The 102,103-nt window shown below is 63.2% G+C and carries 101 protein-coding genes, 1 tRNA gene and 1 pseudogene (1 of these 103 cut by a window edge); 39 read left to right on the top strand and 64 right to left on the bottom strand.

All coding sequences use genetic code 11. The features are described from left to right. A partial coding sequence (locus BM177_RS12665; protein WP_244532289.1) for a hypothetical protein occupies positions 1–215 on the bottom strand: 215 nt, incomplete at its 3' end. 327 nt (positions 216–542) lie between these two features. On the opposite strand from BM177_RS12665, the gene BM177_RS12660 reads away from it, so the two are divergent. The 7 genes from BM177_RS12660 to BM177_RS12630 all read left to right on the top strand — a co-directional run bounded on the left by BM177_RS12660 (position 543) and on the right by BM177_RS12630 (position 7,603). Next, on the top strand, positions 543–1,571 hold the full coding sequence (locus tag BM177_RS12660) for a helix-turn-helix domain-containing protein (protein ID WP_139223611.1): 1,029 nt from the start codon (positions 543–545) through the stop codon (positions 1,569–1,571). 412 nt (positions 1,572–1,983) lie between these two features. Continuing rightward, the gene (gene edd, locus BM177_RS12655; protein WP_091682908.1) at positions 1,984–3,795 is read left to right on the top strand and encodes a phosphogluconate dehydratase; all 1,812 of its coding nucleotides are present in this window, start codon (positions 1,984–1,986) and stop codon (positions 3,793–3,795) included. Between the two features lie 38 nt (positions 3,796–3,833). Beyond that, positions 3,834–4,490 (top strand): bifunctional 4-hydroxy-2-oxoglutarate aldolase/2-dehydro-3-deoxy-phosphogluconate aldolase, encoded by a 657-nt coding sequence (locus BM177_RS12650; RefSeq protein WP_091682905.1) that lies wholly within the window; start codon positions 3,834–3,836, stop codon positions 4,488–4,490. A 3-nt stretch (positions 4,491–4,493) separates the two neighbouring features. Next, positions 4,494–5,168, top strand: a complete 675-nt coding sequence (locus BM177_RS12645; protein WP_091682902.1) for a class II aldolase/adducin family protein — start codon at positions 4,494–4,496, stop codon at positions 5,166–5,168. Positions 5,169–5,311: 143 nt separating this feature from the next. After that, positions 5,312–6,286 carry a quinone oxidoreductase family protein gene (locus BM177_RS12640; RefSeq protein WP_091682900.1) on the top strand — a complete coding sequence of 325 codons (975 nt, stop codon included), beginning with the start codon at positions 5,312–5,314 and terminating at the stop codon, positions 6,284–6,286. A gap of 53 nt (positions 6,287–6,339) precedes the next feature. Beyond that, complete coding sequence (recO, locus tag BM177_RS12635) at positions 6,340–7,074, top strand: DNA repair protein RecO (RefSeq protein WP_091682897.1); 735 nt, start codon at positions 6,340–6,342, stop codon at positions 7,072–7,074. Between the two features lie 79 nt (positions 7,075–7,153). Beyond that, positions 7,154–7,603 (top strand): hypothetical protein, encoded by a 450-nt coding sequence (locus BM177_RS12630; RefSeq protein ID WP_091682982.1) that lies wholly within the window; start codon positions 7,154–7,156, stop codon positions 7,601–7,603. A 23-nt stretch (positions 7,604–7,626) separates the two neighbouring features. Here BM177_RS12630 and BM177_RS12625 read toward each other — a convergent pair whose 3' ends face one another. From BM177_RS12625 to topA, 8 genes are all read right to left on the bottom strand, one after another. Next, complete coding sequence (locus tag BM177_RS12625; RefSeq protein WP_091682894.1) at positions 7,627–8,325, bottom strand: ABC transporter permease; 699 nt, start codon at positions 8,323–8,325, stop codon at positions 7,627–7,629. Between the two features lie 9 nt (positions 8,326–8,334). Beyond that, positions 8,335–9,177 (bottom strand): ABC transporter substrate-binding protein, encoded by an 843-nt coding sequence (locus BM177_RS12620; RefSeq protein ID WP_091682891.1) that lies wholly within the window; start codon positions 9,175–9,177, stop codon positions 8,335–8,337. 88 nt (positions 9,178–9,265) lie between these two features. Further along, positions 9,266–9,433, bottom strand: a complete 168-nt coding sequence (rpmG, locus tag BM177_RS12615; RefSeq protein ID WP_034990859.1) for a 50S ribosomal protein L33 — start codon at positions 9,431–9,433, stop codon at positions 9,266–9,268. A 92-nt stretch (positions 9,434–9,525) separates the two neighbouring features. Beyond that, positions 9,526–9,747: a hypothetical protein gene (locus BM177_RS12610; RefSeq protein ID WP_091682888.1), complete on the bottom strand. Its 222-nt coding sequence runs from the start codon at positions 9,745–9,747 to the stop codon at positions 9,526–9,528. After that, positions 9,747–10,967 (bottom strand): MFS transporter, encoded by a 1,221-nt coding sequence (locus tag BM177_RS12605; RefSeq protein WP_091682886.1) that lies wholly within the window; start codon positions 10,965–10,967, stop codon positions 9,747–9,749. The genes BM177_RS12610 and BM177_RS12605 overlap by 1 nt, the downstream gene beginning before the upstream one ends. Positions 10,968–10,991: 24 nt before the next feature. Continuing rightward, positions 10,992–11,480, bottom strand: a complete 489-nt coding sequence (locus tag BM177_RS12600; protein WP_342028906.1) for a DUF983 domain-containing protein — start codon at positions 11,478–11,480, stop codon at positions 10,992–10,994. Between the two features lie 54 nt (positions 11,481–11,534). Further along, positions 11,535–13,802 (bottom strand): ribonuclease R, encoded by a 2,268-nt coding sequence (gene rnr / locus BM177_RS12595; RefSeq protein WP_244532292.1) that lies wholly within the window; start codon positions 13,800–13,802, stop codon positions 11,535–11,537. A gap of 107 nt (positions 13,803–13,909) precedes the next feature. After that, on the bottom strand, positions 13,910–16,879 hold the full coding sequence (topA, locus tag BM177_RS12590; protein ID WP_091682977.1) for a type I DNA topoisomerase: 2,970 nt from the start codon (positions 16,877–16,879) through the stop codon (positions 13,910–13,912). Between the two features lie 390 nt (positions 16,880–17,269). Here topA and dps point away from each other — a divergent pair, with 390 nt between their 5' ends. Continuing rightward, positions 17,270–17,764 (top strand): DNA starvation/stationary phase protection protein Dps, encoded by a 495-nt coding sequence (gene dps / locus BM177_RS12585; RefSeq protein WP_091682882.1) that lies wholly within the window; start codon positions 17,270–17,272, stop codon positions 17,762–17,764. A gap of 296 nt (positions 17,765–18,060) precedes the next feature. Here dps and BM177_RS12580 read toward each other — a convergent pair whose 3' ends face one another. Then, entirely contained in the window at positions 18,061–18,648 is a 588-nt protein-coding gene (locus tag BM177_RS12580; RefSeq protein WP_091682880.1) for a hypothetical protein, read from the bottom strand. Positions 18,649–18,861: 213 nt separating this feature from the next. On the opposite strand from BM177_RS12580, the gene BM177_RS12575 reads away from it, so the two are divergent. Beyond that, entirely contained in the window at positions 18,862–19,812 is a 951-nt protein-coding gene (locus BM177_RS12575; protein ID WP_091682878.1) for an aspartate carbamoyltransferase catalytic subunit, read from the top strand. Between the two features lie 16 nt (positions 19,813–19,828). Beyond that, the gene (gene pyrC / locus BM177_RS12570; protein WP_244532288.1) at positions 19,829–21,154 is read left to right on the top strand and encodes a dihydroorotase; all 1,326 of its coding nucleotides are present in this window, start codon (positions 19,829–19,831) and stop codon (positions 21,152–21,154) included. A 21-nt stretch (positions 21,155–21,175) separates the two neighbouring features. Here the strand turns inward: pyrC and BM177_RS20055 are convergent, their stop codons facing one another. Then, a complete protein-coding gene (locus tag BM177_RS20055) occupies positions 21,176–21,319 on the bottom strand; it encodes a hypothetical protein (protein ID WP_175492594.1) in 144 nt (47 codons plus the stop codon). A gap of 138 nt (positions 21,320–21,457) precedes the next feature. On the opposite strand from BM177_RS20055, the gene BM177_RS12565 reads away from it, so the two are divergent. Continuing rightward, positions 21,458–21,880 (top strand): hypothetical protein, encoded by a 423-nt coding sequence (locus BM177_RS12565; protein WP_091682876.1) that lies wholly within the window; start codon positions 21,458–21,460, stop codon positions 21,878–21,880. Between the two features lie 11 nt (positions 21,881–21,891). Here BM177_RS12565 and BM177_RS12560 read toward each other — a convergent pair whose 3' ends face one another. Then, positions 21,892–22,284 carry a hypothetical protein gene (locus BM177_RS12560; protein WP_091682875.1) on the bottom strand — a complete coding sequence of 131 codons (393 nt, stop codon included), beginning with the start codon at positions 22,282–22,284 and terminating at the stop codon, positions 21,892–21,894. A gap of 248 nt (positions 22,285–22,532) precedes the next feature. On the opposite strand from BM177_RS12560, the gene plsY reads away from it, so the two are divergent. The 5 genes from plsY (at position 22,533) to BM177_RS12535 (ending at position 26,818) form a co-directional block, all read left to right on the top strand. After that, entirely contained in the window at positions 22,533–23,171 is a 639-nt protein-coding gene (gene plsY / locus BM177_RS12555) for a glycerol-3-phosphate 1-O-acyltransferase PlsY (RefSeq protein WP_175492593.1), read from the top strand. A gap of 99 nt (positions 23,172–23,270) precedes the next feature. After that, positions 23,271–24,551 carry a DNA-processing protein DprA gene (gene dprA, locus BM177_RS12550; protein ID WP_091682873.1) on the top strand — a complete coding sequence of 427 codons (1,281 nt, stop codon included), beginning with the start codon at positions 23,271–23,273 and terminating at the stop codon, positions 24,549–24,551. 110 nt (positions 24,552–24,661) lie between these two features. Continuing rightward, the gene (locus tag BM177_RS12545) at positions 24,662–25,852 is read left to right on the top strand and encodes a sensor histidine kinase (RefSeq protein ID WP_091682871.1); all 1,191 of its coding nucleotides are present in this window, start codon (positions 24,662–24,664) and stop codon (positions 25,850–25,852) included. 2 nt (positions 25,853–25,854) lie between these two features. After that, positions 25,855–26,229: a response regulator gene (locus BM177_RS12540; protein WP_091682868.1), complete on the top strand. Its 375-nt coding sequence runs from the start codon at positions 25,855–25,857 to the stop codon at positions 26,227–26,229. A 292-nt stretch (positions 26,230–26,521) separates the two neighbouring features. Then, positions 26,522–26,818: a hypothetical protein gene (locus BM177_RS12535; RefSeq protein ID WP_091682866.1), complete on the top strand. Its 297-nt coding sequence runs from the start codon at positions 26,522–26,524 to the stop codon at positions 26,816–26,818. Positions 26,819–27,022: 204 nt separating this feature from the next. On the opposite strand, the gene fghA is transcribed toward BM177_RS12535, so the two are convergent. The 4 genes from fghA to BM177_RS12515 form a co-directional block, all read right to left on the bottom strand. Continuing rightward, positions 27,023–27,865, bottom strand: a complete 843-nt coding sequence (fghA, locus tag BM177_RS12530) for an S-formylglutathione hydrolase (protein ID WP_091682864.1) — start codon at positions 27,863–27,865, stop codon at positions 27,023–27,025. Then, positions 27,866–28,975 (bottom strand): S-(hydroxymethyl)glutathione dehydrogenase/class III alcohol dehydrogenase, encoded by a 1,110-nt coding sequence (locus tag BM177_RS12525; protein ID WP_091682862.1) that lies wholly within the window; start codon positions 28,973–28,975, stop codon positions 27,866–27,868. A 133-nt stretch (positions 28,976–29,108) separates the two neighbouring features. After that, the gene (locus tag BM177_RS12520; RefSeq protein ID WP_091682860.1) at positions 29,109–30,095 is read right to left on the bottom strand and encodes an alpha/beta fold hydrolase; all 987 of its coding nucleotides are present in this window, start codon (positions 30,093–30,095) and stop codon (positions 29,109–29,111) included. Positions 30,096–30,283: 188 nt separating this feature from the next. Next, positions 30,284–31,069 (bottom strand): GYF domain-containing protein, encoded by a 786-nt coding sequence (locus BM177_RS12515; protein WP_091682859.1) that lies wholly within the window; start codon positions 31,067–31,069, stop codon positions 30,284–30,286. A 368-nt stretch (positions 31,070–31,437) separates the two neighbouring features. Between BM177_RS12515 and BM177_RS12510 the strand changes: the two genes are divergently transcribed. The 3 genes from BM177_RS12510 to BM177_RS12500 all read left to right on the top strand — a co-directional run bounded on the left by BM177_RS12510 (position 31,438) and on the right by BM177_RS12500 (position 38,470). Then, the gene (locus BM177_RS12510) at positions 31,438–31,917 is read left to right on the top strand and encodes an Hsp20 family protein (protein WP_091682969.1); all 480 of its coding nucleotides are present in this window, start codon (positions 31,438–31,440) and stop codon (positions 31,915–31,917) included. Positions 31,918–32,245: 328 nt separating this feature from the next. Next, the gene (gene gltB / locus BM177_RS12505; RefSeq protein ID WP_091682856.1) at positions 32,246–36,952 is read left to right on the top strand and encodes a glutamate synthase large subunit; all 4,707 of its coding nucleotides are present in this window, start codon (positions 32,246–32,248) and stop codon (positions 36,950–36,952) included. Positions 36,953–37,051: 99 nt separating this feature from the next. After that, on the top strand, positions 37,052–38,470 hold the full coding sequence (locus BM177_RS12500; protein WP_091682854.1) for a glutamate synthase subunit beta: 1,419 nt from the start codon (positions 37,052–37,054) through the stop codon (positions 38,468–38,470). A 53-nt stretch (positions 38,471–38,523) separates the two neighbouring features. Here the strand turns inward: BM177_RS12500 and BM177_RS12495 are convergent, their stop codons facing one another. The 13 genes from BM177_RS12495 to BM177_RS12435 all read right to left on the bottom strand — a co-directional run bounded on the left by BM177_RS12495 (position 38,524) and on the right by BM177_RS12435 (position 52,569). Then, positions 38,524–39,315, bottom strand: coding sequence for a L,D-transpeptidase (locus BM177_RS12495; protein WP_244532287.1), 792 nt, complete (start codon positions 39,313–39,315; stop codon positions 38,524–38,526). Between the two features lie 151 nt (positions 39,316–39,466). After that, entirely contained in the window at positions 39,467–40,090 is a 624-nt protein-coding gene (locus BM177_RS12490) for a L,D-transpeptidase (RefSeq protein WP_244532286.1), read from the bottom strand. Between the two features lie 113 nt (positions 40,091–40,203). Continuing rightward, positions 40,204–41,532 (bottom strand): SGNH/GDSL hydrolase family protein, encoded by a 1,329-nt coding sequence (locus BM177_RS12485; RefSeq protein ID WP_175492592.1) that lies wholly within the window; start codon positions 41,530–41,532, stop codon positions 40,204–40,206. A gap of 185 nt (positions 41,533–41,717) precedes the next feature. Continuing rightward, positions 41,718–41,791, bottom strand: a tRNA-Gly gene (locus tag BM177_RS12480). Positions 41,792–41,897: 106 nt separating this feature from the next. Further along, positions 41,898–42,299, bottom strand: a complete 402-nt coding sequence (locus BM177_RS12475) for a F0F1 ATP synthase subunit epsilon (protein WP_091682848.1) — start codon at positions 42,297–42,299, stop codon at positions 41,898–41,900. Between the two features lie 92 nt (positions 42,300–42,391). Beyond that, positions 42,392–43,843 carry a F0F1 ATP synthase subunit beta gene (atpD, locus tag BM177_RS12470; RefSeq protein WP_091682845.1) on the bottom strand — a complete coding sequence of 484 codons (1,452 nt, stop codon included), beginning with the start codon at positions 43,841–43,843 and terminating at the stop codon, positions 42,392–42,394. Between the two features lie 47 nt (positions 43,844–43,890). Next, entirely contained in the window at positions 43,891–44,769 is an 879-nt protein-coding gene (locus BM177_RS12465; RefSeq protein ID WP_091682843.1) for a F0F1 ATP synthase subunit gamma, read from the bottom strand. 124 nt (positions 44,770–44,893) lie between these two features. Continuing rightward, positions 44,894–46,423 carry a F0F1 ATP synthase subunit alpha gene (gene atpA, locus BM177_RS12460; RefSeq protein ID WP_091682840.1) on the bottom strand — a complete coding sequence of 510 codons (1,530 nt, stop codon included), beginning with the start codon at positions 46,421–46,423 and terminating at the stop codon, positions 44,894–44,896. Beyond that, on the bottom strand, positions 46,423–46,986 hold the full coding sequence (locus BM177_RS12455) for a F0F1 ATP synthase subunit delta (protein WP_091682965.1): 564 nt from the start codon (positions 46,984–46,986) through the stop codon (positions 46,423–46,425). The genes atpA and BM177_RS12455 overlap by 1 nt, the downstream gene beginning before the upstream one ends. Before the next feature lie 222 nt (positions 46,987–47,208). Next, a complete protein-coding gene (gene holA / locus BM177_RS12450; RefSeq protein WP_091682838.1) occupies positions 47,209–48,252 on the bottom strand; it encodes a DNA polymerase III subunit delta in 1,044 nt (347 codons plus the stop codon). Positions 48,253–48,267: 15 nt separating this feature from the next. Next, positions 48,268–48,798: an LPS assembly lipoprotein LptE gene (locus BM177_RS12445; protein WP_091682836.1), complete on the bottom strand. Its 531-nt coding sequence runs from the start codon at positions 48,796–48,798 to the stop codon at positions 48,268–48,270. Then, positions 48,785–51,418, bottom strand: coding sequence for a leucine--tRNA ligase (gene leuS, locus BM177_RS12440; RefSeq protein ID WP_091682834.1), 2,634 nt, complete (start codon positions 51,416–51,418; stop codon positions 48,785–48,787). Before leuS ends, BM177_RS12445 begins: the two co-directional genes overlap by 14 nt. 47 nt (positions 51,419–51,465) lie before the next feature. Then, entirely contained in the window at positions 51,466–52,569 is a 1,104-nt protein-coding gene (locus tag BM177_RS12435; protein WP_091682832.1) for an acyltransferase family protein, read from the bottom strand. A 433-nt stretch (positions 52,570–53,002) separates the two neighbouring features. Here BM177_RS12435 and BM177_RS12430 point away from each other — a divergent pair, with 433 nt between their 5' ends. After that, positions 53,003–53,677: a YggS family pyridoxal phosphate-dependent enzyme gene (locus tag BM177_RS12430; protein WP_425284395.1), complete on the top strand. Its 675-nt coding sequence runs from the start codon at positions 53,003–53,005 to the stop codon at positions 53,675–53,677. Positions 53,678–53,686: 9 nt separating this feature from the next. Here the strand turns inward: BM177_RS12430 and BM177_RS12425 are convergent, their stop codons facing one another. After that, positions 53,687–53,932 (bottom strand): GDCCVxC domain-containing (seleno)protein, encoded by a 246-nt coding sequence (locus tag BM177_RS12425; RefSeq protein WP_091682960.1) that lies wholly within the window; start codon positions 53,930–53,932, stop codon positions 53,687–53,689. A 58-nt stretch (positions 53,933–53,990) separates the two neighbouring features. Continuing rightward, the gene (locus BM177_RS12420; protein WP_091682830.1) at positions 53,991–54,587 is read right to left on the bottom strand and encodes a L,D-transpeptidase family protein; all 597 of its coding nucleotides are present in this window, start codon (positions 54,585–54,587) and stop codon (positions 53,991–53,993) included. A gap of 266 nt (positions 54,588–54,853) precedes the next feature. Between BM177_RS12420 and BM177_RS12415 the strand changes: the two genes are divergently transcribed. Further along, on the top strand, positions 54,854–55,540 hold the full coding sequence (locus BM177_RS12415; protein ID WP_091682828.1) for a response regulator transcription factor: 687 nt from the start codon (positions 54,854–54,856) through the stop codon (positions 55,538–55,540). A 40-nt stretch (positions 55,541–55,580) separates the two neighbouring features. Then, the gene (locus tag BM177_RS12410; RefSeq protein ID WP_091682826.1) at positions 55,581–56,057 is read left to right on the top strand and encodes a cyclic nucleotide-binding domain-containing protein; all 477 of its coding nucleotides are present in this window, start codon (positions 55,581–55,583) and stop codon (positions 56,055–56,057) included. Positions 56,058–56,164: 107 nt separating this feature from the next. Here the strand turns inward: BM177_RS12410 and xth are convergent, their stop codons facing one another. The 9 genes from xth to BM177_RS12365 all read right to left on the bottom strand — a co-directional run bounded on the left by xth (position 56,165) and on the right by BM177_RS12365 (position 64,246). Further along, the gene (xth, locus tag BM177_RS12405) at positions 56,165–56,980 is read right to left on the bottom strand and encodes an exodeoxyribonuclease III (RefSeq protein ID WP_091682824.1); all 816 of its coding nucleotides are present in this window, start codon (positions 56,978–56,980) and stop codon (positions 56,165–56,167) included. 363 nt (positions 56,981–57,343) lie between these two features. Then, on the bottom strand, positions 57,344–58,084 hold the full coding sequence (locus BM177_RS12400) for an outer-membrane lipoprotein carrier protein LolA (RefSeq protein WP_244532285.1): 741 nt from the start codon (positions 58,082–58,084) through the stop codon (positions 57,344–57,346). Positions 58,085–58,355: 271 nt separating this feature from the next. Further along, positions 58,356–58,859 (bottom strand): hypothetical protein, encoded by a 504-nt coding sequence (locus BM177_RS19540; protein WP_139223610.1) that lies wholly within the window; start codon positions 58,857–58,859, stop codon positions 58,356–58,358. Between the two features lie 204 nt (positions 58,860–59,063). Beyond that, a complete protein-coding gene (locus BM177_RS19535; protein ID WP_139223609.1) occupies positions 59,064–59,315 on the bottom strand; it encodes a hypothetical protein in 252 nt (83 codons plus the stop codon). Positions 59,316–59,371: 56 nt separating this feature from the next. Continuing rightward, entirely contained in the window at positions 59,372–59,833 is a 462-nt protein-coding gene (locus tag BM177_RS19530; protein ID WP_139223608.1) for a hypothetical protein, read from the bottom strand. Positions 59,834–59,902: 69 nt separating this feature from the next. Beyond that, the gene (locus tag BM177_RS12380; RefSeq protein ID WP_091682815.1) at positions 59,903–60,187 is read right to left on the bottom strand and encodes a hypothetical protein; all 285 of its coding nucleotides are present in this window, start codon (positions 60,185–60,187) and stop codon (positions 59,903–59,905) included. Between the two features lie 14 nt (positions 60,188–60,201). Beyond that, positions 60,202–60,480, bottom strand: a complete 279-nt coding sequence (locus tag BM177_RS12375) for a hypothetical protein (protein ID WP_091682812.1) — start codon at positions 60,478–60,480, stop codon at positions 60,202–60,204. Positions 60,481–60,491: 11 nt separating this feature from the next. Continuing rightward, positions 60,492–61,622 (bottom strand): DUF4258 domain-containing protein, encoded by a 1,131-nt coding sequence (locus tag BM177_RS12370; RefSeq protein WP_091682810.1) that lies wholly within the window; start codon positions 61,620–61,622, stop codon positions 60,492–60,494. After that, on the bottom strand, positions 61,619–64,246 hold the full coding sequence (locus BM177_RS12365; RefSeq protein WP_091682807.1) for a DNA translocase FtsK: 2,628 nt from the start codon (positions 64,244–64,246) through the stop codon (positions 61,619–61,621). The genes BM177_RS12370 and BM177_RS12365 overlap by 4 nt, the downstream gene beginning before the upstream one ends. 332 nt (positions 64,247–64,578) lie before the next feature. Here BM177_RS12365 and rpmB point away from each other — a divergent pair, with 332 nt between their 5' ends. From rpmB to BM177_RS12340, 5 genes are all read left to right on the top strand, one after another. Continuing rightward, complete coding sequence (gene rpmB / locus BM177_RS12360; RefSeq protein WP_091682805.1) at positions 64,579–64,866, top strand: 50S ribosomal protein L28; 288 nt, start codon at positions 64,579–64,581, stop codon at positions 64,864–64,866. A gap of 236 nt (positions 64,867–65,102) precedes the next feature. Then, positions 65,103–65,522: a CopG family transcriptional regulator gene (locus BM177_RS12355; RefSeq protein ID WP_091682802.1), complete on the top strand. Its 420-nt coding sequence runs from the start codon at positions 65,103–65,105 to the stop codon at positions 65,520–65,522. Between the two features lie 32 nt (positions 65,523–65,554). Further along, positions 65,555–66,811 (top strand): extracellular catalytic domain type 1 short-chain-length polyhydroxyalkanoate depolymerase, encoded by a 1,257-nt coding sequence (locus BM177_RS12350; protein WP_091682955.1) that lies wholly within the window; start codon positions 65,555–65,557, stop codon positions 66,809–66,811. A gap of 95 nt (positions 66,812–66,906) precedes the next feature. Beyond that, positions 66,907–67,125 (top strand): hypothetical protein, encoded by a 219-nt coding sequence (locus tag BM177_RS12345; protein ID WP_091682799.1) that lies wholly within the window; start codon positions 66,907–66,909, stop codon positions 67,123–67,125. Positions 67,126–67,158: 33 nt separating this feature from the next. Next, positions 67,159–67,770 carry a hypothetical protein gene (locus BM177_RS12340; protein WP_139223607.1) on the top strand — a complete coding sequence of 204 codons (612 nt, stop codon included), beginning with the start codon at positions 67,159–67,161 and terminating at the stop codon, positions 67,768–67,770. 14 nt (positions 67,771–67,784) lie between these two features. Here the strand turns inward: BM177_RS12340 and BM177_RS12335 are convergent, their stop codons facing one another. From BM177_RS12335 to BM177_RS12320, 4 genes are all read right to left on the bottom strand, one after another. Beyond that, positions 67,785–68,474: a hypothetical protein gene (locus tag BM177_RS12335; RefSeq protein ID WP_091682795.1), complete on the bottom strand. Its 690-nt coding sequence runs from the start codon at positions 68,472–68,474 to the stop codon at positions 67,785–67,787. Positions 68,475–68,563: 89 nt separating this feature from the next. Beyond that, positions 68,564–70,498 (bottom strand): cobaltochelatase subunit CobT, encoded by a 1,935-nt coding sequence (gene cobT / locus BM177_RS12330; protein ID WP_091682793.1) that lies wholly within the window; start codon positions 70,496–70,498, stop codon positions 68,564–68,566. 45 nt (positions 70,499–70,543) lie between these two features. Further along, on the bottom strand, positions 70,544–71,542 hold the full coding sequence (cobS, locus tag BM177_RS12325; protein ID WP_091682791.1) for a cobaltochelatase subunit CobS: 999 nt from the start codon (positions 71,540–71,542) through the stop codon (positions 70,544–70,546). A gap of 70 nt (positions 71,543–71,612) precedes the next feature. Beyond that, positions 71,613–72,221, bottom strand: a complete 609-nt coding sequence (locus BM177_RS12320) for a J domain-containing protein (RefSeq protein ID WP_091682789.1) — start codon at positions 72,219–72,221, stop codon at positions 71,613–71,615. 248 nt (positions 72,222–72,469) lie between these two features. On the opposite strand from BM177_RS12320, the gene BM177_RS12310 reads away from it, so the two are divergent. Continuing rightward, entirely contained in the window at positions 72,470–72,778 is a 309-nt protein-coding gene (locus BM177_RS12310) for a BolA family protein (protein ID WP_091682785.1), read from the top strand. Positions 72,779–72,793: 15 nt separating this feature from the next. On the opposite strand, the gene BM177_RS12305 is transcribed toward BM177_RS12310, so the two are convergent. Beyond that, positions 72,794–73,531: a 4'-phosphopantetheinyl transferase family protein gene (locus BM177_RS12305; protein ID WP_175492591.1), complete on the bottom strand. Its 738-nt coding sequence runs from the start codon at positions 73,529–73,531 to the stop codon at positions 72,794–72,796. Between the two features lie 184 nt (positions 73,532–73,715). Between BM177_RS12305 and BM177_RS12300 the strand changes: the two genes are divergently transcribed. From BM177_RS12300 to BM177_RS12280, 5 genes are all read left to right on the top strand, one after another. Further along, complete coding sequence (locus BM177_RS12300; protein ID WP_091682781.1) at positions 73,716–74,369, top strand: phosphohydrolase; 654 nt, start codon at positions 73,716–73,718, stop codon at positions 74,367–74,369. A 66-nt stretch (positions 74,370–74,435) separates the two neighbouring features. After that, complete coding sequence (locus tag BM177_RS12295) at positions 74,436–74,948, top strand: tyrosine phosphatase family protein (protein WP_091682779.1); 513 nt, start codon at positions 74,436–74,438, stop codon at positions 74,946–74,948. Positions 74,949–75,081: 133 nt separating this feature from the next. Then, the gene (locus tag BM177_RS12290; protein ID WP_091682776.1) at positions 75,082–75,330 is read left to right on the top strand and encodes an exodeoxyribonuclease VII small subunit; all 249 of its coding nucleotides are present in this window, start codon (positions 75,082–75,084) and stop codon (positions 75,328–75,330) included. A gap of 35 nt (positions 75,331–75,365) precedes the next feature. Then, positions 75,366–76,034, top strand: a complete 669-nt coding sequence (locus tag BM177_RS20935; protein ID WP_091682952.1) for a cysteine rich repeat-containing protein — start codon at positions 75,366–75,368, stop codon at positions 76,032–76,034. Between the two features lie 64 nt (positions 76,035–76,098). Beyond that, positions 76,099–76,785, top strand: a complete 687-nt coding sequence (locus tag BM177_RS12280) for a fumarylacetoacetate hydrolase family protein (RefSeq protein WP_091682773.1) — start codon at positions 76,099–76,101, stop codon at positions 76,783–76,785. Positions 76,786–76,925: 140 nt separating this feature from the next. Here BM177_RS12280 and BM177_RS12275 read toward each other — a convergent pair. After that, a pseudogene (locus BM177_RS12275) lies at positions 76,926–77,353 on the bottom strand (GFA family protein). 31 nt (positions 77,354–77,384) lie between these two features. After that, positions 77,385–79,550 (bottom strand): glycine--tRNA ligase subunit beta, encoded by a 2,166-nt coding sequence (gene glyS / locus BM177_RS12270; RefSeq protein WP_091682770.1) that lies wholly within the window; start codon positions 79,548–79,550, stop codon positions 77,385–77,387. A gap of 122 nt (positions 79,551–79,672) precedes the next feature. Between glyS and BM177_RS12265 the strand changes: the two genes are divergently transcribed. Next, positions 79,673–80,209: a hypothetical protein gene (locus BM177_RS12265; RefSeq protein ID WP_091682767.1), complete on the top strand. Its 537-nt coding sequence runs from the start codon at positions 79,673–79,675 to the stop codon at positions 80,207–80,209. 110 nt (positions 80,210–80,319) lie between these two features. Further along, positions 80,320–80,631 carry a hypothetical protein gene (locus BM177_RS12260; RefSeq protein WP_091682765.1) on the top strand — a complete coding sequence of 104 codons (312 nt, stop codon included), beginning with the start codon at positions 80,320–80,322 and terminating at the stop codon, positions 80,629–80,631. Positions 80,632–80,779: 148 nt separating this feature from the next. Here the strand turns inward: BM177_RS12260 and BM177_RS12255 are convergent, their stop codons facing one another. From BM177_RS12255 to dnaG, 13 genes are all read right to left on the bottom strand, one after another. Continuing rightward, positions 80,780–81,736 carry a glycine--tRNA ligase subunit alpha gene (locus BM177_RS12255; RefSeq protein ID WP_091682763.1) on the bottom strand — a complete coding sequence of 319 codons (957 nt, stop codon included), beginning with the start codon at positions 81,734–81,736 and terminating at the stop codon, positions 80,780–80,782. Positions 81,737–81,782: 46 nt separating this feature from the next. Beyond that, positions 81,783–82,730 carry a prephenate/arogenate dehydrogenase family protein gene (locus BM177_RS12250; RefSeq protein ID WP_091682761.1) on the bottom strand — a complete coding sequence of 316 codons (948 nt, stop codon included), beginning with the start codon at positions 82,728–82,730 and terminating at the stop codon, positions 81,783–81,785. Beyond that, entirely contained in the window at positions 82,723–83,835 is a 1,113-nt protein-coding gene (gene hisC / locus BM177_RS12245; protein WP_091682950.1) for a histidinol-phosphate transaminase, read from the bottom strand. The genes BM177_RS12250 and hisC overlap by 8 nt, the downstream gene beginning before the upstream one ends. 31 nt (positions 83,836–83,866) lie before the next feature. Beyond that, positions 83,867–84,796: a chorismate mutase gene (locus tag BM177_RS12240; protein WP_091682759.1), complete on the bottom strand. Its 930-nt coding sequence runs from the start codon at positions 84,794–84,796 to the stop codon at positions 83,867–83,869. 55 nt (positions 84,797–84,851) lie between these two features. Further along, positions 84,852–85,331 (bottom strand): hypothetical protein, encoded by a 480-nt coding sequence (locus tag BM177_RS12235; RefSeq protein ID WP_091682757.1) that lies wholly within the window; start codon positions 85,329–85,331, stop codon positions 84,852–84,854. Further along, positions 85,331–86,188 carry a 2,3,4,5-tetrahydropyridine-2,6-dicarboxylate N-succinyltransferase gene (gene dapD / locus BM177_RS12230; RefSeq protein ID WP_091682755.1) on the bottom strand — a complete coding sequence of 286 codons (858 nt, stop codon included), beginning with the start codon at positions 86,186–86,188 and terminating at the stop codon, positions 85,331–85,333. Before dapD ends, BM177_RS12235 begins: the two co-directional genes overlap by 1 nt. A 580-nt stretch (positions 86,189–86,768) precedes the next feature. Then, entirely contained in the window at positions 86,769–87,506 is a 738-nt protein-coding gene (locus tag BM177_RS12225; RefSeq protein ID WP_244532290.1) for a pyrimidine 5'-nucleotidase, read from the bottom strand. 176 nt (positions 87,507–87,682) lie between these two features. Beyond that, entirely contained in the window at positions 87,683–88,564 is an 882-nt protein-coding gene (argB, locus tag BM177_RS12220) for an acetylglutamate kinase (RefSeq protein ID WP_091682752.1), read from the bottom strand. 83 nt (positions 88,565–88,647) lie between these two features. Then, positions 88,648–89,364: a ribosome biogenesis GTP-binding protein YihA/YsxC gene (gene yihA / locus BM177_RS12215; protein WP_091682945.1), complete on the bottom strand. Its 717-nt coding sequence runs from the start codon at positions 89,362–89,364 to the stop codon at positions 88,648–88,650. Between the two features lie 23 nt (positions 89,365–89,387). After that, positions 89,388–91,235 (bottom strand): membrane protein insertase YidC, encoded by a 1,848-nt coding sequence (yidC, locus tag BM177_RS12210; RefSeq protein WP_091682750.1) that lies wholly within the window; start codon positions 91,233–91,235, stop codon positions 89,388–89,390. Between the two features lie 106 nt (positions 91,236–91,341). Next, positions 91,342–91,476, bottom strand: coding sequence for a 50S ribosomal protein L34 (gene rpmH / locus BM177_RS12205; protein WP_010300405.1), 135 nt, complete (start codon positions 91,474–91,476; stop codon positions 91,342–91,344). A gap of 374 nt (positions 91,477–91,850) precedes the next feature. Continuing rightward, positions 91,851–93,902, bottom strand: coding sequence for an RNA polymerase sigma factor RpoD (rpoD, locus tag BM177_RS12200; RefSeq protein WP_091682747.1), 2,052 nt, complete (start codon positions 93,900–93,902; stop codon positions 91,851–91,853). Positions 93,903–94,270: 368 nt separating this feature from the next. After that, positions 94,271–96,217, bottom strand: coding sequence for a DNA primase (gene dnaG / locus BM177_RS12195; protein WP_091682744.1), 1,947 nt, complete (start codon positions 96,215–96,217; stop codon positions 94,271–94,273). 239 nt (positions 96,218–96,456) lie between these two features. Here dnaG and panB point away from each other — a divergent pair, with 239 nt between their 5' ends. Continuing rightward, entirely contained in the window at positions 96,457–97,257 is an 801-nt protein-coding gene (panB, locus tag BM177_RS12190; RefSeq protein ID WP_280140552.1) for a 3-methyl-2-oxobutanoate hydroxymethyltransferase, read from the top strand. A gap of 3 nt (positions 97,258–97,260) precedes the next feature. Here the strand turns inward: panB and BM177_RS12185 are convergent, their stop codons facing one another. Continuing rightward, complete coding sequence (locus BM177_RS12185; RefSeq protein WP_091682742.1) at positions 97,261–97,713, bottom strand: GatB/YqeY domain-containing protein; 453 nt, start codon at positions 97,711–97,713, stop codon at positions 97,261–97,263. A gap of 145 nt (positions 97,714–97,858) precedes the next feature. Continuing rightward, positions 97,859–98,101, bottom strand: coding sequence for a hypothetical protein (locus tag BM177_RS12180; protein ID WP_091682739.1), 243 nt, complete (start codon positions 98,099–98,101; stop codon positions 97,859–97,861). Positions 98,102–98,350: 249 nt separating this feature from the next. On the opposite strand from BM177_RS12180, the gene carA reads away from it, so the two are divergent. The 3 genes from carA to BM177_RS12165 all read left to right on the top strand — a co-directional run bounded on the left by carA (position 98,351) and on the right by BM177_RS12165 (position 101,430). Further along, the gene (gene carA / locus BM177_RS12175) at positions 98,351–99,547 is read left to right on the top strand and encodes a glutamine-hydrolyzing carbamoyl-phosphate synthase small subunit (RefSeq protein ID WP_091682736.1); all 1,197 of its coding nucleotides are present in this window, start codon (positions 98,351–98,353) and stop codon (positions 99,545–99,547) included. A gap of 212 nt (positions 99,548–99,759) precedes the next feature. Then, positions 99,760–100,635 (top strand): 3'(2'),5'-bisphosphate nucleotidase CysQ, encoded by an 876-nt coding sequence (cysQ, locus tag BM177_RS12170; RefSeq protein ID WP_091682733.1) that lies wholly within the window; start codon positions 99,760–99,762, stop codon positions 100,633–100,635. Positions 100,636–100,851: 216 nt separating this feature from the next. Beyond that, positions 100,852–101,430, top strand: coding sequence for a DUF1134 domain-containing protein (locus tag BM177_RS12165; protein WP_091682940.1), 579 nt, complete (start codon positions 100,852–100,854; stop codon positions 101,428–101,430). Positions 101,431–101,488: 58 nt separating this feature from the next. On the opposite strand, the gene BM177_RS12160 is transcribed toward BM177_RS12165, so the two are convergent. Further along, positions 101,489–101,959 (bottom strand): peroxiredoxin, encoded by a 471-nt coding sequence (locus BM177_RS12160; RefSeq protein WP_091682938.1) that lies wholly within the window; start codon positions 101,957–101,959, stop codon positions 101,489–101,491. A 67-nt stretch (positions 101,960–102,026) separates the two neighbouring features. Continuing rightward, positions 102,027–102,103, bottom strand: partial view of a hypothetical protein gene (locus BM177_RS19525; RefSeq protein ID WP_139223606.1) — the end only. Its footprint extends 109 nt past the window's final position; 77 of the gene's 186 nt are visible here — the last part of the coding sequence; its start codon lies beyond the right edge, outside the window; it ends in the stop codon at positions 102,027–102,029.

Below are 102,103 nucleotides of genomic sequence, written 5' to 3'. Positions count from 1 at the left end.
GGGGTAGACTGGGAAGCTCTCTCCTTGATGACCCCGCCGAAAGGCGGATTTGGCGGCGGAAGCTGCTTTCCGTCGATGGTGGTCGTCGCCTCAGGGGAGCCGAGGACTCCGTTCACCTGCTGAGCGACGGCGGGGGCGACCGCGAATAGGCAGCCGAAAATCAAAGCCGCCGCGCTGGCCACGAGCTTGGAACGTTCCTGGGCTTCCGGTTTCATGTTCGCGCTCCTTGAGTCTTGGAGGCATATTCTCTGAAGAAATGACACACGCAGATGCGTTCCGCCGCCTCCCTCCGGATGCGAGCGGCTGCACCGATGCTCACGCCCCGCTTTACTCAAGCGTCAGACATCATTCTGAAACTGGCCCAAGGCTATGGCGACCCATAACTGAGGGTCAATGGCCATGGGCGTTGCGGACGCAAATTCTGGCGTGTCGGGTCAAAATCGCATTTCCGACCGACCATTACGCGGATAGACTTGCTTACAAGGGCGCGCAGGTCGCGAGATTGCAGTCGCAACGAGTGTGAGCAAAAGGTCTTTTCGGACATGGCGAAATCCATACCGCTGATCCGCGCGGCGGTGCTTGGCCCAATGATTCGCTGGCTTCGAACAAGCGGACTCCCGGTCCACGAGCGCCTGCAATTGGCCGATCTTGGATACATCTCCGGCGATGAGCCTGAGCTTCCCGTACCGCTGTTCTTCGTATTCGAGTTCTTTCGGAAATTGGCGGCCCTGGAGGGCCCCGATATCGCCGCCCGCGTCATCACCGAAAACAGTGTTGCCGATCTCGGCAAATTCGGTGGGGTAATACTCGGCTCGCGAACTCCCCGCGACGCCCTACTGGGCGTCGTTGCGGCGCTTCCTCGGTACTCAACACACGAACTTATTTCACTCCGGCCGATACGCGGAGGACTTTGCGTACAGGCTGGATGGTCAATGGTTCTCGATGGCGAGACGATGCACCTTACGCAGCAATTTACGGCGTCTGTGATACAGCGGCTCTATGCGGCGACCGAGCGCGGTCATATAACGCCTCGGAGTATTCGCATCCGAGCGCACCCGGCGTTTGGGATCGAACATCTTCGACCATTCTTTGGAGTTCCTCTCGCAATTTCAAACGAGGCGACGCTTGCTGTCGACCTTGACGACGACGTGCTCGATGCGGCCCTGCTCGTCGGCGCCTCCGGCCACGAAGAAACCCCGGGGGAAGAGTGGGACTTCCTCAATGGAGGCTCGTCATTCAGCCACTCCGCTCGACTCGTTCTGGGACCGATGATCGATGAACCGGGCTCGTCGTTTGCCCGCCTCGCGAGAGCCTCGGGAATAAGCGCGCGTTCGCTTCAGCGCATGTTGACATTGGAGGGAACGAGCTTCAGGCAACTCTCGGACGAACTTCGTCGTGAAAGGGCCTTGCGGGTCCTGCTCGCAAACCCCGGCGTCATCTCCGCTGCCGCCGCTGACGTCGGCTATGCCGCTCAGTCTTCCCTAAGTCGCGCGGTTCGGCGCTGGACTGGCTCCTCTCCGAAGAGTCTTCGCCCCGCAGCAGCCCGTCGACGAAGAACTGACCCGACGTGAGACTGGACACGTTTCCTTAAGGCCGCGGCCAAATCGCCCGTCAAGACGCGCGATCGGCGCGCAGAAAACGCTGTGCATCGAGGGTGGGCCCTAGGGTGAACGCAGTAAGCGCCGCCTAAGCAATGCTGGGGCAATGATGGCTATGTGTCGAGGGTTACCACGACGCCATGCAGGACGAATGTCCGCTTCGACATTTCAACTGCCCTAAACCGTCAGTGCGCTTTCGGCCCGATCAGACTGTGAACCGAATGACCGGTTTCGCCCATCGCGGCTCCAAGCGGACCGTCGCAAACCCACCCAGCGTGGAAATTCAAACTGAGGCGCCGCCCTTTGCCCTGAAGCAGGTTTTCACCCCGAATAATGTGCTAGATTGGCCAACCCTCACTTCAGCAAGCTCCCCAAGGAGCCGCACATGGTCCGTCCAGCGATCGCCGACGTCACCGCCCGCATCAGGGAGCGCAGCCGCCCCTCGCGCGAGGCCTATCTCGCCCGGATGGAGGCCGCGCGCCGGCAAGGCCCGCGCCGCGGCGCGCTCGGCTGCGCCAATCTCGCCCATGGCTTCGCCGCCTGCGCCGCCGAGGCCAAACCGGACATGCGCGCGGGCGTCGTCCCGAACCTCGCGATCGTCACCGCCTATAATGACATGCTGTCGGCGCACCAGCCCTATGAGCGGTTTCCGGCGATCATCAAGGCCGCCGCGCGCGAGGCCGGCGGCGTGGCGCAGGTTGCGGGCGGCGTGCCCGCCATGTGCGACGGAATCACGCAAGGCCGCCCGGGGATGGAGCTGTCGCTGTTCTCGCGCGACGTGATCGCGATGGCGGCGGCGATCGCCCTCTCGCACGATATGTTCGACGCCGCGCTTTTCCTCGGCGTGTGCGACAAGATCGTGCCCGGCCTCGTCATTGCGGCGCAGGCCTTCGGGCATCTCCCCGCCGTGTTCGTTCCGGCCGGGCCGATGGCCTCGGGCCTTCCCAACGAGACGAAAGCGAAGCTGCGCCAGCAGCACGCCGAGGGCAAGGCGACGCGCGAGGATCTGCTCGAGGCCGAAGCCGCGTCCTACCATTCGCCGGGCACCTGCACCTTCTACGGGACCGCCAATTCCAACCAGATGCTGATGGAGGCGATGGGCCTGCATCTTCCGGGCAGTTCGTTCGTGCACCCGGACGCGCCTCTGCGCGACGCGCTCACCGCCGCCGCCGCGCAGCGCGCTCTCGCGATGACCGCGCTCGGCGACGACTATACGCCGGTCGCCTCGATCCTCGACGAGCGGGCCTTCGTCAACGGAATCGTCGCACTGCACGCCACCGGCGGCTCCACGAACCATGTCCTGCACCTCGTCGCGATGGCGCGGGCGGGCGGGATCCTCCTGACGCTGGACGATTTCGCCGATCTCGCGCGGCAGGTTCCGCTCCTCGCCAGGATCTATCCGAACGGCGGCGCCGACATCAATCATTTCACGGCGGCGGGCGGCACGCCCTTTCTCATCGGGCAATTGCTGGAAGCGGGGGCGTTGCACGAGGACGCCAGGACCGTGTCCGGGCAGACGCTCGAAGCCTGCGGGCGCGAGCCTTATCTCGACGAGGGCAGGCTCGCCTATCGTCCGGCCGTCGCGGCGAGCCGCGATGAGTCGGTGCTGCGCCCGTTCGCGCGCCCGTTCTCGCCCGACGGCGGATTGAAGGTGCTCGAGGGCAATCTCGGCCGCGCGGTGATCAAGGTCAGCGCGGTCGCGCCGCAGCATCGGAAGGTGCGCGCCCCGGCCCTCATCTTCCATTCGCAGGAGGACCTGGCGGCGGCGTTCCTGGCGGGACAGCTCGACCGCGATTTCGTCGCAATCGTGCGGTTCCAGGGCGCGAAGGCGATCGGCATGCCCGAACTGCACAAGCTGACGCCGGTGCTCGCCTCGGTCATGGCCCGCGGTCGGAAGGTTGCGCTCGTCACCGACGGCCGCATGTCGGGCGCCTCGGGCAAGGTTCCGGCGGCGATCCACGTTTCGCCGGAAGCGCAGGCCGGAGGCCTGATCGCGAAGCTGCGCGACGGCGACATGATCGTGCTCGACGCCGACGCCGGCGCGCTGATCGCAGAAGTCTCCGCCGAGGACTTCGAGACGAGGGCGCCCGCCGTCGCGGACCTCGGCGCGCAGGCTCAGGGGCATGGCCGCGAACTCTTCGAAATTTTTCGCGCCAATGTCGGCGCGCCGGAACTGGGCGCTGGCGTTTTCGCGTGAATCGTGGTCGCTTGCGGTTCCTCTGAAAAGGGCGCGCGATGCGTTATCAACAGTCCGAGGCGACGCGCGCTTTGATGCGGCTGTCGCCGGTGATCCCGGTGCTGACCCTCGCCGAGCCTGCGGCGGCGCTTGACCTTGCCGGCGCGCTGATCGCCGGCGGCCTGCGCGTGCTCGAAATCACCTTGCGCACGCCGGGCGCGCTGAAAGTTGTCGCCTTGCTCGCCAAGGCCTATCCCGAGGCGCGGATCGGGGCCGGCACGATTGTCGAGCCTGATCAGATCGACGCGGCGATCGCGGCGGGCGCGTCTTTTCTTGTCAGCCCCGGAATGAGCCCCGGCCTGATCAAGGCCGCGATACGCGCGCCGGCGCCGTTCCTGCCGGGGGCCTCGACCGCGTCGGAGGCCATGGCGCTCCGCGAACGCGGGTTTTCGGCGCTAAAATTCTTTCCGGCCGAGGCGGCGGGCGGCGCGAAGTTCCTCGCCTCGCTCAAGGGCCCCTTGCCGGGCCTTGTGTTCTGTCCGACCGGAGGCGTCGACGCTGAAAAAGCGAAAGCCTATCTCCAGCTTGACAACGTCGCCTGCGTCGGCGGGTCTTGGATGGCGCCGCCGGAGCTCATCGCGGCGAAGGATTTCGCCCGGATCCAGAGCCTTTCTCGAGCCGCCTGCGCCCTCGCCCCAAGCGCCCGGACTGCTTGAGCCATGGCCGGCGAGGACGACGCCCTGCGCGAAGACGCCCTCCGTCAGGAGATCATCGACGCTTGCCTCAGCCTCGAGCGGCAGGGCGTCAATCAGGGCGTGTCCGGCAATATTTCGGCGCGATGGGACGACGGCTTTCTGATCACGCCGTCCGGGGTCGCGTATGATCGGATGAATCCGGCCGACATCGTGTTCATGGCGATGAACGGGACGGCGGACCATCCCTTGCCGCCATCGTCCGAATGGCGCTTCCATCGCGATATTCTCAGAAGCCGTCCCGAGGCGGGCGCCGTCGTCCACGCCCATCCCATCTTTTGCACCGCCTTCGCGATCTGCGGCATGGAGATCCCGGCCGCCCATTACATGATCGCCGTCGCTGGCGGTCCCACGATCCGCTGCTCGCGTTATGAGAGCTACGGCTCCGCGGAGCTTTCGGACGCGGTCCTCGAGGCGCTCGAAGACCGCACTTGCGCCTTGCTCGGCAATCACGGCATGGTCGCGATCGGCGCCGATCTCGCGCAGGCGATGTGGCGCGCGGTCGAGGTCGAGACGCTCGCGAAACAATATGCGGCGGCGCTTCAGATCGGAACGCCGCGTCTACTCGCGGACGAAGAAATCCAGAAGACAGTCGAGAAGTTCAAGAATTATGGGCCGCGCCGGAAGCCGGAAGCCGGATAAGGCGCATCGGCATGCGCGGCGCTTGATAGCGCGGCGTCTTTGCCGCACCTTATGCAAGGCGTAAGGTAGATTGGAAACCATGTCGCCGCCGGGGCGCGACAGGCCCCCTGGCGGCGACGCTTGCCTCAACATTTGGAGTCGACATGACGAAGGCCGTGCGCGTTCATGAGGTTGGCGGGCCGGAGGTGATGCGGATCGAGGAGGTCGATCTGGCGCCGCCGGGGCGCGGCGAAGTCCTCGTCCGCAACCGCGCCATCGGGGTCAATTTCATCGACACCTATTTCCGCAGCGGCGCTTATGCTGCGCCCTTGCTTCCGTTCACGCCCGGCAACGAAGCCGCGGGCGAAGTCGTGGAGCTGGGGAAGGGCGTCAAGGATTTCAAGATCGGCGACAGGGTGGCCTATCAGGCGGCGCTCGGCGCCTACGCGGAAGCGCGGATCGTCGGCGCCGACCGCCTCGTCAAACTGCCCAAGAGCATTTCCTACGAAACCGCCGCCTCCATGCTCCTGAAGGGGCTGACCGCGCAATATCTGCTGCGGCGGACCTTCAAGGTGAAGGCGGGGGACACGATCCTCGTTCATGCGGCGGCGGGCGGCGTCGGCCTTATCCTCTGCCAATGGGCGAAAGCTCTTGGCGCTCATGTCATCGGCACGGTTGGCGGCCCGGAAAAAGCAAAACTCGCCAGGAAGGCCGGCGCGAAACATGTGATCCTCTATCGCGAGGAGGATTTCGCCGCGCGGGTCAAGGAGATCACCAAGGGGCGTCTTTGCGACGTGGTTTATGACGGGGTCGGCAAGACGACGTTTCCGGCCTCGCTGGATTGCCTGCGCCATTTCGGCCTTTTTGTCAGTTTCGGCGCGGCGTCGGGTCAGATCGAGGCCTTCAATATGGGCCTTCTCTCCGCAAAAGGGTCGCTGTTCGCGACCCGCCCCTCGCTTCACACCTATTCGGAAAAGCCCAAGGATCTTCAGAAAATGGCGCGTGATCTTTTCAAGGTCGTGTCCAGCGGCGCGGTGGCCGTGTCGGCGCATAAGACCTTTCCCCTGAGCGAGGTCGTCGCGGTCCATCGCGCGCTGGAAAGCCGGGAGACGACCGGCGCCACCATCCTGATCCCCTGATCCAGGCAATGCATATCGCGCAAATATCACGCGGCGGCGAACGAAGCTAAACCATGGAATGGCGGGACGAAGGCCTGATCCTCGGCGTGCGGCGTCATGGCGAGACGAGCGTCATTCTCGAAGCCATGACCGCCGCCCACGGCCGCCATCTCGGCCTTGTCCGGGGCGGGCGTTCGCGCCGGATGCAGCCATTTTTGCAGGCGGGCAACAACGCGGACCTGATCTGGCGGGCGCGGCTCGACGAGCATCTTGGAACCTTCTCGGTCGAACCTGCGAAGCTTCGCGCCGCGCAGCTGATAGAGAGCGCGGAGGCGCTCCACGCGATCGGCCTCGTCGCCTCGCTGCTGCGCCTCATCGCCGAGCGCGATCCGCATCCACGGCTGTTCGAAATCGCGATGCTCGTCGCCGACCATATCAGCGACCCGCGCCTGCTGCCCGCGCTGCTGGTGCGGTTCGAGATCGAGATTCTGGCCGAAACCGGGTTTGGCCTTGACCTTAAATCCTGCGCCGCGACGGGCGTCGCCAGCGATCTCGTCTATGTGTCGCCGAAATCCGGCCGGGCGGTGTCGAAAGCGGCCGGAGAAGCCTACAGAAACCGGCTGCTGGCGCTTCCAGCGTTCCTGCTTGGAGAAAGTTCGCCGGATTCGCCGCCCGCCGAAATCCGCGACGGCTTCGCATTGACCGGGTTTTTCCTCACGCGTGATCTCTACGCCCCCCGCGGCCTGCCTTTGCCCCAGCCCCGCGCCGCCTATCTCGCCGAACTCGCAAAGCGCCCCGACTGGCTGTGATCCGGTCAAATGTTCGTGCGCCGTATTGAGGGGCCGGGACGGCGCGGTTAAAAATCTCTTCTTCATTGAGGAGGGCGCCATGAACAAAGCGCGCAAATTTGTGATCTGCGGCCTCGCCGCGCTTGTATTTTCAGCGTCGATCGCAGCGCCGACGCCCGCCGAGGCGTGGTATCGCGGCGGCTGGGGCGGCGGCTGGCGAGGCGGCCCTGGCTGGGGTTGGGGCGGAGGCTGGCGCGGAGGTTGGGGCGGAGGAGGCTGGGGCGGAGGTTGGGGATGGGGCGGTCCCGCCCTCGCCGCGGGTGTCCTGGGCGGCCTGGCGCTGGGAAGCGTCGCGGCGGCGGCCCCCTATTACGGCTATTCGTACCCGTACGGATACTCCGCCTATCCCTACGCCGCCTATCCCTACGCTGGATATCCCTATGGCGGCTATGCCTACGCCGCTCCGAGGCGTCTTTGCCGCGTGCGGAGCCCCGTCTTCGACGCGTGGGGGCGTTTTGCCGGCTACAGGAGGCTGCGCGTCAGCTGCTGACGCGCGGGGCTGTCTGCGGAAAATCAATAATCCGACATGCGCCGGTTGAGAAAAAACGCCGCGGCGCTGATCGCGAGGGTTAATCCCATCAGGACGAGGCCGAGGCCGAGAGCAAGCGCGAGTTCGCCTCGGCTGGTCTGCAGCGCGATTGTCGTCGTCATGGTCCGCGTGAAGCCCCGGATGTTGCCGCCGACCATCATGATGGCGCCGACCTCCGCGATGGCTCGCCCGAACGCGGCGAGGAACACGGTGACGAGCGCTCCGCGCGCGGCCGAGATCAGCGTCGCCACCGCGCGCAGGCGGCTCGCGCCGAAAATCACGAAAGTGTCGCGATAATCCGCCCAGTAGGTTTCGGTGGCCCGGTAAGACATCACGGCGATGATCGGCAATGTCAGGATGATCTGCGCAAGAATCATGGCCTGCGGGGTGAACAGAAATCCAAGGAACCCCAGCGGGCCGGATCGCGACAAAAGGAGATAGACGAAAAGGCCTATGACGACGGAAGGGAGTCCGAGAAGGGCGTTGAGGCTGACAAGCATCGCGGGCCGCGCGCGAAACGTCTGCGTGGCGAGAACGGCGCCCGCCGGGGCGCCGATCAGAAATGCGATGATCGAGGCGGAGAGGCTGACGATAATCGAAAGTTTGACCGTTTCGAAAAGTTCGCGATCGCCCTCGAGGATGAGCTTCAGCGCAAAGTGAAAAGCCTGGGCGATGTCGTCCAACGCGGCGCCTTAATGCGCGGGCGCGGTTTCTAGAAAGAAAACCTGCTCGCCATTGACCCTGAAACCGGCGATCGCTTTACGCCCTTCCTCCGAGGTCAGCCATTCATGCCAGCGCCGCGCCTCCGCCGCCTTGACATGCGGATGCGTCGCCGGATTGACCAGAATGCCGCCATATCGGTTAAGCAGGCCGGGATCGCCATCGCTCAGGATCTCGAGATTTTGACGATTTTTGAAGTTGGCCCATGTCGCCCGGTCCGCAAGGACATAGGCGTCGACGCCAGCGGCGAGGTTCAGGGTCGGCCCCATGCCTGAACCTGTCTCGCGGCGCCATATGGCCGCGGCGGGCGCGACGTCCACTCCCGCGGCCTTCCACAGGCGCATTTCCAGGCGGTGCGTTCCGCTGTCATCGCCGCGCGAGGCGAACGGCGCCTTCGCCGCGGCGATCTTGCGCAGCGCCTCTTTCGCGTCTTTCTCGCCCCGGATCCCGGCCGGGTCCGACTTCGGGCCGATCAGGACGAAATCATTGTACATCACGTCGCACCGGTCGATCCCGTGGCCTTCCGCGACAAATTTGTCCTCGCCCTGCCGGTCATGCACGAGGAGGGCGTCGGCGTCGCCGCGCGCGCCAATGGCGAGGGCCTGCCCGGTGCCGACGGCGACGACGCGCACGTCGATCCCGCTCGCTGTCCGGAACAACGGAAGGAGATACGAAAACAGCCCCGATTGTTCGGTCGAGGTGGTCGATGCGACGGTGATGAAGGAGTCTGCGGCGCGGGCGCGGGAAGGAACGTGCGCGGCGGCGCAGATGAAACCGAGGACGAGCGCCCGAGACACAAAGCTTCGCCGCAACATGGATCACCCGCCGCAGGAGGCTGCGCGCCGGCCGCCGGCGCGCAGTCAGAAGGAAGACGAAGCCTTTATTCCGGCTAGTCGATCCCGGCTACTTGATCTTGGTTTCCTTGAACTCGACGTGCTTCCGGACCACGGGATCGTATTTCTTGAACGCCAGCTTCTCGGTCTTGGTGCGGGCGTTTTTCTTGGTGACGTAGAAATAGCCCGTGTCCGCCGTGGACAGAAGCTTGATCTTGATCATTGCGGCCTTGGCCATGTCTCAATAGTCCTTCAGATGCGGCGCAAAGGCCCGCAGCCCACGGGGCTCAGGAATGGAAAGGCGCGACCATACGGATCGCGCCTTCAATGTCAAGGAAGAGCGCGCCTTCTTCGCCATTTGACCCCCGCCACGACGGCCCAGACCGCCTCGACGAGTCCGAACGGCCACGCGCCCTGGAGAAATCCATACGCCGATCCGGCGAGGCAGGCGAAAGCGAAAGCCAGGGTGAACCAGAGGCTGCGCTCTTCGAGAGCATAGGTGACGAGCATGGCGGTCACCGAGGCGAGGCCGAAGAGCGTGAGCGCGTCCATCAGCTGGCCTCGTCTTCGCGTCCCGAAAACCAGATTTGCAAGGCGAGATAAGGCGCCAGCATCGCCGCGATGCTGAAAAAGAAGCCGTCAGCGCCAAGAAAATCCATGCCGAAGCCGACGAACGGCGGCCCGGCCAGCAGGCCGATGGAATAGAGCATGACGAAAGCGGCGTTCGCGCTTGCGAGTTCCGCGCCGTGGTGTCGGGCGCCGAGCTGCGCCAGCGCGACGGCGTAGAAGCTGCCGACGATCCCGCCCCAGGCGACAAGCGCGATGCAGAAAAAAACCAAGGCGCCGGGTCCGGCGGCCCCCAGAACGAGCGCGCCGCCAAGACCAAGGACCGAGATGGCGAGCAGCAGGAGATTTCGGTTGATCTTGTCCGAGACAAAGCCGACGGGAAGCTGAAAAATCACATTGCCGAAGGCGAACAGGCTGACGAAGATCGCGCCGGTTTCCGCGCTGAGCCCGGCGCGGAGGGCGTAGACGGGAAGGAGGCCCATGCCGGCGGTCTCGATCGCTCCATGCAGCAATCCGGCGAGACTGACGACCGGCGCCTTGAGAAGAAACCCGAAAACCGGGACATGCGGCGTGTTCTTGATCTCGGGCTCGGCCGAACTGCCAAGAACAATGGGCGCCGCCGCGAGCGCAAAGAGCAGGATCGCCGCGAAAAAGGGCGCCGAACTGGCGGTTCCGACGAGCGCCAGAATGGAGGGCCCGGCGGCGAATCCCAAAGCGACGCTGGCGGCGTAGACGCCGATGACCATGCCGCGCCTCTCGGGCGGCGCGATGGCGTTGATCCAGTATTCGCTGACGACGAAAAGCGCCGTCAGCGCCGCGCCGAACACCGCGCGAATGCCGAGCCAGGCCCAGTAATTCTCCATCGCGGCCATGCCAAGAAGGCTCAGCATGCACGCGAGCAGCGCGACGACGAGGACCCGGCGGACGCCGAACCGGCGCGCCCAGCCGGGAACGAAGGCGGCGGCGATGAGGGTCGCGAGCCCCGCCGCCGTGGGGTTCACGCCGATGGCTTTGGCGCTGTAGCCTTGCTCGCCGAGGCGCACCGCGATCAGCGTCATCGTCAGCGATAGTCCGACGCCGACGATCGAGACGGTCGCGATGGCGCAAAGCAGCGCGCGAACGTCCACCGGCGCAGGGGACGCCGCGACGACGGCGCTGTCTGATCCGGAGCCGCCGCGTAGCCCTTCGGGATTGGTCTCCGACATGACGATCGCTACGGGCGTCGGCGCCTACGTCCGCGGCGCTTTCGGCGCGGCGCTCTTTTTGTCCTCGAAACCGTGCATGCGCAAAGCCCATTGATGGCCGATGAGGCCGCCCTTGACGATCGGGAGGAACCACAGCGACAGGATCAGGGCGAGCGTTGGCCAGACCATGGCGTGAAGCCAGATCGGCGCGTCCGGCCAGTAGGTCTCGGTGATGAGCATCGCGGTTCCGACGATATGACCGACGATGAAAATGGTCATATAGGGCGGCGCGTCGTCGGCGCGATGGTGGTGCAGTTCCTGTCCGCACTTCGGGCAGGAATCGTTGACCTTGAGATAGGAGCTGAACATCTTGCCTTCGCCGCAGGCCGGGCAGACCTGGCGCATGCCCCGGCGGATGGCGGGCCAGGACTCGCGCTTTGAGGAGGACTCGTGCTTGGAGGAAGACTCGCGTTGGGCTCCAGTTCGCGCCGCCAGACCCTCTTGGGCGGGAATGTTCATCGCTGGCGTGGTCATCGCGCTCTCCATTGCGGCGCCGGCCCTCGGGCTCGCGCCTGTGTTCATTTGCTTTTATCGCTGACGCCGGGACGAGGCGAGGGGCTTACTGTCGCGGCGCGGCGAGGGTTTGCCGGTCGTCTTGCGGCGCGCACGCCCCGGCGCCTCGCTTAAAAGCTCGAAACGCAGCGCGCCGGCGAGCGGCGCCGCCTCGACGAGCTTGACGCTCACGATATCGCCCATGCGGTGCATCTGCCCGGTGCGCGATCCAACGAGCGCGTGCAGGGCCGGATCATGGCGGAAATAATCATCGCCGAGGGTCGCGGCCGGAATGAACCCGTCGGCACCGGTGCCGTCGAGCCGCACGAACAGCCCGGCCCGGGTCGCCCCCGAGATGCGGCCCTCGAACGTCGCGCCGATCTCACCGACAAGATGCGCCGCGATCAGGCGTTCGACGGTCTCCCGTTCCGCCGCCATCGCGCGCCGTTCCGCCGCCGAAATCCGCGCCGCAACCTCGGACAGTTCCTCGCGGCTCATCGGCGGCAGACCGTCGGGGCCAAGCCGAAGGGCGGCGATCAGGGCGCGATGAACAATGAGATCGGCGTAGCGTCGGATCGGCGAGGTGAAATGCGCGTAGCGTTTCAGATTGAGGCCGAAATGGCCGTAGTTCTCGATGACATATTCAGCCTGGGCCTGCGTGCGCAGCACGACTTCGTTGACGAGATGTTCGTTCGACGTGCCCCGGACGCGGACGAGCACGCCGTTGAACTGCTCGGAGCGCATGACTTGCCCCTTGGCGAACTTGATCTCGATCGAGGCCAGGAACTCGATGAAATTGTGAAGCTTTTCAATCGAAGGCTCGTCGTGCGTGCGGTAAATGAAGGCTTGGCGCCGGGCCTCAAGCGTTTCCGCCGCCGCCACATTGGCGAGGATCATGAATTCCTCGATCAGCCGGTGCGCGTCGAGGCGCGGCGGGACGATGACGCGATCGACGGCCCCTTCAGGGTTGAGGATGATCTTGCGCTCGGGCAGGTCGAGATCGAGCGGCGCGCGTTTGCCGCGGGCGATTTTCAACGCGGCGTAGGCCTCGTAGAGCGGCGTCAGGACGCGCTCCAGCAACGGCGCCGTCGTCTCATGGGGGGCGCCGTCGATCGCCGCGTCGATGATGGACTGCGCCTGCGGGTAGGAGAGCTTCGCCGCCGATCGCATCATCACGCGATGAAAAGAGTGGCGGAGCTTGCGGCCGTCGGCCGCGATGACGATGAGCGCCGCGAGGGCCGGGCGGTCCTCGTCTGGCCGCAGCGAGCAGAGATCGTTGGAGATCCGCTCGGGGAGCATCGGCACGACGCGGTCGGGGAAATAGACCGAATTGCCGCGGTCGAGGGCGGCGCGGTCGAGCGGCGTTCCCGGGCGCACATAGGCCGCGACGTCGGCGATGGCGATGCGCAGGACGAACCCGCCGGGATTTTCAGGATCGGGGTCGCGTTCGGCGTGAACCGCGTCGTCATGGTCCTTGGCGTCGGCGGGGTCGATGGTGAGCAGGGGAACATCGCGCCAATCTTCGCGCAAATCCATCGTGGCGGGGCGCGCCCGCTCGGCTTCGGCGAGGACGTCGGAGCTGAACACGCTGGGAATCTGATGCGCGTGAATGGCGATGAGGCTCACCGCCTTTTCGCTGTCGATCGCGCCGAGCCGTTCGCGCACGCGCGCGCTGGGCAGGCCGAAGCGGCGGCCCGGCGCCACTTCGACGGCGACGAGATCGCCGTCGCGCGCCTCGCCCTCGTAGCCCGCGGCGACGTCGAGTTCGCCCTGGCCGATGTTCTTCTTGTCGATGGGCGCGACGCGGCCGCCGCCGCCGCCGCCGGGATTGGCCCGGAAAATCCCGAGCACCTGCGCCTTCGCCTTTGGCAGAATCTTGACGACGCGCCCGCTGTAGGACGGCTCGCCCTGTTCGGCGCCGGGAATGAGTTCGACGCGCAGCAGGGCGCGGTCGCCAACGCCCGGCGCGGGCCCGCCGGGCTTTTGCCTGCGGGGAACGCCGACGACGATCTTCGGCGCCGGACCGGCGGAGGCGTCCCATTCGACCGGAGCCGCGAGAAAGTCGCCGTCACGGTCGCGGCTGTAAAAATCAGCGAGAACGACGCCTGGCAGCACGCCGGGCTTGTGCAGGGTCGTTCGCCGCCGTTCGATGGCGCCGTCGGCTTCCAGCTCTTTCAGGATGCGCTTCAGCTCGATCCTGCCGGCGCCCTTGATGTCGAAGGCCCGCGCGATCTCGCGTTTGCCGATCTTGGCCGGGGAGCGGTCGCCGAGCGCCTCCCGTTCGCGGGCGATGAACGCGACGATCTCCGCGCGGGTCGGGAGCGCGGCCTGAGCCGGCTCCGGCCGGGCCGAGGCTTTGGCGCGCCTTGTCTTGACGCCCTCCTGCCCTGGCTCGACGCGAGAGGCCTTCTTCAACCTTGCTTCGCCTTCCTGGCTTTGGCCGCCGGCGCTTTCGCGGCCGGTTTGGCGCGCGGCGCGGCCTTGAGCGCGCGCGCCGGGGTCTTTCCTGTGGCCTCGAACGGCGGCTCATCGTCCTTCACTGCGGCTGGCGCTGCGGCCCGCGCCGAACCGTTCGTCCTGGCCCCGCTCGTCTTGAGTTTCGCCGCCTTGGCGGGCGCTTTGGCGGCGGCGGGCTTTTTGGCCGGGGCAGCTTTCTTTTTCGCAGTCCTTCCGCCGCCGCCGGCGGCGCTCTTTTCCTCGATCAGGCGGATCGCCTCTTCAAGGGTCACGTCTTCGGGCGAGGCGTCCTTTTTCAAGGTCGCGTTGATCTTGCCATGATTGACATAAGCGCCGAACCGCCCGGCGCGAACGGTGATAGGGCCGCCGTCGGGATGCTCGCCGAGAAGCCTGCCCTGAATCGAGACGCTCCCCGCCGCTTTCGCGGTGAGAAGGGCGACGCCTTCCTCGAGAGTCAAGGTGGTGGGATCGGAGCCGCCCGGCAAGGTGGCGTTGATCTTTCCATGATTGACGTAGGGGCCAAAACGTCCGGCCTTGATCGTGACCGGGCCGCCGGAAGGATGATCGCCGAGGACGCGCGAGGGGGCGCTGTCCGGATTGCCGAAGCGCCGGCCGGTCAGGCCGCTTTCCTTGGCGACGATGAGGTCGATGGCCCGGTTGCCGCCGATCGTGAGGATATCCTCGTCCTTGCCGATGTTCGCATAGGTTTTGCCATGCTGCACATAGGGTCCGTAACGGCCGATCGCCGCGAGGATCGGATCTTTCGTCTCCGGATGTCTCGCCACTTCGCGCGGCAATGAGAGCAGACCGAGGGCCAGCTCCAAGGTCAGATCGCCCGGCGCCAGGGTCTTCGGCAGCGACACGCGCTTGGGCTTGTCGCCCTCGCCCTGCTGCACATAGACGCCGAAACGGCCGTCGCGAAGAGTTATTTCCTCCTCGGTGGCGGGGTCGAGGCCAAGGACCTTGACGCCCGGCCGGTCGCCTTGCGCCAGTTCGCCGGCTTCGGCGTTGGCGAGGGTCCGGGTGAACTTGCATTCGGGATAGTTGGAGCAGCCGACGAAGGCGCCGAACTTGCCGAGCTTCAGCGACAGCTGGCCCGCGCCGCAGGACGGACAGGCGCGGGGGTTCGAGCCGTCTTCCTTGGCCGGAAAGATATGCGGACCGAGAATGTCGTTCAGACTGTCGAGAACCTGCGTCGTGCGCAAATCCTTGGTGCCGTCGAGCGCGCCTGAAAAGTCGGTCCAGAACTCGCGCAGAACCTGTTTCCAGTCGATCTCGTGGTTCGACACGCGATCGAGCTTTTCTTCCAGATCGGCGGTGAAGTCGTATTCGACGTAGCGGGTGAAGAAGCTTTCCAGAAAGGCCGTGACGAGGCGGCCCTTGTCCTCGGGATAGAGTCGCTTTTTGTCGATCCTGACATAATCGCGCTCGCGCAGAACCGCGAGTGTCGAGGCGTAGGTGGACGGGCGCCCGATGCCAAGCTCCTCCATGCGCTTCACCAGCGTCGCCTCGGTAAAGCGAGGCGGCGGCTCGGTGAAATGCAGGCTCGCGTCGATGCGTTCCTTGCTCAGCGGCTCGCCTTTCGCCATTTCGGGCAGGCGGCTGCTGTCTTCGTCCTCGCCGTCGTCGCGGCCCTCCTGATAGAGCCTCAGGAAACCGTCGAAACGGATCACCTGCCCTGTGGCGCGCAGGTCGAGCTTGCGATCCCCCGCCAATGCCAGAATGTCGACGGTGGTGCGCTCCAGCTCCGCCGATTCCATCTGGCTGGCGACGGTCCGGGTCCAGATCAGTTCATAGAGCTTCGCCTGATCGGGCTCCAGCGCCCTCACGACGTGCTTCGGCAGGCGGGTCAGATCGGTCGGGCGGATCGCCTCGTGGGCTTCCTGCGCGTTCTTCGCCTTGACGGTGTATTTCCTCGGCGCCTTCGGCACATAGGCGGCGCCGAACTCCTTGCCGATGACGGCTCTGGCGCTCGTGACGGCTTCGGGCGCAAGATCGACGCCGTCGGTGCGCATGTAGGTGATGAGGCCGACGGTCTCGCCGTCGATCTCCGCCCCTTCGTAAAGGCGCTGGGCGAGCTGCATGGTGCGGGCGGGCGCAAAGCCGAGTTTCCGCGAGGCCTCCTGCTGCAGCGTCGACGTCGTGAACGGCGCCCAGGGATGCCGTTTGGCGGGCTTCGCCTCGATCTCCGCCACGCTGAATGTGGCGGCGTCGAGCGCGGCCTTGAAAGCTTCGGCCTCGGCTCCCGCGCCGATGTCGAGCCGTGTGATCTTGTTTCCGTCCGCGCCGACGAGCCGGGCGGTGAAGGGCTCGCCCGCTTTGGTCTTGAGATGCGCGACGAGGGACCAATATTCGCGCGAGACGAATTTCTCGATTTCGAGTTCGCGGTCGCAGACGAGCCGCAGGGCAACGGACTGGACCCGTCCGGCCGAGCGTGCGCCCGGCAGTTTGCGCCACAGGACCGGCGAAAGATTGAAGCCGACGAGATAGTCGAGCGCGCGGCGGGCGAGATAGGCGTCAACGAGGGCCTCGTCGATCGCGCGGGGATTTTTCATCGCGTCGAGAACGGCGGCCTTGGTGATCGCGTTGAACACGACGCGCTCGACCCTTTTGTCCTTGAGGACGCGTTTCGCCTTCAGGACCTCGAGCACATGCCAGGATATCGCCTCGCCCTCGCGGTCAGGGTCGGTCGCGAGAATGATGCGGTCGGCGTCCTTGACCGCCTTGGCGATGTCCGACAGCCGCTTGCCCGACTTGGCGTCGACATCCCAAAGCATGGCGAAGTCGGCGTCGGGATCGACGGAGCCGTCCTTGGCCGGCAAATCGCGGACATGGCCGTAGGATGCGTAGACTTCAAAGTCCTTGCCAAGATATTTGTTGATGGTCTTGGCCTTCGCCGGCGATTCGACGATGACGACATTCATCGACAGCGGTCCCCATGAATTGAGCGTCGGGCCGGACTGGCCCTCAGACTTAAAGCGCATGTAAAGCTAAGCTGAAGCCGGGGCGATCGGAACGCCTAGCTTTTGGCATTGCGGATTACGGGCCGGAAGATGGGGGAGGGCGGGAGCTTAGTCAAATGGGCTTGCCGCAACGCATCACAAAAATGCGAACGCCGCGCCGACGAACCTTTGGCGCAAACGCGCATTATTATGGCGCAGGTCAAGGATGTATTAAGGTCAAGGATCAGCTGATCGCGCCAACGGGGGCGAGGCTGTGCGCCAGCGGAAATCGCCTGCCGGCGCATCGGTCCGCGCGATTTCGCTCGAGAATCCCTATGTTGTTTATAGTATGGTCACCACAGGAGAAGTCATTTGCCCGCCAAACTGCACAAGACCCATAACAACCTCAAATCCAACGCCAAAGCGGCGTCTATCGACCTTCTCAACGCGCGTGTCGCCGACGCCATCGATCTGGCCTTGCTCACCAAACAGGCGCACTGGAATCTGAAAGGGCCTCAGTTTATCGCAGTCCATGAGATGCTCGACGGCTTCCGCGCCGAGATCGACACCCATGTCGATACGATGGCCGAGCGGGTCGTCCAGCTTGGCGGCACGGCGCTGGGCACCACCCAGACGGTGGCGGGCAAGACCACCCTCGACCCCTATCCGACGGATATTTACAAGATTTCCGATCATATTGCAGCGCTGATCGGCCGTTACGGCAAGGTCGCCAACGACGTCCGCGCGGGAATTGATTCGAGTTCCGAGACCGGGGATGCGGACACGGCCGATATTTTGACGGCGTTCTCCCGCGCCCTCGACAAATCCTTGTGGTTCCTCGAGGCGCATGTGCAGGAGCCGGCCTGACCGCGCAAAAACTTCCGCGTGCAAAGTTCTCGCGCGGAACGGCCTCTCTCACGCGGAAAGCGCTCTAGAATCAAAAGCTTGAGCATATTCTTGTCGGTTGGATTGATTCAATCCAATCGGAATATGCTCGAGCGCTTTCCGATCGCATGCAGTCTTGCGATCGATTAGAAATCGCTCCAGATTCAAGAGTTTGAGCATATTCTTGTCGATTGGATTGATTCAATCCAATCGGAATATGCTCTCGCGAGAATGCCCCACAGGGCGAGCGCTCGTTCCCGCCCTGATCAGGGCGGTTGCTATTTCAAAGTCAGCGGGACGCTCTGAAAAATGTTTCCCGCCGGTTCGTCGGCGGCGAGGCCGAGCGCGAAACTGGGGCCGACTTCCGATTCGACAAAACTGAAACGGGCGTCGCCGTTTCCTTGGGCGTCGGTCTGCAGGCTGCCGAGGACATGCTCGCAATTGACGCTGAACTTGTATTTCGTGTTCGGCGTCGTTCCTCCGTTCATGCGCACGGTCACAGCGATCGCCTTGGCGGGCGCGTGGAACACCGTCACCGAGCCGCCGAGAACCGCGCCGTCCCCGGCGCTGGCGCTGGTCCCGCAGTTCAGCGTGGGTTGGCGGACAATTGGCGCGGTCAGGGCTGTTTTTGTGCCGAGCGGCACCTGGCCGGGGCAAGCCGAGCCGTCTTTCGCCGAAATGACATAGATGTAGCCGTCGCCGAACCAGCCGTTCCTCTCGACAGAGCCGACCGTCGCGCCTGCGGGCGCGGCCTCGGAACTGGTCAAGTCGCCATGGCCGTCATAATGACAGGTGAGCGGCTGATCCGCGGCGAAGGCGGGGCTGGCGCAAAGGGTCAGCGCCGCGCAAAGGGATGTTTTTTTCATTGGGGAGCCTGCATTCAAGAGTGAGGGTTGTCCCGGGTGTCGTGAGGGCGTCATATCACGCAAAAAATCGCTTGGAAATGCCGCAAAGCTCTGGATTTCCACGCCGCGAACCTGTCCGGAAACAGGCGTCCAGCGTGAAAAACGGGCGCGGATCGGCGACCGCCCAGCGAAAAATCTGTGACGTTTCCTTCTTCTGCTGTAGAAGCCCAGCTCATGCCCGATCCGCAACGCGAGCTTCGATTTCCCCACCGGCATCTTCTCGGCATCGAGGGGCTTTCGCCGCTCGACATCGCGATTTTGCTCGACCTTGCGGACGAGGCGGTGGAAGTTTCGCGGCAGGTCGAAAAGAAACGTTCGACCTTGCGCGGCCGCACGCTGATCAATCTGTTTTTCGAGGCCTCGACCCGGACCCAGTCTTCCTTCGAACTCGCCGGCAAGCGCCTCGGCGCCGACGTCATGAACATGTCGGTGGCGTCCTCCAGCGTCAAGAAAGGCGAAACGCTGATTGACACGGCGATGACGCTCAACGCGATGCGGCCCGACATCATCGTCGTGCGGCACGCCCAGGCCGGCGCCGTGCATCTTCTGGCGAAGAAGGTCGATTGCGCGGTCGTCAATGCGGGCGACGGCGCGCATGAACATCCAACGCAGGCCCTGCTCGACGCGCTGACGATCCGGCGCAACAAAGGCAAGGTCGCGGGTCTCATCGTCGCCATCTGCGGCGACATTCTGCATTCGCGCGTCGCCCGCTCCAATATCCTGCTCCTGTCCGCCCTCGGAGCCAGGGTTCGCGCGGTCGGGCCGTCGACCTTGCTGCCGGCGGGACTGAAGCGGATGGGAATCGAAACGTTCACGGATATGAAGGCCGGACTGAGGGACGCCGACATCGTGATGATGCTGCGCTTGCAGCGCGAGCGGATGCAGGGCGGGTTCATCCCCTCGGCGCGGGAGTTTTTCCGGTTTTTCGGCCTCGACGAGGCAAAGCTCGCCTTCGCCAAGCCCGACGCGCTCGTGATGCACCCGGGCCCGATGAATCGCGGCGTCGAAATCGATTCCGCCGTCGCCGATGGAGCACACAGCCGGATCCGCGAGCAGGTCGAAATGGGCGTCGCCGTCCGCATGGCCGTGCTGGAGGCTCTGGCGCAGCATCTGCCAAATGGTTGAGGGGCGCGGCGCGAAAATGATGTTTTCCTCGGCGATCGCGCACCAGCCGCTGGCCCTCGTCAACGCCCGCCTCGTCGGCGCCTCCAGCCTTTCCGCCGAGTGGCGACGCGGGAGAGGCGGCGTTCTCATCGTCGACGGCCTCATCCGCGACGCGGGCCCCGGCGTCGCCCAAGCGAATTTGCCTTCGCACGCCCGGATCCTGGATTGCGGCGGCGACGTGGTGTCGCCCGGCCTCATCGACATGCGCGCCTTTGTCGGCGAGCCGGGGGCGGAGCATCGCGAGACCATCGCCAGCGCGACGGCGGCGGCCGCGGCGGGCGGGGTGACGACCATCCTCGCCCGGCCGGACACGTTTCCTCCCGTGGACGAAGCCTCCGTCGTCGATTTTCTGCTGCGCCGCGCGCGCGACACCGGCCGCGTCCGGGTGGCGCCATCAGCGGCCCTCACCCAGGGCTTGCGCGGCGAGGAAATCGCCGAGATCGGCCTCCTCCAGCAGGCGGGCGCGCTCGCCTTCTCGGATGGCGCCCATTCGATTCGCAACGCGCGGGTTCTGCGCCGCGCGATGTCCTATGCGCGCGATTTCGACGCTCTCGTCATCCATTACGCGGAGGATCGCGATCTTGCCGGCGAGGGCGTCATGAACGAGGGCGAATTCGCCACCCGCCTCGGCCTTTCCGGCGTTCCTCGCGAGGCCGAGGCGATCGTTCTCGACCGCGACGTCAGGCTCGCCGCCCTCACCGGCGCGCGCTACCACGCCGCGCTCGTCACGACCAGTCTGTCGCTGGAGATCATCGCCAGGGCCAAGGCCGCCGGCCTGCCGGTGACCTGCGCGGTCTCGATCAACCACCTGACCCTGAACGAGAGCGACATCGGCGACTACCGCACCTTTTTGAAACTGTCGCCGCCGTTGCGCCGGGAGGACGAGCGCCGCGAACTCGTCGCCGCTCTGGCCTCCGGCCTCATCGACGTCATCGTCTCGGACCATAATCCGCAGGACGTCGAGACCAAGCGTCTGCCCTTCGCCGAGGCCGAGGACGGCGCCATCGGGCTGGAGACCATGCTGTCGGCGGGGCTGCGCCTCGTCTCCTCCGGGGAACTGACGCTTGATCGACTGATCGAGGCGATGACACTGCGGCCGGCCGAAATCCTGCGCCTGCCGCAGGGCAGGCTCGATGTCGGCGCCCCGGCCGACCTGATCCGGTTCGATCCCGAGGAGCCCTATGTCGTCGATCCTGCGAAGCTGCATTCGCGCTGCAAGAACACGCCGTTCGACGAGGCGCGCATGGAGGGGCGGGTGAAGCTGACGCTGGTCGGGGGCGAGATTGTGTACGAGGGAGAGTGAGGAGGCGGAGCCGGTCTGGGCTCAAAGCTGCGTTCGCGGCAGGATGAGGGAGGGCAGGATCTTGAGGATCCGGGCGAGAACCCGTGCGGCGGAGATCGCGATCAGCAACACGCCGAACACCGACAGTTTGAGCCAGAACGACAGGACTCCCCAGTTCTCGGACATGGAAGCCTCCCTTAATCTTCTTTTATAAAGCTCAAAACATTACGATCCGCTTAAGTCGCTGGATGTGCCGCCGCGCACAGGCCCGGCGCTTGTTTTCCCAATGCGGCGTAAAACTGCGCATCAACAGGATCGACCGCCATGGCCCGTTCTCACATTCTCTATCTCGCGCGCAGCGACGCGCCAGGCCGCAAACCACTCCAGGAGGCGATCGACGCGCTGAAGTTCAGGCTCGTCCTCGATCATGCCTATGCGCCGTTCGAGACCTCCGGCTATCTGCCGTGCACATTGGAGGGCGAGGACGCGGGGTTCGACATCCACTTTTCAGAAGCCAAACCGGATTTGTCGTCCTTCCCGGCTTTGCGCGCGCGGATCGGTCCTCGCGACGGCGCGATGACGTTTCGATGGGGCGGCGACCCACGCGAGCGCGCCAGCGCCCTGATCGTCAGCGCCGCACTGGCGCAGGCTTTCGGCGCCCTCGCGCACGACCCCGAGACTGACGCCGTGTATGAGGCGCCGGCGCTGATCGCCATGGCGCGCGAGGCCGCGGCGGCGGCGCTGTGAGAACCCGCAAGCTAGAAGACCACCTTCATGGCGTTCCCCGATAGCGGCGTCACCGTATAAAAATCGAGTTGACCCACGGACGGCACGATCGAAAACCGGTGGAGCGTGGTGACGCCTTCGCTGCGGATGGGGACCGAATGGTCGCCGGGAAGGTTCACGCGCGGGAGCAGAACGCTGAAGCTCGTTCCGCCCTGATCGACAGTGAGCCTTATCGTGACGCTCACTAACGTTCCGATTTCGGTCGAAACGCTGCGGATCTGGTCACCGATGAAGCTTAGCGTCTGGTGATGGTCCTGATAGGAAAAGTGCGGTTTGCCGTCGATGCCGCTGGTCGAGTACGTCACGTGGAGGTGATGTCCGCTCAGCTGATAGAGGTTTGGCTCTTGGAAATTAACCGGCGCCATCCGCCAATCTCCTGTTATGACCACCGTCTGAATGATCTGCAATGAAGTCCCGTTCGCGGGCTTTCGGGCGTGCGGCTTGACTGAAGGGCGAAGCAGGATTGAAAGCCGTGTCCGTGAAGCATGCTGGCCAAACATTAGTTCAGCCGGATCGGCGCGGTCTTTAAGTTACCCTTACCCTTCGCTTAGCTTTTGAGCCCTCGCCCCGGTTGCCACTGCGCCCTCCGCAAGCTAGGCTGCGCACGCCTTCCTTGCGCGACGACACGGGCCTTTGCGTGCAAATCATTCTCGGATTGATCTTCGGCTATGTCTGCGGCTCGATTCCGTTCGGGCTGATCGTCAGCTTTTTCGGCGGGACCAAGGATCCGCGCTCGATCGGGTCCGGCAATATCGGCGCGACCAACGTGTTGCGCACGGGACGCAAGGATCTGGCTGCGCTGACGCTGCTGCTCGACATGGGCAAAGGCGCCTTCGCGGTCGCCGTGGTCGCCTTCATCGTCTGGCGCCGCATGCCGCCCGACAGCGTCTGGCCGCCCTATGCGCCGCTGTTCGCGGCCTTTGGCGCCTTCATCGGCCATGTCTATCCCATATGGCTCGGCTTCAGGGGCGGCAAAGGCGTCGCCACCTTTCTCGGCTGCCTGCTCGCGCTGTCCTGGCAGGCCGGACTGGTCTTCATCGGACTCTGGCTGGTCGTCGCCGCGGTGACGCGCTTCTCGTCGCTCGCCGCCCTTCTCGCCAGCGCGGCTGCGCCTGCCTATCTGATCTACACAAAACAGCAGCCGCGGACGGCCGGCCTGTTTGTCCTTCTCGCGCTTCTCCTCTGGTACAAGCATTGGCCAAACATAGTCCGGCTTGTGAAAGGCAAGGAGACGAGGATCGGCAAGTCTTGAATAGAAGGCGCGCCTTGAATAGAAGACAAGCCTTGAACAGAAGACACGCCTTGAACAGAGGAATCTCCAAATCTTGACCTTCCCGGCGCCGGTTCCCGCTTGACGCCGGACAATCCGGCCATTCTCTCCGAAGCCGAACGCTTCAACTGGCTGCGCCTTCTCCGCTGCGACAACATCGGCCCGCGCACCTTTCACGCGCTTGTCGCCCGCTACGGCAGCGCCGGAGCGGCGCTCGAGGCGCTGCCGGGGCTGATCGCCAGCGGTAAAGCCGGACGGCCGATCCGCATCGCGGCCATGGACGATATCGAACTTGAACTGGAAGCTTTGCGCAAGTGCGGCGCCGTCCTGATCGGACTCGACGAGCCAGACTATCCGCCTCTGCTTCGGCGCACCGACGCGGCGCCTCCGCTCATCGCGGTGCGGGGAAATCTCGAAAGCCTCCGCCGGTCGAAGGTCGCCGTCGTCGGGTCGCGCAACGCCTCGGTCGCCGGGCTGGCTTTCACCGGGCTCGTCTGTCGCGGCATCGCTCGCGGCGGCCATGTGATCGTCTCGGGTCTGGCGCGCGGGGTCGACGCGCGGGCGCATCAGTCCGCGATCGAGACGGGCACCATCGCCGTCCTCGCCGGCGGCCTCGGGCGGGTCTATCCGGCGATCCACGAGGAATTGCTGGAGCTTATCTACGAGCGCGGCGCGGCGATCAGCGAAATGCCGTTCAACTGGGAGGCGCGCGGGCGGGATTTTCCCCGGCGCAACCGGATCGTCGCCGGTCTCTCCCGCGCCGTCGTGGTAGTGGAGGCGGCGCGCCGGTCGGGGTCGCTCATCACCGCGAAATTCGCGGCGGATTACGGCCGCGAGATTTTCGCCGTGCCGGGATCGCCGCTCGATCCGCGCGCGGAAGGCCCGAATGATCTACTACAGGACGGCGCCTCATTTTGCCGCAAGGCGGAGGACGTTCTCGATGCGCTGGCCGGGCAAAATCTGTCCCCGGACAGTCCTGGCTCCGGGTTTTTCGAGTCGGGAGGCCCGGACGATACTTACGAGCCGCTCTGGGACGAACTCGAATTTACCGGGCTCGACGCCAATCCCAAGGGTGGGCTTTTCAACGACGCTCATGTCACGAACGCTCATGTCGAGAACCTCCCCGATGAGATCGCAGAAGGGCCCCCGGCCGAACCGGAGGAGATCGGGGCGCCCGGCCCACGCTCGCGGTCAGAACTCCTCGCCTGCGTCACCTCGCTGCTTGGGCCAACGCCGATCTGCGTCGATGAACTGGTGCGGGCCTCCGAGGCTCCGGCGCGGGACGTGCGCGCGATCCTCCTGGAGCTTGAGCTCGCCGGGCGGCTGGAACGGCACGGCGGCGATCTCGTGTCGCTGATATGAACCGCGGCGCACCGGCGATTGTTCCTGCTTCATAATGATCTTGCTTATCGCTCGTGATCTTTCTTGCCGCTATGCTGCGCGTCACCTTGTAAATCTGGAAAGGGCCCATCGTGTGGGGATTCGTTTCCGCTCTGCTATCCTCCGATAGTCTGTCGCCGCATGGCATCTGTCTGCTCTGGCGCCCGGAACTGATCTGGACGCAGGTGACGGCGGACGCGGTGATAGGCCTCGCCTATTATTCGATCCCCTTTGTGCTGGCTTATTTTGCGGCGAAGCGGCCTGATTTTGGCTTCCACCGTGTGATCTGGTGTTTTGTCGGCTTTATTTTGGCCTGTGGCACGACCCATTTCATGTCGATCTGGACATTATGGGTGCCAGATTACGGGCTGGAGGCGCTGATCAAGGCCATTACCGCCGTCCTTTCGGTCGCGACTGCGACCCTGCTGTGGTGGCTTCTCCCCATTGCGCTTCGGATGCCTTCGCCCGAGCAGCTCAACGAGGCCAATGCGGCCCTCGCCCTCCACGTCAAAGAACGCGACGACGCCTTGCTGGCCCTGCGGAAAGAGAGCGAGGATTTGCATCTGGCGCAGGACATGCTCCGGCAGGCGCAGAAAATGGAGGCGGTCGGACAATTGACGGGAGGCGTTGCGCACGACTTCAATAATCTGCTAACGGCCATCCTCATGAGCTTGGATAGGGCCGCCAAACAGGGCGGTTCGGATCCAAAGCTCGAAAAGTCGCTCAAGATCGCCACGGCGGCGGCCGAACGCGCCGCGGCGCTGACGAACCAGATGCTTGCCTTCGCGCGCAAACAGCCGCTCCGGCCGATGAGCGTCGAGGTCAACGAACTGATCGAAAATCTCGCGCCGCTCGTCAAGAACATCCTCGGCGAGCGCGGCGTTTTAAGGCTTGAACTCGATCCAGAGGTTGGAAATGTCTGGATCGACCGCAATCAACTGGAGCAGGCGCTCCTGAACCTTACCGTCAACGCGCGCGACGCGTTCGAGGCCCGGGGCGTGATGACAGTGACGACCCACCCGGTTAACTTTCGACGCGATGGCGAGACCGTCACCGGCACGCAGATCGTCGTCGCGGATTCTGGCAGCGGTATGAGCGAAGAGGTCAAAGCCCGCGCGTTCGATCCGTTCTTCACGACCAAGGAGGTCGGCAAGGGCTCCGGGTTGGGGCTCAGCCAGGTCTATGGTTTCGTCCAGCAATCGGGGGGAACGATTGAGTTACAAAGCCAGCCGGGGCGAGGCACCCGGATTTCGATCCAACTTCCTGTGACTGCGAAAGCTTGAACATGCCGGACAAGAGTGTCGTTCTGGTCGTCGAGGATGAACCCTTCGTCAGGGAGCTCATCGTCCTTGAACTCGAGGACGCCGGATTTGAGGTCGTCACTGCGGAAAGCGGCGACGAGGCTGCGTATATTCTGCCGAAAATGGCGAGAATAGACCTTCTGCTGACCGACATCAGAATGCCGGGAAAGGTCAACGGCTGGTTTCTCGCCGATATGGCGAGATGCCGCAGACCAAATCTTCCGGTGATCTATACGAGCGGCTTTTCGCCCCAGCATGACAAGGAGGTCGAAGACAGCATCTTCCTCCCGAAGCCCTATCGCGCCGGCGAAGTCCTGAACGCGCTCCGCCAACTGAATCTGCGCGAGGCGGCCGTTTAGAGCGCTTTCCGATCGCATGCAGTCATGCGATCGATCAGAAGTCGCTCCAGAATCAAAGGCTTGAGCGTATTCTTCTCGATTGGAGTGATTCAATCCGAACGGAATACGCTCCAGAAATTTCGCCGCCGCCTGCGTTGCGCGACATCAAGGTAAAACCCGGCGCTTTCGGTCAAATGACGGGAAATCACCTTCCTGAATTTTTGAGAACGTGAATTGACGCAACTCCGGGGCGCGCCGCAAGTTGAGCGTAGCGAGAACTTGCCTGCGAGAACTTGCCTGCGAGGAGACGTTCATGGTCTGTTTTCTGTTCTTCTGCGACTACGCGCCGTCGCCTGCGGCTCCGCCTCCGGGAATTTATTACGGCGCTCCGTCTGCGATTTATCCAGCCCCGCCTCCGGTCTACGACACGCCATTTTATAGCGTTCCCAGCGTGCCGGACGGGATGGGCGGTTTTGTGCCGATCACCAATTCGCGGGTTCTGCCAGACGGATCTTTGCGGCCCTATGACCCGGTCCTCGACGGGCCGGCTTATGCGTCACCGTCGGATTATGAAGGCCGCAGCGCGGCGCCCGCGCCCGGATGGCGTTAGAGCATATTCCGATTGGATTGAATCACTCCAATCGACAAGAATATGCTCAAGCTTTTGATTCTGGAGCGATTTCTGATCGGTCGCATGATTTCATGCGATCGGAAAGCGCTCTAACGGCTCGGCCCGACGCGAACCGGGATCAAAAAAGGCGATCAGCCAGGATCGCCTTTCAGCCCAGAGATCGCCTCTCAGCCAAGGATCAACTTAGCCAAGAATCGCCTTGTGGTGGGCGATGTGATCGCCAACGAAGGTCTGGATGAAATAATAGCCGTGGTCGTAGCCTTCGTGGCGGCGAAGGGTCAGTTTCTGGCCGGCCTTGGCGCAGGCCGCCTCGAAGAGATGCGGGTGAAGCTCGCGCTCGAGGAACTGGTCCTTGAGGCCCTGATCGATCAGGATGGGCGGCAGACGGCGGCCCGACTCGACGAGGGCGGTCGCGTCCCATTCCGCCCAGGTCTTGCGGTCGGGGCCGAGATAGTTTGAAAAGGCCTTCTCGCCCCAGGGACAGGTGGACGGCGCGACGATCGGCGCGAAAGCCGACACCGAGCGGAATTTGTCCGGATGGCGCAGGGCGGTCACAAGGGCGCCGTGCCCGCCCATCGAATGGCCGAAAACGCCCCAGCGCGCGGGATCGGCCGGAAAGTTCGCCTCGATGACAGCGGGAAGCTCGCTCGAGACGTAAGAGCCCATGCGGTAGCCCTCGCGCCAGGGCTCCGCCGTCGCGTCGAGATAGAACCCGGCGCCCAGCCCGAAATCCCAGCTGGAATCGTCGCCGGGATGGCGGCGGTCGCGCGGCGAGGTGTCCGGGGCGACGAGGAGATAGCCCGCCTTCGCCGCATGCTGCTGCGCGCCCGCCTTCACGATGAAGGTTTCTTCGGTGCAAGTGAGGCCGGCCAGATAAAGCAGCGCCGGAGCCTTGGCGCCGCCAAGCCCGTCGGGAACGAAAACGGAAAACTTCATCTCGCCGCCGATCTCGGCCGAGGCGTGACGATAAAATCCGACTTCGCCGCCAAAGCAGCGGTGACGGCTGATCTCGATCGGAGCGCTCATCTAGAACTCCACCACGGCGCGGATCGACTTGCCCTCATGCATCAGATCGAAACCCTCGTTGATCTTGTCGAGCGGCAGCTTGTGCGTGATCAGGTCATCGATGTTGATCTTGCCGTCCATGTACCAATCGACGATTTTCGGCACGTCGGTTCGGCCGCGCGCGCCGCCGAACGCCGAGCCTTTCCAGACCCGTCCGGTGACCAGCTGGAACGGCCGCGTCGAGATTTCCGCTCCGGCCGCGGCGACGCCGATGACGATGCTTTCGCCCCAGCCCTTGTGGCAGCATTCGAGCGCCTGTCGCATCAAGGTGACGTTGCCGGTGCATTCGAAGGTGTAATCCGCGCCGCCCTTCGTCAGATCGACGAGGTAGGGCACGAGGTCCGCGCCGATTTCCTTCGGGTTGACGAAGTCGGTCATGCCGAATTTTTCGGCGATCGCTTTCTTGGAATTGTTGATGTCGACTCCGACGATCTGGTCCGCGCCGATGATTCTCAAGGCCTGAATGACGTTGAGGCCGATGCCGCCAAGGCCGAACACCACGGCGCGGCAACCAGGCTCCGCTTTTGCGGTGAAGATCACGGCGCCGACGCCGGTGGTGACGCCGCAGCCGATGTAGCAGACCTTGTCGAAGGGCGCGTCCTGCCGGATTTTCGCCAGCGCGATCTCGGGAACGACGATGTAGTTCGAAAACGTCGAGGTTCCCATGTAATGGAAGATCGGCTTGCCCTCGAAGGTGAACCGCGTCGTGCCGTTCGGCATCAGGCCCTTGCCCTGCGTCGCGCGGATCTTCTGGCAAAGGTTCGTCTTGCGCGACAGGCAATATTCGCACTCGCGGCACTCGGGCGTGTAGAGCGGAATGACATGGTCGCCCTTTTTCAGGGACGTGACGCCCGCGCCTGTATCGACGACGATTCCCGCGCCCTCGTGGCCAAGGACGCTCGGGAAAATACCTTCCGAGTCCTGACCGGACAGGGTGTAGGCGTCGGTATGGCAGATGCCCGTGGCCTTGATCTCGACCAGAACCTCCCCTTCGCGGGGCCCCTCAAGGTCGAGTTCAACGATCTGAAGGGGTTTTTGCGCCTCGAAGGCGACGGCTGCGCGTGTTTTCACGGGACCGCATCTTTCTCGAAAGGGGTGGAAAAGATTGTAAAAGGCGAAAAGCTTCCGCGGAGCAAATCGGAGGGCGCCCGGAGACCAGACGCCCGGAGGCCTTGGCGCACGGCGGGCTAAAGCGGGCGCAGACCTAGCCTGATTTCGCCGCTGCGGCAAGATCCGCGTCGCGCGCCGCAAGGCCGCCCGCGCCGGGAATGAACGCGTCGAACGCCGCCCAGAATTGTTCGCGGATGGGATCGCGTTCGATCAGGATTTCGTGCCGGGCGTAGGGGATCGTCACGACCTTTCCGGCTTTCAGCCGGCTGCCGAACGTCTCCGCCGCTTTGGTGTCGACGAGGCGGTCGGCGCCGGCGGCGATGATCAGGGTCGGCGTCAGCGTTCGCCGGGCGAATTCGATATTTTCGAACCGGGCCATCAGGCGGAAGGCGGCGTTGACCCAGGCGATGGTCGGGTCGGCCACCGCGACTTCGGGATGGGTCGAAACGATCGCCGCGACGCGATTGAAGCGAACCGGATCCGAGGTCAAAACATTGTCCTCGAATTTGCTCGCCAGATAGGGATTGGACCCGCCGCCGGGAATGAAGGCCTTGCCGAAGCCAAGCATCGCCAGAGTTCTCGCCAGCGCCCGCGAGCCTTGCGGAAAACGAAGACCATAAAGGTCGATCATCGGCGCCGACAGCACAAGGCGCTGAAACGGCGAGCGGCCGGCGCGGGCCTGAGCGAGCAGGATCGCGCCGCCCATGGAATGGCCGAGCCCAAAAAAAGGCGGCCGGCAGAAGGGTTCGAGGATCTGGCTGCGGAACGCTTCGAGATCGAGGGCGTAGACCTTGAAATGTCCGATGTGGCTCTTGTCGCGGCTCGCAAGCAGGCGGTCCGAAAGCCCTTGTCCGCGCCAGTCGAGGACCGCCACATCGAAGTTCCGGTCGAGGAGTTCGGAGACGACCTCGAAATATTTTTCAATGAACTCCGCGCGTCCCGGCAAGATTGCGACGGTCCCCTTGCAGGATCCGCCGCAGCTCCATCGCGCGGCGCGCAAGGTCGCCTGATCCGACGTCGCAATCGCCGCGACGACTGCGCCGGGCGGCGTGGGGTTTTCCGGAATCGAGCCAAGATACATGAATGATTGAATCCCTCGGCGTTCAACAAAGGCCCTGCTGGAGCCAGGACCGGAAATCGTCAGGACTGGAAACCGTCAGCGCAGGAGTCCGGCGTCACGATCAAGGCGGCGTCAGGCTTTTCAGCTTGAGAACCGGGGCGCGAAAAAACCGGAGCGCGGAGCGCCCCCGATCCTCGATCGCCTCGCGGTCATTCCAGCACCATGGTGACGTGCAATCCGCGAAGACTATTGTGAAACATGGTGTTTCCGCGATCTTCAATCTTGAAGCGGACGGGATAGGCCTGCTCTCCAGCCGTCACCTTTCCGGTGCAGATTCTGATCCTGTCCGTCGCGAGCTGCTGACTGACGCCCGAAAGGGAGGCGGCCGTCAACCCGGGGTGGCCGGCGCGCGCGGCGGCCTCCGGAAAAAGGCTCAGGACCTGTCCGCGCGAGACGTCGGATTCGCAGGTCGGAAAATCGAGGCCGGCCGTGAGGTTGACCGCGCTCGTCACCGTCGGCGTCACCCACCAGAGCCATGACATATAAAAAGGCACGGCGAGGAGCCAGACGAGAAGTCCCGAACTTGGGGCCTGCGGCGCGATTTTGCGGTTTTCCTGAACAATTAGAAAAATCCAGATAATTGTGGCTGTCAGCATCAGGGCCACAGGCGCGTGGATCAGCCAGGGCGCCGCGGCCTCGACCGTTGCGTTGCCCCTTGACTGGCAGATGGCCACATCCATCAGGCCGCCGATGATCGGGATTCCAAGCAGGAACAGAGGCCAAAGCCGGGTGACTGTTGACGGCATCCGCGAAATGGCTCCGCGCGGCCAGAGCTCCCTCGCGTCGCCGAAACGCTTCCACTCGCCGCCAGAGGCGGTGGACCTGACGGACGTGTCGAGGGTTATCTTTCCCGTATTGTAGAGCTCCCGGAGTTGATCGCTGCTCACCGGGCCCTCGATCATCCCTTCGCTTTGCTTGTAGCGCCAACTCTCCATGCGATCCTCCCTTTTTTATTTTGAATTTATGTCCGCCCCGGACGGAAAGACAAGATTGGCGGGATCGCCGCGATCCCGCCGCGCGGGTTGGACCGGATTGTTTGCTTCCGGGCCATCATATTTAGGGGCTCGCACGCCTCTTCGCTTGCGTGTGTTAACGCCCCGATCAACTTCGCAATGGCCAGAGGGGGCGCTTTCGAAAGTCCGAGGCCGCGCCCGCCGCCTCTTGCGCCGGCCGCCTCTTGCAATGGGAGGCCCCGACCCCACATTTTCCTTACGCGGGCCATTTGCGGACGCGTTGATGAACGAGACGAACCTCGGGCGTTTTGCCGGTTCGGCCTCCTTTCGCTCTTTAGAGGGATATGCACATGCGCCAATTCGATCTTTCCCCACTTTACCGCTCCACGATCGGGTTCGATCGGCTTTTCACCATGATTGATCAAGCCGCGGGCCTCGACGCCGCTCCAAGCTATCCGCCCTATGACATCGAACGCACGGGCGAGGACGTCTATCGAATTTCGATCGCCGTCGCGGGTTTTGCGGAAAAGGATCTTTCGATTGAAACTAAGGAAAACACCCTGACGATTCGCGGATCCCGCGAAGCCAAGGCCGAAACCGGAGCCGGGGCGGTCGAGGTGCTCTATCGCGGGATCGCCGGCCGCGCGTTCGAGCGGCGGTTCCAGCTGGCCGACCACGTCCATGTGACGGGTGCGGCCCTCGAAAACGGATTGCTTCACATCCACCTGCTTCGCGAGATTCCGGAAGCCCGGAAGCCGCGGCAGATTCCGATTGGCCAGGCCGATCCGGGCCAGGCGCCGCAAACTGTCTCGACGCAGCGGGCGGCGTAACATCCATCGCGCTGGGCGCTCCTCCCAGTCCGGCTCGTTGGTGGAAGGGCGTCTCAAACGAGGCGCCCTTTTTTTTGCCCATTTTTTGAGCGAAGGGAGGCGACGTCATCCCTGCAAATCTTGTCGCCCGGCATAACGATCCCCTGATCTCGTTCGCCGCCCAGTGATTTGGGAGGCGATTGTGCTTGACAATCGCGTGATTGGACGGCTCTAGGTAGGACAGTATTGCTGACTGTTTAGCGCGCCTGTCCGCTGTCGGCTAACGGCGGAAGTTCGGCGCGCTGATCGCGACTCGCATTGCGAGCACATTTTTTGCTAAGGGTTTGAGATGCCAAATTCGACCTCCCTCGACCCCAAATTTCCCGCCCCGCAATTCCGTGATCCCATCTATCTCGATCCGGGCTTGCCGGAAGAGCAGGGGCTTTATTCTCCGGCCCATGAGCACGATTCGTGCGGGGTCGGCTTTGTCGCAAACATGCACAACCGCAAGTCCCATGACATCATCAGCATGGGCCTCGAGATCCTGCTCAATCTCGACCATCGCGGCGCCGTCGGGGCCGATCCGAGAGCGGGCGACGGCTGTGGGATGCTGATCCAGATCCCGCATCGCTTTTTTCTTGCGGAGGCGGAAAAGCTTGGCTTTGCGCTTCCGGTCCCGGGCGATTACGCCGTTGGCGCGTTGTTTCTGCCGCCCGATCCCGACGGCCGCGCCATCGTTGAGGCCATCGTGGAGAAGGTCGTCGCTGACGAAGTGCAGATTTTTCTCGGCTGGCGCGATACGCCCGTCGACCCGTCCCGGCTTGGCGAGAGCGTCAAGCCGACGGCGCCGGTGAGCCGGCAGATCTTCATTCAGCGGGGGCCCAACGTCGCGGACCAGACCGTCTTCGAGCGGCGGCTGTTCCTTCTGCGCAAAGTCATCTCAAACACTGTCTATAATTTACGCGATCCGCGCACTGCGGGTTTCTATCCGGTGTCGCTCTCGTCGCGGACCATCGTCTACAAGGGCCTTTTGCTCGCGACCCAGCTCGGGCATTATTTTCAGGATCTTTCCAATCCTTTGCTGGAATCGGCGCTGGCGCTCGTGCATCAGCGCTTTTCGACCAATACGTTTCCGACATGGTCGCTCTCCCATCCCTACCGTCTCGTCGCCCATAACGGCGAGATCAACACGTTGCGCGGCAACGTCAACTGGATGGCGGCGCGGCAGGCCTCGGTCGCCTCGGGGCTGTTTGGCGACGACATCAGCAAACTCTGGCCGATTTCCTATGAGGGCCAGTCGGACACGGCCTGTTTCGACAACGCGCTCGAATTTCTCGTTCAGGGCGGCTATTCGCTCGCGCATGCGATGATGATGCTGATTCCGGAGGCCTGGGCCGGCAATCCGCTCATGGATGAAACCCGCCGCGCGTTCTATCAGTACCACGCCTCGATGATGGAGCCCTGGGACGGGCCGGCCGCGGTCGCCTTCACCGACGGACGCCAGATCGGCGCGACGCTCGACCGCAACGGTCTGCGTCCCGCGCGCTATATCGTCACCGACGACGGCCTCGTCGTGTTGGCCTCCGAGGCCGGCGTCCTGCCCATCGCCGAAGAGCGGATCGTCGCCAAATGGCGGTTGCAGCCGGGCAAGATGCTCCTCGTCGATCTGGAGCAGGGCCGCATCATCTCGGACGACGAGATGAAACATGCGCTCGCGGCGTCTCATCCCTATGAAGAATGGCTGAAGCGCACGCAGATCGTGCTGGAGGATTTGAAGGAGGTCGCGCCGCGCTCCGCCCGCACCGACGTCTCCCTGCTCGATCGCCAGCAGTGTTTCGGCTATACGCAGGAGGATCTTTCCCTGCTCATGTCGCCCATGGCCGTGACGGGCCAGGAAGCGGTCGGCTCGATGGGCACCGATACGCCGATTTCGGCTTTGTCCTCGATGTCGAAGCTGCTTTACACCTATTTCAAGCAGAATTTCGCGCAGGTGACCAATCCGCCGATCGATCCGATCCGCGAAGAGCTGGTCATGAGCCTGGTGTCGTTCATCGGCCCGCGTCCGAATATTCTCGATCATGAAGGCAATTCGAAGCGCAAGCGCCTCGAAGTCCGCCAGCCGATTCTCACCAATGTCGATCTCGAAAAAATCCGTTCGATCGGCCATTTCGAAGAGGCGTTCGACACCAAGACGCTCGACGTCACCTATGCGGCCGAGACCGGCGCGGAAGGCATGCGCGACGCTTTGACGAGGCTGTGCGACCGCGCCGACCAGGCGGTCAACGGCGGCTTCAACATCATCATTCTTTCCGACCGGCTCGCAGGGCCGGACCGGATTCCGATCCCCGCCCTGCTCGCGACGGCGGCGGTGCATCATCATCTGATCCGCAAGGGGCTGCGCACCTCGGTCGGCCTCGTGGTCGAGAGCGGAGAGCCGCGAGAAGTGCATCATTTCGCGCTTCTCGCAGGCTATGGCGCCGAAGCGATCAATCCCTATCTCGCCTTTGAGACGCTCGCCGCGCTCGCCGACGAATTCCCCGATGAGATCGACGGCTACGAGGCCTGCAAGCGCTATGTGAAATCGATCGACAAGGGATTGCTGAAGGTCATGTCCAAGATGGGCATCTCGACCTACCAGTCCTATTGCGGCGCGCAGATCTTCGACGCGGTCGGCCTCGCCGAGGATTTCGTCGCCCGCTATTTCACCGGCACGGCGACGCGGATCGGCGGCGTCGGCCTCGACGAGATCGCGCAGGAGACGGGCCGCCGCCATAAGGACGCCTTCGGCGACGCGCCGATCTACCGCAACGCCCTCGACGTCGGCGGCGACTACGCCTACCGCATGCGCGGCGAAGCGCATTCCTGGTCGCCGCAATCCGTCACCCTGCTGCAGCACGCCGTGCGCGGCAACAATGCGGCGACGTACAAACAATATGCGGCGCTTCTGAACGATCAGAACGAACAGCCTTTGACCATTCGCGGCCTGTTCCGGATCAAAGGCGCCGATGAAGACGGCCGCGCCCCGGTTCCGCTCGACGAGGTCGAGAGCGCCGCGTCGATCGTCCGGCGCTTCTCGACCGGCGCCATGTCCTACGGCTCGATCTCGCGCGAGGCTCACACGACGCTCGCGATCGCCATGAACAGGATCGGCGGCAAGTCGAACACCGGAGAAGGCGGCGAGGAATCAGACCGCTACAAGCCGCTTCCGAATGGCGATTCGATGCGCTCGGCGATCAAGCAGGTCGCATCGGGCCGGTTCGGCGTGACGGCCGAATATCTCGTCAATTCCGATATGATGCAGATCAAGATGGCGCAGGGGGCTAAACCCGGCGAGGGCGGCCAGCTGCCGGGCCACAAGGTCGACGCCGTCATCGCCAAGGTCCGGCATTCGACGCAAGGCGTCGGCCTCATCTCGCCTCCGCCGCACCACGATATTTATTCCATCGAGGATCTGGCGCAGCTGATCTTCGATCTCAAGAACGTCAATCCGCAGGCGAGCGTTTCGGTGAAGCTCGTCTCCGAAGTCGGCGTCGGGACTGTCGCCGCGGGCGTCTCCAAGGGCCGCGCCGATCATGTCACGATTTCGGGTTACGAAGGCGGCACGGGCGCCTCGCCGCTGACCTCGATCAAACACGCCGGCAGCCCGTGGGAAATCGGTCTCGCCGAGACGCATCAGACTCTTGTCCTGAACCGGCTGCGCGCGCGCATTGCGGTCCAGGTCGACGGCGGTCTGCGCACCGGGCGCGATGTCGTCATTGGCGCGCTGCTCGGCGCCGACGAGTTCGGCTTCGCCACCGCGCCGCTGATCGCGGCCGGCTGCATCATGATGCGCAAGTGCCATCTGAACACGTGTCCCGTCGGCGTCGCGACGCAGGATCCGGTGCTGCGCAAGCGGTTTGCGGGCCAGCCCGAACATGTCATCAATTTCTTCTTCTTCGTCGCAGAGGAAGTGCGCCAGCTCATGGCGGAAATGGGTTATCGCGGCTTTGACGAGATGATCGGCCAGATGCAGATGCTCGACAAGCAGAAGGCGGTCGCGCATTGGAAGGCCCGCGGGCTCGATTTCTCCAAACTGTTCCACAAGCCGGAGGCGGCCTCGAACCAGTCGATCTTCCATTCCGAACGGCAGGACCACGGACTGGATAAAGCGCTCGACCGGATGCTGATCGCAAAGGCCGCCGTCGCCATCGAGACGGGGGCGCCGGTGCGGATCGAAACCGCGATCAACAACACCAACCGCACCACCGGCGCGATGCTTTCGGGCGAGATCGCCCGCCGCTACGGCCATGCCGGGCTGCCGGCGGAGACGATCCATATCGTCGCCAAGGGAACGGCGGGGCAAAGCTTCGGCGCCTGGCTCGCCGCTGGCGTGACGCTGGAGCTCGAAGGCCAGGCCAACGACTATGTCGGCAAGGGATTGTCGGGCGGCAGGATCATCGTCTATCCGCCTGCCGCGACGCGGGTCGCCTCGGAGGATTCGATCATCGTCGGCAACACCGCGCTTTATGGCGCGATCGCGGGCGAATGCTACTTCAGCGGCGTCGCCGGCGAGCGCTTCGCCGTGCGCAATTCGGGCGCAATCGCCGTGGTCGAAGGGGCCGGCGATCATGGCTGCGAATATATGACCGGCGGCGTCGTCGTCGTCATCGGCCGGACGGGCCGTAATTTCGCGGCCGGCATGTCCGGAGGCATCGCCTATGTACTCGACGAGGACGGCGATTTCGCCGAGCGCTGCAACCTCGCCATGGTGGAGCTCGAACCGCTGGCCGAGGAGGAGCTTGTGATGCAGGAGAGCTACCATCAGGGCGGCGATCTCGATTTTCACGGCCGCGTCGATGTCATGGAAGACATGACGCGGTTCGACGCCGAACGGCTTCACCAGCTGATTTCCAACCATGCCCGTTACACGGGGTCGAAACGGGCGGCGCTGATCCTTGAAAACTGGGCTGGTTACAAGCATAAATTCCGTAAGATCATGCCGGTCGAATATCGCCGCGCGATCGAGGAGATGCGCGTCGACCCGGACCACAAGCTGCTTGCTTCGGCGGGGCCGTGAGCGCTTCTCGCATTTTTCGTGTTTGACTGACAAAAGATCGTCGCTCGCGGCCGGCGCCAAAGCGCTCGCCGCGACGCGGCGGCGGCTGAAGGATGACAAATGGGCAAGGTGACGGGATTTCTGGAAATCGACCGGCGCGACCGGCGCTACGCGCCCGCGTCCGACCGCATTCGCCACTACAAGGAATTCGTCATTCCGCTGTCGGAAGAGGCGACCAAGGATCAGGCGGCGCGCTGCATGAACTGCGGCATTCCGTATTGCCACTCGGGCTGCCCGGTCAACAATCAGATCCCGGATTGGAACGACCTCGTCTACCATTCCGATTGGAAGGAAGCCTCGCTCAACCTTCATTCGACCAATAATTTCCCCGAGTTCACCGGCCGCATCTGTCCGGCGCCGTGCGAGGCGTCCTGCACGCTGAACCTCAGCGACGCTCCGGTGACGATCAAGACGATCGAATGCGCGATCGTCGACCGGGCCTGGAAAAACGGCTGGATCAAGCCCGAGCCCGCCGCGAAGAAGACGTCGAAAAAGGTCGCCGTCGTCGGCTCGGGGCCGGCGGGGCTCGCCTGCGCGCAGCAATTGGCGCGGGTCGGCCACGACGTGCATGTCTTCGAAAAGCACGCCAAGGCGGGCGGATTGCTGCGCTATGGCATCCCCGACTTCAAGATGGAGAAGTTTCTGATCGACCGCCGCGTCGAGCAGATGAATGCCGAAGGCGTGGTTTTTCATATGGGCGTCAATGTCGGCGTCGATCTTGGAGCCGATGAACTCCTCGCCGGCTACGACGCCGTCGTTCTTTCCGGCGGCGCGGAAAAGCCGCGCGACCTCCTGATCGAGGGGCGGGAACTCGCCGGCGTTCATTTCGCCATGGATTTTCTGCCGCAGCAGAACCGCCGCGTCGGCCGCGAGCCGATTCACACCAACGAACCGATCCTTGCCGGCGCGAAACATGTCGTCGTTATCGGCGGCGGCGACACCGGCTCCGATTGCATCGGCACCTCGATCCGCCAGGGCGCGCTCTCGGTGACGCAACTGGAAATCATGCCGCAGCCGCCGGAAAAGGAAAACAAGCTGCTGACCTGGCCGAACTGGCCGCTGAAGATGCGCACTTCCTCTTCGCAGGAAGAAGGCGCGAAGCGGGACTTTTCAGTGCTGACCAAGGCGTTCATCGGCGAAGAAGGCGCGGTAAAGAAGATCCGTTGCGTGCGGCTCGACGAGCATCTGAAAGAAATTCCTGGCGGCGAATTTGAACTTAGAGCCGACCTCGTTCTCCTCGCCATGGGCTTCGTTTCGCCGATCCATGAGGGGCTGTTGCACAATCTCGGGGTCGCGCTGGACGCCCGCGGCAACGTCGCCGCCGATACTTTGGGGTACAAGACGTCGCTCGGTCATGTCTTCGCCTGCGGCGACATGCGGCGCGGCCAGTCGCTTGTTGTCTGGGCGATCCGGGAAGGGCGCCAGGCGGCGCGGTCGGTCGATACGTTCCTGATGGGATCGAGCGTCCTCCCAGGGTGACGTGTTCTGCCGGGGTGACGTCGAAGCGACCGATGGCCTCGGCGTCGGGAGGGCTACAGCACCACGACCCGCGCGCCGACGCCCACTCTTTGATAGAGGTCGATGACGTCGGCGTTCATCATACGGATGCAGCCTGACGACACCGCCTTGCCGATCGAATCGGGCTCGTTCGTGCCGTGGATGCGGAACATGGTGTCCCGGTTCCCCTGGTAGAGATAGAGCGCGCGCGCGCCGAGCGGATTTTCAAGACCGCCCTCCATCTGGTCCGGCAGGTCGGGGCGGCGCTGCAGCATTTCCTTCGGCGGAATCCAGCGCGGCCATTCGGCCTTGCGGCCGACGCGGGCGACGCCCCTCCATTCAAATCCCTGGCGCCCGACGCCGATCCCGTACTGAATCGCCTCGCCGCCCGGCTGCACCAGATACAGATGCCGAGAGCGCGTATCGATGACGATCGTTCCCGGCGCCTCGCTGGTCGGGTTGCGGACCAGTGCGGCGGTCCTTTGCGAGGGATCGACGCGCAGTTCCTGATCGCCGTCGCCGTAGGGTTCGCGAGAGGCGCGCCTAACGGGACGGCCAGCGCCCGATTCGTAAGGGTTCGGGGCCGCATAGGAATAAGGATAGCCGCGATAGGCCGGCGGCAGATCCTCCGGAAAAACATCGGGATAGGCCGGATACGCATAAGGCGGATAGGCCGGATAGGCCTGATAGCCCGAATAATTCCGGTATTGCGCGAACGCCGGATCGGGGGCTGCGAAAAACAATCCGCCAAGAATGAAGGCCGCCGCCGACAAAGCGGTGGCGGCCCGAACGAAACAACGGCCCGATCGGCGCATAGGAAAACTCATCAAAGCTTCGGCTCGAAAACAGGACCGGACCGCTACCGGCGAAAAGCGGCGATTTGGCGGAAGCTTGATCTTGTCACGAGAACCTGTCCCAAGCCTTGCAATCCAAGCCTTGCAATCCAATCAATTTCGCGCCGTCCGGCCGCCTGTGCGCTTATAGCACGACGACCGTCGCTCCAACCTTCACTCTTTCATAAAGATCGACAATGTCGTCGTTGAGGAGACGAATGCAGCCGGAGGAGACGGCTTGTCCGATCGTGTCGGGCTCGTTGGTGCCGTGAATGCGAAACATCGTATCGCCATGGCCATTATAAAGATACATCGCGCGCGCCCCGAGCGGATTGGCGATGCCGCCTTTCATGACGCGCGGCAGTTCAGGGCGGCGCTTCAACATATCGGCGGGGGGCGTCCACGCCGGCCATTCGGCCCGGCGCCCGACATAGGCGCGCCCGGACCAGGCGAATCCCTCGCGGCCGACGCCGATGTCGTAGCGCATCGACCGTCCGCCTTCCATCGAGAGATAAAGGTAGCGGTTCCTGGAATCGACGGTGATCGTGCCCGGATGTTCGCCGGTCGGATCGTCCACTTCGGTGCGGGTCGGAGCAACTTCGCGGTTCAGCTCTGTTGGCAAATTCGCCCGATGGACCTGCCCATGCGGTTGCGGGCCAAGGATCAGATTGGAAGACGATCCAGAGTCGAACGCTTGCGCGCCCGTTGAGAAAAGAACACCCGCCACTGCCGCCGCGGCAATTGCGACTCCCATGCTGACCTTGCGCATCTCCGAAAACCCCGTGTGAAACCTCGATAAGATCTCTTAACGAGCTTCCAACGCTCAAGCTGTGCGATTTGTTCCGTCGCGGGACGGTAAATGTGGCGCTTTTATGTTGAGAGTCAGGGTCTGGGCCAGCTGAAATCATCCGCCCGGCCTGGCTTTGGCTCGGACGGCGCGTTTTTGACGAGGGTTTGTGGGCGATTCGCGGCCGCCGGTTTTGTCTGAATCATCCGGGTGGCGAGTTCCCCGCGTGGCGCGAGAACCGGCCCCGTCAGGGGAAGTACGGGCCCCGCCGCCGGTTTGGGAGGCAAGGGAGCGGGCTCGTCGGCCGGGGGAAGGGAAGCTTCCTGCGGCGCCGGAGGCCCTTCGGTCAGGGGCGGCTGCCCGGTTTCGACCGCGGCCGGCGCGTTTGCGTCATCCGGATTGGCGGGGGGGTGGAGTTCATCGAGGCGGCGGCGGATTTCCGGCTCGACGAAATGGGCGAGCTTGCGCGCTCCGGCCTTGGTGAAATGAACGCCATCGGCGGTGCGCAAACGGACGATCTGGCCGTCGATGTCGGGGCCAAAAGCGCTGTATTGCTCAAGTTCGTCCACGAACGGTTCCCAGGCGTCGACATAGATGGCGCCATTTTTCACCGCATATTCACGGAAGAATTCGTTGAGCGCGATGGCGTCCTCCGACAGACGTTCGCTTTTCAAGGCGGGCAGGCCGACCCAGACCAGCGGAATCTTACGTTCGCGGAACTGGCTCGCGATGGCTTCGATCCGGTGGGCATAGGCCTCCTCCCATTCCGGCGAGCGAGGTTCAAAGGAGCCGTTCGCATTGCGCAAAGACTGGCGGTCGTTGCTGCCGATCATCATCACGGCGAAGTCGATCTTTTCGCCGCTGGCGAGAAGGTCATGCGTGGCCTTCGTCCAGTCGTAGAAATCATCGCGCACGAGGCCGCTGTTTTCTTTCGCTTTTTGAAGGATCCCGACTTCGGGCCTGTCGGCGAGCGCCACGCCCAGCCCCTGTCCAAGCAATTCGGCGAGGCTATCGCCGATCACGGCGACGAAATAGGTGGGCGGAACGGCGGGCTTCTCGGGTGGTTTTTCGGCCGGCTTCTCGACCAGCCTTTTGTGGGTGCGCTCGAGCGTCCGTGACCCCGGCGCACGTTCGAAGGACCGCTCGCCTGATCTGAAAGCCGGCCTCGACCTTTGCAGATGGTGCGAGGGCGCGGCGCGGTGGAATTCCGATTTGGGCTTTACGGCGCGGTTTGCCGCCGGAGGTTTGAACAGCTGCTCGAACCAGGCGAAGGGGTCAGCTTGCGCAAAGGCCGGGGAGGCGCCGAGCAGCTGAAGCGCGATGAAGGCGCCGGTCAGGACGGCCAGCGCCAGACCGGCGTCCCGCAGGGAGCGCAAGCTCAAGGAAGCTGCGGCCCCGGCGGCGACGGGGCGGCCAAAGGTCAAGGCTTTGAAAAGGTCTTTCGAATCCATACAGGGAATATAGACGTCTCCGGCGCTCTCCGCACGTCCCGTACGAGCGCTCCGGGCGGAAACCCGTCCGCAGAGCGATCATTCTTGTCGATTGGATGGATTCAATCCAATCGGACTATGCTCTAACGTTCAATGCCGGAGATCAATGCGGATCGGTCTGGAGCGGGCGAAGGGAATCGAACCCTCGTATGCAGCTTGGGAAGCTGCCGTTCTGCCATTGAACTACGCCCGCATGCGTCTCAGGATATCTCTCCGGAGAGACGAATTCCGACAGCGCGGAGAGTTTGACCACGCCGCCGCCAGCCGTCAAGGGCGCCGACGCTGGATCTGCACGCGCCTTACAGCTTCAGCGCGTTTTTCAGTTCGAGCAATTGATCGCGTTTTTCGGCCGCAAGACGGCGCGCCTCGTCGGTCGCCGCGTCCGCGACGTCTTCTTCGGCGTCCTTGACGTCGGCCGCGAGTTTGGCGCCGTCGAGCTCCTCGATCGGAATGGCGAATTCGGCGAGAATCGTCAGCCCGGACGGCGCGACGTCGGCGAAGCCGCCGCGCACGAAAAACCGCGCCTTCTTCGACGCGGTCTCGGCGATCTCGAGCACGCCCGGCTTCATCGTCGACATCATCGGCGAATGGTCCTTCAGGACCGTAAACTCGCCTTCGGTTCCCGACACCACGACGGCCTCGACCTCTCCGGCGAAGACGAGTCTTTCAGGAGAAACCAGTTCGAAGTGAAAAGCCGGCATGTCGCATCCTCGGAATCATTTTGTCTTCGGCCCGGCGCCCGCATCGGAATGCGAGTCGCCGCTCAACGCGGCAGGCCGATCGTCAATGGCCTTTAGGCGGCCTCGGCGGCGAGCTTCTGCGCCTTTTCGATCGCTTCGTCGATGGAGCCGACCATATAGAACGCCGCCTCGGGCAAATGATCGTACTTGCCTTCGGCAAGTCCCTTGAAGCCCTTGATCGTATCGGCCAGCGAGACCAGCTTGCCCGGCGATCCGGTGAAGACTTCGGCGACATGGAACGGCTGCGACAGGAAGCGTTCGATCTTGCGGGCGCGGGCGACGGTCAGTTTGTCTTCTTCCGATAATTCGTCCATGCCGAGAATGGCGATGATGTCCTGCAGGCCCTTGTAGCGCTGGAGAAGCTGCTGCACCTGACGCGCGACGCCGTAATGTTCTTCGCCGACAATCAGCGGCGAGAGCATGCGCGAGGTCGAATCCAGAGGATCGACCGCGGGATAGATGCCCTTTTCGGCGATGGCGCGCGAGAGCACCGTCGTCGCGTCAAGATGGGCGAAGGACGTCGCAGGAGCCGGATCGGTCAAATCATCGGCGGGCACGTAGATCGCCTGAACCGACGTGATCGAGCCTTTGGTCGTTGTCGTGATGCGCTCCTGCAAGGCGCCCATGTCGGTCGCGAGGGTCGGCTGATAGCCCACCGCCGAAGGAATGCGCCCGAGTAGCGCGGACACTTCCGAGCCGGCCTGGGTGAAGCGGAAAATGTTGTCGACGAAGAACAGCACGTCCTGGCCCTTGTCGCGGAAATCTTCGGCGACGGTGAGGCCGGTGAGGGCGACGCGGGCGCGGGCGCCCGGCGGCTCGTTCATCTGGCCGTAGACGAGGGCGCATTTCGAGCCCTTGGCGGAGCCGCCGTGTTCGTGCGGATCGACGTTGACCTTCGACTCGATCATTTCGTGGTAGAGATCGTTGCCTTCGCGGGTCCGTTCGCCGACGCCGGCGAACACCGAATAGCCGCCGTGGGCCTTGGCGATGTTGTTGATGAGCTCCATGATCAGCACGGTCTTGCCGACGCCAGCGCCGCCGAAGAGGCCGATCTTGCCGCCCTTGGCGTAGGGCGCGAGAAGATCGACGACCTTGATGCCGGTCTCGAGGATCTGCGCTTCCGTCGCCTGTTCGGCGTAGGTGGGCGCGGGTTGATGAATGGCGCGGCGGTCGTTCGCGTTGACCGGGCCGAGTTCATCGACCGGCTCGCCGATCACGTTGATGATGCGGCCAAGGCACGCCTCGCCGACCGGAACCATGATCGGCGCGCCGGTGTCCCTCACCGGCTGGCCGCGGGTCAGTCCCTCGGTGATGTCCATCGCGATGCAGCGCACGGAATTTTCGCCAAGATGCTGTGCGACTTCGAGCACGAGCCTGTTGCCGCCGTTCTCGGTTTCGAGCGCATTGAGAATCTCCGGCAGGTTGCCGTCGAATTTCACGTCGACGACGGCGCCGATGACCTGCGTGACGTGGCCTGTTGGCGTGGTGGATGCGGCGTCAGCCATGGTTCGTCCTCTTGACTATCTTAAGCTCTTTGAAAAATCACGACGGCCTAAAGCGCCTCGGCGCCGGAGATGATCTCGATCAGTTCCTTGGTGATCATCGCCTGGCGCGAACGGTTGTACTTCATCGTCTGTTTCTTGATCATGTCGCCGGCGTTGCGCGAGGCGTTGTCCATCGCGCTCATGCGGGCGCCTTGTTCGGAGGCGGCGTTCTCGAGCAGCGCGCGCAAGACCTGGATTGAAATGTTTCGCGGCAGCAGTGTCGCCAGGATTTGTTCTTCGTCCGGCTCGTAATCGTAGACGGCCGCCGGCGCCGCGGCCGGTTCGCCTTCGGCGAGGCCCAGGGGGATCAGGCGTTGCGCGGTCGGAATTTGCGAAATGACCGACTTGAAGCGCGAGAAGAACAACGTGCAGACGTCGAATTCTCCCGCGGCGTAAAGGGAAACGATCTTGCGGCCGATCGTGTCGGCGTCGGCGAACGAAAGCGAGCGGATCCCGCGCAGGTCGACGACTTCGAGAATCTGTTTTTCGAACTGCCGGCGCAGGAGGTCGAAACCTTTCTTGCCGATGCAGATGATCTTGACCGTCTTGCCTTGCGCCATCAGCGAGTTCGCCGTGTCCCGGGCGAGCCGCGCGATGGACGAGTTGAAGGCGCCGCAAAGGCCGCGCTCCGCCGTGCAGACGATCAGGAGATGAACATCGTCCCGGCCAGTGCCCGCGAGCAGGGCGGGCGCCTGTGCGCCGGGTCCGATCGAGGCCGCGAGGCTGGTCAGAACGCGATCCATCCGCTCGGCGTAGGGCCGGGCGGCTTCAGCCGCGTTCTGCGCCCGGCGCAGCTTCGCCGCCGCGACCATCTGCATCGCCTTGGTGATCTTCTGCGTCGCCTTGACGGAGGCGATCCGATTGCGCAGATCCTTCAACGAGGGCATGGCTTGTCCGCTTCGCTAGAACGACGTCTGATCGCGTGAAGTCATGCGGTCAGAAGAGACGCTCGATATCCTGGTCGTGACGCGCGCCGGCAGGGCGCGCGGGAGTTCTAAACGGCGCCGCCGCTTACGCAAAATTCTTTGCGTAGGCGTCGACGATCGCCTTGAGCTGCTTGCCGGATTCGTCGGAGAGATCCTTCGAGGTCCGGATCGTTTCGAGCAGATCCCCATGCGAGGTGCGCACGAGCGCGAGAAGACCGTCCTCGAAAGCGCGCACCCGATTGACGGGGATTGCGTCGAGGTAGCCGTTGACGCCGGCGTAAATCACCACGACCTGCTCCTCGATCTTGAGGGGCGAGAACTGCGGCTGTTTCAAAAGTTCGGTGAGGCGCGCGCCACGGGCGAGCAGACGCTGGGTCGTCGCGTCGAGATCGGAGCCAAACTGGGCGAAGGCCGCCATTTCGCGGTATTGCGCGAGTTCGCCCTTGATCTTGCCGGCGACCTTTTTCATCGATTTGGTCTGCGCCGACGAGCCGACGCGCGAGACCGAAAGGCCAACGTTCACGGCTGGGCGGATGCCCTGATAGAAAAGGTCGGTTTCAAGGAAGATCTGGCCGTCGGTGATCGAAATCACGTTGGTCGGAATATAGGCCGAGACGTCGTTCGCCTGGGTCTCGATCACCGGAAGCGCGGTGAGGGAACCGGCTCCTTCGGAATCGTTCAGCTTCGCCGCGCGCTCCAGAAGACGCGAATGCAGATAGAAGACGTCGCCGGGATAGGCCTCGCGTCCCGGCGGACGGCGCAGCAGAAGCGACATCTGACGATAGGCGACGGCCTGTTTGGACAGATCGTCATAGACGATCAGCGCATGCATGGCGTTGTCGCGGAAATATTCACCCATGGCGCAGCCGGCGAACGGCGCGAGGAACTGCATCGGCGCCGGATCGGACGCGGTCGCCGCCACGATGATCGAATATTGCAGCGCGCCCTGCTCTTCGAGAACCTTCACGAACTGGGCGACGGTCGAGCGCTTCTGGCCGATGGCGACGTAGACGCAATAGAGCTTGGCGAATTCGTCCGTGCCCTGATTGATCGATTTCTGGTTGAGGATGGCGTCGAGGGCGACGGCGGTCTTGCCGGTCTGCCGGTCGCCGATGATGAGTTCGCGCTGGCCGCGGCCGATCGGGATCAAGGCGTCGATCGCCTTGAGGCCGGTCGCCATCGGCTCATGCACGGATTTGCGCGGAATGATGCCGGGCGCCTTGACGTCGACGCGGGCGCGCCGCGTGGCGTTGATCGGACCCTTGCCGTCGATGGGATTGCCGAGCGCGTCCACGACGCGGCCGAGCAGCTCCTTGCCGACCGGAACGTCGACGATGGCGCCGGTGCGCTTGACCGTCTGGCCTTCCTTGATGTCGCGGTCGCTGCCGAAAATAACGATGCCGACGTTGTCGCTTTCAAGATTCAGGGCCATGCCGCGCACGCCGTTCTCGAATTCGACCATCTCGCCGGCCTGGACATTATCGAGGCCGTAGACGCGGGCGATGCCGTCGCCGACCGAGAGGACCTGTCCGACCTCGGTGACCGCGGCCTCGTTGCCAAAGCTGGCGATTTCGTTCTTGAGGATTGCGGAAATTTCCGCGGCGCGGATATCCATCAGCCGACCTCTTTCATGCGTGTGCGGATCGAGTTGAGTTTCGTCTTGAGCGAGCCGTCGATCATGCGGGAGCCCAATTGGACGATGAGCCCGCCAATGATCGACGGATCCAGCTTGACGTCGACTTCGACGCTCTTGCCGCCGGTGACATTGGCGAGGGCGGCCTTCAGCGCCTCGACATGGTCGGGGTTGAGCGGCTCGGCGACCGTCACGATGGCGCGCGACAGACCCTTGGCGGAATCGTTCAGGATGTTGAAATCGCGGATCATGTCCTCGATCGCGAAGAGGCGGCGCTTGACCGCCGTGAGTTTGATGAATTTGGCGGCGGCGCCGGCGATGCCGGCTTTGTCGAGGATCGCCGAGAGCGCCTTGACCTGCTCCTCCGCGGAAAAGACCGGGCTTTTCACAAAACGGCGCAAATCTTCGCTCTCGCCGAGAAGGCCGGAGAACTTGGCGAGATCGGCGGCGATCTCGTCCGTGGCGCCGGAGTCCTGCGCCAGCGCGAAGAGCGCCTGGGCGTAGCGTCCCGCCATTCCTGAAACGAGTGACTCTTGTTTCGGCAATCGAATCCCCAAAAGCGAAGCGCCATGCGCGCCAGCAAAGGCGCGGGGCTTTCTTTGATGAAAGCCGCAAAGCGAAGTCAGGCGCGGATTGAAGCTGAGATATGGGAAAGACGCGAGGGACAGCAGCTCCACCCCGAAGCGAGTGGTGAACTAACATACCGCTTTTTGCGGCGCAACCCTGGCTGTTGCAAATACATTCGGCGCGCGGCCGGAGTTCAAAAGTCAGCGAACCGGGCCTTTGCTTTTGGCGCCCGCCGCGACCGTCCAGAGCGCGCGCAAGGCGATCGCCTCCGCGAGTTTGGGTTCCCGGCGGGTCTGGCTGATCGCCGCCGCGACGTTTTCGATGACGCGGGCGAGCCGCGCGCTGCTCCAGATCCGGAGGTGGCGCTCGAAATCCTGCGTCCGGCCGTAGCCGCCGCCGGCAAAGCCCCGTCCCTCGCGCTGGGAGGCACCGGAGATTTCGTGGCCTTCGATGTCGAGACGCGCGCGATGCAGCGCCATCGCATGCCTCAGCGCCGCGCCAAGCAGCTGGCTCGGATCGACAAAATCCTTGAAAACGCGCCGCGCGCTCGCTTCGAGGGCCGCCTGATCGCCCTGAAAGGCCTCGTTGACCGCGTTGTCGAGGACGAGGCGCGAGGCGTCGGAGACGATGGCTTCGACGTGGTCGAGCCGGATCCTGCCGTCGCCATGCGCGAAGAGGATGAGCTTTGCGAGTTCGGACCGGGTCGAGCCGCGGTCCTGCCCGAGCATGGACGCAAGGACGAGCCTTGCGTCGGGGGCGATCGACAGACCCGCGGCGGCGGCTTCGGCGTCGATCAGGCGTTCGATGTCCTCGGTTTTGTCGGGATAGCATTCGATGGCGGCGGCGTTCTTGTCGCGCTCGCAGATCTTGCGCAGGGCGGAGTCTTTTTTCAGCGCCCCCGCCGCGATGACGATGACGCAGCCGATTGGCGGCGCGTTGAGGACGGGTTCGATCGCCGAAACAAAGGCCTTGCCCTGCGCGTCGATCCAGACCGCCCGCCTGCCGCCGAAAAGCGGGATCGTGTTCGCCTCGTCGGCGAGACGGAGAGGGTCGGCCGCGAGATCGTCGCCATCCATCCGCAGCAGCTGGAACGGATCCTTCGGATCGTCGATGGCGCTCGCGAGTATGCGGCGGACCCGCTCGGCGACGAGCCCCGGATCGGTCCCGAACACGAGATACAGAAAAATATTCGCGCCGCCGCGGGCGATGAACCGGTCGGCCTCATGGTGTTTGACCGCGACCATCGCCTTTTCCGCGCTTTAGCCCCGCGTCGCGAGGGCGGCGGCGATTGCAGTGTGGATCTGGTCCGACAGCGTCTGCGCGTCGCGGATTTCGGCGTCGCGGGCGGCGCGGATGTTGGCGAACCGCTGGCTGGTGCGGTCATAGCTCGCGGCGACGACGGCGACGCCCTTGGCGATGGGCTCGCCGCCCTGGGCCGGGATCAGGCGGTAGTCGGCGTTCACCACCACCGACGCCGCGCTGGCGAGCCCCGTCACGGTGTCGACGAGAGGCGTCTGCACGTTTTCGCGGACGCTGACGATGAGACGATATTTCGGCGCGACATGCGATCCCGTGCCGTTGAAGGCGAAAATGAGATCGTTGACGAGATAGTGCCCGAGCCGGCCGGGGACCGAATCGATTTCGATCGCCTGCAATTCCGTCGCGACGTTCCCGTCTGCGCTGAAGGTTCCATAGAGCGGCTGGAAGCAGCCCGACAGCGACAAGCCGGCGGCCAGCAGACCGGCGCCGGCGAATCCCTTGCGCGCGAGCTTTCGTTCAGGCGACGACATTCACGATCCTTTGCGGAACGATGATGACTTTCTTGACCGGGCGCCCTTCAAGAGCGCGCTGGACCTGTTCGAGCGCGAGAGCGGCCGCCTCGATCGCAAGAGTGTCCGCGCCGCGATCGAGGACGAGGTCCGCGCGCTTCTTGCCGTTGACCTGCACCGGCAGAGTAATCGTGTCCTCGACGACAATCGCGCGGTCGGCGGCGGGCCAGGGGGCGTTCGCGGCGAGCGTCGAATGTCCCAGCCGCGCCCAGCATTCCTCGGCGAGATGCGGCATCATCGGCGCGAACATCAAGACGAGGACCTCGGCGGCCTCGCGGAAGGCCGCGCGCATCCCTGCATCGACCTCGGGGGATTCGATGGCGCCGACCGCCGCCGACAGCTTGTTCGCCAGATCGTGGACCTGGGCGACCGCGCGGTTGAAACGCAGCCGCTCGATGTCCTCCTCGACCTTGATCAGCGCGCCGTGAACGGCTTTGCGGACCGCTGCGGCGCCCTCCGGCAGGCCCTGCGGAACGGGAGTTCCGGGCGGAGCGGCGAGGCCGGCGAGCTCGTCGACGAGACGCCACAGCCGCTGAACGAATTTGGCCGAGCCCTGCACGCCTTCCTCGGTCCAGATCACGTCGCGCTCGGGAGGCGAATCGGACAAGACGAACCAGCGCGCCGTGTCGGCGCCATAGGCGAGAATGATCTCGTCCGGATCGACCGTATTGCGCTTCGACTTCGACATTTTCTCGATCGGGCCGATCGAGACCTCCTCGCCGCCGTCAAGCCGGAACGCGGAGCGCGCGCCGCCGGCCTGGGTCTCGACCCGGACATCGGCCGGATAGAGCCAGTCTCCCGCCGGCGAGCGATAGGTCTCGTGCACCACCATGCCCTGGGTGAACAGCCCGTCGAACGGCTCCTTGAGGGCGCCGACATGACCCGTCGCCTGCATCGCGCGGGTGAAGAACCTTGCGTAGAGAAGATGCAGAATCGCGTGTTCGATGCCGCCGATATATTGATCGACGGGCAGCCAGTGTTCGACCGCGGCGACGCTGGTCGGGGCGGTCTCGTTCCGTGGATCGGTGAACCGCGCGAAATACCAGGACGAATCGACGAACGTGTCCATCGTGTCCGTCTCGCGCAGGGCGGGCCCGCCGCAGGTCGGGCAGGGGACGTGTTTCCAGGTCGGATGCCGGTCGAGCGGATTGCCGGGTTCGCCGAACGTCACGTCCTTGGGCAATTCGACCGGCAGGTCGGCGGCGGGAACCGGAACCGCTCCGCAGGCCTCGCAATGGATGACGGGAATCGGGCAGCCCCAATAGCGCTGGCGCGAAACGCCCCAGTCGCGAAGGCGGTAATTGACCTTGCGGCGGCCTTGCGGGTGATTGCCGATGGAGCTTTCCTCGAGCCGCCGCGCGGCCTCCTCCTTCGCCTGCGCGCTCGACAGCCCGTCAAGGAAGCCCGAATTGATCAGGGTTCCTTCGCCGTCGTAGGCGATCTCCGTCACCTTGAAGGTCGCGGGGTCGGCGTCCGGGGGGCAGATGACCGGAATGTTCCCGAGGCCATAGGCGTTGGCGAAATCGAGGTCGCGCTGGTCGTGGGCAGGGCAGCCGAAGACCGCGCCCGTGCCGTAATCCATCAGCACGAAATTGGCGACATAGACCGGAAGGCGCCATTCGACGTCGAACGGGTGGCGCACGCGCAATCCTGTATCGTAGCCCTTCTTTTCACCTGTCTCGACCGCCTCCGCGGAGGTTCCGCGCTGCTGGCACTCGGCGATGAAGGCGGCGAGGCCCGGGTCGGATTCGGCGCAGTCCTGCGCGAGCGGATGGTCGGGGGCGATCGCCAGAAACTTCGCGCCGAACAGAGTGTCCGGCCGCGTCGTATAGACTTCAAGCTCGGTCGCCGCCGTGCGCGGCGTCGGCAAGATCTCGAAGCGGATGAGGAGCCCCTCCGAGCGGCCGATCCAGTTCGCCTGCATCAGGCGGACCTTTTCAGGCCAGCGGTCCAGAGTGTCGAGCGAGGCGAGCAGCTCCTCGGCGAAAGTGCTGATTTTCAGGAACCATTGCGTCAGTTCGCGCTGTTCGACGATGGCGCCCGAACGCCAGCCCCGCCCGTCGATCACCTGCTCGTTGGCGAGAACGGTATGATCGACAGGGTCCCAATTGACCTTCGAGCGCTTGCGGTCGACGAGGCCGGCGGCCAGAAAGTCCAGAAACAATTTCTGCTGGTGTTTGTAATAGCCCGGATCGCAGGTGGCGATCTCGCGCGACCAGTCGAGCGACAGGCCGATCGCCTTCAGTTGCTCGCGCATGCTGGCGATATTGGCGTAGGTCCAGCCCGCCGGATGGCTGTTGTTCTGCATCGCCGCGTTCTCGGCCGGCATGCCGAACGCGTCCCAGCCCATCGGATGAAGAACGTTGAATCCCCGCGCCCGCTTGTACCTCGCGATCACATCGCCCATCGTGTAATTGCGGACATGGCCCATGTGGATGCGCCCCGATGGATAGGGGAACATCTCAAGAACATAATATTTGGGCCGGGAGTCGCCGTTCTGCGTCAGAAACGTCCCCGATCGATCCCAAAGCTCGCGCCATCTGGGTTCGACTTCGCGGGCGTTATAGCGCTCTACGTCCATTGAACTCGTTCGTTATTCGAAGCTGCGGCGTGATCGCGTACACGCCATTATTTGGTTCGCCCGGTCAACTCCGAAACCTTGCCTTGGGCGGAAAACCCGGCGATCAGGGCGCGCGCCGGCGCTGCGCCCCGTTGAAAGCGTCGCCGAACGGCGTTGGTCAAGGGCATCTCGACCGCGAAATGAAAAAACACGCCGGCGGCGACGGCGGCAAGGGCGAGCGCCGCAAACGAAACGGCCGGCGGCAGAACCCCGGCGAGGCCGCCGCTGACGAACAGCTTCACGCCCAGCGAAAGAATCATGCAATGGACGAGGTAGACCGCATAGGACGCGTCGCCCAGAATGCACAAGCTTCTCGACGCCCGCAGTTGCGAACTTCGCTCGAGTTCGACGAGCCCGGCGATGAGGATCGCGGCGCCGAGGCCATACCGGATGACATAGGCCGAGACTGGCGGAACGGCGTCGGAAAAACTCCGGTGCAGGCCCGCCGCGAGAAGCAGGGCGGCGCCAAAGCCGGCGACGGCGGCGGGATATCTGAGCCGCCCGCGCCCGGCGATGGCGGCGACGCCCATGCCGAACAGAAAGAGTAGGTTGTTGGCGGAGAAGAAAAAGTCCATCGGGAATTGATCTGCGCCGGCGATTAGATTGACGAGGCATCCGGCCTGCCAGGCCAGAAAAGCCGCCATTCCCCATCTGAACCTAAAGATCATCAGAGAAAAGAAAGCATAGAAGAGAATCTCATGCTCCAGCGTCCAGGCAGGAGCGACGACAGGCTGGCGGCCTGAGGGGGAGAGCATGAGCGACGAGACGATGTTGCCCAGACCGAGATCGACGTTTTTGCCGAGTTCGGGAAAAACGAGATATTCCAGGATGACGAGGCAGGTCACGGCGATATAGGCGGGATATAGTCTTGTGATTCGTTTTTCGATAAACAGCCTCGCGCGGGTTCGATCGCCGAGATCGTTCCGGTGCGTCCGCAAGATGATGAAGCCGCTGAGCACGAAGAAGAGCTGCACCCCCGCGTCGAAAAAGTCGAAAATCTGAAACGAGCCATAGTGAAACTCCTTGCCGGATCGCCACAAAAACGCGTCGGTGTGATAGAGAACCACCATGAGCGCCGCGACGCCGCGATAGGCCTGAAGCGTGGTGAACATAATCGTCCTGACGGTGCGGCGGCCGCCGCTCTCACTGCGGCATGACTTAAAGGGGGGCCGTCAGCGCGACGAAATATCCGCCCATGTCGAAGGGACGATCGTAAATCATCGACGGCGTCAGGCAAATCCCGATCGCGCTTGCATAAAGAGTCGGGCCTCCCCTGACGGGCCGCTTTCCAGATGCGCTATTGCGATGGTCGGAAGGATCATCGTCGCGGCAAGATGACGACCGCCCGCTGGATCGGCGCGATTTCGTTTCATGGCGTGGCCGCGACATTGGATTAACGCCGCACGGGCGCTTCGGCCATCGGGGTGAACGGGCCTCGTCCGCGTTGGCCGATCGGCTATGTTATGCTGTGTTTCAGCGCTTTGAGGCGCCCTCGCCACCGCCAGCCCGAAAGTCTCCACCTTGCACCCGATTCTCGATCAAGACTTGCCCATCGATCAAGGCGCTCCCGCGATCCGGCTTGAAGAGATTCGCCGCCGCATCGTCCAGGCGGCGCGCGATTGCGGCCGCGATCCTGGCGAGATCTCCCTTGTCTGCGTCTCGAAAACCTTCGCCGCGCCGGAGGTCGAACCCGTGCTCGAGGCCGGGCAAAGAATTTTCGGCGAAAACCGGGTGCAGGAGGCCATGGAAAAGTGGCCGCCGCTGCGCGAAAAATATCCGGGCGTCGAACTTCATCTGATCGGCCCGCTGCAGTCGAACAAGGCGGAGGACGCGGTCAGGCTTTTCGACGTGATCGAGACCGTCGACCGCGACAAGATCGCGCGCGCGCTCGCAACCGAGATGGCGAAAACCGGCCGGCGTCCGCGTCTCTACGTTCAGATCAATACGGGCGCCGAGCCGCAGAAGGCGGGAGTTCCGCCGCAGGACGCCGACGCCTTCATCGCGGCGTGCCGCAACGAGCATGGGCTGGAGATTTCCGGCCTGATGTGCATCCCGCCCCATGACGAGATGGCCTCGCCACATTTCGCGCTCCTGAACAAGATCGGGGCGCGCAATGGCGTCAAGATTTTGTCGATGGGAATGAGCGCCGATTTCGAATTGGCGATCCAGCTTGGCGCGACCCACGTGCGGGTCGGCAGCGCCATTTTCGGCACCCGCTGAGGGTCGGGCTTAAGCGCCGGCGGGGCCGCAGCAGGCCGGGCCGCAGCAGGTCGGGCCGCCCTTCGCCCGCGCCTCCTGAACCGGCGGGCAGGGCGTGTCGCCATAGGAGCAGAACACGCAGCAATCGCCCGTCTTTGGCTTCAGCAGGGTCCCGCAGGCCTTGCATTCGTAGAAGAACTGGCAGGCGTCGAGCGGCATGGTCTCCGCCGACCGGTGATGGCAGAGGGGGCAGGTCAGGATCGACGCCGTTTGCATGCCGTCCTCCTTGTTAGCGGCTTGCAGGTTGGCCGCCAAAATTTTCACCGCAGAATTTTCACCTGATGACCAGCATGGTCCTTGGCGAAAGCCGCGGCAGAAGCCTGCGCAGATCGTCCGCGCTGATCGCGACGCACCCCTCCGTCGGCGCGGCGTCGGGCCTGGCGCAATGGAGAAAGATCGCGCTGCCGCGCCCCTTGCGACGCGGATGAATATTATAATCGAGGACGATCACGACGTCATAGAGAGGATCGTCGCGCCAGAGTTTTTCGTGCGAGGCGCGGAAGGGCGAGAGGACCATCTTGTTGTAGGCGGGGCTGCCGGGATCGTCGCACCAGCCCATGTGCGGCGAAACCGGCCGCATCGCCAGCGGCGTCCGCCCCCTCTTGATCCGGTCCGCGCGGAAATATCCGCCGACCAGCCGCCAATGTCCCGCGGGGCTGGCGTGATCGCCTTCCCGCTTGGCGTGGGTCACCCCGGCCGCGCCGAGCGCGCAGCGAATCACCATCGAGCCGGCATGGAGTCTGCCGGTGCGGAACTTTTGTGCTCCAGCTTGCGTTTGAGCTAATGTCGCGACGAGACGGGTGAGGCCGGCGGGGTTCCGCCGGGTTTTTCCCGCGGTCGGGACGACGGGCGTTTTTTTTAATGATTTCATAGAGGTCTTTCACTCCCCCGCCTTATTTGAGGTCTCGGCTCTTTCGGCTTGCGCAAACCTTTCAACGAGGTCCCGCGTCGGCCGCGCTTTCAGCTTGCCAAGGACGTGAATGCGATGGACTCTCGCATGATGAACCTCGCCGGAACCCGCGGCGAGCATTTGCTTTTGGACCCATTGCTTTTGAATTCACTTAAGACACGGAGAAAGCCCGTTCCCGCCCGATGGCTTGTTGAGCGCGGCGGGAAAGGCCCATCAAGGACAATTCAATGACCCAGGTTTTGAAGATCCTGATCGCGGACGACGATCCCGATCTGCGCGCCGCTCTTTCCGAGCAACTCAGTCTCCACGAAGAATTTTCGGCCGTCCATGCGGAAACCGCGCAGGGCGCGCTCACCGCCTCGCGCAAGGAGACGCCGGACCTGATCATCATGGACGTCGGCCTGCCGGACATGGATGGCCGCGAGGCTGTTAAGCGGATGCGCGAGGAAGGCTTCAAAAATCCCATCATCATGCTGACCGGCCACGACACGGATCTTGACGCCGTGCAGGGCCTTGACGCCGGCGCCAACGACTATGTGACGAAGCCTTTCCGCTTCGCGGTCTTGCTGGCCCGCATGCGCGCTCATCTGCGCCAGCACGAAACCAATGAAGAGGCTCTGTTTCGGATCGGTCAATACACCTTCCAGCCGGGGGCGAAAGTCCTGATCGACGAAAAGGGCGTCAAGCTTCACCTCACGGAAAAAGAGACCGCGATCCTGCGTTTCCTTTACCGCGCCGGACAATCCGTCGTCACAAGGGACGTGCTGTTGCGCGAGGTGTGGGGCTATAATTCGAATGTCACGACGCATACGCTGGAGACGCATATCTACCGGCTGCGGCAGAAAATCGAGCGAGATCCCGCCAAGGCGCAGATCCTTGTGACCGAGGCCGGCGGCTACAAGCTGATCCCCTGAGGATCTTCGCCGCGCGCGCGGCTGGGCAAGAGGAGCCGCAATGGGGCTGGAGGACGACGCCGGTAAACTGCTCGCCAATCCGACGCTCGCCGTGCTGGAGCCGGGCGCGCTCCGGCTGATCGCGTTTTCGGGCGAAACCCGCATCCTTCGCGCAGGAGACGTGCTGTTCCGGAAGGATGAAGTCTCGAACGGCGGCTTTCTGGTTCTGTCGGGATCCATCGCGCTCGACGCTTCGGATCAGGGCGCGGCGTCGGCGAGGATCGTCCGGCACCCGGCTCTCATCGGCGAACTCGCCCTGCTTGCGGAAACATTGAGGCCGGCGACGGCGATCGCGCGCGAACCCTCAAGCGTCTTGCGGATTTCACGCCAGCTGTTTCGCCGCGTGCTGAACGAGTTTCCCGCCAGCGCCGCGCATCTGCGCGACACCCTTGCCGCGAAGCTTACGGGAATGACCGGCGAGCTCGCGGTGGTGCGCCGGCTCCTTGATGAGCCCTTAGAGCGCTTTCCGATCGCATGAAATCATGTGATCGATCAGAAATCGCTCCAAAAACAAAGGCTTGAGCATATTCTTGTAGATTGGATTGATTCAATCCAATCGGAATATGCTCTAAATGTCAGGGACGCTCACAGCGAAAGGTGAACCACGACCGGAACATGGTCTGAAGGGCGCTCCCAGCCCCGGCTTTCGCGCAGGACGCTCATTCCGTCGAGGTTCGGCTTCAGGCTTTCGCTGACCCAGACGTGATCGAGCCGCCGTCCCTTGTCCGCCTTGGCCCAGTCTGGCGATCGATAGCTCCACCACGTATAAAGTTTCTTTTCGGCCGGAACGTGATGCCGGAGCGCGTCGATCCAGGGGCCGGACTTGAGCACGCGGCCGAGTTTCTCGACCTCGACCGGCGTGTGGCTCACCACTTTGAGCAGCGCCTTATGGCTCCAGACGTCGGTTTCGAGCGGCGCGACATTGAGATCGCCCGCCATGATGGCGTCCTTGCCCGCGATCTTGTCCGCGCTCATCCAATCCCGCATTTCATCGAGGAAGGCGAGCTTGTGGGCGAATTTCGGATTGAGCTCGGGGTCCGGCTCGTCGCCTCCGGCCGGGACATAAAAATTGTGAACCGCGATCGCGCGTCCGCCTGCGCCTTGCGGCGTCAGGGTCGCGGCGAGGTGGCGGGCGTCGCCCTTGTCGCAGAACGAGCGCCGGTCGATCTCCGACAGCGGCAGTTTCGAGGCGATGGCGACGCCGTGGTAGCCTTTCTGCCCGTTGATGGCGACATGGGAATAGCCGAGCTTGTGGAACTCCGCCAAGGGAAATTCGGCGTCCCGGCATTTCGTCTCCTGCAGGCAGAGAACGTCGGGGGCGTTTTCGCGCAGGAATCGCGCGACGAGATTGATGCGCAGCCGGACCGAGTTGATGTTCCAGGTGGCCAGGGTCAAACGCATTTCATGCTCCGCAATTCTGGTCGCGATTGAACATGCCGGCGCGCGCGCCGCAAGGACGATTGATCGAAGCCCACAGAAAGTGCGGCCCCTGGGGAGGGAGTTTCCTCGGGAGGCTGCGGGAACAAAGGAGGCTGCGGGGAAAAAGCTTCGCGAAAAAAGCTTCGTGAAAAAAAAGGCGTCCGGCTCGTTAAGAACCGGACGCCTATGGAGCGACGCATCGCCGGGAGGGGGAGCCGGCTTAACCTGACCTCGGCGCAACGGGGGGGCATACGCCAGAGGTCGGTTGGAACGCTCTGACCCTAAAATGGATGGCCGCGAGCCGATTTCAACCTTTCCACCGGCCCCGGGACGGGCCGGAAAGGGTCAATTGTTCGTGTTCAGCATGCGCTCTTGGGTGATTTGAAAGAGATTTGGGTCGGGTTTCTTCGTCAGATCGATATTGAACAGCGAAATCAGGGTCTCGTAGCCTTGCGGATCGGTGACCTGCCACTGCTTCAGCGTGAACTTCGCCGGATCGAAAACGAGCTTGATCTGCGAGGTGCCCCCGAAGGTCGCCTTGTCCTCGACGACGATCGTGACCGCGCTCGGGTCGCTGGAGACGTCGACGATCTTTACGTCGTTGGCGAGGTCAACGTGATCTTTCAAGAGGAATTTCAGCGGCGTCTGGCTGATGAAATAGATGTCCTTTGTCGCCGTCTTGCGGTCGTGCACCGCGACGGAGAGGCCGTCCGCGACGATCTCGAGGGTTGCTGGCGCCGCATATTCGAAGCGCAGCCGTCCCGGCCGCTGGACGAAGATCTTGCCTTCGGTGCGTTTGCCATCGGCGCCGATCTGGACGAAATCGCCGACCATGGTCGTCGCGGCGTTGAAATAGGAATTGGCTTTCTGGATCGCCACCAGCGGCTCGATCGGAACGAATGGCTTGGGGGCGGTCACGGTCTTTGCGGCCGGCGGGGCGGCGGCTGGCTTGGCCGCCGGTTTGGTTGCGGCCGGGGCTGGAGCGGGGGCTGGTGTGGGGGCGGGCGTGGGATCAGCCTGTGCGCTCCCAATCATGAGCGCGATCGTGAAAAAGAGCGCGCCAAAGACGCCCGCCGTCCCCGTCATGAAATCCGCCTTGAACAATCCAGCACCCGTCGCGATTTGATTTTTCGATCTGGCCTTATCGAAACGCCCGGCCTCGCGTTCCGCGGCGCCCGATCCCCTCATAGGGCCGCGCGACGCTCTTGACCAGCGTGAGCGGCGCCGTTTGGTCTGGCCACGCCTGGAGCATATTCCGATCGGAGTGAATCAATCCAATCGACAAGACTATGCTCAAGCCTTTAAATCTGGAGCGATTTCTGATCGATCGCATGACTTCATGCGGTCGGAAAGCGCTCTAGCCGGGCCGGCTCATTCTCTTTACCTTTTGGTCGATGAAGGGCATGCCGACAAATTCGTTTGACGCCGTCCCCGCGTCCATCCACCAGCCCTTGTCCGCGATCAGAGCTTTGACCAGCGCCGGATCGTCGAGACCGATCATCGCGATCTCCCGTGACCTTTCTCCCCACATCGCCCAACTCAGCGAACTTGGAATATAGGCTTCTACCTCGGCGCCGAACTGGATTGCGTCGACCTCATTGCCTGGATTGCGCCAGCGCAGGCTTATGTATTCCTTTTTTGTCATATCTCCTTTGAAGTAGAAAGCGCTGGTCATGTGGTAATGTTTGTAGAAATAAGTTAACGGGTCGGGTCGAGCACGCTTAAAAGGTGTCGGCGGCGAATGGCGAGTGCGATTTGCGAAGGATTTCCAGGAGATCGTCCATAGCGAATTCGAACTCACGCAAGAGATGGAACCGGTACGGCGATTTGAAGACCTGTTCGGGAAGCTGTCTTTCAACATTGAAGACACTCTCTATCTTCCGCCTTGCTGCGGAGTATTGCTCCAAAGTCAAAAATACCTCGTTCATCTATTCCTAAGCCTGAGTTTCATGTCTATTGTTCCATCGGCCGCTTTCGCGCTCATTGCCCGCCGGGACGCGCGGCTGATCGATGTTGGATTTCGCAAAATGCGGCGCAAGACATTGCGCACCGAAATTCCGTCCGACTAAAGTCCTTCTAGGATGTTCTTTACGACCAAAGAGGTCTCTTTAACCGGAAACGAAGTCCAGCGTTCTTCGATCGTTTTGAGATAGCGTTCTAATTGTTCTGCTGTGCATTTAGCATCTAACATAGTTAGTATTTTAAAAAGTATATCGTCGTATTCGTCATGCAAATGTGGATTGTCTCCAACAACGAGTGGATCCCAATATTTTCTAAGTATCTCACGGATGCGTCTTGTTTGATTATTTTCATTCATCTTTTGCCTCCATGAACATATTCGATAATGTAATATTTGCGTAAAATTTTTTGTAATCATAAAACATTTTTGGTTATGACAACTCCAGCGCTATCGGAAAGAAAAAGGTATTTGTTCGGAGTTTGCTGGAGGACAATTAATGGTTGAGCTATAGTGCTTTCCATAATTGCAGAAGATACGTTCCTTTGATTGACTCTATCGATCGCATGCTCGTCAAAAGCTAATATAGCAACTTCAGGTTTGTCGATCGCCGTTCCCAATCTGACAAAGTCCTGACCAACGAAATCGGACGGCTTCGGCCGCGACCTGCGGACCCGGCTCGGCGGCGGGAGCTGTTGATTTTGGTTCTGGCGAATGTTCGTCCCAAGGCTCCGCGCCCCTGCCGCGCAGCCAGTCCAGAAACTCATGGATCGCATGAAATCCGCCGCCTCTGTGCCTGCCTCTTTCTCTACGGCTACGGAACGCGGCTGATGCGGTATGAGCGCCATCGCCCGCCCATCGGCCGCTTTCGCGCTCATTGCCCGCCGGGACGCGCGGCTGATCGATGTTGAATTTCGCAAAATGCGGCGCAAGACATTGCGCTTCGATCAGGGTTTGCGGCAAAAGGCGCCGGCGGCCAAAAGCGCGTCGGCGACGAAGAGGCGCAAAGCCGCAGTCTGGTCGCAGGGCGGAAGACCGATGTGCGCCAGATGAATATGGGCGAGCGCTTTTTCGTCCTCGTTCCAAAGCGCGGCGGCACGCCGCATCTTGGCGAGACCGTCAGCCGCGACCGGCCTTTCAAAGGCGCTGGCGAGCAGCGCGCCGGTCCCCGCGCCGTCGATGGCGAGGCGGGGGCGCGACCAATTTTCTCGTCGCCGCCTGTCTTGCCGCAACCGTCAGCTACTGGTTATGCGTCCCGATCCTGGCATTCCTGCAAGGTATCGAAGATCTTCCTTGCCGTCTGCGCCGCCGTCGAATCGGGCGCTAATTCCCAGCTTGCCTCGACGCCAAGGAGATGGCGCTCCAACTCATCGACCGTGCAATGATTGCCAAGGAGGGCCAACACGCTGGGAATGTATGCGTCATATTCGTCAGCCAAGTTTGGGTTATCGCCAACTCCTAGCGGATCCCAGTCTTTCAGCAGGATGGTTCGGATTCGCTTGGTTGTCTCCTCGGTGTTATTCATATTATTGTCCTCTATTTGTGTATATGGCCTAACAACGCCTTGACTTTTGCGTCGAAGTCGGACGCAGAATAGGTTGTTATAACCCGCCCTTTTGGGTTAAGTACGACGGCGACATTGTCCGAAAGGTAATATACTCTCCCGCGAGTCTGTTGGAGGACAATCAACGGACGATCCACGGTATCGTGCATATCATTTATTGATATGCCGCGCTCGATCATCCTTTCCGCCGCATGTGAGTCGAATTCTCGAATGCCGAGTTGCGGTTTTTCGATACCAACTCCCAATTTGCCGAAGTCCTGACCAACGAAGTCGGACGGCTTCGGGGACGAAACGTGTTGTTCTGGGACCGGTCCGCTAATCGAATCCGTCGGGGAAAGAGCCGGCTGGAGCTCGGACGATTTGTCTTCCTGGGCGGATTCGTTGCTTTTTCCGCGCAGCCAGTCCAGAAATTCATGGATTGCGTGAAACCCGCCGCTTCCCCTGCGCCCGCCCCTCTCTCTGCGGCTGCGGAACGCGGCCGGCGCGGGGCCCGCATCTTCGCCCGCCCATTGGCCGCTTTCGCGCCCATTGCCCGCAGGCACGCGCGGCTGATCGATGTTGAATTTCGCAAAATGGGGCGCAAGGTTTTGCGCTTCGATCAAGGTTTGGGGCGAGGCGCCAGCGGTCAAAAGCGCGTCGGCGATGAAGAGGCGCAAAGCCGCGGCCTCGTCGCAGGGTGGAAGACCGATGTGCGCCAGATGAATATGGGCGAGCGCTTTTTCGTCCTCGTTCCAAAGCACGGCGGCACGCTGCAACTTGGCGAGACCGTCAGCCGCGACCGGCCTTTCAAAGGCGCTCGCGAGCAGCGCGCCAGTCCGCGCACCGTCGATGGCGAGGCGAGGGCGCCCGTATTCGTCCCGCCAGATCTCGCCGAGCATCGTCCCGGCGCCAAGCATCAGGCCGCCTTCGCCGGTGATCTCCATACAGGGATGGAGCCGCTCCGCCCGCTCATTCCATTTGTGCAAGAGTTCTTGCGCCCGCTCCACCAGAAGCTCCATCTCTCGAGCCGAAGTATTTGGCGGGACGATGCCGCGCGGCGCGAACGCCGAAACCGGAGCATGAACATAAGCGCGAACGAGATCCGTGCGATCGCGCGAAATCATCCCTCCGCGGCGAGGTCGAAGGCCCCGCGGTCGATCCCGCCGCCGACGAGGATCGTTCGTTTGCCGGAATGGTTCGGGGCGCCGACGACGCCTTCCTTTTCCATCCGCTCGACCAGCGAGGCGGCCTTGTTGTAGCCGACGGACAGGCGGCGCTGGATATAGCTCGTCGAGCATTTGCGGTCGCGCAGCACGATGGCGACGGCGCGGTCGTAAAGGTCGCCCGCCTCCTCGGCGTCCATGCTTCCGGGCGCGGGGCCCTCGGCGCCCTCGCCCTCGGCGAAATCGTCCTCCATGGTGATGGCGTCGAGATATTCCGGCTGCCCCTGGGCTTTCAGATGGGCGACCACCTTTTCGACCTCCTCGTCGGCGACGAACGGCCCGTGCACGCGCGAAATGCGGCCGCCTCCCGCCATGTGGAGCATGTCGCCCTGGCCGAGCAGCTGTTCGGCGCCCTGTTCCCCTAAAATCGTGCGGCTGTCGATCTTGGACGTGACCTGGAACGAGATTCTCGTCGGGAAATTCGCCTTGATCGTGCCGGTGATGACGTCGACAGAGGGCCGTTGCGTCGCCATGATGAGATGAATGCCCGCCGCGCGCGCCATTTGCGCGAGCCGCTGGATGGCGCCTTCGATGTCCTTGCCCGCGACCATCATCAGATCGGCCATCTCGTCGACGATCACGACGATGAAGGGCAGGGGCGCGAGGTCCATCGGTTCGTGTTCGTAGACCGCCTCGCCGGTTTCGCGGTCGTACCCGGTCTGAACGGTGCGCATCAGGGTCTCGCCCTTGGCCGCGGCTTCGGTGACGCGGGCGTTGAAGCCGTCGATGTTGCGGACGCCGAGCTTCGACATTTTCTTGTAGCGGTCCTCCATTTCGCGCACCGCCCATTTCAGCGCGACGACCGCCTTCTTCGGATCGGTGACGACCGGGGTCAGCAAATGCGGAATGCCGTCGTAGACCGACAATTCCAGCATCTTCGGATCGACCATGATGAGGCGGCATTCCTCCGGCCGCAGGCGATAGAGCAGGGAGAGGATCATCGTGTTGATCGCGACCGATTTGCCCGAGCCGGTCGTGCCCGCGACGAGGAGATGCGGCATCCGGGCGAGATCGACGATGATCGGCTCGCCGCCGATGTTCTTGCCGAGCGCGATCGCGAGCCGGTGGTTGCTCTGTTCGAAATCGGCGGAGCCGAGCAATTCGCGAAGGTAGACCGTCTCGCGGCGCTGGTTCGGCAGTTCGATGCCGATGGCGTTGCGGCCCTGCACGACAGCGACGCGGGCCGAGATCGCCGACATCGACCGGGCGATGTCGTCGGCGAGGCCGATCACCCGCGACGATTTGATGCCGGGCGCGGGTTCGAGTTCGTAAAGCGTCACGACCGGGCCGGGACGGACGTTGATGATTTCGCCCTTGACGCCGAAATCTTCGAGAACCCCTTCAAGCAATCGCGCATTCTGGCTGAGGGCGTCCTCCGAAACCTTTGTCTGCGGCAGCTTTCTTGGTTCGGCCAGCATCTGCAGCGGCGGCAGCCGGTATTCGCGCCGCGACGGGCGGTTCTGGGACGAGGAAGCCGCCTCTTTCTGGGCGCGCAGGCCCGGCTTCAACGCAGCCGGCGGGGCCGCGATCACGCGGCGGCTCTCGGCCGCCGGCGCGGCGAACGTCGGTTCGGCGAGCTGACGGGACTGCGCCGCCGCGCGGGCGGCCGGCGGGGCGTAGGCGCTGGCGTCGAAAACGACGTCGGCCGGCTCGAGCTCGGGCCAGTGCAGGGGAGCGTCCGCAAGATCGATCGGCCGCTCGAAGTCATCCTCCGGCGCGGAGGAACGGACTCCCCAATCCTCGCGCATGCGCTCTTCCGGTTGCGCGCGAAGACGCGCGAGCCGCCGGCTGATCGCGGCCTTCAGGCTGAGCCAGGCGTGAATCAGAGCGCCAAGCGACATGAGGGAAAGGCCGGGAGCGCCGGCGAGATCGTCATCTTCAGCGGGCGCGCCGCGGCGCGCGGCCTTGTGATCATAGCCTCGGTCGTCCGCATCGTCCTCCGCCATGCCGTCATCGCTGTCGGCGTCGCGAAGCCCTATGCTGGCGGTGAGCGACAGGATCGCCCCGGCGGCAAGGATCGCCGCCACCAGCAGCAGGCCGGCTCCAAAACCGTCGAAGATACGGTTGGGAAGCGCGAGAATGACGTCGCCGACCACGCCGCCAAGGCCGGTCGGCAGCGGCCATTTCGACGTGGCGGGAAGAAACGCCGCTAGGCCCGCCGACAAGACGGCGCCGCAGACCCATAATAACATCCGGCCCGGGACGCGTTCGAGGCGCCGCGCCGTGAGCAAGCGCCATCCCCAGAACAGCGGCGGGGTCAAAAACGCGATGACGGACAGGCCGAGCATCTGCATCAGAAGGTCGGCCGTGACTGCGCCGTAGGGCCCAAGAAGATTGCGGACCTGCCCGGAGGCGGCGTGGTTCAAACTCGGATCCTGCACGGACCACGTCATCAGAGCGAGAGCGGCGGCGCCGGTCAGTCCGATCAAAAGGAGGCCGGCAAGTTCGGCGCCTCGCCGAGCCATAAAGTCTCGGGCCGCGTCGGGAATATAATCGATCGCCGTAAAGCTTGAGGTCGTCCGCATCCCGTCGCACCGCTGTCGTCTTTGCGCCGTCAGCCGGCGCCGTGCTGCCGACCGTTGCGGCGGCGCGCCCGCGCCGAAGAGGCGATGGGCGTCCGGTTCGCAAACGGCGGCGAATATGGTTCAAACTAGCAAGCGGCGGTTAAAGGTGTTTTAACCTTAAAAGCCCGGCCCTGGCGTTTCGCGGCGATCCGGCCGGCTTGCAAGCGCTTGACGCAGGCTCGGCCCTGAACTAAAACCCCGTGCTTCCCAAGGATTGCGGAATGGACGCCCGGCCGCCAGAACGGTCGCCGGGAGCCGCAAGGGTTTTGGCCGAATTTTAAGAGGATCCTGCGATGTCCCGCCGTTGCGAATTGACCGGGAAAGCCGTTCAGACCGGCAATCTGGTCAGCCATTCGAACCACAAGACGCGGACGCGATTCCTGCCGAACCTTTGCCAGGTGACGCTGATCTCCGACGTTCTTCAGCGCAAGCTCCGCTTCCGCGTCGCCGCCGCCGCCCTCCGGTCGGTCGAACATCGCGGTGGCCTCGACGCCTTTCTCGTAAAAGCGAGGGATGGCGATCTGTCGCCCGGCGCGCTCACGATCAAGCGCGAGATCGTCAAGAAAAAAGCCAGCGCCTAAGCTGCGGCTTAATGGCCGAACGACCCGCTTCGGAGTCAGGAGGCGGGTTCGCTTTGTCGATTTTTATTCATCCCTCTCCCGGATCTGTTAGGGTTCAGCTTGAGGCCGTTGGGCGCGACGTCTCGGCCTGGCGGTGTTCGGCATGAGCGCTCATGCCGCGGCTGGCCCGGGTTTATTTCCTTGAAATCCTCTTGGAGCCATCCATATACCATCCAGACAGATGGTAAGGAGATGGCATGTCGGCAATCATTCACCGGCTTCGCGAGAAAACAGCGGATACAGAGAAGCTCACGATTAATGTGGGCTATGTCGATCTCGGCCATATCGATCTGCTGACGCAAGAAGGCTTCTATTCCAATCGCTCCGACTTTATACGGACGGCGATCCGCAACCAGCTCGCGGCCCATGCCGACGCGGTCAAGCAGTCGATCGTGCGGCACACGCTTGAAATCGGATTGCGCTGTTTTCGCCGCGAGGATCTCGAGGCCGTGCAGGCTGCCGGGGAGAAGCTGCGGATCAAGGTTGTCGGCCTGACGATCATCGCGGCCGATGTTCCGCCCGAACTCGCCCGCGCCACCATCGAGTCGTTGACGGTTCTGGGCGCGCTGCAGGCGAGTCCAGCCGTGAAGTCGGCGCTCGCGGACCGCATTTCGTGACCAATCGTCGCTCCTCCGGCAAGGATTCAGCCATGAAATCGGTTCTCAACGCCGCGATGCGCAAGGCCGGGCAATTGACCCGCAACCGCGATTTGATCGCCGCGACGAAGGTCATCCAGCGCGCCCTGTCCGGCCTTGGCAAATCAGATGAGAGACCGGCTCCGCCGCAGGCGCCTGCCGGCCCGGCCGCGACCGGCGATTCTTCCACCGGTTTTCACTTCCCTCACATCAAACGGCCGCTTGGCAAAGTCGTCGAATTGCTAAGGGAGGCGCACGCCCATCCGCTGTACGCTTCGCCGCCTCCTGGCGCAGACTCCGACGCGGGGAGCGCGCTCGAAAACGCGTCTTCCGCCGCAGCTTCCGCCACACCTGCCGTCGCGCGTGAGCGCGGCGCATTCGCAGCGCGGCGTTACGCCTGCAAGGCCGGCGCGCGGGACTACAAGCTTTATGTTCCAGGCCTTCAGGCGCCAGGCGCGGCCGCGATGCGCGGGGCGGGCGCGCGGCCGGCCCTTATCATCATGCTTCACGGCTGCACGCAGGGTCCGGACGATTTTGCGGCTGGAACGAAGATGAACACGCTCGCCGAGGAATTCGGCTTCATCGTCGCCTATCCGAAGCAGGACGCCAGCGCCAATCAGTCCGGCTGCTGGAACTGGTTCCTGCTCAAGGATCAGATGCGCGAGACGGGAGAGCCGCGCATCATCTCCGGGATCACCCGCGAAATCATGCAGGAGTTCAACGTCGATCCGGGCCGGGTCTATGTCGCGGGCCTTTCCGCGGGCGGCGCCATGGCGGCGGTCATGAGCGCGACCTATCCCGAGCTCTACGCAGCCGCCGGCGTTCATTCGGGTCTCGCCTACAAATCGGCGAGCGATCTTCTCTCCGGCCTCACCGCGATGCGGGGCAAGTCGAACCCGGCGCTCGCGGCGACGAAATACCGCGATCTCGACCATGCGCACCGTGCCGTTCGGACCATCGTTTTTCATGGCGGATCCGACCAGACGGTGCATCCTTCCAACGGCGAAATGATCGTCGCCGAAGCCCGCGCCCGGATCGCGCCCGGCGACCACGAGGTTCAAACCGGCGTTTCCGCCGGCGGCCGCGCCTATGTGCGCACAATCATGACGGACGAGGGCGGGACGGCGGTCGTGGAGCATTGGGAGATCGAGGGCCTTGGCCACGCATGGTCGGGCGGCGATCCGCGGGGCTCCTATACGGACCCGCGCGGACCCGACGCCTCGCGCCAGATGCTGCGATTTTTTTTCGACGGCCCCGGCGCCGAGGCGTAATTTTAAACTTCGAATAAACGTGGATTCGTCTATAAAGGCGCGCCCTGGCTTTTTAAGCGACAGGGCCTGGAAAAGCGCTTGAACAAGGAATCGAAATGAAACTGAGCTTGCTCTCCTCCTTCGCTGCTCTTGTTTTCATGGGCTCCATGGTCGCCTCGGTCGAGGAGGCCAACGCCGTGGTTTGCGCCCGCGGAGTTTACCGCGCCGGTTGCGCCGGCCCGCGCGGCGCCGTCGTCGCCCGCCGTCCGGTCTATGCGCCTCGCGCGGTCGTCGTCGCGCCGCGCGGCGCCTATGTCCGCCGCCGGATTTACTGACGCGCGGACGCGAACGCTGGTGGGAGCCGCACGATGGCCTTGAGCGACAGGGTTTCCAGGAGCAGTTCGCCGCCGCGCGGCGGCGTGGGGAACAGGCGAACCGTCCCCTCTCCGGCGCCCGTCGCCGGCAAGCCCACGCTCAAACAGAAAGCCGCGCAGGAGATGCGGCGATTTCTCGTCATGGCCGCGTATCTCTGGGTTTTGCTGGCTCTCTTTTCCCTGCATCAGTCGATCGTTCTCGCCGAGCACGGAATCAATTTCCGCGAGCAGGGGTTTGCGATTGTCAACGCCCTGATGCTGGCCAAGGTCATGCTCATCGCAGAAGGCTTTCATGTCGGCCGCCGGTTCGAGAACCGGCCGCTTGTCTATCCGATCCTCTACCAGTCGATCGAGTTCGCGATCCTTTTCATCTGTTTTCACATCGTCGAGCATCTGGCGGTCGGCTGGTGGGAAGGCAAGACGATGGCCGCGAGTTTTCCGGAAATCGGCGGCGGAAGCCCGAAGGGGATTGCGTCAGCGGGCGTGATCCTCTTCGTCATGCTGATCCCGTTCTTCGCGTTCAAGGAACTGGGCCGGATCGTCGGAGACCGCGAGCTGCATGCCCTCGTGTTCGGGCTAAAAAAGCCGAATCGTAGCGTTAGGTAGAAAATTTAAAGTGCTCAACGCGAATTTGGCAGTTTAACTCCGTTATTGCCCAATTTTTCGCTTACGAAAGGAAAATCGGCAGCAGTCTGGAAGACACGCTGCACGATAGAGCGATAGAGACTTACTTTTTCGTCGTGAACCGCAAGCGTCAAATAGTGAAGACGGCCAGCTTCATCGTGGGTATAGACGATCCATTCTCCCGTCATTCGTGAAACTGTGCCCAGTCGATTATTTCCCATGCGATCCTCTAAAGCACCAAAAAAAGATACATAAGTCATCGGGGAGATCATCTTCTCGTCTAATATCGAATCAAACAGGGTATTTCCTGTTTTTTCTTTATATATATTGGCTGCGTCTTTGTATAAATACTTGTAAAAGTTTTTTTTATTTTCTAACATTATATTCTTTAAGAGATAGTTTTCGTCAGGGAAATGTTTGTGCCAAAATCCCTTGAGTATGCCGGGGAACTCAGACTCTGGTTTCGTCGCGGTCGGAAGAGCCTTATTCTCAAGGTGGGCGATCTCTGCTAGGATTTTTCTATGATCAAATTGCCGGATATAACCGCCGAATCCACAATAACAATAATAACCGCTTGCGAGCCAAGTAAGCTGATGCTTTAGTATTGTAGATATTTCAGCTTTCGGTGCGATTAATTGAATATGCTGATGAATATCAACTAGGCTTTCCTGAAAAACCTTACGCATATCATCGAGAGTGATCGCATGATCACGAACGACAAAGCAAAGCGATCCCAGGCACTGTTGGTCAGAGAAAGTAGGCAGCTGCGGAGCCCTCAGTGCAATGCGCCTCGTGTGGCGCTTTTGCTTTCCTTCCACCTCGGCGTGAACGGCGCCCGGACCGGCTGGGCGTTTTCGTTGAACAGCTCCGCAAGTTTTTCGGTCATCGCCCCGCCGAGCTCCTCGGCGTCAACGATGGTGACGGCGCGGCGGTAATAGCGCGTCACGTCGTGACCGATTCCGATCGCGATCAACTCCACCGGCGAGCGGGTCTCGATCTCCTCGATGATGTGGCGCAGGTGTTTTTCGAGATAATTGCCGGGATTGACCGAGAGCGTCGAATCGTCGACAGGCGCGCCGTCCGAGATCATCATGAGAATCTTGCGCTGTTCGGGCCGAGCCAGCAGGCGCCGGTGCGCCCAGTCGAGCGCCTCGCCGTCGATGTTTTCCTTGAGCAGACCCTCGCGCATCATCAGGCCGAGATGCTTGCGCGACCGCCGCCATGGCGCGTCGGCGGATTTATAGATGATATGCCGCAGGTCGTTGAGCCGTCCCGGCGCCGCGGGCTTGCCCGCCTGCAGCCACGCCTCGCGCGACTGGCCGCCTTTCCACGCGCGCGTGGTGAAGCCCAGAATTTCGACCTTGACGCCGCAGCGCTCCAGCGTGCGGGCGAGGATGTCGGCGCAGGTCGCGGCGACGGTGATGGGGCGCCCGCGCATTGAACCGGAATTGTCGATCAGCAATGAGACGACCGTATCGCGGAAATCGGTGTCCTTCTCGCGCTTGAACGACAACGGCTGGCGCGGGTCGGCGATGACGCGGGGCAGGCGGGCGGGATCGAGAATTCCCTCCTCGAGATCGAACTCCCAGGACCGGCTCTGCTGCGCCATCAGGCGGCGCTGAAGGCGATTGGCGAGGCGCGCGACGATCGAGGACAGATTCTGCAATTGCTTGTCGAGATAAGCGCGGAGGCGGTCGAGCTCTTCGGGATCGCACAGATCCTCGGCGGCGACGACCTCGTCGTGTTTTCTGGTGAAAGCCTTGTAGTCGGAGCCGCGCGAGGCGGCCGGCGCGCCCGCGGGCTGGCGCCTCGGGTCCGCCGCCTGTTCGGAATCGGAAAATTCCGCTTCGTCCTCGAATTCGCCGGTCGGCGCGTCGGCGGAGTCCATCTCCGTCTCGTCGAGCGCCTCCTGGGCCTCCTCGGACGCCTCGCTGCGGCTCGGGTCGCGGGTCAAATTCTCCGCGCTCTCGCCCTCGACGCTCGCGTCGCCTTCGTCTTCCTCGTCGGCGCCGTTTTCGTCCTCCTGACCGTCGTTGTCGAGGCTGCCTTCGTCGATCATTTCGAGCGAGGTCAGCAGCTTGTGCATGCAAAGGCCGAAGGCGCGCTGGTCTTCGGCGGACGAGGCGAGCCTGTCGAGATCGCCCGCGGCGCGCTCCTCGACCCAGGGGCGCCAGAGATCGACGATGTTGCGGGCATGTTTTGGCGGCGCGAGGCCGGTCAGCCGTTCGCGCACGATCATCGCCAGCGCGTCCTCCAGCGGCGCGTCGGCCCTCGACGTGATCTCACCGTAGCGGGCGCGCTGAAAGCGGTCGTCCAGCATCGCGTCGAGATTGGCGGCGACGCCTTCCATGCGGGTTGATCCGATCGCCTCGACCCTCGCCTGCTCCACGGCGTCGAAGACCGCCCGCGCGCCCTGGGTCGACGGCGTCAGCCGGCGATGAATGTCGATGTCGTGGCAGGCGAGGCGCAGCGCCAGCGAATCGGCGTGTCCCCGTAAAACCGCGGTCTCACGCCGGTCGAGCTTGCGTCCCGGCTCGGGCAGGCGGACCTTCGCGGCGCCGGTCGACTGGATCAGGTTCGGCTTCTCGGCCGCAAAGGTCACTTCGAGATGCGGCGTTTTCGCCATCGCGCGCATGCAGCCGGCGACGGCCCGCTTCAACGGCTCGCGCGGACTTTCGTATTTGCCGGGCGGCTTATGGTTGGTGGTCATGGAACCGGCTCGCTTTGCCATTGAATCGTCCCGGCGCCGCGAGGGTCAACTCATCACGACATTGACCGCGCTTTCGGGAAGCTCCTTACCGAAGCAGCGCTGATAGAATTCGGCCACCAGCGTGCGCTCCAGCTCATCGCATTTGTTGAGGAAGGTGAGCCGGAAGGCAAAGCCGACATCGCCGAAAATGTCGGTGTTCTCGGCCCAGGTGATCACCGTGCGCGGGCTCATGACCGTCGAGAGGTCGCCGGCGACGAAGGCGTTGCGGGTCAGGTCGGCGACGCGCACCATCTTGTTGATCTGGTCGCGGCCTTCCTTCGTCTTCTGGAAACTCTTGGTCTTGGCCAGCACGATCTCGACCTCCTTGTCGTGCGGCAGGTAATTCAGGGTCGCGACGATCGACCAGCGGTCCATCTGGCCCTGATTGATCTGCTGGGTGCCGTGGTAAAGTCCCGACGTGTCGCCGAGGCCGATCGTGTTCGTCGTCGAAAACAGCCGGAACGCGGGATGCGGCCGGATCACCCGGCTCTGGTCGAGCAGGGTCAGGCGGCCGGACACTTCGAGAACGCGCTGGATGACGAACATCACGTCGGGGCGACCCGCGTCATATTCGTCGAAACAGAGCGCCACGTTGTTTTGCAGCGCCCAGGGCAGGATGCCGTCCTTGAATTCGGTGACCTGGAGACCGTCCTTGAGGACGATGGCGTCCTTGCCGATAAGATCGACGCGGGAGACGTGGCTGTCGAGATTGATCCGCACGCAAGGCCAGTTCAGCCGCGCGGCGACCTGCTCGATGTGGGTCGATTTGCCGGTGCCGTGATAGCCGGTGACCATCACCCGGCGGTTTTTGGCGAATCCCGCGAGAATGGCGAGGGTGGTGTCGCGGTCGAACAGATAATCCGGGTCGAGGTCCGGAACATGCGGATCTTCTGTCGAAAAGGCGGGCGCCTCCATGTCGGTGTCGATGCCGAAAACCTGGCGCACCGATATCTTCATGTCGGGAAGGCCCGCCACGGCGGCGCCATGATCGATTATGCTCTGCATCCATCCTCCGGGCAGGTCTCGTCAAACGCCCGCTCTCCCGGAATGATGACCGGGCGCGGCAGAAGCCGGGCTATCCGGCGGGTTTGACCGTTCTCAAATAATTATAGGCGCGGATGATTTCGCGCAGTTTATCCTCGTTCGACCTGTCCCCGCCATTGGCGTCGGGATGTAGCCTCTTGACCAGGTCCTTGTAGCGCGCCTTGATCGAGGCAGGATCGGCGCCGTCGTCGAGACCCAACTGGTCGAGGGCCTTCAGCGCCGCGACTCCATACCGGGGTTTGGCGGGGCTTCTGGAAGGCGGGCCGGCGTTGGGATGCCGGAACATTCCAAGGGTATCGCCGGGGCTCGAGGGGTCGTCGCCTTCCTCGCGGAAGTTCTTGCCGGTGCGGTTTGATCCCATCGACCAGGTCGGTCGATGCCCGACGAGGGCGTCACGCTGATATACGGCGACCGCCTCGGGGGTCATGCCGTTGAAATAATTATAGGAGGCGTTGTACTCGCGGACATGGTCGAGGCAGAAACTGAAATATTGTCCTTCCCGCAGCCGGCCCATCGGCGCGCGGAACTCGCCGGGCGCGCGGCAGCCCGGATGGTTGCAAAGCGGCTGCGACGGGCGCGCCGCCTGCTTCGGTTCCGATTTGACCCTGATGCGGTCGAAGAGACGAGAATTTAAATCCATGACGGCCGCATTATGAATGTCTTTGAGGTAGCCGCAAGGCGCATCCGCACGTTAAGACGAGAAATGAGCGGATCGCGGCGGTGATAAAAGTCGCAGTCCGTCTGGCGCGGCGATTGCTCGGTGGTTTTGTCGCCGCGGATCTGCGCGGGGGACTTGATTTTGCCGGCGGCCCCGCGATTTCTTCCGGAAGGCCGAGGTGAGGCCAAGGTGGACCAAGGCGAGGCCAAGCGAAGTTAAGGAGGCCAGGAATGAGTGACCATAATCAAGCGTCGGCCGGCGATCGAATCCGATCGAAACTGAAATCCGCCTTCGATCCTGTCTTGATGGAAGTGATCGACGAATCCCGCAAGCACGCCGGACACGCGCATCTCGTGACCCAGCCGGGAACGGCGGGCGGCGCAGGAGAGACGCATTTCAAGATCAAGGTGGTCGCCGACGCTTTCAAAGGCAAGAGCCGGATCGACCGGCACCGCGCCATTAATGATCTGCTGCGCGCGGAACTCAATGGAGGCGTGCATGCGCTGGCGATCGAGGCGAAGGCGCCGGGAGAAGTTTGAGGAAGGGCGCCAGTTCTATAGCGGAGCCAGAGCGAACGCCGCCGAATAGCGCTGCGGCGCTTCGAGCGGTTCGACCCGGACGGCTGCGAGATCGAGCGCGGCGCGGCCCGGTTCGAGATTTCCGGCTTCTCGATGAAGCCTGAACCCTTCCGCGGTCAATTCCACCGAAAAATCGCGCAGGCGCTCCGTAATTCCCGCCCCGAACGATTTCAGGACCGCCTCCTTGCAGCTCCAGATCCGGTAAAACGAACGCAATCGCGCCGCTCCCTCAAGAGAGGCGAGAGAGCGATATTCCTCGTCAGAGAAAAACCCCCGGGCCAATTGCAATTCGTCGATCGTATCGCGCATGATTTCGATGTCGACGCCGATGGCGCGCCCTCGCGCGATCCCGATCAGGGCGAAGGCGCCGGAATGCGATACGTTGAAATCGAGCCGTCCGCCGCCGCCTTGGACATCAAGGCTCTCCGCAAGATACGGTTTGCCGTAAGGACCGGCTTCGAACCGGATCTTTGCGGCGGTCAGGCCGGTCGCGTTCGCCAGCAGATGACGCAGGGCCGCGCGGGTCAGGGCGAACCGGCGCCGGTCCTCGTCGCGCAGAAAACGGTTGGCGCGGTCCTGTTCGTCGGCGGACAGAACGTTTGGGTCGAGCCTGAATGCTTCGAGATCGACACGCCATAGCGCAAAGAGCCTGTCCTTAACGCCGAGCCTCCGCAAGCCCGATCGCGGGTCATGAAGCGCTAAATCTTCTTCCATCCGTGCAGAATCTCTGGGGCGTGTTAGAGAAGGCGGCCGCCCGCCGCGAAGCTGTAGAGACCATGAAACCGCAGCTGGGGCCAGAGCCGCGCCTGATCCCGCCTTTGGCGCTTGCATGAACGAAACCCGGAAAGTTGCATCGGTGAAGCGCGGACAATTGCATCAGTGAAACGCGGACAATTACATGAGTGAAACGCGCGCCTGGGTCAGGCTATTTTCCGGCAAACGCCTCGATCTGCTCAATCCGACGCCGTTCGACTGGGAGGATCGCGACCTTGCGATCGGGCTGGCGCGGACCTATCGCTGGGGCGGCCATTCGGCCTGGCCCCTGCCGCTGTCCGTCGCGCAGCATTCGCTCCTCGTCCTCGCCATGAGGAGGCTTTCTTCCCCTGCGTTGAAAGACCCCAAGGCGGAGCTTCGCGAGCTCCTCCACGACGCCGACGAGGGGCTGCTGGGATTTGACTGCATTTCGGTGGTGAAGCCTTTTCTTGGGAGCGCTTACCGCGATCTGACCGCGATGCTCGAGAACGCCGTGGGCCTGCGCTACGGCCTGGCGCCGTGGACGCCCGAGGAATGGAAAGCGCACAAGCGGGCCGATCGCATCGCCGCCGCTTCCGAAGCCGTGCATGTCGTCGGCTGGACGCAAGCGGAAGTGCGGCGCGTCCTGCGGATTCCCTACACGCCTCTGCCCGCGGATCCGCTGCAGAAAATGTTCGGGGGCGCCGCCTGGGAGCCGTGGTCTCCCACCCTCGCGGCGGACCGGTTTCTCGCCGAACTTTCGGGTTTGACCGGGAAGGCGGGCCAAGGCGGTTCCGCATCGCAGCATTTGGGTTTATAGTCATGCATTGCGTTGGGCGCCGCCGGGGGGGGGGCGGCTCGCCGGACGCGCAAGTTTGAGGATGGTATGGGGCGCATTCACGTTTGTTCCTTGGCGAAGGTTCCCGACATGGTCCGGCGAACCGGCTCCCGGACGCTTGTCACCTTGATCGATGAAGGAACTCCGGTTCCGCGCCCGCATCCGATCACGCCCGACCGGCATCTGCTTGTCGTCATTTCAGACATCGTCAAGGAACTGGACGGCCATATCCTTGCTTCGGACGCGCATGTCGGCGAGCTTCTGGCGTTCGTGAAGCAATGGGACCGGACCCATCCGATGCTGATCCATTGCTATGCGGGCGTCAGCCGCTCGACCGCCGCCGCCTTCATCGCGGCCTGCGCTCTCAGCCCAAGGCGCGACGAAGACGAGATCGCGCAGGCCATCCGCCGGAACTCGCCGACCGCGACCCCCAATGCGCGGCTGGTTTCGATCGCCGACAGCATGCTGGGCCGGGACGGGCGCATGGCCGCCGCTGTCGAAAGGATCGGCCGCGGCCGGGATTGCTATGAGGGCGTCCCCTTCGCGCTTGACTTGCACTGACGCTCAAGCGCGTCTAGAGCATATTCCGATCGGATTGAATCGATCCCATCGACAAGACTATGCTCAAGTCTTTGACTCTGGAGCGATTTGCGATCGCGCTGTCGCCGACAGCCGGACTTCGGGAAACGCCAACGTGCCGGACGCCAAAGAGGATGTCGCCTCGCTGTCTTTCGAGGCCGCGCTCAAGGAACTCGAGGGCATCGTCGACCAGCTCGAAAAGGGCTCCGTCGCGCTCGAGCAATCTATCGCGATTTATGCTCGCGGCGAGGCCTTGAAGAAACATTGCGAAGGTCTGTTGCGGAGCGCCGAGCAGAGGATCGAAAAGATCACATTGGGCCCGGACGGGCGCCCAAGCGGCGCCGAACCGCTTGATGCGGGCTGATGCGCGACGGGCGCGAATGTGGCGGGAGGGCGCGAATGAGTGAAAGCATGGGCTGGGGCCTTCAGGCGCGGCTCCGCTGCGCATCTATTGTCGGCCTGCTGATTCTCCCGGCCGCGGCGCTCGCCCAGCAGCCGACGCAAGCCGAAATCAGCGCCGTCAGGGCGTCCTGCCAATCCGACTATCGCGCCCATTGCGCCAGCGTCCCGCCGGGCGGCTCCGCGTCGCTCGCCTGCCTGAAGGGAAATGCGGCGAGTCTCTCGCCTGCTTGCCTCAAAGCGGTCAACGCCGTCGGCGGCGCGGCGCCCTCGTCCCAACAGACGCCCTCGTCTCAACAAACGCCTTCGCCCGAGCAGACGCCTTCGCCCCAACAACCGGGACGTCAGGCGACGCCGGCGCAAGCGCCCGTCGCGACTTCCGCTCCCGCCGCGCCTTTGCCTCCCGCGCCCGCGACTGCGCCTTCCCCTTCCGCGACTGCGCCTTCCCCGTCAGCGCCCGCGGCGCCCGCCCCTCGCGCGCAATCCTATCCGCCCATGGCGCCGCGCGAGGAATTCATGATCCTTCGGCGCGCCTGCGGACGCGATGTGCGCATCTTGTGCGGCGATGTTCTGCCGGGCGGCGGCCGGGTGATTGCATGTCTTCGCGACAATTCCGCCTCGCTGTCCGGGCGCTGCAAGGCGGCGATCATGGGAGCGATGGAGCGGTGATCACACGCCTTGTCGGGCGGCCCCGGCGTTTGTCGCGTCCGGAACATCATTGAGGTTGAAGTCCATGGGTGATTACGCCTTCGCCGAACCGCCGATCGTCTCGCTCCCGTCGATGTCGACGAAACCGTTTCCGGTCCGCCGCATCTTCTGCGTCGGCCAGAACTACAGCGACCACGCGAAGGAGATGGGGTCGGATCCGGCCGTCGATCCGCCGTTTTTCTTCATGAAGCCGGCGCAGGCCATTTTGCAGAACGGCTCGGTGATGCCCTATCCGCCGGGCACGAGCGATCTCCAGCACGAAGTCGAACTGGTGGTCGCGATGGCGATGGGCGGCAGGGACATCCCGGCCGACAAAGTCAACGATATGGTCTTCGGCTACGCGACGGGCCTCGACATGACGAAGCGCGACACGCAGGGCGCGGCGAAGAAAAAAGGTCAGCCCTGGGAGATGTCGAAGGCGTTCGACCATTCGGCGCCATGTTCTTCGATCATTCCGGAGATGTACACGGGCGTCGTCGCCAAGGGCAGGATCGAGTGCAAGGTCAATGGGCAGGTGCGTCAGAGCGCCGACCTCGCCGACATGATCTGGGGCGTGCCGCAGATCGTGAGCTTCCTGTCGCAACTCGTCGAGGTCTGGCCCGGCGACCTCATCTTCACCGGAACGCCCGCCGGCGTCGGCCCTGTGGTCAAGGGCGACAAGATCGAGGCGACGATCGCGGGCCTGGAGCCGCTGCTGATCGAGATCGGGTGATGGGTTCTCGCGATGTTTTTGAGGATGAGCGCACGCGTGCGTCCTATGCGCGACGCCCGCGCCTATCCAGCGCTGCCGGACGGCTCCGTGCTGCTGTGCCGTTCCCGCGTTTGTTCATCGTCGCGACGCGGTGATCGAGCCTATTCTGGCGCGGCTTCTCCCGATCCGCCCATTTCAGCGGGCAAATCCTTGAGCTTTGGCAGGCCGTCGCGGATGGGGAGAACGGTCTCCTGGTAATTGACGTGCACTTGCGGGGCGAACGGAAAGTCGGGGATGGTCGCGGCGTAGACGTCGATCAGACCCCATTGCGGGTGCGTGGTCATGAGATGGCCGCCGCAGATTCGGCAATAATGGCGATGGCTTCGTTCCGTCTTGCATAGGTCGCGACGTGTTCCGCGCCCTTTGAAACCTTAACCGCCTCGGCCGGCCAGAGCGTGAAGGCATTGACTGGGCTCGCCGACCAGGAGCGGCACGAACGGCAATGGCAATAGCCCTGGGCCTTTGGCGCGCCGCTGGCGGAAATCTCGATGGCCCCGCAAAAACACGCTCCTTGCGTAGTCTCGCTCATGCTGATCCTTTCCCTGCCGAAACGTTTGACCTCATCCCGCGATCTTGGAAAAATCCGCGACCTCGTGCATGGCGCGGCGCAATCCGTTGAGAAGCCGCAGCCGGTTCAGGCGCAGGTCCGGGTCAGGGGCGTTGACTGTCACCTTCTCGAAGAAGCCGTCGACCGGCGCCCTGAGCGTTGCGAGCGCGGCCATGGCGCCGGCGTAATCTTCACGTTCCAAAGAGGCTTTCGCTTCGACGGCGGCGCGATCAAGGGCGCCCGCGAGCGCTTTCTCCTCGGGTTCGACGAGTGCGTCTTGCGAATAGTCTTGCGCAAAAGACGCGGCTTCCGCCTCGCCCGCCTTTTTTTCCTCGGCCCGCACAATGTTCGCCGCGCGGCGATAGCCCGCGAGCAGGTTTCCGCCTTCCTCGGTGTCGAGGAATTTCCCCAGCGCCTCAACCCGGCGCACGATGAGCAGCAGATCGTCCTGCCCCGGCAGGGCGAAGACGGCGTCGATGAGATCATGCCGCGCGCCGCGCTCGCGCAAAGAGACTTTCAGCCGGTCGGCGAAGAAGTCGAGCAGCGAAGGGATTACTTCTACCTCACGCAACGTGCCGGCAGGCCGTGTTTCACCTGTCTCCGTATCGTAGACTTGTGAATTGCTGACGGGCGTTTGATTTGCCAAAGCGCCTTTCAAAACGCCCTGTAGCGCAAGCCGCAATTCGTTGTCCAGAACAAGCGCGATCACCCCGAGCGCGGCGCGGCGCAGGGCGTAAGGGTCCTTGCTGCCGGTAGGCTTTTCATCGATCAGCCAGAACCCGGTGAGGGCGTCGAGCTTGTCGGCGAGCGCCACGCTGATCGCGACCTGATCGTTCGGCACGCGGTCGTTTGGTCCTTGCGGCTTGTAATGATCCTCGATGGCGCCGGCGACGCTTGCGTCCTCGGCCTGCGCGCTGGCGTAATAGCGGCCCATCAGTCCTTGCAGTTCGGGAAACTCGCCAACCATCTCGGAGGTGAGGTCCGCCTTGGCGAGCCGCGCCGCGCGCGCCGCTTTCCCGGAGTCGGCGCCGATGACTCCCGCGATCTCGCGGGCGAGCCGCTCCAGCCGTCCGACGCGCGCGCCCTGCGTGCCGAGTTTTTCGTGAAAGACGATAGTCTCGAGTTTCGGCAGTCTGTCTTCGAGCCTGATTTTAAGATCGCTTTCCCAGAAAAATTTGGCGTCGGACAGGCGCGCCCGCACTACCCGCTCATTGCCCGCGACGATGGCCGCGCCGCCGTCTTCCGCCTCGATATTCGCGACGAGAATGAACTTGTTGGCGAGGCCTCCGCTGGCCTGACGCCTCAGCACAAAGCATTTCTGATTGGCGCGGATCGTCGCGCGGATCACTTCGGCCGGAAGGTCGAGAAAGCCGGCGTCGAATTCGCCCATCAGCACCACGGGCCATTCGACAAGCCCCGCCGCCTCGTTGAGGAGCGCGTCGTCCTCGACGAGTTCAAGACCCTGGGCCAGGGCGAGGTCGCGCGCGTCGTAGAGGATGATGTCGCGTCGGCGCGCGGAATCGAGCACGACTTTCGCCTTTTCGAGCGCTGGCGCGTAATCGTCGAAGCGCCGGACCTTGATCGCGCCGGGGGCCATGAAGCGATGGCCGAAGGTGATGCTGGACGCCTCGACGCCATCGACGGCGAAGGCGACGACGTCCGGATCCTCGGTCTCGGGTCCGAAGGTCGCGAGGATCGAGTGCAGCGGGCGCACCCAGCGCAGTGACTCGGGCTGCGCCGAGGCCGCGCCCCAGCGCATGGATTTCGGCCAGGGAAAGCGTTTGATCAGCGGCGGCAGGAGGCTTGCCAGGACGTCGAGCGTCGGCTGACCGGCGCGCTCGACGACGGCGACATAGAATTCGCCTTTTTTCGGATCGCGGACGATCTTGGCCTGTTCGATGTTTTCAAGCCCGGCGCTCTTCAGAAAACCGTCGACGGCGGCTTGCGGCGCGCCGACGCGCGGACCTTTTTTCTCTTCGCGCAGATCGCGCTGGCGCGCGGGCAGACCGGCGATGTGCAAGGCGAGACGGCGAGGAGTGGCGAAGCTCGCGGCGCCTTCGCCCTCAAGTCCCTGAGCCGCAAGGGCCTCGGTCACGAGACGTTTCAGATCGTCCGCCGCCTGCGCCTGCATGCGCGCGGGGATTTCTTCGGAAAACAATTCGAGAAGGAGGTCGGGCATGGACCAGCTTTAGCATGAGACGGGCGGATTTTGCGAGGGCGCCAAAGTTGAACCGGCGGACGGGCTGAAGCGGGAACAACGGAGCAGGGTACGCGTTCGCCGGTGTTCAATGGAGGAAAGCCATGAACATTTCAAGGAGTGCGGCGCTCTCGTTCGCGATCCTGCTCGGGGTCACGGCCGGAGCGAGAGCCGGCCCGATGAGCGCGCCGGGTTCGGCCATTCTCGCGCCGGCGGCAGATCAATCCGGGATAGACCAGGCGGCCTATCGCCATCCCGGCCATCATTACTACGGCCATCGTTACTATGGCCATCGTTACCATGGCCATTATCGCCACCATACCCACGGCTATTATCACCATCACGGCTATTATGCGCCCAACGCCGGCGCGGCCGTCGCCGGAGCGGCGCTCGGACTCTTGTCGACGCCCTTGGCAATAGCCTCGACGGCGTCCTGCGATCCGTTCTACGGCTGTGGTCCCTATTATGGCGGCTACGGGTATTACGGCGCCCCCTACCGGCGTCACTACGGATATTGGGGCGGGAATCGGCATTACGCCGGTTACGGCGGCCATGTCTATTCCGGACGCAGCGTCGGATTTGGCGGCCATGGATGGCATGGAGGCGGAGGGTGGCATGGAGGCGGCGGCCGGCATCGCTGAGCTGGCATCGCTGAGGCTGGATGAATCGTCACGATTCTCCGGCGGCGATGCGGGTGGAACAACGAGGCCGCGGGCGTGTTCCTTTCGTTGTCTGTCGCCGGAGAAGCGCTATGAAAATTCTCATGACGGCCGCGTTGGCCGGCCTATTATCCGTATCGGCCATCCCGGGTGCGATCAGCGGTCCAAATGTTGGATATCATTCGGGTTTGGAAGCCTCGCGGATGGTCCCGGTCGAGCTGGCGCATTACCGTGGCAATTATTATCATCACCACCGCCATTATCATCATCGCCATTATCATCATCGCTACGCATGGGGGCCGCGTATCTTCTCCGTGGCGAATGAATGGCGATGTAATCCGCTTTACGACACCGGTTGTTTTTATCCCGGGCCCTATGTCGAGTTTCCGCAATTCTACCAGTAGAGCATATTCCGATTGGAGTGAATCATTCCAATCGACAAGACTATGCTCAAGTTTTTGACTCTGGAACGATTTCTGATCGACCGAATGATCACATTCGGCCGGAAAGCGCTCTAGCGTAATCTGCGCCTGATGGAAGGATGAGGTTCGCTCAGGCCCCGCCGCCCGCGGTTGACAGCCAGGCCGCGCCGCAGGCCTTGGCGAGTTCACGCACGCGAAGAATGTAGCTTTGCCGCTCGGTTGCCGAGATGACGCCGCGCGCGTCGAGCAGGTTGAAGAGATGCGAGGCCTTGATGCATTGATCGTAGGCGGGCAGCGCGAGGAGATGAATGCCATCTTCCTCGCGCTCGCGCTCGCCGGAGCGAAGCAGCGCCTGGCACTCGGCCTCCGCGTCCCTGAAATGCCGAAACAGGCCTTCGACATCAGCGTGTTCGAAATTGTAGCGCGAATATTCCTGCTCGGCCTGAAGAAACACGTCGCCGTAAGTGACCTTTTCCGAGCCTTCGAGGCCGTTGAAATTCAAGTCCATGATGCGGTCGACGTTCTGCAGGTAGCAGGCGAGGCGTTCGAGCCCGTAGGTGAGTTCGCCCGACACCGGCGCGCATTCGACGCCCGCGACCTGCTGGAAATAAGTGAATTGCGAGACCTCCATGCCGTCGCACCAGCATTCCCAGCCAAGGCCCCAGGCCCCAAGGGTCGGACTTTCCCAGTCGTCCTCGACGAAGCGGATGTCGTGAACGCCAAAGTCGATCCCGATGGCCTTGAGCGAGGCGAGATAGAGATCCTGCAGGTCGCCTGGCGAGGGCTTCAGGATAACCTGAAACTGATAGAAATGCTGCAGCCGGTTTGGGTTTTCACCGTAACGTCCGTCCTTGGGCCGGCGCGAAGGCTGGACGAAGGCGGCCTTCCATGGGCGCGGCCCCAACGCTCTGAGGGTCGTGGCGGGATGAAACGTGCCCGCGCCGACCTCCATGTCATAGGGCTGCAGGATCACGCAGCCCTGCGCCGCCCAGAATGTTTGCAGGGTCAGGATCAGCCCCTGAAACGAGCGGGTGGGGTCGGCCGGATTCGCGGCTGCGAGTCGCTCCTTGAGCGCGGCTTCGGTCATGACAATTGCTCCAGTGGCCGGGGCGGGCGGGCCGTCTTCCTCGCCATCATTCCTCTTGCGCCCTGCGCCCGAAGTCGGGTTCGGCTGTTTCCTGGCCTTGCGCGATGATGCCGCGGCGGATCGCCCGCGTCCTTGTGAATAGTTCAGAGAGGCCGTCGCCGTCGCCGCGCCGGATCATCCGCTGCAAGGCGGTCAGATCCTCGTTGAAGCGTCCGAGCATCTCCAGCACCGCGTCCTTGTTGTTGAGGAAAATATCCCGCCACATGATCGGGTCGGACGAGGCGATGCGGGTGAAGTCGCGAAATCCGCCGGCGGAGAATTTCATGACTTCCGACTGGGTCACGGCTTCGAGGTCGGCGGCGGTGCCGACGATATTGTAGGCGATGAGATGCGGCACATGACTGGTGATGGCGAGCACGAGATCATGATGTTCGGGCGTCATCGTCTCGACGTTCGCGCCCGCTGCGGTCCAGAAGGCGGAAAGTCTCGCCAGCGCTTTCTGATCCGCGTCGGCCGGAGGGGTCAGAATGATCCAGCGGTTATGAAACAGCGCGGCGAAGCCGGCGTCCGGGCCGGAATATTCGGTTCCGGCGACGGGATGACCCGGGATAAAGCAAACTGAAGCGGGCAGATGCGGAGCGACCGCCTCGACGATCGAAACCTTGACCGAACCGACGTCGGAGACGATCGCGCCGGGAGCGAGATGAGGCCCGATCTCCCTGGCGATCGGACCCATCGCGCCGACGGGGGCGCAGAGGACGACAAGGTCGGCGCCCCTGACCGCTTCGGCGGCGGACGGGGCGACTTCGTCGGCGAATCCGAGTTCGGCCACCCGCGTGCGCACCTCCTTCGAGGCGTCGGCGGCGACGATCCTGCGCGCCAGCCCCTTGCGGCGGCAGATATGCGCGAGCGACGAGCCGATGAGACCGATGCCGATCAGGGCGACGCGGTCGAACAAGGGCTCAAAAAGCGGCGCCCCGAGACCGTCAGGCACGCGCGGGCCTCTTCGATTCCAGAAAGTCCTTCAGCGCCGCGATGACGAGACGGTTGGGCTCCTCGAGTCCGACCGTCAGGCGCAGGCAATGCGGCAGGCCGTAAGCCGCCACGGCGCGCAAGATGAGGCCGCGCTCCGTCAGGAAAAGGTCGGCGTCCTGCGCCTCGGCTTCGCTGTCGAAGTGCAGCAACAGAAAATTGCCGGCGCTGGGCGTCACTTTCAATCCGAGCGCGGAAATTTCTTGCGTCAGCCAGGCGAGCCAGCGCGCATTATGGGCGATCGCCTTGTCGAGGTGCTCCACGTCGCTGAGCGCGGCGATTCCCGCCGCCATCGCCGCGCCGCTGGTGTTGAACGGCGCCCGGATGCGATGGATCACATCGCAGATCGCGCGCGGGGCGTAACACCAGCCGAGCCGGATCGCGGCGAGGCCATAGATCTTCGAGAAGGTGCGGGTCATCGCCACATGTTCGTGGCGGGCGACGATATCGATCCCGGCCGAATAATCGGCCTGCGTCACATATTCGGCATAGGCTCCGTCGAGCACGAGCAGGACATGCGGCGGCAGCGCCGCGGCGAGGCGCTCGACCTCCGCGGCGGGCAGATAGGTCCCTGTTGGATTGTTGGGATTGGCGATGAAGACGATTCGCGTCCTTGGCCCGACCTTGGCGAGTATGGCGTCGACATCCGCCGTCAGGTTCTTCTCGGGGGCGACGACGGGAACACCGCCCGCCGCGAGGATGGCGATGCGGTAGACGAGAAATCCGTGCTCCGTATAGACGCCCTCGTCGCCAGGCTCGAGGAACGCCGAGGCGAGGAGGTGAATGATTTCATCCGATCCCGCGCCGCAGATGATCTGCGCCGGATCGAGGCCGAACCGCTCGCCGATCGCCGCGCGCAGGGCGCGCGCGGAGCCGTCGGGATAGGTCTGAAGATGGTCGCCGAAGTCGCGATAGGCCTCTTTCGCGAGCGGCGAAGGGCCAAGCGGCGTCTCGTTTGACGACAGCTTGTAGGCCTTGACCGCGCCCGCCTCGGGGCTCTTGCCGGGGATGTAGGCGTCGATATTGAGAACGCTTGCGCGTGGGCGCGGCCGGGCCGCGACCTCGATCTTGTTCATTCAATCTTACTTCCGGAACGTGTCATTGCGCCGCCTGACGCTGGGCGTCTGCTCTAGCAGCCCGCGCCGCCATTGTCTCGCGCTCCGGCGCCTCGAACGGCCGGTTTTCCGGAGCGTCGCCGCTCCGGGCGAGATCGAACCGCGCCGCGTGGCCGCCGATCTCGGCGACCTCCGTCTCGCCGGCGCCGGCGAGCTTCAGACCTTCCCGCAGGCCCTCTAGATCGGCCTCGCGTGGGGCCGCCGCCAGAATGAAGATCTGGGAGCCGTCCGTGTAGGAATCAAGCATTTCGGCGCCAAGCCCAGTGAGCCGCGCGCGCGGATGGTCGATCTGGCGCTCCAGGGTCAGCGCATGGATCACGACTTCGCGCGCCGCGGCGTCGGCGAGAGGCTGCGCGATCACGAACAGCGGCAGTCCGGCCGGATGGTCAGGGCGTTCGACAAAGGGAAGCCGCGCGATGATCTTTGGCGCCTGCTGCGCGGTCAGGGCGCGCCACCACGGCCCGGAGCCGGAGGTGACGCGGACAAGGCCGAGATCGCCATTCGATTCCGCGACGGCGCGGATGACGGCGCCCGCATCGCGCCGCGGCGCATAGGGAACCGTAAAGCCGAAATGGAACCGGCAGCAATCGCGCATCGGCGCATCGCCGCCCGAAATATCGGCGTTCACGCTGTAGGGCGATTGAACAAAGGTGAAGGTCGAGATGATGATGCGCCAGATGCTTTCGACCGTGTCGAGCGGCAGAAGGCCCTGGTGGCGCGCGACGAGGCGGCGCATCATGTCGGCCTCGCGTTCGGGCCGGAAGGCGCAGCCGCCGCCCTGCCGCGCCTTCGCCTCGATCAACCGGTCGATGATCTCGCCGCGCTTGATCAAAAGCTGATGAAGCCCGGAATCGATGCGGTCGATCTCAAGCCTGAGATTGGCCAGGGCTTCCGAAACCGAAGGACTTTCCATTCGCGCGAACCCGTTCGTTCAGCCCGTTTTAGAGCAATTTCCGGCCACGCGCCAATCAGGGCTCGCGGGGCGGCAGAAAACCGAGCTCGACGATCGTCCAGACCAGGACCGACGCAAAGGCGATGTCCGCGCCGACGACATACCAGATGGACATAACGTCCGCGACGCGCGGCTGCAGCCAATGAACCGAGCCGGCGACGAGCGCCAGCACCAGCGGCAGACCAGCGAACCCGGACGGCCTGCCCCGGTCGCGCCAGCGCCTGGCGCCGAGATTATAAAAGCTGATGCCGATGAAGATCACCGCGAAGGCGTAGAAGAGAAGATAGACGAAGGCCAGAAATGTCCTGGCGTCGAACAGCGCGGTCCCGGGGCCAAGCTCGCGGTGGGTGTAGGGTTCGATGAAAAGCCAAAGGAGGGTCAGAACGGCGAGAACGCCCGCGAGCAGCCCCGCGCCCTCGCGCCAGGTTCCGGCGGCGATCCGGCCGCGGTCGGTGCGGAAGCCGAACCGGGCGTCAAGCCGCGACCAGAGGCCCATCAATCCCTCAGCAATTCGTTGATCGCTGTTTTGGAACGGGTCTGGGCGTCCACCGTCTTGACGATCACGGCGCAATAGAGCGAAGGGCCGGGCGAGCCGTCCGGAAGGGGCTTGCCCGGCAGATTGCCGGAGACGACGACGGAATAGGGCGGCACGTAGCCGACGTGAATCTTGCCCGTGGCCCGGTCGATGATCTTGGTCGAGGCGGAAATGAAGGTGCCCATCGACACCACCGCCCCCTCGCCGACGATCACGCCCTCGACGATTTCGGAGCGCGCGCCGATGAAGCAATTGTCCTCGATGATGGTCGGGCTCGCCTGCAAGGGCTCCAGAACGCCGCCGATCCCGACCCCGCCGGAGAGATGCACGTTCTTGCCGATCTGGGCGCAGGAGCCGACCGTGACCCAGGTGTCGACCATGGTCCCGCTATCGACATAGGCGCCGAGATTGACGAACGAGGGCATCAAAACGACGCCCGGCGCGATATAGGCCGAGCGGCGCACGATGCAGTTCGGAACGGAGCGGAACCCGGCGGCGGCGTGCTCCTGCGGTCCCCAGCCCTCGAACTTGGAGGGGACCTTGTCCCACCAGAAAGCGCCGCCGGGGCCGCCCGAAATCGGCGCCATGTCATTCAGGCGAAATGACAAAAGCACGGCCTTCTTCAGCCATTGATTGACCTTCCATGAGGCCGGCCCCTCGGCGCCAGGAATTTTCTCGGCGACCCGAAGCTTGCCGGCGTCGAGCAGATGCAGCGCCGCCTCGACCGCCTTGCGGATGTCGCCCTTCGTGCCGGAATTGATGTCGGCGCGGTCCTCGAATGCGGCGTCGACGATGGTTTCGAGGGCGGTATGGGTCATTTTTCAGTCTTTCGTCGAGTGCGACAAGCAAAGCTCGCGCGTCCAAATTCCGGAGGTACGAGCTTTGCGCTCAAGAATCAATCTGCGCTCTGGTCTTTCCGGGTCAGCAACTTGTGCAAAGAAACTGCGGAACCAAATCAGAAACTAAGCGTTATCGTCAGGCATCAGTCATTAAATGGCACTGCGTGTCTTCGGGAGGGGTTGGCGCATGAATCGGCGTTTGTTCGTTACATCTACAGTCCTGTCGGCTGGAATTCTTGTGATCGCAGGCGCCGCCGCGTCCGCACTGCCCAGCAATTCCCTGGAGCAGATCGCGCCGACATCCTCCGCGGAACCAAATCATATCGAGAAGGCCTGGTGGCGCCGTCGCCGCTGGGGCTGGCGTCGGCGGCGGTGCTGGCGCTGCTGGTAAAATTGGGCTGGCGCGCTGGCGGGCAGGGCTGTTGGGGGGATCTTGAGCTTAGAGCATATTCCTATTGGATTGAATCAATCCAATCGAGAAGAATATGCTCAAGTCTTTGATTTTGGAGCGATTTCTGATCGATCGCATGAATTCATGCGATCGGAAAACGCTAGGCTTTTACCCGCCACCGCGCGGCTTCGCGGGGAAAGCTGACGCCCTGACGGCCGCCGCCAAAAAATCCTCGAGATCGCTCGTCACATAGTCGATATGGGGCGGCGTCGCCTCGCCCATGATCTCGAACGCCTCGCGGTGGTCGGTCTGGCCGGGCTTCGGGACCACCAGCGCCGTCGTCATGCCGCGCTCGTGCGGGACGACGAGATTGCGGGCGATGTCCTCGAACATGATCGCGCGCGCCGGATCGACGGCGTGTCTGTCAAAAAACCGCTCATAGGTCGCTGCCTCGGGTTTCGGCAGGAAATCGGCGGCGACGATATCGAAAATATCCTCGAACATCTCGTCGAGGCCGAGCGCGCGGGCCGTATGAAGCGCGTGGTCGCGCGTGCCGTTGGTGAGGATCAGCTTGCGGCCGGGCAGGGCGGCGATGGCGCGCGCGAGCGAAGGGTTGGGGACGAGGCAGGATCGGTCGACGTCATGCGCGAAGTCGAGATATTCCTTGGCGACGACGTCGTGTTCCTGCATCAGGCCGCGTAAGGTCGTGCCGTAACGCTGGTAGTAATATTTCTGCAGCGCCCGGGCGGACATGCCGTCGAGGCCGAACAAATGGCCAAGAAACAGCGTGATGCGGGCGTCGATCTTCGGCCACAGCGCATTATCTGCGGGGTAAAGCGTGTTGTCGAGATCGAACACCCAAGTGTCGATTTTCGAAAACGTGTCGATTATTGAAAATTTGTCGATCCCTGAAAGGGCGTCACTTTTCGAAAACGCGTCGATTTTGGTGAACGCGTTTATTTTGGAAAAGGCGTCGGCGGCCCGGACGCTCGTGAGGTCGTCGGGCTCGCCCGATGCGGGCCCCGCCTTGTCCGTGGCGTCGGAGGCCTCGTTGGGCGCGGGCGGAAAGAGGTTGTTTTCGTTCACCGTGTGATCAATGTCCCCGCGCCATGATCGGTCAAAAGCTCGACAAGGACGGCGTGCGGCGTTTTTCCGTCGAGAATGACGACGCCCTCGACACCTTGTTCGAGAGCGTAGATGCAGGTCTCGACCTTCGGGATCATGCCGCCGGTGATGGTCCCGTCGGCGATCAGGGCGCGGATTTGATCGACCCGCAATTCCTTGATGATGTTCTTGTTCTGGTCGAGCACGCCCGGAACGTCGGTCAGGAACAACAGCCGCTTCGCTTTGAGCGCTCCGGCGATGGCCCCGGCGAAAGTATCGGCGTTGACGTTGTAGGTTTCGCCGTCCTCCCCCTGCGCGATCGGCGCAAGCACCGGGATCAGTTCGCGTCCTAGCACCTGATCGAGAACGGTGGTGTCGACCTTGGCCGGATCGCCGACGAAGCCGAGATCCACCGACTGGCCCGGCTGATGGACCTTTTTGGCGATCACCATATTGCCGTCCTTGCCGCAAAGGCCGATCGCGCGGCCGCCTTCGGCGTTGATGAAGCCGACGATCTGTTTGTTGATCGACCCGGCCAGCACCATTTCGACGATCTCGACCGTGGCCCGGTCGGTGATGCGCAGGCCTTCGGAGAATTCCGACTTGATGCCGAGCTTGGCGAGCATGGCGCCGATCTGCGGCCCGCCGCCATGCACCACGACCGGATTGACGCCGGATTGCTCGAGCAGGACCATGTCGCGCGCGAAATCGCGGCCGACCTTATCGTCGCCCATGGCGTGGCCGCCGTATTTCACCACCACGATCGAATCGTCGTAGCGCAGCATGTGCGGCAGCGCCTGCATCAAAATCGCGGCTTGCGCCTGCGCTTGCGCCTCAGGATTTTCGGCCGTTCCCGTCATGTCAGCGTGTCTCGGGGGTTGAAGGGCTAAAATCTCTATCCGCTTCGCATGACAAGCTCAACGCGGAGCCAAACGAAAGGGAATCAGAAAATCCCCGGCGCGGCGCGGCCATATCCCGCCTCGGCCAGAAGCCGGGCGATCGCGGCGCGCAAGTCGGCGATCCCTTCGCCGGTCAAAGCCGAGGTGAAGATCACTTGCGGAAAAGCGGCGGGGCGCTTGGCGATCGCGGCGACGACGCTCGCGGCGCGAACGTCCTGCTCGGCGGCTTTGACTTCGTCGCGCTTGGTCAGCACAATCTGATAGGAGGCGGCGCACCGGTCGAGAAGGTCCAGCATCTCCAGATCGACGGGTTTGAGGCCGTGCCGCCCGTCGATCAGGACAAAAACCCGCAAAAGGCGCGCGCGGCCGCGCAGGAAATCCTGCATCAGGCCGCTCCAGGACGCGATTTTCTGTTTGGACGCGGCGGCATAGCCGTAGCCGGGCATATCGACCAGACGCAGATCGCAGGCGTCGACGTCGCCGCCGAGCGCGAAAAAATTCAATTCGCGGGTGCGCCCGGGCGTGTTCGACGTCCGCGCCAGGGTCTTGCGATTGGTCAGCGCATTGAGAAGGGAGGATTTGCCGACATTCGAGCGCCCGGCGAAGGCGATCTCCGGCGCGCCGGGCGGAGGCAGATGGGCCGCGTCGGCGGCGGCCCAGATAAATCCGCATTCCTTGGCGAAGAGCTTGCGCCCGGTTTCAAAGAAGTCGGCCCCGTCGCCGGACGCATCCGCTGATGCGGCGCTTCCCGTCTTCTCCAGCGGCAGGGGGCCGGCGGGTTTGATCAACTTGTAGCTTTTTTGCGGAACATGCCGGCGAGATTATCCCAGAGCTCGATCTTGGCGCCGGCCTTTTTCATGATCATGCCCTGCTGGATGACCGAGAGGGTGTTGTTCCAGGCCCAATAGATGACGAGGCCCGAGGGGAAGCTGCCGAGGCTGAAGGTGAACACCACCGGCATCCAGGTGAAGATTTTCTTCTGCATCTCATCGGCGGGCTCGGGGTTCATCTTCATCTGGATGAACATCGTGACGCCCATGATCAGCGGCCAGATGCCGAGCGCGAGGAATGCGCCGAACACCGGTATCTGGGTCGGATCGAACGGCAAAAGCCCGAACAGGGTGAACACATTGGTCGGGTCGGGCTTCGAGAGATCGTGGATCCAGCCGAAAAAGGGCGCCTGGCGCATCTCGATCGTGATGAACAGGACCTTGTACAACGAGAAGAAAATCGGGATCTGAATCAGCATCGGCAGGCAACCCGCGACCGGATTGATCTTGTCGCGCTTATAGAGCGCCATCGTCTCGACCTGCTGCTTGTGCTTGTCGTCGGGATAGCGCGCCTTGATCGCGGCGACCTGCGGCGCGACGTTCTTCATCTTCGCCATCGACAGGTAGGAGCGGTTGGCGAGCGGGAAGAACAGGCCCTTGACGATCACCGTCGTCAAAAGGATCGCGACGCCGAAATTGCCAGTGAATTTGTACAGGAAGTCAAGCAGCTTGAACATCGGCCGGGTGATGAAATAAAACCAGCCCCAGTCGATCAGAAGATCGAATTTCGGGATGCCGAGATTTCTCTCGTAAGCGTCAAGCGTGTCGGTTTCCTTCGCGCCGGCGAAGACCCGCGCGGTCGTCTCGGCCGTGGCGCCCGGAGCGACGGTGCGGGCCTCGCCGACGAAATCGGCGAGATAGGTCGTCTTCGGCGACTCGCCGCGCTCGGAAAAGCCGCCCTCGACCGGCGCGCTCTGGTCGGGAATGACCGTCGCCGCCCAATATTTGTCGGTGATGCCGAGCCAGCCGCCAGTCCCCTTGAAGGTCTTGCGCGCGCCGTCCTCCTTGGCGATCTTGCCATATTTGTAGTCCTGCAGCCCGGATTCCCCGACGAGACCGACAAAGCCTTCGTGCAGCACCGAATAATTGAGGATCTGCGGCAGACCATGGCGGGAGACGAGTCCATAGGGCGCGAGCGAGATGACGCGGCCGGATTTATTCTCGACGCTATTCGTCACCGTGAACATATAGCGGTCGTCGACCGCGATCTTGCGGCGGAAGATCAGGCCCTGGCCGTTGTCGAAGGTCAGCGTCACCGGGGCCTCGGCGGTGAGAACCTCGCGGTCGGCGGTCCACAGCGTATCGGGTCCGGGAGGGGCGATGGTCTCGGCCGGGGCGGCGATGAAGCCCGTCTCGGCGTAATAGGGCGCCGGCGAGCCGGCCGGCGACAACAGGACGATGATCGGGCTCGAAGGGTCGGGCGTCTCGCGGTAGCCCTTCAGCGCGACGTCGTCGATCCGCCCGCCGCGAAGCGCAATCGAGCCGGAAAGAGCGGGCGTGTCGAGCCTGATCCGCGGGCTGGCGGCGAGGGCCTCGGCCCGTGTCAGGGGCGGCGATTCGGGGACGGCGGGCGCCGAGTCCTGCGCGGATCCTTGCCCAAGAGCGCCCGAAGCGGCGTCGGGCTGACCAGCCTGTTGGCCTGCGGCCGGGTTCGCGGCCTGCTGGGCGGCGTGGCGCTGGGCGAGGATCTGCGCCTGCCGGGCCTTGTCGTATTGCGGCACGTTGAAAAACGTGTTCCAGCCCAAGACGACAAGGCACGACAGCCCGATCGCCAGAAAAAGATTGCGCTTCTCGTCAACCATGCAAAAGGCGCCTCGCCTCAAAAACTCGGTACACTACAACTTGGCGCGACCGCGCCTCGTCCAAAGAGCCGAGCCGAGCCCTTAACGGCTCGGCGCGCGATAGCTCTCAGGCCGAGAGCCGCTTGCGGCCTCGTGCGCGGCGTGCGGCGATCACCTTGCGTCCGCCGACAGTCGCCATTCTCGCGCGAAATCCGTGACGCCGCTTGCGCACGAGTTTGCTCGGTTGATATGTCCGCTTCACCGCTAAAGCTCCAAAACTAGAAGTTTACATCAAGCCGCGGCCGCGCCGCGCCGTAAGTGGTCCGCTGGTCCCTGCAAACAAGTGAGGCGCCCAGCGAACAACCGCGGGCGCCTGTCGCACAGCCGGAAACGAAGGTCTTATAGAGGCAAGCTCTCCGCCAAGTCAATTTAGCGGCGCGCGGCGATTGAATTATTCTGAAAGACCCTGCGACATCAGCTTTCCCGCCGCGCTTTGTTGCTCACCTTGCGAGGCGGAGCCCCGGCGATGACTCCCCGGCGGTCGGCGGCGGATCGGTTTTGGCTCAGCTTCCACTTGCCTTCAATGCGCCCCATCGGGAGTTCTCTTCCGACGACCTGCCCGCTCGACGCCGAGCGCTAATTGTCCAGAAAACTGCGCAGCTTGCGCGAGCGCGAGGGATGTTTCAGCTTGCGCAGCGCCTTCGCCTCGATCTGGCGGATTCGCTCGCGGGTCACGGAAAACTGTTGGCCGACTTCCTCGAGCGTGTGATCGGTGTTCATGCCAATCCCGAAGCGCATCCGCAGCACGCGCTCCTCGCGCGGGGTCAGGGAGGCGAGCACGCGGGTCGTCGTTTCCCTCAAATTCGACTGGATGGCGGCGTCGATCGGCAGGATCGCGTTCTTGTCCTCGATGAAATCGCCGAGATGCGAATCCTCCTCGTCGCCGATCGGGGTTTCGAGCGAGATCGGCTCCTTGGCGATTTTCAACACCTTGCGCACTTTTTCGAGCGGCATGGCGAGTTTTTCGGCGAGTTCTTCCGGCGTCGGTTCGCGGCCGATCTCATGCAGCATCTGGCGCGAGGTCCGCACGATCTTGTTGATCGTCTCGATCATATGGACCGGAATGCGGATCGTCCTCGCCTGATCGGCGATGCTGCGGGTGATCGCCTGCCGGATCCACCAGGTCGCGTAGGTTGAGAATTTGTAGCCGCGGCGGTATTCGAACTTGTCGACCGCCTTCATCAGCCCGATGTTGCCTTCCTGAATAAGATCAAGGAATTGCAGGCCGCGATTGGTGTATTTCTTCGCAATCGAGATCACCAGCCGGAGGTTCGCCTCGACCATCTCCTTCTTGGCCTGACGCGCTTCGCGCTCGCCTTTCTGGACCATATGGACGATTTTGCGGAATTCCTGGATTTCAAGGCCGGTTTCGGTCGCGAGGCCGTGAATTTCCGCGAGCAGATCCTTGATCGAATCCTTGGCTCTCGCGACGAAATCCTTCCAGCCGCGCCCGCCGAGCTTCGACACTCGAAGCAGCCATTTCGGATCAAGTTCGGAATTCTGGTAATTCTTTAGAAAATCCTCGCGCGTGACTCCGGAGCCTTCGGCGAGACGCAAAAGCTTGGTTTCAAGGCCGATCAGACGCTTGTTGATGTCGTAGAGCTGTTCGACCAGCGCCTCGATCCGGTTCGGATTGAGCGAGAGCGATTTGACGTCGACAACGATTTCCTTCTTCAGCGTCTTGTATTTGCGCTCCTGGGACGGCGTCAGCGTTTCGTTCTTTAGTTTGTTCTCGACATTCTGGTCCTGCAGCCGGCGCAGCTTCTTGTAGGCGTCGGCGACGCGGTCGAACGTATCCAGCACCTTCGGCTTGAGTTCGGCCTCCATGGCCGAGAGCGATACGGCGTTCTCCATGTCGTCTTCCTCGTCGAAGACGTCTTCCGGCAGGGGATCTTCCGGGCCCTCCTCGCCCGCCGGGCGCAGCCGCGCCGGCGGAGTGAGCGGCGCCGTCGCGGGGGCGGCCTGCTGCAAGGCGAGCGCCTCCGCGGCCCCCGGTGCGGTCATGTCGATCTTGGGCGTGTTTTTGCCGTCCGGGCCGGCGTAGGTCGCTTCGAGATCGATGATGTCGCGCAGCAAGACCTTGCTGTCGTTGAGTTCGTCGCGCCAGATGATGATGGCCTGAAACGTCAGCGGGCTTTCGCAGAGTCCTGCGATCATGGCCTCGCGGCCGGCCTCGATCCGCTTGGCGATCGCGATTTCGCCTTCGCGGGACAGAAGTTCGACCGATCCCATTTCGCGCAGATACATGCGCACCGGATCGTCGGTGCGGTCGGCCGGCTCCGAGGAGCGGACCGCGACGGCCTTGGGCTGCGCCGCCTCGATCAGGTCGCCGCCCTCGACTTCTTCCTCTTCGGCGGCTTCCTCGGGTTCGGCTTCGTCGTTCTCCTCGTTTTCGACGACGTTGATCCCCATCTCGTTGAGCATGGCGAGAATGTCTTCGATCTGCTCGGAATTCACTTCCTCGGAAGGCAGCACTGCGTTCAGTTCGGCGTAGGTGACAAAGCCGCGCTTCTTGGCGAGCTTGATCATCCGCTTGACGGCGGCGTCGGACAGATCGAGCAGGGGGCTGTCCGCGGTTTCGACCACGCCGCCTTCCGCCTCGGTCTTATCGGTGTCCTTTTTCGCCATCAAAGGCCTCCACAAGAGGAAAAATCGACGCCCTGCTGTTGGCCAGGCCAATCTAAGGCAAAGAAGTCAGGCAATATCTCGACCTTGGCTCAGTCGGCGCGGCTCGTTGGCAATTCCAGGGCGGTTCACTTGGCGGTCACTTGGCGGTTCACAAAAATTCGGCGGCGCACACGAAAGCCGCGCCGAACCTGAACTTGTCCATGGCGCGCCCATCGAGACTGCCAATCTCAAACCAAGCCCACCCGGATCACGCGGCGGCTATCCTGAAGGTGATCTCGACGGATAACAAAACACTCCAGCAATATCTAACTTTGGAGAAACCTATCCCGGATCTTCGTTCGTGACGTCAATAACAGACCTTGCGGAACTTACATCGCCGTCCCGAGACGTTTGGAAGAATCTCCGAACCCCTCGACCGCGGCTTCAGTCCCGCCCAGTGTCAATAATTGCTCTTGAATGTCTTTAAGACGAGCGAGATTGGCCTCACTGGACTCCTTACCTAGAGCCAATTCAGCCAAATGCAACTCCCTATTTAACGCCTTTGCCCGATGATGCAAGGTCAAGGCTTGCTTCAGAACCTCCTCGGCGTCGGCTTCGGCGGCCTCCGCCTTGACGCACCAGTGCGAGGCGTGCGCCGCCAGCAGATCGAGCTTCTGGATCAGTCCTGAAAACCCGGCGTCTTCAAGCGCTGCGCGCGGGCTTCGTCCGGCGGCGGCCGATCCTGCGAAATCGAGCAGCCGATCACGCGCGCCGCCCGCCTCCCGGCTCGAAAATTCAAGATCGGCGAGCGCCTCGACATGGCGCTCCAGAAGTTCGGGGTGATTGATCAAAATCAACAGGATCAACGCTTCGCGCGGCGGCAGGGCGCCGGCGCCCGGGCGCAACAGCGGAGATTGCGCAAGACTGCGCCCGATCTGGGGCGCGACCTTCAGATGGTTGCCGGCGTCTTGTCCGTACTCTGTCTGGTTAAAGGAAGCTCCCCGGGAGGCTCCGTTGCGGGCGCCGGTCCAGCGAGGGCCACGACCGGCGAAACGTTGGCTCCCGGCGCGGGCGAATTGTCTGGCGAGCCGGTCCCTGAAGTCGTCGCGGTAATAGCGGCGCAGGGTTTCGTCCGTGATCTCGCGCGCGATCTCGTCGAGCCTTCGCTCGAGCCCGGCTTTTTTTTCCGGCGTCGTGAGATCCGCGCCGGTAAATTCTCGCCGCCAGATCAGATCGGCCAGCGGCAGGGCCTCTCCCAGAACAGCCGACATGGCGTCCCGCCCGCCCGACCGGACGAGATCGTCGGGGTCGCTTCCTTCAGGCAGAAGCGCGAAGCGCAGCGACCGCCCGGGCCCGATCAGGGGCAGAACCATCTCGATCGCGCGGTAGGCCGCCTTGACGCCCGCCTTGTCGCCGTCGAAACAGAGCACAGGCTCCTCGGCCATCTTCCAGAGCAGTTCGCATTGGGAGGGGGTCAGGGCGGTGCCGAGCGGCGCGACGGCGCCGGCGAACCCCGCTGCGCTCATCGAGATCACATCGACATAACCTTCGACGACGATGATCTGGCCGGTCTCGTGCGCGGCTTTGCGGGCGTTGTGATGATTGTAAAGAATGGAGCCCTTGTGGAAAAGCTCCGTCTCCGGCGAATTCAGATATTTCGCCTGGGCGTCCTTGGCGAGCGCCCGGCCGCCGAAGGCGATCACCCGGCCGGAACGGTCGCAGATCGGGAACATGATGCGGTCGCGGAAGCGGTCATAGGGGACCGCGATGTCCTCGCCGTGGATCAGAAGTCCGGCCTCGATCATGGCCTTGGCGGGAACGCCCTTCCCCGCGAGGTGATCGCGCAGGGCGTATTTCTCGGGCCCTGCGTATCCGAGGCGGAACTGGCTTTGGATCGGCGCCTCCAGCCCGCGGCGCGCGAGATAAGCGCGCGCCCCGGTTCCGGCCGAGGCATTGAGCTGGGCGCTGAAATAGGCCGCCGCGAGCTCCATCACGTCGATAAGGCCTGTGCGCTGCCGCTCGTGCGCCTCCGCCTGGGGCGAGACCTGCGGCAGAGCGAGCCCGGCGTCCGCGGCGAGCCGCTCCACCGCCTCGGGAAAGGAAAGCCCTTCGGTCTCCATCACGAAGTCGAAAATATTGCCGTTTTTCCCCGCCGAGAGGTCGAACCACGCCATTTTGGCGTCGTTCACAAAAAACGACGGCGTCTTTTCCGCGTTGAACGGCGACAGCCCCTTCCATTCACGCCCCGACTTGGTCAGTTTGACGCGCTGCCGCACGACCTCCGAAACCGGCAGCCGGGTTTTGATGTCGTCGAGGAACGAAGGCGGAAATCTCATAAACGAAACTCTGGCGCGGCGGCTCGCCGGATCCGCCGAGACGGGCGCAGCATCGATCGTCTGCCGGGGCGGTCTAAGCGCATGACATTATATTAAACGATATTAGACGCGGAATGGACGGAAAGGCGGCTCAATGCGCAACTTGATGAACGGCGACGCAATTGTCCCGGCTAAACACAGGCCGAGCCCAAAAAACACGATGGGTCAAGCGCGATGGGTCTTGCGAGAAGGATTCCGGTTTGAGGCGTAAATCCGCGCGTTTTTTCGAGATGAAACGGCGCCGCGCTCCGATCGCCGTCCTTACAGCTTACGACGCCCCCACGGCGAAGGCGGAGGCGGATGCGGGAGTCGACGCCATTCTGGTCGGCGACAGCGTCGGCGTGACGATGCTCGGCTACGCCAGTGAGCGGGCGGTGACGCTGGCCGACATGCGCCATCATATCGGCGCCGTTCGGCGAGGCGCTCCGGACGCCGTCATTATCGGCGATCTTCCCTACCTGACCTATGAGACGCCCCTTGAGGCGGTGGCGAGTTCGCGGCTTTTGATCGAGGCCGGAGCCGACATCGTGAAGTTCGAAGGGTTCCGCGCCGACCTCGTCGAGGCGCTCGCGGCCGAATCAATCGAGGTCTGCTGCCACCTCGGGCTTGAGCCGCAGACCCACGAACAAAAGCGCATCAAGGGGCGTCAGGCGGAGGATGCGGCCAGACTCGTGCGCGACGCCATCGCGCTCGACAAGGCCGGAATGGCGATGCTTGTCCTCGAATTGATTCCGGAAGAGGTGGCGGGCCGGGTCACGCAATCGGTCCATGCGCCGACGATCGGGATCGGCGCGGGGCGCCTCACCGACGGACAGGTTCTCGTCATCACCGACGTGCTCGGGTTTTCGGAGAAAAACTTCCGCCACAATCGGCGCTATGAGGAATTCGGCCGGCTCGTGCGCGCGGCGGCAAAGGCCTATGTCCGCGACGTCCATGAGAAAACGTTTCCCGGCGAGGACAATATCGTCCACATGGACAAGGATCAGCTTGCCGGGTTCTGACGCTCACGCCCCGAGCTTCGCCTTGACCAGAGCGCTCGCCTTGCCGAAGTCCATCCGCCCGGCGTATTCGCCCTTGAGCGCGGCGACGACCTTGCCCATGTCCTTGATCGACGCCGCGCCCGTCGCCGCAATCGCCGCGGAGATCGCGGCCTCGGCCTCGGCTTCGCTGAGCTGCTGCGGCAGGAAACCCTGGATGATGTCGATTTCCTCGCTTTCCTGGGTCGCGAGGTCGGTCCGCCCGGCCTTTTCGTAGATCTCGAGCGATTCCTTGCGGCTTTTGATCATCTTCTGAAGCAGGGCGAGGATGTCCTCGGCCGCCACGCTCTTGCCCGAGCCGCGCGCCTCGATGTCTTTATCCTTGAGCGCGGCCGTGATCATGCGGATGGTTTCAACCCTGCGCTTCTGGCCGGCTTTCATCGCCTCCTTGAGCTGGCTCGTGAATTGGTCGCGAAGCATGAGGTTCTTTCGTGACGAAGCTGAGGAACAGGAACATGCCGGAGGCTTGCGCGGGGTCCGCGCCGTTCCGCGAAAGCGAAAACGATAGCGAGCGGGGCGTCGGCGCGCAAGCTGGCGGCGGCGCCCGGCCGCCGCTGAAATACTCTCAAGGAATGCTCATGGCGTGCCCTTCCGCCCGCATGTAAAGCTCGTTAAGATCGTCCATCGGAATGACGACCATCATTTTGTCGTGCATTTTCCCGACCATGATCTTCACCGACTTGCCGCTGTTCATTGTGACGGATCGTTCCTTCTGAAGGACAAATCCGTCAAGGCCGGCGGCGAACGCCGCCGAAGCCAGGATAATGACAAGAGCGGCCAGAACAGATCCAGAAAACTTCATTTTCATAACCCGCTTCCTTTGTGGAGTTCGCGCCGCAGGTCGCGGGCGCTCTTGTCAAACGCTGGCCGGGGCGAAATGTAACGCTCGCGCGTGATCAAATCTGGCGCGCCAGTCTAAGGAGCGTGAGGTTTCCCGGCGACATTGACGGGGCGAAGGGTTCCCCCTAAGCGTTCGCATATCAAAAAAGGCCGATACCATCTTCGCCGCTACGCAGCCGATTGGCTTCGGGCGCGGCGGCAGCACGAGCAAGCGACCATGACCAAGGATCAAGTCACGACGCCGCCGGCGTGGACGAAACCGCGGGCGACGGCCCTGCTGGTTCTGGCGAACGGCGCGGTCTTCGAAGGGACCGGGCTTGGCGCGGAAGGCTTCGCCACGGGCGAGGTTTGCTTTAACACCGCCATGACGGGCTATCAGGAAATCCTCACCGATCCGTCCTATGCCGGGCAGATCGTCACGTTCACCTTTCCGCATATTGGGAATGTCGGCGCGAACGAGGACGACGTCGAGACGAGCAATTCCGCCGCAAGCGCCGGGGTTCGCGGAATCATCGTCGACGCGCCGGTCACGGCGCCCTCAAATCACCGTTCGACGCTGCATTTCGGCGATTGGCTCAAGTTACGCGGAATCATCGGGCTCTGCGGCGTCGACACCCGCGCCTTAACGACGCTGATCCGCGAAAACGGGATGCAGAACGCCGCGATCGCGCATGCGCCGGACGGCGTCTTCGATGTCGACGCCTTGCGCAGCCTGGCGCGGGAATGGCCCGGCCTCGAGGGAATGGACCTTGTGCCAAGCGTTACGACCACGAAAGATTATGAGTGGACGCAGGCGGCCTGGCGGCCCTACGGATCTGCGTCCGCCGGCGCCGGAAGATACAAGGTCGTCGCCATAGATTACGGCGTCAAACGCAATATCCTGCGCCTGCTCACCGAGGCGGGCTGCAGCGTGACCGTCGTGCCGGCGACCGCCTCGGCCGACGAAATCAGGGCGCTCCATCCGGACGGCGTGTTTTTGTCGAACGGGCCGGGCGACCCTGCCGAGACGGGGAAATACGCCGTTCCGGTGATTCGGGAATTACTCGAAAACAAGATCCCGACCTTCGGGATTTGCCTTGGGCATCAGATGCTTGCGCTCGCCATCGGAGCCCGGACCGAAAAAATGCGGCAAGGCCATCACGGCGCCAATCACCCGGTCAAGGATTTCACCACCGGGAAGGTTGAAATCGTGTCGATGAATCATGGCTTTTCGGTCGATTCGGCCAGCCTTCCCGCCAGCGCGCGGGAGACTCACAGGTCGTTGTTTGACGGATCGAACTGTGGACTCGAACTCACCGATCGTCCGGCCTTTTCGGTTCAGCATCACCCCGAAGCCTCGCCGGGCCCGCGCGACAGCCATTATCTGTTTTTCCGATTCGCCCAGATGATGGAGAGGGCGAAAGCGCAAGCGTGAGGCAAATTTGCGCTTGACTGCTGCGGCGCCGAAGTAACGCTTGTTTTACCAAATTCGCCAAGGTGTGATTGGAAAATGACGAAAAAGGCTTCCTAAGCATTGGTTGAGCCCCTAAATTGGACGCAGTGTTTCAAAATCGCGCCATAAAAAAATCAAATTAAGAAAAACTGGCGAGGGACGAGGCTGCGGGCCCGCTGAACCGACGGACATTCATGCCCTTGAACGCAAATTCTGACGAGTTCCGGATCCAACCCGGACACGCGGTCGATCCGCAGTCCCTGGATCTTGACGCCGTTGCGGATATTTTCGCGGAGATCGCCCTCGAGGCCGCGGTGGCGGTCATGGCGATCTATGGCGCCGAAAGCCATGCGAGGCGCAAGGCGGACACGAGCCCGGTTTGCGATGCGGATGAGTACGCCGAAAAGATCATCCTCGAGCGTCTCTCGAACCGTTTGCCGGCCTTCCCTGTTCTCGCCGAAGAAGCGGCTGCGCACGGCAAGAAAACCATCTCCGGGTCGACGTTCATCCTGGTCGATCCGGTTGACGGGACGCGTGAGTTCCTGAGCCGCAACGGAGAGTTCACAATCAATATTGCGCTGGTCGTCGATGGGCGGCCAAAGGCGGGCGTCGTTTACGCGCCCGCGCGTGGCCAGCTTTGGATCGGCGCGACCGGAGCCTCCTGCTGCTTCGTGGCTCCGGGGGCGCCGCTGCCGCCCCGGGAGGGACGCCGCCCCATCCACGTCCGTGCTGCGCCTCTCAACGGATTGACGGCCCTCGTCAGCCGGTCGCATGCGGACCCCGAGACAGAGGCTTTCCTGGCCCAGCTTCCGATCAGGGAGCGCAGGGAGGCGGGTTCGTCCTTGAAATTCTGCGCCGTCGCCGAGGGCGTCGCCGACGTTTATCCGCGCTTTGGTCAGACCATGGAATGGGACACCGCCGCGGGCGACGCTGTCCTGCGCGCCGCGGGCGGCATCGTCCTCGACGGAGACCGACATCCGCTCGAATACGGCAAGGCGGGCCGCCAGTTCAGAAATGGACCCTTCGTCGCCTGGGGCGACCCGAGCGCCGTGTTGCCTGAAGCGAAGTAATCCACAGGGCGCGGCGCGCCGGTTCAGCCGACGGCATGAATCTTTCTCAATGACTCGTGCTCAGGGCGCCGGAAGGCGCAACCCTGGCGCGAAGCTTAATGGCGTCGCTTGATTTTTTGCGCCTCGTCAATCCTTCCTTAACGATGCGGCCTCAAACTCACTGTCCAAGCGCGGGCGTTGGCTGGAACTCGCGCGCCCGGTTCGCGGAGGATGACCATGCAATCGCGAAGAGAATTTACCATGGCTCTGGCGGCGCTCGCCGCTTGCGGCGCGGCCGGCCCGGCGCTGGCCACCCCTGAAGCGCAAAAGCCGAGCGAGTTTTCGTCCAACGAGATCGTCGACAACGGCCATCGCTTTTTTGGTTCGATCTCCCGCGGCCTCGCCGAAGCCGTCGAGTCGGCGACCCGGAAATGGGGCAAGCCGAACGGTTATATCCTGGGTCAGGAGGCCGGCGGCGCCTTCATCGGCGGCCTGCGCTACGGCGAAGGCGTGATGCACACGCGCAACGCCGGGGATCTCCGGGTGTTCTGGCAGGGCCCTTCGATGGGTCTTGACGCCGGAGCCGATGGCGACCGGACCATGATGCTCGTCTACAATCTGCCTTCGACGAACGCCATCTTCCGACGTTACGGCGGCGTCGACGGATCGGTCTACCTCGTCGGCGGATTCGGCATGACCGCCCTCGTCAACGAGGATGTCTATGTCGTGCCGATCCGTTCGGGCGTTGGCGCGCGGCTCGGCTTCAACGTCAGCTATCTGAAGTTCACGCCGGCCTCGACCTGGAACCCATTCTAGAGCATCTTCCGATCGGATTGAATCAATCCAATCGAGAAGAACCGGCGGCATACCTTCTTTACAGCGACTTGACCGCCGCGAGAACCTCCGCGGCATGGCCTGGAACCTTAACCTTATTCCAGATCCGCGCGATCTTCCCGTCCGGTCCGATCAGGACCGTCGTGCGTTCGACCCCCATGTATTTGCGTCCATACATGCTTTTTTCGACCCAGACGCCGTAGGCCTCTAGCATGGCTTTGGTTTCGTCGGCGGCCAGGGTGAATTCGAGGCCGTGCTTCGCCTTGAACTTGGCGTGCTTTGCGGCCGAATCAGGCGAGACGCCAAGAATGGCCGCGCCCGCCTTCTCGAACTCGTCTCTCAGTCCGTTGAACGCGATCGCTTCGGCTGTACACCCCGAAGTGTCGTCTTTCGGATAGAAATAGAGGACCAGCTTCCTGCCCTTGAAATTCTTGAGCGCCGCCGAGCCGCCCGCGTCATCGGGCAGGTCAAAAGCGGGCGCTTTGCCGCCCTCACTCAGTTTCGCGCCCAATGCGGCCTTCCTTTCGTCGCATTCCAAGCCAGTAGTCAAAAAAAAGCCGCCAAACCCGCACAGGGCGTTAAACGTCTTTCAGGGACCACGGAAAGATCGTAATGCCAAAACCGCGCCAGCCGGTCAGAGCCCCTTTGACGATGC

This window comes from Methylocapsa palsarum (assembly GCF_900114285.1).
In the GTDB taxonomy this organism is placed as follows: Bacteria; Pseudomonadota; Alphaproteobacteria; order Rhizobiales; family Beijerinckiaceae; genus Methylocapsa; species Methylocapsa palsarum.
Note: the sequence above shows the minus strand (reverse complement) of the source record. Positions and strands in the feature narration are given on the sequence as shown.

Coding starts and splice junctions, on each gene's coding strand:
- BM177_RS12660 (WP_139223611.1), top strand. CDS start 543: ATGGCGAAATCCATACCGCTGATCCGCGCGGCGGTGCTTGGCCCAATG.
- edd (WP_091682908.1), top strand. CDS start 1,984: ATGGTCCGTCCAGCGATCGCCGACGTCACCGCCCGCATCAGGGAGCGC.
- BM177_RS12650 (WP_091682905.1), top strand. CDS start 3,834: ATGCGTTATCAACAGTCCGAGGCGACGCGCGCTTTGATGCGGCTGTCG.
- BM177_RS12645 (WP_091682902.1), top strand. CDS start 4,494: ATGGCCGGCGAGGACGACGCCCTGCGCGAAGACGCCCTCCGTCAGGAG.
- BM177_RS12640 (WP_091682900.1), top strand. CDS start 5,312: ATGACGAAGGCCGTGCGCGTTCATGAGGTTGGCGGGCCGGAGGTGATG.
- recO (WP_091682897.1), top strand. CDS start 6,340: ATGGAATGGCGGGACGAAGGCCTGATCCTCGGCGTGCGGCGTCATGGC.
- BM177_RS12630 (WP_091682982.1), top strand. CDS start 7,154: ATGAACAAAGCGCGCAAATTTGTGATCTGCGGCCTCGCCGCGCTTGTA.
- BM177_RS12620 (WP_091682891.1), bottom strand. CDS start 9,177: ATGTTGCGGCGAAGCTTTGTGTCTCGGGCGCTCGTCCTCGGTTTCATC.
- rpmG (WP_034990859.1), bottom strand. CDS start 9,433: ATGGCCAAGGCCGCAATGATCAAGATCAAGCTTCTGTCCACGGCGGAC.
- BM177_RS12610 (WP_091682888.1), bottom strand. CDS start 9,747: ATGGACGCGCTCACGCTCTTCGGCCTCGCCTCGGTGACCGCCATGCTC.
- BM177_RS12605 (WP_091682886.1), bottom strand. CDS start 10,967: ATGTCGGAGACCAATCCCGAAGGGCTACGCGGCGGCTCCGGATCAGAC.
- BM177_RS12600 (WP_342028906.1), bottom strand. CDS start 11,480: ATGACCACGCCAGCGATGAACATTCCCGCCCAAGAGGGTCTGGCGGCG.
- topA (WP_091682977.1), bottom strand. CDS start 16,879: ATGAATGTCGTCATCGTCGAATCGCCGGCGAAGGCCAAGACCATCAAC.
- BM177_RS12580 (WP_091682880.1), bottom strand. CDS start 18,648: ATGAAAAAAACATCCCTTTGCGCGGCGCTGACCCTTTGCGCCAGCCCC.
- BM177_RS12575 (WP_091682878.1), top strand. CDS start 18,862: ATGCCCGATCCGCAACGCGAGCTTCGATTTCCCCACCGGCATCTTCTC.
- pyrC (WP_244532288.1), top strand. CDS start 19,829: ATGATGTTTTCCTCGGCGATCGCGCACCAGCCGCTGGCCCTCGTCAAC.
- BM177_RS20055 (WP_175492594.1), bottom strand. CDS start 21,319: ATGTCCGAGAACTGGGGAGTCCTGTCGTTCTGGCTCAAACTGTCGGTG.
- BM177_RS12565 (WP_091682876.1), top strand. CDS start 21,458: ATGGCCCGTTCTCACATTCTCTATCTCGCGCGCAGCGACGCGCCAGGC.
- BM177_RS12560 (WP_091682875.1), bottom strand. CDS start 22,284: ATGGCGCCGGTTAATTTCCAAGAGCCAAACCTCTATCAGCTGAGCGGA.
- BM177_RS12540 (WP_091682868.1), top strand. CDS start 25,855: ATGCCGGACAAGAGTGTCGTTCTGGTCGTCGAGGATGAACCCTTCGTC.
- BM177_RS12535 (WP_091682866.1), top strand. CDS start 26,522: ATGGTCTGTTTTCTGTTCTTCTGCGACTACGCGCCGTCGCCTGCGGCT.
- fghA (WP_091682864.1), bottom strand. CDS start 27,865: ATGAGCGCTCCGATCGAGATCAGCCGTCACCGCTGCTTTGGCGGCGAA.
- BM177_RS12520 (WP_091682860.1), bottom strand. CDS start 30,095: ATGTATCTTGGCTCGATTCCGGAAAACCCCACGCCGCCCGGCGCAGTC.
- BM177_RS12515 (WP_091682859.1), bottom strand. CDS start 31,069: ATGGAGAGTTGGCGCTACAAGCAAAGCGAAGGGATGATCGAGGGCCCG.
- BM177_RS12510 (WP_091682969.1), top strand. CDS start 31,438: ATGCGCCAATTCGATCTTTCCCCACTTTACCGCTCCACGATCGGGTTC.
- gltB (WP_091682856.1), top strand. CDS start 32,246: ATGCCAAATTCGACCTCCCTCGACCCCAAATTTCCCGCCCCGCAATTC.
- BM177_RS12500 (WP_091682854.1), top strand. CDS start 37,052: ATGGGCAAGGTGACGGGATTTCTGGAAATCGACCGGCGCGACCGGCGC.
- BM177_RS12495 (WP_244532287.1), bottom strand. CDS start 39,315: ATGAGTTTTCCTATGCGCCGATCGGGCCGTTGTTTCGTTCGGGCCGCC.
- BM177_RS12490 (WP_244532286.1), bottom strand. CDS start 40,090: ATGCGCAAGGTCAGCATGGGAGTCGCAATTGCCGCGGCGGCAGTGGCG.
- BM177_RS12475 (WP_091682848.1), bottom strand. CDS start 42,299: ATGCCGGCTTTTCACTTCGAACTGGTTTCTCCTGAAAGACTCGTCTTC.
- atpD (WP_091682845.1), bottom strand. CDS start 43,843: ATGGCTGACGCCGCATCCACCACGCCAACAGGCCACGTCACGCAGGTC.
- BM177_RS12465 (WP_091682843.1), bottom strand. CDS start 44,769: ATGCCCTCGTTGAAGGATCTGCGCAATCGGATCGCCTCCGTCAAGGCG.
- atpA (WP_091682840.1), bottom strand. CDS start 46,423: ATGGATATCCGCGCCGCGGAAATTTCCGCAATCCTCAAGAACGAAATC.
- holA (WP_091682838.1), bottom strand. CDS start 48,252: ATGGTCGCGGTCAAACACCATGAGGCCGACCGGTTCATCGCCCGCGGC.
- BM177_RS12445 (WP_091682836.1), bottom strand. CDS start 48,798: ATGTCGTCGCCTGAACGAAAGCTCGCGCGCAAGGGATTCGCCGGCGCC.
- leuS (WP_091682834.1), bottom strand. CDS start 51,418: ATGGACGTAGAGCGCTATAACGCCCGCGAAGTCGAACCCAGATGGCGC.
- BM177_RS12435 (WP_091682832.1), bottom strand. CDS start 52,569: ATGTTCACCACGCTTCAGGCCTATCGCGGCGTCGCGGCGCTCATGGTG.
- BM177_RS12425 (WP_091682960.1), bottom strand. CDS start 53,932: ATGCAAACGGCGTCGATCCTGACCTGCCCCCTCTGCCATCACCGGTCG.
- BM177_RS12420 (WP_091682830.1), bottom strand. CDS start 54,587: ATGAAATCATTAAAAAAAACGCCCGTCGTCCCGACCGCGGGAAAAACC.
- BM177_RS12415 (WP_091682828.1), top strand. CDS start 54,854: ATGACCCAGGTTTTGAAGATCCTGATCGCGGACGACGATCCCGATCTG.
- BM177_RS12410 (WP_091682826.1), top strand. CDS start 55,581: ATGGGGCTGGAGGACGACGCCGGTAAACTGCTCGCCAATCCGACGCTC.
- xth (WP_091682824.1), bottom strand. CDS start 56,980: ATGCGTTTGACCCTGGCCACCTGGAACATCAACTCGGTCCGGCTGCGC.
- BM177_RS12400 (WP_244532285.1), bottom strand. CDS start 58,084: ATGACGGGGACGGCGGGCGTCTTTGGCGCGCTCTTTTTCACGATCGCG.
- BM177_RS19540 (WP_139223610.1), bottom strand. CDS start 58,859: ATGTTGAAAGACAGCTTCCCGAACAGGTCTTCAAATCGCCGTACCGGT.
- BM177_RS19535 (WP_139223609.1), bottom strand. CDS start 59,315: ATGAATGAAAATAATCAAACAAGACGCATCCGTGAGATACTTAGAAAA.
- BM177_RS19530 (WP_139223608.1), bottom strand. CDS start 59,833: ATGAGCGCGAAAGCGGCCGATGGGCGGGCGATGGCGCTCATACCGCAT.
- BM177_RS12375 (WP_091682812.1), bottom strand. CDS start 60,480: ATGAATAACACCGAGGAGACAACCAAGCGAATCCGAACCATCCTGCTG.
- BM177_RS12370 (WP_091682810.1), bottom strand. CDS start 61,622: ATGATTTCGCGCGATCGCACGGATCTCGTTCGCGCTTATGTTCATGCT.
- BM177_RS12365 (WP_091682807.1), bottom strand. CDS start 64,246: ATGCGGACGACCTCAAGCTTTACGGCGATCGATTATATTCCCGACGCG.
- rpmB (WP_091682805.1), top strand. CDS start 64,579: ATGTCCCGCCGTTGCGAATTGACCGGGAAAGCCGTTCAGACCGGCAAT.
- BM177_RS12355 (WP_091682802.1), top strand. CDS start 65,103: ATGTCGGCAATCATTCACCGGCTTCGCGAGAAAACAGCGGATACAGAG.
- BM177_RS12350 (WP_091682955.1), top strand. CDS start 65,555: ATGAAATCGGTTCTCAACGCCGCGATGCGCAAGGCCGGGCAATTGACC.
- BM177_RS12345 (WP_091682799.1), top strand. CDS start 66,907: ATGAAACTGAGCTTGCTCTCCTCCTTCGCTGCTCTTGTTTTCATGGGC.
- BM177_RS12340 (WP_139223607.1), top strand. CDS start 67,159: ATGGCCTTGAGCGACAGGGTTTCCAGGAGCAGTTCGCCGCCGCGCGGC.
- BM177_RS12335 (WP_091682795.1), bottom strand. CDS start 68,474: ATGCGTAAGGTTTTTCAGGAAAGCCTAGTTGATATTCATCAGCATATT.
- cobT (WP_091682793.1), bottom strand. CDS start 70,498: ATGACCACCAACCATAAGCCGCCCGGCAAATACGAAAGTCCGCGCGAG.
- cobS (WP_091682791.1), bottom strand. CDS start 71,542: ATGCAGAGCATAATCGATCATGGCGCCGCCGTGGCGGGCCTTCCCGAC.
- BM177_RS12320 (WP_091682789.1), bottom strand. CDS start 72,221: ATGGATTTAAATTCTCGTCTCTTCGACCGCATCAGGGTCAAATCGGAA.
- BM177_RS12310 (WP_091682785.1), top strand. CDS start 72,470: ATGAGTGACCATAATCAAGCGTCGGCCGGCGATCGAATCCGATCGAAA.
- BM177_RS12305 (WP_175492591.1), bottom strand. CDS start 73,531: ATGGAAGAAGATTTAGCGCTTCATGACCCGCGATCGGGCTTGCGGAGG.
- BM177_RS12300 (WP_091682781.1), top strand. CDS start 73,716: ATGAGTGAAACGCGCGCCTGGGTCAGGCTATTTTCCGGCAAACGCCTC.
- BM177_RS12295 (WP_091682779.1), top strand. CDS start 74,436: ATGGGGCGCATTCACGTTTGTTCCTTGGCGAAGGTTCCCGACATGGTC.
- BM177_RS20935 (WP_091682952.1), top strand. CDS start 75,366: ATGAGTGAAAGCATGGGCTGGGGCCTTCAGGCGCGGCTCCGCTGCGCA.
- BM177_RS12280 (WP_091682773.1), top strand. CDS start 76,099: ATGGGTGATTACGCCTTCGCCGAACCGCCGATCGTCTCGCTCCCGTCG.
- glyS (WP_091682770.1), bottom strand. CDS start 79,550: ATGCCCGACCTCCTTCTCGAATTGTTTTCCGAAGAAATCCCCGCGCGC.
- BM177_RS12265 (WP_091682767.1), top strand. CDS start 79,673: ATGAACATTTCAAGGAGTGCGGCGCTCTCGTTCGCGATCCTGCTCGGG.
- BM177_RS12260 (WP_091682765.1), top strand. CDS start 80,320: ATGAAAATTCTCATGACGGCCGCGTTGGCCGGCCTATTATCCGTATCG.
- BM177_RS12255 (WP_091682763.1), bottom strand. CDS start 81,736: ATGACCGAAGCCGCGCTCAAGGAGCGACTCGCAGCCGCGAATCCGGCC.
- BM177_RS12240 (WP_091682759.1), bottom strand. CDS start 84,796: ATGGAAAGTCCTTCGGTTTCGGAAGCCCTGGCCAATCTCAGGCTTGAG.
- BM177_RS12235 (WP_091682757.1), bottom strand. CDS start 85,331: ATGGGCCTCTGGTCGCGGCTTGACGCCCGGTTCGGCTTCCGCACCGAC.
- dapD (WP_091682755.1), bottom strand. CDS start 86,188: ATGACCCATACCGCCCTCGAAACCATCGTCGACGCCGCATTCGAGGAC.
- argB (WP_091682752.1), bottom strand. CDS start 88,564: ATGACGGGAACGGCCGAAAATCCTGAGGCGCAAGCGCAGGCGCAAGCC.
- yidC (WP_091682750.1), bottom strand. CDS start 91,235: ATGGTTGACGAGAAGCGCAATCTTTTTCTGGCGATCGGGCTGTCGTGC.
- rpoD (WP_091682747.1), bottom strand. CDS start 93,902: ATGGCGAAAAAGGACACCGATAAGACCGAGGCGGAAGGCGGCGTGGTC.
- dnaG (WP_091682744.1), bottom strand. CDS start 96,217: ATGAGATTTCCGCCTTCGTTCCTCGACGACATCAAAACCCGGCTGCCG.
- BM177_RS12185 (WP_091682742.1), bottom strand. CDS start 97,713: ATGCTTCGCGACCAATTCACGAGCCAGCTCAAGGAGGCGATGAAAGCC.
- BM177_RS12180 (WP_091682739.1), bottom strand. CDS start 98,101: ATGAAAATGAAGTTTTCTGGATCTGTTCTGGCCGCTCTTGTCATTATC.
- carA (WP_091682736.1), top strand. CDS start 98,351: ATGACCAAGGATCAAGTCACGACGCCGCCGGCGTGGACGAAACCGCGG.
- cysQ (WP_091682733.1), top strand. CDS start 99,760: ATGCCCTTGAACGCAAATTCTGACGAGTTCCGGATCCAACCCGGACAC.
- BM177_RS12165 (WP_091682940.1), top strand. CDS start 100,852: ATGCAATCGCGAAGAGAATTTACCATGGCTCTGGCGGCGCTCGCCGCT.